The organism is Ructibacterium sp. SJQ-7, assembly GCF_054696575.1.
The window spans coordinates 807,401-922,743 of record NZ_CP195193.1 but is presented as its reverse complement, the minus strand read 5'-3'; the positions used below and the strand labels follow the sequence as shown (position 1 = coordinate 922,743).

General features: G+C 38.5%; 102 protein-coding genes, 8 tRNA genes and 1 other RNA gene (2 of these 111 running past the window's edge). 92 read left to right on the top strand and 19 right to left on the bottom strand.

Going from position 1 to position 115,343, the window contains the following annotated elements; translation table 11 throughout:
* Positions 1-2,491 carry the final stretch of an S-layer homology domain-containing protein gene (locus ACSAMO_RS04090; RefSeq protein ID WP_499209904.1) on the top strand. The gene continues 2,912 nt to the left of window position 1, outside the view, so the window shows 2,491 of its 5,403 coding nt (coding positions 2,913-5,403); its start codon lies beyond the left edge, outside the window; the stop codon is at positions 2,489-2,491.
* A 208-nt stretch (positions 2,492-2,699) separates the two neighbouring features.
* Here the strand turns inward: ACSAMO_RS04090 and ACSAMO_RS04085 are convergent.
* Positions 2,700-2,783 (bottom strand) — tRNA-Leu (locus ACSAMO_RS04085).
* Positions 2,784-2,853: 70 nt separating this feature from the next.
* Complete coding sequence (locus tag ACSAMO_RS04080) at positions 2,854-3,774, bottom strand: diacylglycerol/lipid kinase family protein (protein WP_499209903.1); 921 nt, start codon at positions 3,772-3,774, stop codon at positions 2,854-2,856.
* Between the two features lie 136 nt (positions 3,775-3,910).
* On the opposite strand from ACSAMO_RS04080, the gene ACSAMO_RS04075 reads away from it, so the two are divergent.
* The 11 genes from ACSAMO_RS04075 to ACSAMO_RS04025 all read left to right on the top strand — a co-directional run bounded on the left by ACSAMO_RS04075 (position 3,911) and on the right by ACSAMO_RS04025 (position 14,427).
* Positions 3,911-5,293 carry an MATE family efflux transporter gene (locus ACSAMO_RS04075; RefSeq protein WP_499209902.1) on the top strand — a complete coding sequence of 461 codons (1,383 nt, stop codon included), beginning with the start codon at positions 3,911-3,913 and terminating at the stop codon, positions 5,291-5,293.
* Entirely contained in the window at positions 5,293-5,709 is a 417-nt protein-coding gene (gene ruvX / locus ACSAMO_RS04070) for a Holliday junction resolvase RuvX (protein WP_022230100.1), read from the top strand. Before ACSAMO_RS04075 ends, ruvX begins: the two co-directional genes overlap by 1 nt.
* A gap of 75 nt (positions 5,710-5,784) precedes the next feature.
* Positions 5,785-6,057, top strand: coding sequence for a DUF1292 domain-containing protein (locus ACSAMO_RS04065; RefSeq protein WP_022230101.1), 273 nt, complete (start codon positions 5,785-5,787; stop codon positions 6,055-6,057).
* Positions 6,058-6,184: 127 nt separating this feature from the next.
* A non-coding RNA gene (ssrS, locus tag ACSAMO_RS04060) (6S RNA) lies at positions 6,185-6,377 on the top strand.
* A 90-nt stretch (positions 6,378-6,467) separates the two neighbouring features.
* Positions 6,468-6,770, top strand: a complete 303-nt coding sequence (gene yhbY / locus ACSAMO_RS04055; RefSeq protein ID WP_117968526.1) for a ribosome assembly RNA-binding protein YhbY — start codon at positions 6,468-6,470, stop codon at positions 6,768-6,770.
* Positions 6,767-7,372: a nicotinate-nucleotide adenylyltransferase gene (nadD, locus tag ACSAMO_RS04050; protein ID WP_499209901.1), complete on the top strand. Its 606-nt coding sequence runs from the start codon at positions 6,767-6,769 to the stop codon at positions 7,370-7,372. Before yhbY ends, nadD begins: the two co-directional genes overlap by 4 nt.
* Positions 7,362-7,925 (top strand): bis(5'-nucleosyl)-tetraphosphatase (symmetrical) YqeK, encoded by a 564-nt coding sequence (gene yqeK / locus ACSAMO_RS04045; protein WP_499209900.1) that lies wholly within the window; start codon positions 7,362-7,364, stop codon positions 7,923-7,925. The genes nadD and yqeK overlap by 11 nt, the downstream gene beginning before the upstream one ends.
* Before the next feature lie 15 nt (positions 7,926-7,940).
* A complete protein-coding gene (rsfS, locus tag ACSAMO_RS04040; protein WP_022230105.1) occupies positions 7,941-8,282 on the top strand; it encodes a ribosome silencing factor in 342 nt (113 codons plus the stop codon).
* A gap of 23 nt (positions 8,283-8,305) precedes the next feature.
* Positions 8,306-10,717 carry a leucine--tRNA ligase gene (gene leuS, locus ACSAMO_RS04035; RefSeq protein WP_499209899.1) on the top strand — a complete coding sequence of 804 codons (2,412 nt, stop codon included), beginning with the start codon at positions 8,306-8,308 and terminating at the stop codon, positions 10,715-10,717.
* A 51-nt stretch (positions 10,718-10,768) separates the two neighbouring features.
* Entirely contained in the window at positions 10,769-11,716 is a 948-nt protein-coding gene (locus ACSAMO_RS04030; protein WP_308456705.1) for an AEC family transporter, read from the top strand.
* Positions 11,717-12,069: 353 nt separating this feature from the next.
* Positions 12,070-14,427: a carbohydrate-binding domain-containing protein gene (locus ACSAMO_RS04025; protein ID WP_499209898.1), complete on the top strand. Its 2,358-nt coding sequence runs from the start codon at positions 12,070-12,072 to the stop codon at positions 14,425-14,427.
* Between the two features lie 216 nt (positions 14,428-14,643).
* Here ACSAMO_RS04025 and ade read toward each other — a convergent pair whose 3' ends face one another.
* Entirely contained in the window at positions 14,644-16,287 is a 1,644-nt protein-coding gene (ade, locus tag ACSAMO_RS04020; RefSeq protein WP_443722903.1) for an adenine deaminase, read from the bottom strand.
* Between the two features lie 190 nt (positions 16,288-16,477).
* On the opposite strand from ade, the gene ACSAMO_RS04015 reads away from it, so the two are divergent.
* From ACSAMO_RS04015 to ACSAMO_RS03985, 7 genes are all read left to right on the top strand, one after another.
* Positions 16,478-16,912 carry a MarR family winged helix-turn-helix transcriptional regulator gene (locus ACSAMO_RS04015; RefSeq protein WP_499209897.1) on the top strand — a complete coding sequence of 145 codons (435 nt, stop codon included), beginning with the start codon at positions 16,478-16,480 and terminating at the stop codon, positions 16,910-16,912.
* A 19-nt stretch (positions 16,913-16,931) separates the two neighbouring features.
* Positions 16,932-19,217, top strand: coding sequence for an efflux RND transporter periplasmic adaptor subunit (locus ACSAMO_RS04010; RefSeq protein WP_499209896.1), 2,286 nt, complete (start codon positions 16,932-16,934; stop codon positions 19,215-19,217).
* A 17-nt stretch (positions 19,218-19,234) separates the two neighbouring features.
* A complete protein-coding gene (locus ACSAMO_RS04005) occupies positions 19,235-19,996 on the top strand; it encodes an ABC transporter ATP-binding protein (protein WP_022230113.1) in 762 nt (253 codons plus the stop codon).
* 2 nt (positions 19,997-19,998) lie between these two features.
* Positions 19,999-21,171 (top strand): ABC transporter permease, encoded by a 1,173-nt coding sequence (locus ACSAMO_RS04000; RefSeq protein WP_499209895.1) that lies wholly within the window; start codon positions 19,999-20,001, stop codon positions 21,169-21,171.
* A gap of 90 nt (positions 21,172-21,261) precedes the next feature.
* Positions 21,262-23,718, top strand: coding sequence for an S-layer homology domain-containing protein (locus ACSAMO_RS03995; RefSeq protein ID WP_499209894.1), 2,457 nt, complete (start codon positions 21,262-21,264; stop codon positions 23,716-23,718).
* A gap of 150 nt (positions 23,719-23,868) precedes the next feature.
* Positions 23,869-24,372 (top strand): HD domain-containing protein, encoded by a 504-nt coding sequence (locus ACSAMO_RS03990; protein WP_022230116.1) that lies wholly within the window; start codon positions 23,869-23,871, stop codon positions 24,370-24,372.
* Between the two features lie 16 nt (positions 24,373-24,388).
* A complete protein-coding gene (locus ACSAMO_RS03985; protein ID WP_499209893.1) occupies positions 24,389-24,991 on the top strand; it encodes a putative ABC transporter permease in 603 nt (200 codons plus the stop codon).
* Between the two features lie 482 nt (positions 24,992-25,473).
* On the opposite strand, the gene ACSAMO_RS03980 is transcribed toward ACSAMO_RS03985, so the two are convergent.
* Together ACSAMO_RS03980 and ACSAMO_RS03975 are read right to left on the bottom strand one after the other, a co-directional pair.
* Entirely contained in the window at positions 25,474-27,540 is a 2,067-nt protein-coding gene (locus ACSAMO_RS03980; protein ID WP_499209892.1) for a metallopeptidase domain-containing protein, read from the bottom strand.
* A 154-nt stretch (positions 27,541-27,694) separates the two neighbouring features.
* Positions 27,695-28,360, bottom strand: coding sequence for a LexA family protein (locus ACSAMO_RS03975; protein ID WP_499209891.1), 666 nt, complete (start codon positions 28,358-28,360; stop codon positions 27,695-27,697).
* Positions 28,361-28,788: 428 nt separating this feature from the next.
* On the opposite strand from ACSAMO_RS03975, the gene ACSAMO_RS03970 reads away from it, so the two are divergent.
* From ACSAMO_RS03970 to ACSAMO_RS03910, 13 genes are all read left to right on the top strand, one after another.
* Complete coding sequence (locus tag ACSAMO_RS03970; protein WP_482490184.1) at positions 28,789-28,998, top strand: hypothetical protein; 210 nt, start codon at positions 28,789-28,791, stop codon at positions 28,996-28,998.
* Positions 28,999-29,213: 215 nt separating this feature from the next.
* Positions 29,214-29,915, top strand: coding sequence for a hypothetical protein (locus ACSAMO_RS03965; protein ID WP_499209890.1), 702 nt, complete (start codon positions 29,214-29,216; stop codon positions 29,913-29,915).
* Entirely contained in the window at positions 29,915-30,142 is a 228-nt protein-coding gene (locus tag ACSAMO_RS03960) for a hypothetical protein (protein WP_499209889.1), read from the top strand. Before ACSAMO_RS03965 ends, ACSAMO_RS03960 begins: the two co-directional genes overlap by 1 nt.
* A gap of 103 nt (positions 30,143-30,245) precedes the next feature.
* A complete protein-coding gene (locus ACSAMO_RS03955; RefSeq protein ID WP_412294926.1) occupies positions 30,246-30,491 on the top strand; it encodes a hypothetical protein in 246 nt (81 codons plus the stop codon).
* Between the two features lie 37 nt (positions 30,492-30,528).
* A complete protein-coding gene (locus tag ACSAMO_RS03950; protein ID WP_499209888.1) occupies positions 30,529-30,690 on the top strand; it encodes a hypothetical protein in 162 nt (53 codons plus the stop codon).
* A gap of 148 nt (positions 30,691-30,838) precedes the next feature.
* Positions 30,839-31,006 carry a hypothetical protein gene (locus tag ACSAMO_RS03945; RefSeq protein ID WP_022230123.1) on the top strand — a complete coding sequence of 56 codons (168 nt, stop codon included), beginning with the start codon at positions 30,839-30,841 and terminating at the stop codon, positions 31,004-31,006.
* Entirely contained in the window at positions 31,000-31,131 is a 132-nt protein-coding gene (locus ACSAMO_RS03940; RefSeq protein ID WP_482489514.1) for a hypothetical protein, read from the top strand. The genes ACSAMO_RS03945 and ACSAMO_RS03940 overlap by 7 nt, the downstream gene beginning before the upstream one ends.
* Positions 31,132-31,189: 58 nt before the next feature.
* Positions 31,190-31,930 carry a hypothetical protein gene (locus ACSAMO_RS03935; RefSeq protein WP_482489512.1) on the top strand — a complete coding sequence of 247 codons (741 nt, stop codon included), beginning with the start codon at positions 31,190-31,192 and terminating at the stop codon, positions 31,928-31,930.
* A gap of 225 nt (positions 31,931-32,155) precedes the next feature.
* On the top strand, positions 32,156-33,334 hold the full coding sequence (locus ACSAMO_RS03930; protein ID WP_482489510.1) for a hypothetical protein: 1,179 nt from the start codon (positions 32,156-32,158) through the stop codon (positions 33,332-33,334).
* On the top strand, positions 33,315-33,635 hold the full coding sequence (locus tag ACSAMO_RS03925) for a hypothetical protein (RefSeq protein WP_499209887.1): 321 nt from the start codon (positions 33,315-33,317) through the stop codon (positions 33,633-33,635). The genes ACSAMO_RS03930 and ACSAMO_RS03925 overlap by 20 nt, the downstream gene beginning before the upstream one ends.
* Positions 33,636-33,699: 64 nt before the next feature.
* Positions 33,700-33,894, top strand: a complete 195-nt coding sequence (locus tag ACSAMO_RS03920; RefSeq protein ID WP_499209886.1) for a hypothetical protein — start codon at positions 33,700-33,702, stop codon at positions 33,892-33,894.
* Positions 33,895-34,005: 111 nt separating this feature from the next.
* Complete coding sequence (locus tag ACSAMO_RS03915; RefSeq protein WP_499209885.1) at positions 34,006-34,230, top strand: hypothetical protein; 225 nt, start codon at positions 34,006-34,008, stop codon at positions 34,228-34,230.
* A gap of 73 nt (positions 34,231-34,303) precedes the next feature.
* Entirely contained in the window at positions 34,304-35,329 is a 1,026-nt protein-coding gene (locus ACSAMO_RS03910) for an ADP-ribosyltransferase-containing protein (protein ID WP_499209884.1), read from the top strand.
* A gap of 81 nt (positions 35,330-35,410) precedes the next feature.
* Here the strand turns inward: ACSAMO_RS03910 and ACSAMO_RS03905 are convergent.
* Together ACSAMO_RS03905 and glyA are read right to left on the bottom strand one after the other, a co-directional pair.
* Positions 35,411-35,485: transfer RNA gene (locus tag ACSAMO_RS03905), tRNA-Glu, on the bottom strand.
* Between the two features lie 130 nt (positions 35,486-35,615).
* Complete coding sequence (gene glyA, locus ACSAMO_RS03900; protein WP_308457015.1) at positions 35,616-36,857, bottom strand: serine hydroxymethyltransferase; 1,242 nt, start codon at positions 36,855-36,857, stop codon at positions 35,616-35,618.
* Between the two features lie 145 nt (positions 36,858-37,002).
* Between glyA and nth the strand changes: the two genes are divergently transcribed.
* Entirely contained in the window at positions 37,003-37,644 is a 642-nt protein-coding gene (gene nth, locus ACSAMO_RS03895) for an endonuclease III (protein WP_499209883.1), read from the top strand.
* 53 nt (positions 37,645-37,697) lie between these two features.
* Here nth and ACSAMO_RS03890 read toward each other — a convergent pair whose 3' ends face one another.
* From ACSAMO_RS03890 to ychF, 3 genes are all read right to left on the bottom strand, one after another.
* A complete protein-coding gene (locus tag ACSAMO_RS03890) occupies positions 37,698-39,635 on the bottom strand; it encodes a hypothetical protein (RefSeq protein ID WP_499209882.1) in 1,938 nt (645 codons plus the stop codon).
* 21 nt (positions 39,636-39,656) lie between these two features.
* Complete coding sequence (locus ACSAMO_RS03885) at positions 39,657-40,949, bottom strand: glycosyltransferase family 39 protein (RefSeq protein ID WP_337871064.1); 1,293 nt, start codon at positions 40,947-40,949, stop codon at positions 39,657-39,659.
* An 85-nt stretch (positions 40,950-41,034) separates the two neighbouring features.
* On the bottom strand, positions 41,035-42,129 hold the full coding sequence (gene ychF / locus ACSAMO_RS03880) for a redox-regulated ATPase YchF (protein WP_117964965.1): 1,095 nt from the start codon (positions 42,127-42,129) through the stop codon (positions 41,035-41,037).
* A 174-nt stretch (positions 42,130-42,303) separates the two neighbouring features.
* Here ychF and ACSAMO_RS03875 point away from each other — a divergent pair, with 174 nt between their 5' ends.
* The 5 genes from ACSAMO_RS03875 to ACSAMO_RS03855 all read left to right on the top strand — a co-directional run bounded on the left by ACSAMO_RS03875 (position 42,304) and on the right by ACSAMO_RS03855 (position 46,730).
* Positions 42,304-42,990 carry a response regulator transcription factor gene (locus tag ACSAMO_RS03875; RefSeq protein WP_022230132.1) on the top strand — a complete coding sequence of 229 codons (687 nt, stop codon included), beginning with the start codon at positions 42,304-42,306 and terminating at the stop codon, positions 42,988-42,990.
* Positions 42,990-44,408: a HAMP domain-containing sensor histidine kinase gene (locus ACSAMO_RS03870; protein WP_499209881.1), complete on the top strand. Its 1,419-nt coding sequence runs from the start codon at positions 42,990-42,992 to the stop codon at positions 44,406-44,408. The genes ACSAMO_RS03875 and ACSAMO_RS03870 overlap by 1 nt, the downstream gene beginning before the upstream one ends.
* A 70-nt stretch (positions 44,409-44,478) precedes the next feature.
* Complete coding sequence (gene galT / locus ACSAMO_RS03865; RefSeq protein WP_022230134.1) at positions 44,479-45,456, top strand: galactose-1-phosphate uridylyltransferase; 978 nt, start codon at positions 44,479-44,481, stop codon at positions 45,454-45,456.
* Between the two features lie 69 nt (positions 45,457-45,525).
* Positions 45,526-45,894 (top strand): helix-turn-helix domain-containing protein, encoded by a 369-nt coding sequence (locus ACSAMO_RS03860; protein ID WP_176813169.1) that lies wholly within the window; start codon positions 45,526-45,528, stop codon positions 45,892-45,894.
* Entirely contained in the window at positions 45,828-46,730 is a 903-nt protein-coding gene (locus ACSAMO_RS03855) for an IS3 family transposase (RefSeq protein WP_176813171.1), read from the top strand. The genes ACSAMO_RS03860 and ACSAMO_RS03855 overlap by 67 nt, the downstream gene beginning before the upstream one ends.
* Before the next feature lie 61 nt (positions 46,731-46,791).
* Here ACSAMO_RS03855 and ACSAMO_RS03850 read toward each other — a convergent pair whose 3' ends face one another.
* The gene (locus ACSAMO_RS03850) at positions 46,792-47,853 is read right to left on the bottom strand and encodes a hypothetical protein (protein WP_499209880.1); all 1,062 of its coding nucleotides are present in this window, start codon (positions 47,851-47,853) and stop codon (positions 46,792-46,794) included.
* Between the two features lie 258 nt (positions 47,854-48,111).
* Between ACSAMO_RS03850 and greA the strand changes: the two genes are divergently transcribed.
* The 31 genes from greA to ACSAMO_RS03695 all read left to right on the top strand — a co-directional run bounded on the left by greA (position 48,112) and on the right by ACSAMO_RS03695 (position 77,417).
* Positions 48,112-48,585 carry a transcription elongation factor GreA gene (gene greA, locus ACSAMO_RS03845; protein ID WP_022230136.1) on the top strand — a complete coding sequence of 158 codons (474 nt, stop codon included), beginning with the start codon at positions 48,112-48,114 and terminating at the stop codon, positions 48,583-48,585.
* 86 nt (positions 48,586-48,671) lie between these two features.
* The gene (locus ACSAMO_RS03840) at positions 48,672-49,730 is read left to right on the top strand and encodes a YkvI family membrane protein (protein ID WP_482489494.1); all 1,059 of its coding nucleotides are present in this window, start codon (positions 48,672-48,674) and stop codon (positions 49,728-49,730) included.
* Between the two features lie 105 nt (positions 49,731-49,835).
* A tRNA-Pro gene (locus tag ACSAMO_RS03835) sits at positions 49,836-49,912 on the top strand.
* Between the two features lie 8 nt (positions 49,913-49,920).
* Positions 49,921-49,996, top strand: a tRNA-Val gene (locus ACSAMO_RS03830).
* Between the two features lie 28 nt (positions 49,997-50,024).
* Positions 50,025-50,100 (top strand) — tRNA-Thr (locus tag ACSAMO_RS03825).
* A 36-nt stretch (positions 50,101-50,136) separates the two neighbouring features.
* Positions 50,137-50,221 (top strand) — tRNA-Tyr (locus tag ACSAMO_RS03820).
* Between the two features lie 60 nt (positions 50,222-50,281).
* A tRNA-Thr gene (locus tag ACSAMO_RS03815) sits at positions 50,282-50,357 on the top strand.
* Positions 50,358-50,396: 39 nt separating this feature from the next.
* Positions 50,397-50,481, top strand: a tRNA-Tyr gene (locus tag ACSAMO_RS03810).
* Positions 50,482-50,757: 276 nt separating this feature from the next.
* A complete protein-coding gene (locus tag ACSAMO_RS03805; protein WP_118445875.1) occupies positions 50,758-51,393 on the top strand; it encodes a leucine-rich repeat domain-containing protein in 636 nt (211 codons plus the stop codon).
* Positions 51,394-51,625: 232 nt separating this feature from the next.
* Positions 51,626-52,987, top strand: a complete 1,362-nt coding sequence (locus ACSAMO_RS03800) for an LCP family protein (RefSeq protein WP_482489492.1) — start codon at positions 51,626-51,628, stop codon at positions 52,985-52,987.
* Between the two features lie 151 nt (positions 52,988-53,138).
* The gene (rimP, locus tag ACSAMO_RS03795) at positions 53,139-53,597 is read left to right on the top strand and encodes a ribosome maturation factor RimP (RefSeq protein WP_022230140.1); all 459 of its coding nucleotides are present in this window, start codon (positions 53,139-53,141) and stop codon (positions 53,595-53,597) included.
* A gap of 18 nt (positions 53,598-53,615) precedes the next feature.
* A complete protein-coding gene (gene nusA / locus ACSAMO_RS03790) occupies positions 53,616-54,641 on the top strand; it encodes a transcription termination factor NusA (protein ID WP_022230141.1) in 1,026 nt (341 codons plus the stop codon).
* 5 nt (positions 54,642-54,646) lie between these two features.
* Positions 54,647-54,901, top strand: coding sequence for an RNase P modulator RnpM (gene rnpM / locus ACSAMO_RS03785; RefSeq protein WP_022230142.1), 255 nt, complete (start codon positions 54,647-54,649; stop codon positions 54,899-54,901).
* Positions 54,898-55,200 (top strand): L7Ae/L30e/S12e/Gadd45 family ribosomal protein, encoded by a 303-nt coding sequence (locus ACSAMO_RS03780; protein WP_022230143.1) that lies wholly within the window; start codon positions 54,898-54,900, stop codon positions 55,198-55,200. Before rnpM ends, ACSAMO_RS03780 begins: the two co-directional genes overlap by 4 nt.
* A 34-nt stretch (positions 55,201-55,234) precedes the next feature.
* Positions 55,235-57,718 (top strand): translation initiation factor IF-2, encoded by a 2,484-nt coding sequence (gene infB / locus ACSAMO_RS03775; RefSeq protein ID WP_499209879.1) that lies wholly within the window; start codon positions 55,235-55,237, stop codon positions 57,716-57,718.
* A gap of 41 nt (positions 57,719-57,759) precedes the next feature.
* Complete coding sequence (rbfA, locus tag ACSAMO_RS03770; RefSeq protein ID WP_022230145.1) at positions 57,760-58,098, top strand: 30S ribosome-binding factor RbfA; 339 nt, start codon at positions 57,760-57,762, stop codon at positions 58,096-58,098.
* A 12-nt stretch (positions 58,099-58,110) separates the two neighbouring features.
* Entirely contained in the window at positions 58,111-59,070 is a 960-nt protein-coding gene (locus ACSAMO_RS03765) for a DHH family phosphoesterase (RefSeq protein ID WP_499209878.1), read from the top strand.
* A gap of 11 nt (positions 59,071-59,081) precedes the next feature.
* Positions 59,082-59,951 (top strand): tRNA pseudouridine(55) synthase TruB, encoded by an 870-nt coding sequence (gene truB, locus ACSAMO_RS03760; RefSeq protein ID WP_022230147.1) that lies wholly within the window; start codon positions 59,082-59,084, stop codon positions 59,949-59,951.
* 13 nt (positions 59,952-59,964) lie between these two features.
* The gene (locus ACSAMO_RS03755; protein WP_022230148.1) at positions 59,965-60,867 is read left to right on the top strand and encodes a bifunctional riboflavin kinase/FAD synthetase; all 903 of its coding nucleotides are present in this window, start codon (positions 59,965-59,967) and stop codon (positions 60,865-60,867) included.
* Positions 60,868-60,889: 22 nt separating this feature from the next.
* On the top strand, positions 60,890-62,248 hold the full coding sequence (gene glmU, locus ACSAMO_RS03750) for a bifunctional UDP-N-acetylglucosamine diphosphorylase/glucosamine-1-phosphate N-acetyltransferase GlmU (RefSeq protein ID WP_499209877.1): 1,359 nt from the start codon (positions 60,890-60,892) through the stop codon (positions 62,246-62,248).
* Between the two features lie 70 nt (positions 62,249-62,318).
* Positions 62,319-62,885 (top strand): aminoacyl-tRNA hydrolase, encoded by a 567-nt coding sequence (pth, locus tag ACSAMO_RS03745; protein WP_147513588.1) that lies wholly within the window; start codon positions 62,319-62,321, stop codon positions 62,883-62,885.
* Positions 62,886-62,952: 67 nt separating this feature from the next.
* Positions 62,953-66,462, top strand: a complete 3,510-nt coding sequence (gene mfd, locus ACSAMO_RS03740) for a transcription-repair coupling factor (RefSeq protein WP_499209876.1) — start codon at positions 62,953-62,955, stop codon at positions 66,460-66,462.
* A 20-nt stretch (positions 66,463-66,482) separates the two neighbouring features.
* Positions 66,483-67,433 (top strand): peptidylprolyl isomerase, encoded by a 951-nt coding sequence (locus ACSAMO_RS03735; RefSeq protein ID WP_022230152.1) that lies wholly within the window; start codon positions 66,483-66,485, stop codon positions 67,431-67,433.
* 155 nt (positions 67,434-67,588) lie between these two features.
* On the top strand, positions 67,589-69,247 hold the full coding sequence (gene gltX, locus ACSAMO_RS03730; protein ID WP_022230153.1) for a glutamate--tRNA ligase: 1,659 nt from the start codon (positions 67,589-67,591) through the stop codon (positions 69,245-69,247).
* Between the two features lie 6 nt (positions 69,248-69,253).
* On the top strand, positions 69,254-70,921 hold the full coding sequence (locus ACSAMO_RS03725; RefSeq protein WP_499209875.1) for a glutamine--tRNA ligase/YqeY domain fusion protein: 1,668 nt from the start codon (positions 69,254-69,256) through the stop codon (positions 70,919-70,921).
* A 16-nt stretch (positions 70,922-70,937) separates the two neighbouring features.
* A complete protein-coding gene (locus tag ACSAMO_RS03720) occupies positions 70,938-72,131 on the top strand; it encodes an aminotransferase-like domain-containing protein (RefSeq protein WP_022230155.1) in 1,194 nt (397 codons plus the stop codon).
* Between the two features lie 20 nt (positions 72,132-72,151).
* Positions 72,152-73,153, top strand: a complete 1,002-nt coding sequence (trpS, locus tag ACSAMO_RS03715; protein WP_022230156.1) for a tryptophan--tRNA ligase — start codon at positions 72,152-72,154, stop codon at positions 73,151-73,153.
* 35 nt (positions 73,154-73,188) lie between these two features.
* On the top strand, positions 73,189-74,295 hold the full coding sequence (locus ACSAMO_RS03710; protein ID WP_308457033.1) for a glycosyltransferase family 4 protein: 1,107 nt from the start codon (positions 73,189-73,191) through the stop codon (positions 74,293-74,295).
* A 16-nt stretch (positions 74,296-74,311) separates the two neighbouring features.
* Positions 74,312-75,466, top strand: a complete 1,155-nt coding sequence (gene wecB / locus ACSAMO_RS03705) for a non-hydrolyzing UDP-N-acetylglucosamine 2-epimerase (RefSeq protein ID WP_022230158.1) — start codon at positions 74,312-74,314, stop codon at positions 75,464-75,466.
* A 43-nt stretch (positions 75,467-75,509) separates the two neighbouring features.
* The gene (gene mgtE / locus ACSAMO_RS03700; protein WP_022230159.1) at positions 75,510-76,892 is read left to right on the top strand and encodes a magnesium transporter; all 1,383 of its coding nucleotides are present in this window, start codon (positions 75,510-75,512) and stop codon (positions 76,890-76,892) included.
* Between the two features lie 57 nt (positions 76,893-76,949).
* Positions 76,950-77,417 carry a GNAT family N-acetyltransferase gene (locus tag ACSAMO_RS03695; protein WP_499209874.1) on the top strand — a complete coding sequence of 156 codons (468 nt, stop codon included), beginning with the start codon at positions 76,950-76,952 and terminating at the stop codon, positions 77,415-77,417.
* Positions 77,418-77,811: 394 nt separating this feature from the next.
* Here the strand turns inward: ACSAMO_RS03695 and ACSAMO_RS03690 are convergent, their stop codons facing one another.
* From ACSAMO_RS03690 to galA, 3 genes are all read right to left on the bottom strand, one after another.
* Positions 77,812-78,714, bottom strand: a complete 903-nt coding sequence (locus ACSAMO_RS03690) for an IS3 family transposase (RefSeq protein WP_176813171.1) — start codon at positions 78,712-78,714, stop codon at positions 77,812-77,814.
* Complete coding sequence (locus tag ACSAMO_RS03685) at positions 78,648-79,016, bottom strand: helix-turn-helix domain-containing protein (RefSeq protein WP_176813169.1); 369 nt, start codon at positions 79,014-79,016, stop codon at positions 78,648-78,650. The genes ACSAMO_RS03690 and ACSAMO_RS03685 overlap by 67 nt, the downstream gene beginning before the upstream one ends.
* Before the next feature lie 64 nt (positions 79,017-79,080).
* Positions 79,081-81,810 carry a beta-galactosidase GalA gene (gene galA, locus ACSAMO_RS03680; RefSeq protein ID WP_499209873.1) on the bottom strand — a complete coding sequence of 910 codons (2,730 nt, stop codon included), beginning with the start codon at positions 81,808-81,810 and terminating at the stop codon, positions 79,081-79,083.
* A 529-nt stretch (positions 81,811-82,339) separates the two neighbouring features.
* Here galA and trpE point away from each other — a divergent pair.
* From trpE to ACSAMO_RS03665, 3 genes are all read left to right on the top strand, one after another.
* Positions 82,340-83,812 carry an anthranilate synthase component I gene (gene trpE / locus ACSAMO_RS03675; RefSeq protein ID WP_022230162.1) on the top strand — a complete coding sequence of 491 codons (1,473 nt, stop codon included), beginning with the start codon at positions 82,340-82,342 and terminating at the stop codon, positions 83,810-83,812.
* The gene (locus ACSAMO_RS03670) at positions 83,809-84,372 is read left to right on the top strand and encodes an anthranilate synthase component II (RefSeq protein ID WP_147513598.1); all 564 of its coding nucleotides are present in this window, start codon (positions 83,809-83,811) and stop codon (positions 84,370-84,372) included. Before trpE ends, ACSAMO_RS03670 begins: the two co-directional genes overlap by 4 nt.
* Before the next feature lie 63 nt (positions 84,373-84,435).
* The gene (locus ACSAMO_RS03665; protein ID WP_499209872.1) at positions 84,436-84,678 is read left to right on the top strand and encodes a hypothetical protein; all 243 of its coding nucleotides are present in this window, start codon (positions 84,436-84,438) and stop codon (positions 84,676-84,678) included.
* A 207-nt stretch (positions 84,679-84,885) separates the two neighbouring features.
* On the opposite strand, the gene ACSAMO_RS03660 is transcribed toward ACSAMO_RS03665, so the two are convergent.
* Positions 84,886-85,248: a helix-turn-helix domain-containing protein gene (locus ACSAMO_RS03660; RefSeq protein WP_308456181.1), complete on the bottom strand. Its 363-nt coding sequence runs from the start codon at positions 85,246-85,248 to the stop codon at positions 84,886-84,888.
* Between the two features lie 134 nt (positions 85,249-85,382).
* Here ACSAMO_RS03660 and ACSAMO_RS03655 point away from each other — a divergent pair, with 134 nt between their 5' ends.
* Positions 85,383-85,760, top strand: coding sequence for a hypothetical protein (locus ACSAMO_RS03655; RefSeq protein WP_022230166.1), 378 nt, complete (start codon positions 85,383-85,385; stop codon positions 85,758-85,760).
* Between the two features lie 36 nt (positions 85,761-85,796).
* Here the strand turns inward: ACSAMO_RS03655 and ACSAMO_RS03650 are convergent, their stop codons facing one another.
* Complete coding sequence (locus ACSAMO_RS03650; RefSeq protein WP_022230167.1) at positions 85,797-87,464, bottom strand: ribonuclease J; 1,668 nt, start codon at positions 87,462-87,464, stop codon at positions 85,797-85,799.
* 426 nt (positions 87,465-87,890) lie between these two features.
* Here ACSAMO_RS03650 and ACSAMO_RS03645 point away from each other — a divergent pair, with 426 nt between their 5' ends.
* Genes ACSAMO_RS03645 through ACSAMO_RS03630 form a run of 4 tightly spaced genes read left to right on the top strand, consistent with a single transcriptional unit; the run spans position 87,891 to position 91,799 of the window.
* Positions 87,891-88,637 (top strand): DeoR/GlpR family DNA-binding transcription regulator, encoded by a 747-nt coding sequence (locus ACSAMO_RS03645; protein WP_022230168.1) that lies wholly within the window; start codon positions 87,891-87,893, stop codon positions 88,635-88,637.
* Positions 88,634-89,536, top strand: coding sequence for a 1-phosphofructokinase (pfkB, locus tag ACSAMO_RS03640; protein ID WP_022230169.1), 903 nt, complete (start codon positions 88,634-88,636; stop codon positions 89,534-89,536). Before ACSAMO_RS03645 ends, pfkB begins: the two co-directional genes overlap by 4 nt.
* A gap of 13 nt (positions 89,537-89,549) precedes the next feature.
* A complete protein-coding gene (locus ACSAMO_RS03635) occupies positions 89,550-91,520 on the top strand; it encodes a PTS fructose transporter subunit IIABC (protein WP_499209871.1) in 1,971 nt (656 codons plus the stop codon).
* A gap of 21 nt (positions 91,521-91,541) precedes the next feature.
* Positions 91,542-91,799 (top strand): HPr family phosphocarrier protein, encoded by a 258-nt coding sequence (locus ACSAMO_RS03630; protein ID WP_412274243.1) that lies wholly within the window; start codon positions 91,542-91,544, stop codon positions 91,797-91,799.
* 302 nt (positions 91,800-92,101) lie between these two features.
* On the opposite strand, the gene ACSAMO_RS03625 is transcribed toward ACSAMO_RS03630, so the two are convergent.
* Both ACSAMO_RS03625 and ACSAMO_RS03620 read right to left on the bottom strand, forming a co-directional pair.
* Entirely contained in the window at positions 92,102-92,761 is a 660-nt protein-coding gene (locus ACSAMO_RS03625; RefSeq protein ID WP_117964926.1) for a DUF6320 domain-containing protein, read from the bottom strand.
* A complete protein-coding gene (locus ACSAMO_RS03620; RefSeq protein WP_022230173.1) occupies positions 92,762-94,021 on the bottom strand; it encodes a hypothetical protein in 1,260 nt (419 codons plus the stop codon). It lies immediately after the preceding gene.
* A 155-nt stretch (positions 94,022-94,176) separates the two neighbouring features.
* Here ACSAMO_RS03620 and ACSAMO_RS03615 point away from each other — a divergent pair, with 155 nt between their 5' ends.
* Genes ACSAMO_RS03615 through ACSAMO_RS03605 form a run of 3 tightly spaced genes read left to right on the top strand, consistent with a single transcriptional unit; the run spans position 94,177 to position 95,660 of the window.
* Positions 94,177-94,527, top strand: coding sequence for an STAS domain-containing protein (locus ACSAMO_RS03615; protein ID WP_022230174.1), 351 nt, complete (start codon positions 94,177-94,179; stop codon positions 94,525-94,527).
* On the top strand, positions 94,517-94,936 hold the full coding sequence (gene spoIIAB / locus ACSAMO_RS03610; protein WP_022230175.1) for an anti-sigma F factor: 420 nt from the start codon (positions 94,517-94,519) through the stop codon (positions 94,934-94,936). The genes ACSAMO_RS03615 and spoIIAB overlap by 11 nt, the downstream gene beginning before the upstream one ends.
* Positions 94,937-94,946: 10 nt before the next feature.
* Complete coding sequence (locus ACSAMO_RS03605) at positions 94,947-95,660, top strand: SigB/SigF/SigG family RNA polymerase sigma factor (protein ID WP_022230176.1); 714 nt, start codon at positions 94,947-94,949, stop codon at positions 95,658-95,660.
* A 292-nt stretch (positions 95,661-95,952) separates the two neighbouring features.
* Here ACSAMO_RS03605 and ACSAMO_RS03600 read toward each other — a convergent pair whose 3' ends face one another.
* A complete protein-coding gene (locus tag ACSAMO_RS03600) occupies positions 95,953-97,794 on the bottom strand; it encodes a transglutaminase domain-containing protein (protein WP_499209870.1) in 1,842 nt (613 codons plus the stop codon).
* A gap of 525 nt (positions 97,795-98,319) precedes the next feature.
* Between ACSAMO_RS03600 and glnA the strand changes: the two genes are divergently transcribed.
* The 12 genes from glnA to tig form a co-directional block, all read left to right on the top strand.
* The gene (gene glnA / locus ACSAMO_RS03595) at positions 98,320-99,648 is read left to right on the top strand and encodes a type I glutamate--ammonia ligase (RefSeq protein WP_147513605.1); all 1,329 of its coding nucleotides are present in this window, start codon (positions 98,320-98,322) and stop codon (positions 99,646-99,648) included.
* Between the two features lie 33 nt (positions 99,649-99,681).
* The gene (locus ACSAMO_RS03590; RefSeq protein WP_022230179.1) at positions 99,682-100,206 is read left to right on the top strand and encodes an ANTAR domain-containing response regulator; all 525 of its coding nucleotides are present in this window, start codon (positions 99,682-99,684) and stop codon (positions 100,204-100,206) included.
* 14 nt (positions 100,207-100,220) lie between these two features.
* On the top strand, positions 100,221-101,063 hold the full coding sequence (gene dapF, locus ACSAMO_RS03585) for a diaminopimelate epimerase (RefSeq protein ID WP_412613581.1): 843 nt from the start codon (positions 100,221-100,223) through the stop codon (positions 101,061-101,063).
* Positions 101,064-101,135: 72 nt separating this feature from the next.
* Positions 101,136-102,347: an LL-diaminopimelate aminotransferase gene (locus ACSAMO_RS03580; protein WP_117964912.1), complete on the top strand. Its 1,212-nt coding sequence runs from the start codon at positions 101,136-101,138 to the stop codon at positions 102,345-102,347.
* A gap of 175 nt (positions 102,348-102,522) precedes the next feature.
* A complete protein-coding gene (gene gltB / locus ACSAMO_RS03575) occupies positions 102,523-107,220 on the top strand; it encodes a glutamate synthase large subunit (protein ID WP_499209869.1) in 4,698 nt (1,565 codons plus the stop codon).
* Between the two features lie 67 nt (positions 107,221-107,287).
* A complete protein-coding gene (locus ACSAMO_RS03570; RefSeq protein ID WP_117964906.1) occupies positions 107,288-108,742 on the top strand; it encodes a glutamate synthase subunit beta in 1,455 nt (484 codons plus the stop codon).
* A gap of 344 nt (positions 108,743-109,086) precedes the next feature.
* Positions 109,087-110,655 (top strand): sensor domain-containing diguanylate cyclase, encoded by a 1,569-nt coding sequence (locus ACSAMO_RS03565; protein WP_412274225.1) that lies wholly within the window; start codon positions 109,087-109,089, stop codon positions 110,653-110,655.
* Positions 110,648-111,691, top strand: a complete 1,044-nt coding sequence (locus ACSAMO_RS03560; protein WP_412274223.1) for an N-acetylmuramoyl-L-alanine amidase family protein — start codon at positions 110,648-110,650, stop codon at positions 111,689-111,691. The genes ACSAMO_RS03565 and ACSAMO_RS03560 overlap by 8 nt, the downstream gene beginning before the upstream one ends.
* A 114-nt stretch (positions 111,692-111,805) precedes the next feature.
* Positions 111,806-113,194: a family 4 glycosyl hydrolase gene (locus ACSAMO_RS03555; RefSeq protein ID WP_499209868.1), complete on the top strand. Its 1,389-nt coding sequence runs from the start codon at positions 111,806-111,808 to the stop codon at positions 113,192-113,194.
* Positions 113,195-113,209: 15 nt separating this feature from the next.
* Positions 113,210-113,431 (top strand): YdbC family protein, encoded by a 222-nt coding sequence (locus ACSAMO_RS03550; RefSeq protein ID WP_022230188.1) that lies wholly within the window; start codon positions 113,210-113,212, stop codon positions 113,429-113,431.
* Positions 113,432-113,561: 130 nt separating this feature from the next.
* On the top strand, positions 113,562-114,533 hold the full coding sequence (gene bioB, locus ACSAMO_RS03545; protein WP_117964896.1) for a biotin synthase BioB: 972 nt from the start codon (positions 113,562-113,564) through the stop codon (positions 114,531-114,533).
* 168 nt (positions 114,534-114,701) lie between these two features.
* Positions 114,702-115,343, top strand: the beginning of a protein-coding gene (gene tig, locus ACSAMO_RS03540; protein WP_499209867.1) for a trigger factor. The gene runs 645 nt beyond the window's last position; 642 of the gene's 1,287 nt are visible here — the first part of the coding sequence; it begins with the start codon at positions 114,702-114,704; its stop codon lies beyond the right edge, outside the window.

Sequence of the window (115,343 nt, the reverse complement as noted above, 5' to 3'; positions counted from 1 at the left end):
CGTTGAGCTTAATATCGACTGGATGACTGATGACAGTCAGTTTAATCCTGACGAAGATGTCAGCGCGACAACTATTGCAGATATGGAAAAAACAAACGCTGACGGCAAAAAATATCGTCTGGCTCTTCTGCGACTTAAAGAAGACGGAAAGTATATCGTTGATGCAGGCGGGTTGACTTTTACCGATGAAAAGACATTTTCTGTTGAGCCGTTTGAGAAGTTGGCACTGACACTGAATGACAATCAAATTTCCGGTAAGGTGAAGTATGCCGTGGATAACACGCCTTACGTTATCCGCACTTATTTTTCAAACGAAGAGGGCGGAGCGGACTATATGATTTCAGAACAGGAAATCAGTGATACCTCAAATATTGAACTTTCCGTTCCTGCATCGGGTGCGATAGCACCGACAGGTGAATATTATGTAACAGCCTTTCTTATGACGAAAAAGCAAGCAGATCTTAACGGTGACGGTAAGGAGGAAGACGCACTTATTGCTATTGATAATCAAGCGTTTAACACAAAAGTTGCATATACCAATGTAAACGAACCGTCCGCACCGACAGATGTTACTCTGCAAACGTCAGGAAATGAGGTAATGCGTGCGGAGTGGAATGCGTCAGAAAATGTTGACGGTTATAATGTGAAAATTTATGAGGAAAAAGACGGCGAATGGACAGACACAGGATTTGGATATGATTTGGATAAAGACACGACAGCGGTTGATATGGCACTAACTGTCGGAGGAAACGGCGTTCGTGTAAACGAAAACGGAGATACCGCGGAGTCTGTTCCTGCCGAGAATTTGTTGCCTGATAAGACATATAAAGTCGGTGTTCGTGCATACAAAGAATCGGAAAACGGAAAGTATTACAGTAAGGAAACCGAATCTACAGGCGAATTTCTTCCTAAATATACACCTATGGATATAGCACTTTCGATGAACGGTAACGAATGCACTGCCGATGAAAACGGCGTTTATCACGCGTATATCGGCGGCGGTGACAATACTTTGTCTGTAAGCGGATCGGACGCTGATGCGACATTTAAGCTGACAAGAATGGACACAAATGACCAAATACCAAACGAAAACGGTGAAAACACCTTTGCAATTCCGGAATTTGAGGGAAGTTTGATGTTTAAGATTGACGGTATTTCCGGCAAGGATGTAACAAGTGTATTCCTACTTATTAATATGGATAAAGAACCACCTGTTCTGACGCTTTCATCTGATATATTTTATGCAGACAATGAAAGCGGCGAATATACGATAACAGGAATATCAGATGCGGGCAGCAGAATTATATACGGCGATAATGAAGAAGTTGTTGCAGGCAGTGACGGTAAGTTTGCTGTTTCGGGAAAACTTTATGAAAGTCAAACAAGCAGTGTTATTATGCTTTGTGCACAGGATTTTGCCGAAAATACATCAATACCGCAGACTGCACTTGTTATAAAGAAAATATCAAACACCGTAACGGTAAATGACAGCTATGCGGAAAATTCGGGTAGCGGAGAGTATTCAGAGGGTGAAACGGTAACGATTAAGGCCGGCGAACGCAGCGGATATAAATTCAGCGGTTGGACGACTGACGACGGTGTACAGTTTGCGGACAGTAAGTCGGCAGAAACAACATTTACAATGCCGAGTAAAGCCGTAACCGTAACCGCTAACTGGACGAAATCAAGTGGCGGTAACGGAGGCGGAGGCGGTAATGTGCGTTATACCGTTTCGTTTGAAACAAACGGCGGTAATGATATTGCAAGCAAAACCGTTACAAAAAACAGTGTTATAAAAGAGCCTGAATTACCGATAAAAGACGGATTTGACTTTGAGGGATGGTATACCGATAAAGAACTCAAAACAAAATATGATTTTACTGAAAAGGTAACAAAGAATTTCACGCTATATGCGAAATGGACTGAAAAGGATAACGGTGAATGGAAAAATCCGTTTACCGATGTTAAGGAAAATGACTGGTTTTACGCTTCGGTGAAATACGCGTATGAAAATGACTTGATGAAGGGCATATCAAATACAGAATTTGCACCTGACAGCGAAGTTACCAGAGCGATGTTTGTAACGGTTATCTATCGTATGGAAAATGAGCCACAGACGGGAAAATGTGCTTTTACTGATGTTGAAAGTGACAGCTATTACGAAAATGCAGTTGCTTGGGCAAATGAAAACGGTATTGTTTCGGGCATTTCTGAAGAGTGTTTTGCTCCGAACGAGCCAATTACCCGTGAACAGATGGCGGCGATTATCTATCGCTATGCAGCGTTTAAAGGATATGACATAACTACAAGCAGCAACACATCTTATACGGATAACGACAATATTTCGGATTATGCAAAGGATGCTGTAATATGGGCGGCTGAAAAGTCCGTTATGACAGGTAATACAGACGGTAGCTTTGCACCGAAAGCAAACACAACAAGAGCACAGGTTGCTTCGGTATTTATGCGTATGGTTGAAAACTTAAAATAAAATATTGAAATTTCTCTAATAGATAATGAGAAAAAAGACCGCTCGGAATAGAGGTGAAATGCCTTTATTGACGAGCGGTTTTTTTTGCTTACGGTAAATTCACAAAGTAGTTGGATTACCTGACACCGGAGCATCTTCATACTGAAAAAAACAATAAAAAAACCGAGTGACATACAAAAACTTTAAAGTTTTGTAAGAACACTCGGTATGGTGCAGATGAAGGGACTTGAACCCCCACGTCGGTGACACTAGATCCTAAGTCTAGCGCGTCTGCCAATTCCGCCACATCTGCAAACAACATAATATATTATAGCAGTGAAAAGTTGATTTGTCAATACTTTTTTATAAAAAAATTAATTTTTTTATTCTTTCAACATATTATGCGTTTTATCAATGATAAAAGTCATAGCGGACGGCACAACATTTATGACGGTATGTTTAGGATTGCCGCCGTATTCGCCGTCAAGGGTCCATTTAATATTCTCATCACATTCAAATTCAAAATACGAAGATTTTGCAAACAAATATTCATCGCCGGAATTTTCTCCACGCATAAGATTAATAAGAATATTTTGAAATTCGATAAGATTAGTCGGACGTTTAAAAACGAGCATTTCAAACAATCCGTCATTCAAATCTACATTTTTAAGTTGTTTTGTTTTATGCAATCCCGCAACGGAGGTTGCGTTTAAAATCATGCATAGGAATATATCGCCTTCAAATTCGCCGTTATCGTATTTTATTTTAACGTGATAAGACGGAAGGGAAGAAAGCCGTTTCATACCCTCCAAAACATATGCGGTATGACCGAGAATGTTTTTTGCTTCCTGCGGTGTATCATAAGGAACATCGGTAAATGCACCGAATGCGGCAACATAGTTAAAAGTCGTACTGTTAAACTTACCTATATCGCATTTAAACGGAACGCCGTTTACGGCAATATCGGACGATTTCGCTATACTTTTCGGCAATTCAAGAGTAGAGGCAAAGTCGTTTGTTGTGCCTGTTGGAATATATCCAAGACAAGGTCTTTTGTCGGCGTCAAATTCCATAAGTCCTTTTACTGCTTCATTTAAAGTACCGTCGCCGCCTGATACAACAATTCGGTCAAACTTATCACCGTTATTTTTTATATAATTGTAAGCGTCCAAACGTTCTTGAGTCGGACGGACTGTAATGTCATATTCGGCTTTGGCAAATTTATCGAGAATATCAAGAAGATGATTTTTTATTTGCCCTTTACCTGAATGTGGATTAAAAATAAAAAGCATTTTCTTTGTCATAGAAATCACCTCAAACTTTTAAGTATTTTATAGATAAATTATACCTTTTTAAAAGAAAATAGTCAAGAAAATACTTGCTATTAATGTAGTTTGCGTGTATAATATTACTATTATGCAACAATAGGAGGGGAAATAATTGCATATAGTAAAGGAAAAGAGATTTTACATTAATCTGCTCACAATAACAATACCGATTGCACTGCAAAATCTTATCAGTTTTGCGACAAGTATGATGGATACGATTATGTTGGGACGAGCAGACGATACGGGTGTGTTTTTGTCAGCATCATCGCTTGCAAATCAGCCGTTTTTCATTTTATCGCTTGTCTGTTTCGGCTTGGCGGGTGCATCAACGGTACTTAGTGCGCAATATTGGGGAAAACGTGATACTGCGTCAATACGGTCGATTTATTCGATTATATTAAAAGTTGCGTTTGTCATTTCAACACTTATGGCACTTGCGGTACTTATATTTCCGCAAGCCGTGATGGGGATATATTCAAACAATGATGAAATAATCGCGGCAGGAATATCATATCTGCGTATTATCGGTTTTGCGTATATTTTGTTTGGTCTAAGCAATACGATGATATGCTGTATAAGAAGTATAGAGCTTGTGAAAATATCTGTTGTGGTAAATATTACATCGTTCTGTACAAACGTATTTTTGAATTGGGTGCTTATTTTCGGTAATCTCGGAGCACCGGCGCTGGGTATTCGCGGTGCGGCGATTGCAACTCTCACAGCAAGAATACTTGAATTTTTGATAGTAAGTATATACATTTTCTGCATTGACAAACGTCTTAATTTTAAACCTAAGCATTTGTTCTTGTTTGACAAGATATTTGCGCTTGACTTGTTTCAACACGGATTGCCTGTATTTATAAATGAAGTTATGTGGTCGCTCGGTGTATCAGCACAAGCGGCAATACTCGGACACATTAAATATTCAGCCGGTGACCCCGTTGCAGCCAATTCAATCGCGTCAATGGTGCAACAGCTTTCAACGGTTGTTATATTCGGTATCGCTAATGCAGCAGGAATTATAATAGGTAAATCTATCGGTTCGGGAAAAATCGAAAGGGCAAAGGTTGAAGCAAAAACATTAAAATATTTAAGCTATGTTATCGGCGTTATTGCCTGCGGAGTTATATTGCTTTTGAAGAATTTTGTTATCAATTTCTACACAATTCCGCCCGAAACAAAGGCACTTGCAAATGAATTGATGGTAACGATTGCGTTCATAACTATATTTGTATCGGTTTCATCTGTTACGATTGTCGGAATACTTCGCGGCGGAGGAGATACGAGATTTTGTATGTTTGCGGAAATTATTACGCTTTGGTGTGTTGCAACACCGCTTGCGCTGATAGGTTCACTTTTAAGGTTGCCTGTACCGCTTGTATTGATTTTGATGAAAAGTGATGAGCCGTTAAAAAGTTTGGTGTCGGTCATTCGTATAAATAAAAATAAATGGATAAAATCGCTTGCAAGAGATTTTAACAGGGAGGAAGTATAATGAGAATACTCGGAATAGATTACGGTGACGCAAGAGTGGGCATTGCGGTAAGTGATTTGCTTGGCTTTATGGCACAAGGCGTAAGAACGATAAAAAACAGAGGTACCGAAAAATTACTGACCGAATTAAAGGAAATACTTGACGAATACAAACCCGAAAAAATAGTTATCGGTCTGCCGAAAAATATGGACGGAAGTGAGGGCTTTCGTGTTGACGCAACGCACGAATTTGCCGACGCACTTAAAACAATATATGACGGCGAAATTGTATTTTGGGATGAAAGACTTTCGTCTGTCGGTGCGGCAAGGTTTCTGAATGAAACAAATACACGCGGAAAAAAACGAAAAGATGTATTGGATACCGTTGCGGCGTGCATAATACTTGACGGATATTTAAGTTCGCAAAAAAATAAATAGATTGACATTTCAAGTGGTATATATTACAATATAAATAGTTAAAATAAATAACGGAAAGAGAAAGGAATTTTTATAATGGAAAATAACATAATAATGCTTGAAGATGAACACGGTTGTATGATTGAATTTGAAACAATCGATGTATTTGAATTTGAAGGTGTAACATATTTCGCACTTCTTGAAGTTCTTCCTGAAGGTCAGGAAAATGATGAAGTTCTTATTATGCAGGTTGAGGGTGACGTTGAGTCAGAAGAGGCTGAGCTTGTAATGGTTGAGGATGAGGCAAGACTTGAGGCTGCATTTAATGAATTTTTAAGACGTGATGAGGAAATGGCAAACGAAGAATAATATCGGCAAAACCATAGAGGTAATGTCAAAATAATTCGTTTTGTAAGTTTTTTTGAAAAACTATAAATTTCCTATTGAAATTTTGTTCATTATGTGCTATTATAATAACAGAAAAACAAAATAGCTAATTACCCTGAGATTTCGCGTTTAAAAGTCTTTTTTTTACCAACACTTCTTAAAAGGGATATTATCTCCGTTTATGGCGTATACGCCTCCGTTCCTTCGGGAATGCCAGTGGACATATAAAGTAAACGGGATTTAGCCCACCTGCATGAGCAGGTAGAAACTCGACTTTAACTGACGGTTATTTTGGGGTTTTTTTATTGCCTGTTTTTTTATTGACAATACAATATTGAAATGATATAATTAAATATGTATATTTATGATAAAAATTACTTCGGAGGATATTAATGATAACAGGAAAACAAAGAGCGTATTTAAGAAAAATGGCGCATCAGCTTGAACCTATATTCCAAATAGGCAAAGAAGGTGTTACCGACGCATTTATTGACGGACTTAACAAAGCACTTACAAAACGTGAAATTTTAAAGGTGCATATACTTGAAACTGCAATGCTTGATACTCGCGACACCTGCAATTACGTTGCGGAACGTCTTGGAGCGGAGCCGGTGCAGGCAATCGGAAATAAGTTTATAATTTATCGTAAATCCGATGAAGAAAAATACAGAAAAATCGAGTTGCCGAGGAAATGAAAATAGGAATAATGGGCGGTACGTTCAATCCTATCCATAACGCACATCTCTTAATTGCGGAAATGGCAAGGGAGGAATACGGACTTGACCGTGTGATATTTATAACGGACGGCAATCCGCCTCATAAGAGTGCGAACGTTACGGCAAAACAACGCTTTGAAATGACGCATATTGCCATAGCGGATAACAGTGCTTTTGAGGAGGACGATTTTGAAATTAATCGCAGTGAAAAATCGTATACGGTAAACACGCTTGGATATTTAAAAGAAAAATATCCGAATGACGATTTGTTTTTTATAATCGGTGAAGATTCGCTTAATGATTTTGATAAGTGGTACAAGCCCGATAAAATACTTGAAATGTGTTCGCTGCTTGTATTTCCGAGAAAATCGCTAAAGTCGCTTACGGAAACGATAAAGGCCGTAAAAGAAAAAATGAACGGTCGGATATTTCCTATATCAGCACCCGTTTTTAGAATATCTTCAACGGATATAAGAAACAGAGTGAAAAACGGTCAGACGGTAAGATATATGCTGCCTGAAAATGTTAGAGATTATATAAATAAGTATCATCTTTATAAGGGAAACGAAAATGATAGATAATTACAAGAATAAATTAAAGAGTATGCTAAGCGAAAAACGATATAAGCACAGCCTTGGAGTGTGTGACGAAGCGGTAAAGCTTGCCGAAAAGTACGGTGCAGATACCGAAAAAGCATACACAGCCGGAATTTTGCACGATTGTGCAAAGTGTTATGACACAGACGAACAGATAGAACTTTGTCAAAAGTACGGTGTTGTGCTTGATGATATAACGCTTGCGTGTAAGCCTGTCATTCATGCACCGCTCGGTGCAAAAATCGCAAAGGCTGAGTATGGAGTGAACGACAAAGACGTGCTTGACGCGATAATGTGCCACACGGTCGCAAAGAAGAATATGTCGCTTTTGGATAAGATAATCTATATTGCGGATATGATTGAGCCTATGCGTGATTTTGACGGAGTGGAGGAGCTTAGGAAAGCGGCGTACGAAAATATTGACAGGGCATTTATTCTTGGACTTAAACAAAGCATTGTATTTAACGCACAGAAAAATAAAATAATACACCCCAATACATTATCGGCATGGAATTATATGCTGATGAACGGAAAATAAAAGGAGGGACACTAAATGACTAAGGTTGAAATTATTCAAAAGGCACTTGAAGATAAGAAAGCGACAAATATAGAAGTGCTTGACGTTGCAGAGCAGACATCACTTGCGGATTACTTTGTTGTTGCGTCTTGTCAGTCAACGGTACAGGTAAGAGCGTGTGTTGATGAAATTGAAGAAAAGCTTGAAGAGGCAGGCTTTGAGATAAATCATAAAGAGGGTTACAGAGGCGGCAGCTGGATTTTGGTTGACTGCGGTGACGTAATCGTTCACGTTATGCAGCACGAAATGCGTGAATTTTATGCTATTGAACGTCTTTGGGACGACGTCGGTAACGTAGACGAATCAGAAGAAGAATAAATTTTAAAGGAGCAAATATACAAATGGAGAGTTACAACTTTAAAGCTATTGAAAAAAAATGGCAAGATAAGTGGGAAGAAACAGGTGCATTCCACGCTGAAACAAACAGCAAAAAGCCTAAATTTTATACAATGATAGAGTTCCCGTATCCGTCAGGTGCGGGCTTGCACGTAGGTCATCCGAGAAGTTATACGGCACTTGATATTATCGCAAGAAAGCGTCGTATGGAGGGTTACAACGTACTTTATCCGATAGGCTGGGACGCATTCGGACTTCCGACTGAAAACTTTGCTATTAAAAACAAGGTACACCCGAAAATCGTAACGGCAAAGAATATTGCTAACTTTACACGTCAGCTTAAAATGCTTGGTTTCTCATTCGACTGGTCAAGAGAAATTAACACAACCGATCCGAGCTATTATAAATGGACACAGTGGATATTCTTGCAGCTTTTTAAGCACGGACTTGCATATAAGCAGGAAATGCCGATTAACTGGTGTACCGGTTGTAAAGTAGGACTTTCAAACGAAGAAGTTGTAAACGGTGTTTGCGAAAGATGCGGAAGTGAAGTTGTTCAAAAGAGAAAGAGCCAATGGATGCTTAAAATCACCGAGTACGCACAACGTCTTATCGATGACCTTGACGATGTAAATTATCTTGAAAAGATTAAAACACAGCAGAAAAACTGGATAGGCAGAAGTGAGGGCGCAGAGGTTAAGTTTAAACTTTCAACAGGCGATGAAATGATTGTTTACACAACGCGTGCAGATACACTTTTCGGTGCAACTTATACAGTTATGTCACCTGAACATCCGCTTATCGAAAAGATGAAAGATTCAATTACAAATTATGATGAAGTGCTTGCATATAAGACAGAGGCGGCAAAGAAGTCTGAATTTGAAAGAACAGAGCTTGCAAAGGAAAAGACAGGTGTTAAACTTGAGGGAATTTATGCAGTAAATCCTGCAAACGGTGCAAAACTTCCTGTATTTATTTCTGACTATGTACTTGTAACTTACGGTACAGGTGCAATTATGGCAGTTCCTGCACACGACAGCCGTGACTGGGATTTCGCAAAGAAATTTAATCTTCCGATTATCGAAGTTGTTTCAGGCGGTAAGAACGTACAAGAAGAGGCTTATACAGATGTATACAAGGGTAATATGGTAAATTCCGAGTTCCTAAACGGTCTTCCGGTAAAAGAGGCTATTCCTACAATGATTGAATGGCTTGAAAAGCAAGGTCTTGGGAAGAGAAAAGTAAACTTCAAACTTCGTGACTGGGTATTCTCACGTCAACGTTATTGGGGTGAACCTATTCCGCTTGTACATTGTGATAAATGCGGTTGGGTGCCTATTCCTGAAAGTGAACTTCCTTTGGAACTTCCTGAAATTGAAACATTTGAACCGGGTGAAAACGGTGAATCACCGCTTGCAAAAGCATATGATTGGATTGAAACAACTTGTCCGTGCTGCGGCGGTAAGGCACAAAGAGAAACAGATACAATGCCGCAGTGGGCTGGTTCAAGCTGGTATTTCCTAAGATATATGGATCCGCATAATGATGAGGCACTTGCGTCAAAAGAGGCGTTGGAATATTGGTCACCTGTCGATTGGTATAACGGCGGTATGGAGCATACAACACTTCACCTTTTGTATTCACGTTTCTGGCATAAGTTCCTATATGATATAGGCGTAGTTCCTACAAAAGAACCGTATATGAAACGTACTTCACACGGTATGATTCTTGGTGAGAACAATGAAAAGATGTCTAAGTCAAGAGGTAATGTTGTAAATCCTGATGAAGTTGTAGAAGAATTCGGTGCGGACGCATTCAGAACATATGAAATGTTCATCGGTGCATTCGATCAGTCAACTCCATGGTCACAGCAAGGTTTGAAAGGTTGTTATAAGTTCCTTGAAAGAGTATGGAACTTGCAGTCAATCGTAAATGACGAAGAAGGTTACAGTGCTGACCTTGAAAAGAATATGAATAAGACTATAAAGAAAGTCGGCGAGGACTTCGAGAGAATGAAGTTCAATACGGCTATTGCAACTATGATGAGTCTTGTAAATGATTTTTCAAAGAAAGGCAGTGTAACAAAGGGCGAATATAAGACGCTTATTACACTTCTAAACCCTGTTGCGCCTCATATGACAGAAGAATTGTGGCTGACTTACGGTAACGGCGAACTTCTTTCACTTCAGCCATGGCCGAAATATGACGAGGGCAAGACTGTTGATGATGAAATTGAAATCGTTGTACAGATTAATGGTAAAATTAAGGATAAACTTATGATTCCGGCAGGTCTTGATAAGGACGGCACACAAGAGGCGGCAATGAATACCGAAAAGATAAAAGGACTTATCGAGGGTAAGAATGTTGTCAAGGTGATTGCAGTACCGGGTAAACTTGTTAATATAGTTGTAAAATAACAGAGAACATGGAGAGTGTTGCATCGCAACACTCTCTTTTAAGGAGTAAATATGGATAGTTTAATTTACAGTCTTAATGCGACACTTCCCGTATTCCTTGTTATAGTGGTCGGATACGTTCTGAAACAGATAGGAATTCTAAATGACGGATTTGTTAAGACGGCGAATAAGTTTAACTTTGTTGTGACGTTGCCGGTGCTGTTGTTTGTTGACTTGTCAACTACCGATATAATCGGCGATTTTGATATTACATATGTTTTGTATTGTGCATTGGTTACGACAGTGGCATTTTTCGGATTGTGGATTGCGGCAAAGTTTTTGATTAAAGATAAAAAGATAGTGGGTGAGTTTGTACAAGCCGGTTATCGTAGCAGTGCGGCGATATTGGGTGTTGCGTTTATTCAAAATATATACGGCGACAGCGGAATGGCGCCTGTTATGATTATCGGCTGTGTACCGCTTTTCAATATATTTGCGGTGCTTGTTTTGACTTTTGAGGGGGAAAAGGACGGCGACGGCAAAGGCAATATTATAAATTCACTTATTAATATTGTTAAAAATCCTATTATAATAGGTATTGTTTTGGGTGTTGCGGCGTCACTTTTGAAAATTGATTTTCCCGAAATAATTGATAAAACATTAGCATCGCTTGCAAAAATGGCATCACCGCTTGCACTTATAACAATCGGTGCGGGCTTTGAGGGACGAAAAGCGATAGCGAAAATTAAGCCGACAATAGCGGCAACTATGATTAAACTTGTTGTTCTGCCGGCGGTATTTTTGCCGATAGCAATAAAGCTCGGTTTCCGTGACCAAGCACTTGTTGCACTTATTATAATGCTTGGCTCACCGACAACTCCGTCAAGCTATATTATGGCTAAAAATATGGGGCACGAGGGTGTGCTTACATCAAGCGTGGTCGTTGCAACGACGCTTATGTCGTCATTGTGCCTTACATTTTGGATTTTTGTTGCGAGGTACTTCGGATATATAATATAAAGAGAACGGCAGGCGACAACTTGTCGCCTGCCCCAAAAATCACATCTTACGATGTAATTTTTGAGTATTTTCAGAGAAAAAATCATAAAGTTCCTCCAAAGTCGAAACTTTAGATTTTAAGCCATTTCTGCCGCACAGGTCGCCAGAAATGATTTTCAATGAGGTTAGCACCTCAAACACCATAAAATAAAGTAGACAAAACCATTATGGTTTTGTCTGCAATTTGAGATGGCTACATATTCGTAGTCATTTTTTTTATTAACAAAATATTCATAAATAAAATTCTTCCTTTAAGGTTTATTTAAGAAACTAAATGTATAATGAAATCAACATAAAGGAAAGGGGTAATAAAAATGAATATCGGATTAAAGAAAAAGATAATAAGTATAGCAGCAGTAGTTGCAATTACCGCAACAATCGGCAGCGGATGTGTTTTGGCAAAAAGCAATGATATTACGGTTACATATGACGGTGAAAATATCAGCTTTGACGTTCAGCCTGAAATCGTAGATGACAGAGTAATGGTTCCTATGCGTACCATATTTGAAACATTCGGTGCAAAGGTTAAATGGGACAGCGACACACAGACGATAACCGCAAAGAAAAAGTCAAAGACTATACAAATGACTATCGGCAGCAGTGATATGACTAAGAATGACGAAACATATTCATTTGATGTTTCACCTATAATCGAGGACGGAAGAACACTTGTTCCGATTCGTGCAATAAGCGATATGCTCGGACTTGATGTTGAGTGGAACGAAAAGAACAACACAGTTACAATAACCACTCCGCAAGATGATGAGGACGAGTCTTGGAAAAACAACACAGGAACGGTTGATCTTGACAATGTTGAAGTTACAGGTGACGGTATAAGCGTATCGGATAACATTATAACAATTTCAAAGGGCGGTGACTTTGAAGTCACAGGCACACTTGATGACGGTCAAATTGTTATTGACACCGAAGAAAAAGTTAAACTTCGTTTGTCGGGTATGAGTCTTACAAATAAAAACGGCTCGGCTGTATATGTAAAGAATGCCGACAAGGCTTATATCACTTTGACGGACAATACCGAAAATACTTTGACGGACGGAGAAAATTACACAAGCGGTGATGAAAATGAAAAAGGCTGTATAACATCAAGAGATAATCTTGAAATTAAGGGCAGTGGCTCACTTAGCGTAAACGGAAATTATAATCACGGTATTTTCAGCAGTAACAGCATTGAAATCGGTAACGGAAATATTACCGTAAATGCAAAAAATGACGGTATTCATGCAAATGACACACTTGCGATAAGCGGAGGTACTGTAAATGTTACTGCAGAGGGTGACGGAATTCAAGCAGAAGAAATACTTGATATATCGGACGGTGAAGTGAATGTTACGACAACAGGCGAGGTTAAGGCAAGTACATCTAATGACTTCGGCGGTCGAGGTGAAATGAAAGATTTGTCACAAATGACAGATGATGAAATTCAATCAATGCGTGAACAAATGAATAATAATCAATTTACGCAAACAGAAGAAAGTGACGACAGTGAAGATACTTCAAGCAAAGGTATAAAAGCGGATTGGATGCTTGATATATCGGGCGGTGAAGTTACAGTTAATTCAACAGACCATGCTATTCATTGTACGTCTGATATAAATATTACGGGCGGTACACTTAATTTATCGTCGGAGAGTAAAAAAGGTATATCAGGTCATGGTGATGTAACGATTGATGACGGTGATATAACGATAACAAAATCAACCGAGGGTATTGAAAGTAAGGAGATTTTGACGATAAACGGCGGTAATATTGACATAACTGCAAGTGATGACGGATTTAATTCAGGCGGTACAGGTGCAAATCAAAACGGCGGTTTCGGCGGCGGTACTAATATGCAAGGCGGTCAGCAGGGCGGCAGAGGTCAAATTGGCAGACGAAACAGTAACGGACAGGGCGGTAATCAAATGACACCGCCTGAAATGCCAAGCGACCAAAACGGCGGACAAATGATACCTCCGGAAATGTCAAACGGACAGGACGGTAATCAAATGACACCGCCGGATATGTCAAGCGACCAGAACGGTAGTCAAATGACACCGCCGGATATGTCAAGCGACCAAAACGGCGGACAAATGACACCGCCGAATATGCAACAAGCCGAGGGTAATGAACAGGACAGTGAACATCATATCCAAATCAACGGCGGTAATATTAAAATAGTTGCCGATGCAGACGGTATTGATTCAAACGGTTCATTGTTCATCAATGGCGGTACTGTTACGGTTGACGCACAGGCAACGGGTGCAGAAAGTGCTTTTGATACAGACGGTGCGTTTATAGTAAACGGCGGTACAATTATAGGTGTAAGCGGCAGCGGTATGGATGAGAATCCGAACAGTTACTCTGCTCAAAACGTAATTTTGGCATACACAACTTCACAGATTTCCGCGGGTGATGAAGTTAAGATAACTGATTCAAACGGTAAGACAATCGCTGAGTATACAGCCGTTAAAGGCGGAAGTAAGATTGTGTACTCATCGGATAAACTTAAAACAGGTGAAATGTATACGGTTTACGCAAGCGGTGAAGAAGTCGGAAGTGCCGAAATTGAAAGCAGTATAACGAAGATAGGAACAAAGTCAAATTCGGGTTTCGGCGGTAGTCACAGACAAAAAACAACGGATAACACAACCGACACAAGTGCAACAAATTAATAAATAAGGCAAGCCATATCGGCTTGCCTTAACGTGTTGGAATGTGAAAAAGGACGCCGAATAACAGCCATCACTCCGACACTGCGTGCTACCTCTCCTCAAGGAGAGGTATTAGTAAGGCTCCCATAGAGGGGAGCTGTCGACATAGTCGACTGATGGGGTGGTAGAGGAACAGAAAAAGGGCGACCAATGATCGCCCTTCCGCAAAATAAAACATCATTCCACAAATTTAAAATTAATAACATCGAAAAGTCCCGAATCGGTAATACGAACTTCGGGGATTACAGGTAGCGGCAAAAATGCAAGTGACAAAAACGGATCGATTTTATCTGTTATATTAAGCACTTTTGCGGCACTGTAAAGGTTATCGTGTTCTCTTGTAACTTCATCGGCTGATTTTAAGGACATAAGTCCCGCAATATCAAGAGTCATTGATGCGATAACTTTACCCTCTGAACAAACTGCAATACCGCCGCTTGTACCGAGAGTATTTACGGCAAGTGCCATATCGCTGTCGTTATCGCCGATAACGATTACATTATGGCTGTCGTGACCGATAGAAGTGGCGATAGCACCGTTTGTAATTCCGTAATTGGTTACAAATCCGATACCCTTTGTACCTAAATTATGATGACGTTCGATAACGCATACTTTAGAAAGGCTGTCGGAATACGATACAGTAACCTTTTTTGTGATAATACTTTCGGGTATAAGTTCGATAGCGTCAAATTTGTCTTTAACATCAGTCTTGAAGAAGTCGGCTGATATTTTCGGCAGATGAACAGTATTTGTAACTTTTGAATTGTCAACTGTTTCGCATTCAAACAATGCTTTACCGTTTTCACATACAAGTTTGCCGTTTTTGTAGACTTGTGATATTGAACTTAAATTCAAATCATCGGCAACGACAATATCGGCAACGTATGACGGAGCGATTGCCCCTTTATTCTTCATACCGTAGATTTCACAAGCGTTAAGCGTTGCCATGATGATTGCGTCAATATTGTTAAGACCGAGTGAAACGGCTTTTCTGATACAGTGGTCAATACTGCCGTCACGAATAATTTCGCCGACAAATCTGTCATCGGTACAAAACGCACAACGTCTTAACGTGTAAGGGGTTACACCCTTGATAAGTTTTGCAACGTCAAGCGAAAGCGTACCCTCACGAAGAAGAATATACATACCTTTGCTTATCTTTTCGGTCATTTCTTCAACGACACTGCATTCGTGGTCGGTTTTTATACCGACACTTGCATATGCGTCAAGCTCATGACCCGAAAGCAAAGGTGCGTGACCGTCAATGATGTCAAGACACAGCTTACCGAGTGTTTCATCATCACCTGAAACAATACCGGGATAATTCATCATTTCACCGATACCGAAGAATTTAGGTGCAAGTTTTTGAGTTGTTTTTGCGTCGAGATTAGCACCTGTATGTTCAAAAGGCGTTGCAGGTACACATGACGGCAACATAAGATTTACGTCAAGCGGAATATTTTTCGCAGACTTTAACATAAATTCAAGACCGTCCTCACCGCATACGTTTGTTATTTCGTGAGGATCGGCAATAACGGTTGTAATACCGTGAGGCATAACTGCCTTTGCATATTCGGACGGCTGCGTCATAGATGATTCAATATGAACGTGCGAATCGATAAAACCCGGCATAATATATTTGCCGGAAACGTCTTGTTCGTTTTCACCGCTGTATGAACCGACACCGCAGATAATACCGTCTTTTATAATAACATCGGCTTTAATAACTCTGCCCGAAAAAACATCAACAACGTTTCCGCCTTTAAGTATTAAATCAGGTGCGATACGTTCCATAGCCGTATCAATATATGTTTTTTTCACTTAATATCACCTCGTATAATTATGATACAGTTATTATATACTAAAAGTTAATAATATTCAAATGAAATGTGAATAAAGTGTAAATTCATATTGTATCAAAAGTGTAAATATTGACTTTGAATAATTGTGGTGGTAAAATGGTTAAGTAAATTAACAAAATTTAATATTACGGTGTGTGGGGGGATACACGGTGAAAGAAGAAATGTTTCTTCAATGTTGGGAAATCGTAAGCAGGATAAAGCTGTGGTTTCTTTCAAAGTGTCCTTTTGAGGAAATGTCAAGGGGCGATTATATGATGTTGAATTTACTTACTCAGTCCGCAAATGACGGAAAAATGATGACGGTCACTATGATGAGTGACATTTTAAAAGTCAGTAAGGCGGCTATTTCTCAAAGCATAAAGGCTTTGAAGAAAAAAAACTTGGTTAAAAGTATATCGGATACAACCGATAAGCGTAAGAGTTATATAGTTCTTACTGACGAGGGCAGAAAAGCATATGAAAATCAAAGGAAAGTTATAATCAGAAACTTACAGGAATATTTCAGAGATGTAGATGAAGCAGACCTTAAAATGTTTTGCGATAAATTAACTAAAGTCGCAGAGCAGATAAGTTTAAAAATATAAAGGTGCAGGAGGCAAGAATATGGTAGATTTTACTTCTGAAAAGGAGCAAAAGCTTTTAGAAAGCGACGCAGAAGTATCTAACACAGAAGATATAAATGCAGACGAACTCACTTTTGAAGAAGTATCTGGATTTTCAGATGATGACGGCGACAGTGAGGAAGAAGAAAAGAAACCGAAAAAGAAATTTATTGGATATGACAAGCAAAACAAGAAGTTCTTTATCAGTAAGTTTAAGATAGGAAAGAAATTACTTATAATTATTCTTGTAATAGCAATACTTGCAGGCGTGTGTTCGGGACTTATTATAAAGTCCAAAAACAACAGTGCCGTAAAAGTTATGTATACCGATTCGCCGGTTGAACGTCGTACTATCACAAATACAATCACAGGTTCATCATCTATCGAGCCGAATGATTCGTATAACGTAACGACAATCAAATCTGGCGATATAACAAGTGATACATTCAAAGAGGGTGACGTTGTTAAGAAAGGTGATAAGCTTTATCAATTTGAGGACAGTGACGCTCAAAATTCTTTGAGTACGGCAAAAAATGCACTTGCAAAAGCACAACAGGCATATGTTGACGCAGTAAAGCAAAAGGCACAGACCGTTTCTTCAAACAATATCGGTACAAAGTCTGCACAAAATGCAGTAACAAAGGCATTAAATTCGCTTAATGATACTAAAAACAATCAGTACATACAGTCAAATTCAGCAGGTAAAGTTAAAGAATTATCCGTAAAAGAAGGGGACCATATCAATGCCGGTGCAACGGTTGCAACATTGTATGACGATTCTTATATGAAACTGAGAATACCGTTTAATGAAGTTGATGCCGAAAGTATTCAGACAGGCGCAGCCGCAACAGTATCTGTTATAGGTTCGGGCGATACGATTTACGGAACTGTTAAAGAAAAATCATCGTCAGCCGTTTCAACAGACGCACACGCTAAAGTTGTGTATGTAACGGTTGAAGTCACAAATCCCGGTGCACTTACAACAAATGATTACGGCAGTGCGGAAATAAACGGAGTTGCTTGTGCAAATACGGCACAGTTTGAATATGTAAGCGAGGGAACAATCACATCAACGGCATCAGGCACACTTGAAAATCTTAATATTGCGGTAGGAGATTCTGTTTACAGCGGTCAAAAAGTCGGATATGTTAAGTATGATAATCAAAACTCGACAATGAGCAATGCACAGCTTTCATATAATGATGCGGTTTTGGCACTTGAAAAGCAAGTATTGCAAAATGATACTTTCTCACAGGATTCAAGCATAAAGAACGCACAGCTTGCACTTGACGATGCCGAACTTGGTATAGAAAAAGCACAGGACGCAGTTGACGATTATGTTGTAGAAGCTCCGATTGAGGGTACAGTCGTTAAGAAAAACTCAAAAGCAGGCGATACGATAGATTCTTCAAATGCAACAGATCCGCTTTGTGTAATTTATGATTTGTCAAGCGTTAAATTCTCTATTGACGTTGACGAAACGGAAATAGCACTTGTTAAGACAGGTCAAAAAGCTACTGTAACGGCAGACGCGGTAGAGGGTGAATTTGAAGGTGTGGTTACAAAAGTTCCTGTAGACGGTGTAAACGAAAACGGTGTAACAACATACACTATCGAAATTCAAATAGAAAATTACGGCGATTTGTTGCCGGGTATGAATGTAAACGCTGAAATCGTTGTCGAGGAGGCTGATGATGTAATTGCTGTACCTGTAAACAGTGTAAACAGAGGCAATATTGTATTTGTAAAGGACGACGGAACAACTCACGAAAATGATGTTACGGATATTATAAAGGGTAATAAAGATAAATCGGGTAAACCGGACGGCAAGAAAGCTGATGACGGAAAACAAGCCGAAAATAAAGACAGTAAGCCACAGTCAAGCGGTATGCCTGTTGTAAGCGGCGATACACCGAACGGTGATAAATCGGATGAAAATTCGGCAGCTAAAGAAAGTGTACCTACTAATATAGATGTACCGGACGGTTACCGTGCAATTCAGGTTGAAACAGGAATTAACGATACAGACTATATCGAAATCAAGTCGGGTTTAACAGAAAAAGACCGGGTAAGAACGCTTGACACAGAATCGTCAAGTGCGAATGCGTCATTCGGTGTTCAAAATGCTCAAGAAATGTATGTAGTTCCTAATGGCAATATGGGCGGAATGCCCGGCGGAGGAATGTCAGGCGGAGGAATGTCAGGCGGCGGAATGTCCGGTGGCGGCGGAATGCCAGGCGGCGGAGGTATGTCCGGCGGCGGTGGCGGAATGCCGGGCGGAAGATAAAGCGGAGGTGAAGTAAAATGCCTCCATTGGTAGAAATGAAAGATGTTTATAAGATTTATCATATGGGTGATACGGAAGTTCACGCACTTGACGGAATATCTCTTACCATAAACAAAGGCGAATTTGTTGCGATAGTAGGTCAGTCGGGTAGTGGTAAATCTACTTGTATGAATATTATAGGTTGCCTTGACGTGGCAACAAAGGGTGTTTACAGATTAAACGGACGAGAAATTAATAATTACAGTCAAGATGAATTGGCTGATGTAAGAAATAAAATGCTTGGATTTATATTTCAGCAATATAACTTACTGCCGAAATTAACAGTATTGGAAAACGTTGAACTGCCGCTTTTGTATGCGGGACTTAGCGACGCGGAACAAGAGAAAAGAGCACTTGCTTCACTTGACAGAGTAGGACTTAAATCAAAAGCGAAAAACCACCCGACACAGCTTTCGGGTGGTCAGCAACAGAGAGTGTCAATAGCAAGAGCTTTAGCAGGCGATCCGTCGGTAATACTTGCCGATGAGCCGACAGGTGCACTTGACTCGCGTACAGGTCGTGAAGTAATGCTGTTTTTGCAGAAACTTAATGCGGAGGGTAATACGATTATTCTTATCACTCACGATAACTCGATAGCGGCGAAAGCAAAACGTATCATTCGTATAACAGACGGACGTATCGTTTATGACGGCCCGGCAGAGGGTGACATAACAGTAATGAACCAGCACGGTGCCGGCGAAGATGCTCCCGAAGATGAAAGAGCAAAGGGGGCGACTTGATTATGAGTATTTGGAAATGTTTTCAGATGGCAATGTCAAGTATTGTCGGCAACAAAATGCGTTCGATACTTACAATGCTCGGTATTATAATCGGTATTACGGCGGTTATTGCGCTTGTAAGTCTTATGTCGGGAATGACATCGGAAATAACGGACGCATTTGAAGAAATGGGTATTGAATCAATCAATGTTTCAATTCAAGACCGTTCCGCGACAAAGGAAGTAAAGCCTGAAGAAATGGAACAGCTTGCGGAAGAACATTCCGATATTATTGCAGGTCAGTCACCGACAGTTTCAATGCCTGCATTTATAAAAAACGGCAGTGATACAATTTCAACACAGGCAACAGGTGTAAACGAATACTATCTCGGAATGAAAAAGTATAATATTACATACGGACGTGAGCTTACATATGTTGACGTTGAGAGAAAGCAGAAAGTCTGCGTTATCGGTACTTATATAGCAAAAGAAGTTTTCGGCGGTGACGCACTCGGTAAGTCTATTCAAATAACGGGTACGCCGTATGAAGTTGTCGGAATACTTGAAGAACAGGACGACTCGACAGAAAATTCTTCGGATAACTGTGTGTATATACCGTACACTTTGGCGTCATACACAAACCGTACATCAACCGTAAGCAGCTATGTTGTCTATGCGGTTGACCAGGAAAAGGTTGAGGAAGCGGTTTTGCTTTTAGAAGCACTTTGTGATAAAGATATAGGCGACAGTGATTACTATACTGTAACTTCAATGAAGTCTATGGCAGACAGTGTAACCGATATTCTTGATAAAATGGAACTTATGCTTATCGCAATCGCGGCTATATCGCTTGTTGTTGCCGGTATCGGTATTATGAATATTATGCTTGTGTCGGTTACGGAACGTACAAGGGAAATAGGTATCAGAAAATCGCTTGGTGCAAAGCAGAAAGATATACTTTCTCAATTCGTTATTGAGGCGGGTATGCTTAGTTGTTTGGGCGGTGTAATCGGTATTATTATAGGCTCGCTTTTGGCAATACTGGCAGGTAAACTTTTGGGGATGGATATATTACCGACCCCGACATCTATTATAGTATCGTTTACGGTTTCGGCGATGATAGGTGTGTTCTTCGGCTATATGCCTGCTAAAAAAGCAGCCAAATTAAATCCGATAGATGCTTTACGTTATGATTGATAACTCAGCGATACGAATGATTTTCTCTCGGACTGAGTTTTCTTGATTTTATAGTATGTACGATAATATTGCACGGAAAGGAAGTAAGTTATGAAGAAAATAATTTCTTTTGTTTTGGCGGCGGCTATGTCATTATCGACTTTGCCTGCATTGGCAGACTGGAACAATGACGAAGATATTATGTCGCTTTTGTCGGAACTTAATATAATGGTCGGCGATGATGACGGAAATTTAAGACTTGATGACAATGTATCAAGAGCGGAATTTGCGAAAATTGCAGTAGCGTCATCAAGCTACAAAGATACAGTAGCAACAGGTTTAAAAGTATCACCTTTTAAAGACGTTACATATACTCACTGGTCAGCACCTTACATAAAGGCCGCTGTATCAGCCGGAATTGCAGAGGGATATGTTGATTCAACATTCAGACCTGACAATACGGTATCATATGAAGAGGCACTTACAATGGTATTAAAGGTGCTTGGATACACAACACAGGATTTCGGCGATTCATGGCCTTACGGTCAAATGGGGCTTGCAAACAGTCTTGAAATTACAAAGAACGTAAATGCCGAGCAAGGCGAGGCACTTACAAGACGTCAAGTTGCAAGACTTATTTACAATACACTTGACACAAAAATCAAAGATAATCAAAGCAAACTTATAACTTCAGTGTTTGACAGTAAAGTTATTGAGGGTGTTACGATTATTGCGTCACACAACGAGGACAGCTCACTTGGTACTGATAAAATCTATACAACAGCCGGAACATTTGAATTTGACGGTAATTTTAACAGTGATTATGTCGGCAGAAAAGGCGATATTGTCGTAAAGAACGATGAAGATTTTGTGTCATTTACACCGCGTGACCAGCAAGTTGAAGAATACACCGTTTCAAATGTAATCGGTTCAGATATAATTCTTGACGGCGATATGTATAACATCAATTCAAACACAACTACATATTACAAGTCACAGGCACTTACATACGAAAATGCCGCAATGCAAGCCGAAAAAGGCGATACATTCAAGCTGTTTAAAAATTCAAACGGTTCTGTTGACTATGCAATGCTTGTTGCAAAAGACAGCGAAACAGGTACGGACAGCTTTGATAAATATGTAATCTATTCACTTCTTTCAGATGCAGTTATATGTTATAAAAACGGCAGTTTTGAACAGATTGATATAACAGACGGCACAACTTGTTACAAAGATAAGAATAAGAGTACATACGGTGCTATAAAGAATGAAATGGCAATGGGCGACATTCTTTATGTCAAGATGGACGGAAGTAATGTTGATTACGTAAGCTATGAAAAGGGTAATATGGAAGGACCGGTCAAGGTTACAAATTCAAATTGGATCGCGAATTTCGATACAAACGGTTCGACAACGGTAATGAGAAGCGGTAATAAGGTTGACGCATCGGAAATTCAGCTTAACGATATTATTTACTATTGTAAAGATTTGAATATGGTGCTTGCTTATACGGATAAGGTTACAGGCGTGTACGAAAAGGCGTCACCGACAAAGGATTCGCCGACAAGCGTTACAATTTCGGGTAAAGAGTATTCTGTTGAAAGCGTAGATGCATTTAATGCACTTTCATCAAGCGGAACATTTAAGTACGGTGATACCGTAACACTTCTTCTTGGCAGAAACGGCGAGGTAGCCGGAGTTGTCGGCGGAAGTGAAAGCACATCTTCACACACAACAGTAGGATTTGTTACGGAAACAGGCAAAAAAGATTTCACAAACCCTGATAATACGGTATATTCAAGTTACTATGCAAAGGTTGTTACACCTGACGGAACAGTAAATGAATATGCGACTTCATCAGATTGCAGTTCGCTTAAATGTGCTGTAGTAAATGTATCATTTACAAACGGTAAAGCAAGTCTTTCAAGAGCAAAGGGGTATGACAACGTAAGCGGTAAGTTTAATTCCGAAAAGAATAAATTTGGCGATTATACCCTTGCAGACGATGTGAAGATTCTTGACACTGCCGGAACTGCAAGCGACGACTTAGCAATGTACACAAGAATTTATCCGCAGCGTCTTGACGGTGTTACGATAAAATCTTCAAGCGTATTGTATTATTCAAAGAATAAAGCCGGTGAGATTGAAGAGCTTATATTGAAAGATATAACGGGTGACGCTTATAAGTACGGTGTGATCACTGCTGCTGATTCGACAACTCATACATATACTATTGATATAGACGGTACGCAAAACACATATGCGACTGCATTCTCAACAAATGTAAGAGGTCCGCACAGATTCAGTATGAATCAGACAGGTATTGAAAGTATGCGTCAGCTTTCATCGTATCCAAGCAATATAACTTCGCTTACACGTACAGAGGCGAAAATCAATAATCAAACATATTTGCTTAGTGATAAGGTGATTGTATATCATAAGACAGATGTTAATAAATATCTGAAGATAACGCTTGATGATGCTATAAACGGAAATTATAAGCTTACTGCTTATTACGATAAGGCACAGACATTGGGTGGCAGAATTCGTATAATAATAGCTCAATAAGATGAAAAACAAGCGATGAAAATCGCTTGTTTTTTTGCGTAATATTAAAATTTTATAAATTTGACGGCAGATATATTGACATATTAAATGTCAGTGATTATAATAATAGGTAAAGAAGGCTATGTGTAAATTAAAAAGGCGGTAGAATAAATGAATTCAGTTTTGTATTGTTTGCATAATTTGTCACAAAAATCGCATTTAAGACGTATGGAAAAGTTTACTCAGCACGGTGACACTTCGTGCCTTTTGCATACGATTGCGGTTGCGTATTACAGTATTAAAATTGCCGAGTTTTTCGGTATAAAATACAAAAAGCGTGACCTTATAAGAGGCGCATTGTTGCACGATTATTTCTTATATGATTGGCATGACGGCGAAAAGGAGAGAAGAATACACGGTTTTACTCATCCTATGACGGCTCTTAGAAATGCTGACAGAGATTTTGATTTAACCGATACAGAACGCGATATTATAAAAAAGCATATGTTCCCGCTTACTGTAATTCCGCCGACTTGCCGAGAAGGGTGGATAGTATGTTTGGCGGATAAATATTGTTCTCTTTATGAAACATTTAAAAAAGAAGCGTACAGAAAGATAAATACAAAGATTACGGGGGACTATGCTGAATTGTATAAGGAAATACAAATGATTTAAATAAGGGGGGTAAATGATGAGTTTTTGCCAATATTTCTTGTGCTTTGCGGTATTTAGCTTTATTGGCTGGGCTTATGAAACGGTATATTACAGCATACAACAAAGAAAATTTGTAAACAGCGGCTTTTTAAGCACTTGCTTTTGCCCTATATACGGTATGGGAGCAATGCTTGATTTGATATTGCTTGGATGGATTGAAAATCCTTTGATACTGTTTTTTGCGGGAATGGTGGTTACCTGCTCGCTTGAATATTTTGTATCGTGGCTTTTGGAAACGCTGTTTCATAAGAGATGGTGGGATTATACAGGTTGGCCCGGTAATATAAACGGACGTGTTTGCCTTATAGGCGGAATTGCGTTCGGTACATTTACCGTTGCACTTATTAAGCTTATTGCACCGGTGACGATTGATATGATTGGCAGCGTGAGTTTACCGGCGTTACATATTATGACGTGCGTAATTGCATTTGTGATGATTGCGGATACGGTTAAGACGGTTAAGTGTATGGATTCGTCAAAACTTTGGTATGTGGAAAAACAAGCCGAATTTATGGACGAGCTGCGTAACGGCAGATGTGTGGGATTGATTAAAAAAATAAAAGATACATTTAGAAGATAAACGGAGCATTTTTGCTCCGTTTTTGTGTGTAAAAAAGAACCTTTGGCACGGGCAGACGGTGATATTTCACTGTCAAAGTCCGTATATGCCTCCGGTTCTGTATATAACAGTATCATATCAAAATAGGAATGTCAAGAATATTAAGCAGACAAAATAAAAACAGATAAGATACCGACAGGGAAAAAGTTTCCCGAAAGTGAGTCAAAATTCGATAGTATCTTTATCTGTTAATAACATTATATGTGAAAGTAGGCCGATTGTCAAGCGGTTGTTTGGCAGTGACACAAATAAGATACGGCTAAAGTAACTGCTCAAATTAATGATGCATCAAAAAGAAGATGTAGATTATTGAGAAGCGACTGCTACAAACAGTGTAACCACGCCTGACACGTCCAAAACGTCCCAACCACTACATCTTCTATCGGCAGTATATCAAATATTGTATTGATTGTCAACGGTGGATGTAGGGGCGATATATTGGACTATTTCGTTACCGGTTTTGAGTTGGTGATTGGAACAAGATTGTTTAGAGAATTCCACCACATAACTTTTACGGTATGAGTTGCAGAAAGTAGGGAAGCACTTATATTTTCTTGTGGTGAATGGGTAGTACAACGTAATAATCTGCCGTCCAAATTAAATTCAGAAATTAAGATAATTCCGCCTGAAGTGCTGTTTGTGAGCTTAACAGATATATTGTTGCCTTCAATGTTGCAGTTAATATCATGTGTAGGACTTGCGGTAGGACTCATTGTAGCAGTTGGACTTGTTGCAGGAGTTATTGTCGGATTTGTAGTCGCGGTCGGACGTGGTGTAGGTTTTTGGGTAGAAGTCGGAATTAGTGTCGGACTCGCTGTCGGAGTTGCAGTAGGATTTAATGTAGGTTTTGGAGTTGCAGTAGGCGTTGCTGTCGGAGTTATTGTCGGGGTCGGATGTGGAGTAGCTGTCGGACCCGTGGTCGGAGTTATTGTCGGGGTCGGATGTGGAGTAGCTGTCGGACTCGTGGTCGGAGTTATTGTCGGAGTAGCTGTCGGACTCGTTGTATGAGTAGGACGTGGAGTCGCAGTAGGAGTATGACTCGGAATAGGACTCGGACTCACGGTTGGAGTGGGATTTATAGTAGGAGTCGGAGTAGGAGTCGGAGTGGGACTCGGAGTAGGACTCGGAGTCAAAGTCGGAGTAGGGGTTGTTTCTGCAATTCCGCTAATTTCAAACTCTAATTTATCTGCTGACATATTTGTTACATAAACAAATATGTCGTTACCAATATAAAGTTCTTCGCAGTCACCGACTGCACAATCTGACATAGTTGAGTATTGACCGTTAGAAACGACCTGCATATTCCAGTTAACTCCTGTAGTGTTTATATTTGAGGGAAAACGTACACCTGTGTTAGCAAGATAGCAAATCAGTCCACTCTTAAGAGTTACACCTTTTATCAAGTCACCGGTATTGCACGAATAGAGTTTCTTGTTTTTTGTATCATATTTGTTACCATTGTCATCGAATTGACGATATTCCAAATAAAGAGTTTTTCCGTTCGGCAAATCTCGTTTATATGCAACAACTTCATTTTGAGCTGAGGCAGGGTAGAGTGTGTATGTACCGTTTTTATCAATGGTTTTAATTTGATTATTGTCAAGCCAACCGAGCGATTCGCGTTCTTTAACGGAAATATACTGTCCGATAGGGGTTAGATGTTTTGCCATCAGTGACATATAATACACCGCGCTTGTTTGGTTGGAGCGGTACAAGTCTTTCAAGCCAAGTGCGTGCATGGTCTCATGACATATTTTACCTGTCGGTAAAATAGGCAGATTATCCTCACCGCGATAAAGCACAAGTCCGTTTACGTTTTCGTAGTTGCACGTTAGCTGTAAATATTCTCCACTCTGATAAGTATTAACTCCTTCTTGCACTGAAATCATATTTGAATATGAGTGATAGTCCCAAAGAGGTGAATTCCAACCAACCGAAATATTTTGCGTTGTATTTTTGTAAATCACAGTAATTAAATCAATTTTTCCGTCACGGTTTCGGTCAAGATCGGCAAAATTATATTGATTTTCTTCTATATCTTTTGGTTTGTTTCCGTTCGTGATTGCGTTTGAAATTGTATTCGCCCAATCAGTCTGTAGTTCATACATTCTGGAATTTTCTTCTCCACTCTCGTAGCCGTAAGGGTTTTGGTCATCTTTTTCGGCATAATAACCGCGTGGCTTTGAAAGTGTGAGCGAATTGTTGTTGTCAAAAAGATAAAGCGTTTGCATATTCATTTTCCCGCCACTTACTGTTTTGAAATAGTCAGCGACATTATATACACTTTTATTATATGTATTGTCTAAAATGTTGCGGACAGTTGTGTCGGCATAAGTGTTGTTGATAAATTCGTCCTCGTCAGAAAATTTCATAAATACAACAAGATTTGTGAAATTTGGTGCGTTTGATTCGTTCGATAAAACCGCACCACAGGGAATAGTGCCGAAAATTAATATTAACGTGGTTATAATACATATTGCTGTTTTAAATAGTTTTGTTTTATTTTGCATTGTTTTCTCCTAATAGTCAGAGGAATAATCTCAGCTGACAAAGTAATTTAGATATTGTTCAACGTCAATCGGTTATAGCATCAACAACGTCATTAAAGTTTTTCTTTAATAGCTATATTTTTGCAGTTAGTAGGGCATACCTTTCAAATTAAAGTTACATTTCTCTAATCAACAATTTAGGAACACCCATTATTCGGCAGTGTTTTAATTCTTCACCCGCAATTAATATTGGCGGAACATTCGGATTGATAGGAACTAATCTTAGCCAATCTTCACCTTCTACAAACTCGACTTTTTTTAATGTTGATATTTCGTCATTGTATATCACTGCTCCGACATCACCACTATAATTAACGGTGCTTTGACGTAAGATTAATACTTTATCGCCGTCTTGATATTGAGGATACATACTGTCACCCTTAATGCACAGTACAAAGAAATCTTTCGGAGTATGTCCTTTTAAATATGAATTAGGAATATCGACTTTATCTCCGTCCCATGATTCAATAGCGATATGATTATATCCTTTCGCTATGTCACCTATAACGGGGAATGTTGTGTAGTCCTCTGTTATATTCGGATTTGGAAATTTATCATCTGTATATATTTCCGTTTCGTGTTCGTCCAGTCCCATTAAGTAGCTTGGAGTTGTTTGAAGTGCATTGGCAAAAGCTATGATTTTTGATTGAGTTATATCATTTTTGCCCATTTCAATTTTATTTATAGTTGAACGGGATTTATACCCTAATTTAGTTGCAAGTTCTTCTTGTGACATTCCGAGTTCTTCTCTGCGTGCTTTTATTCTCTTATATAATTCCATAAAATATCACTTCCTGTCTAAACATTTATTGTCATTATTAATATATCATAATGTAGACTATTTGTCAACTTTGCTTTAGAACTATAAAAAAAAGTTGATGAATAATCTACAAAATAAGGGCATTCCTGTTAAGTAACAAAAACGAGGTGAAATTCACGGCAAGATAGAGAAAGATTGCGAAAGTGACGAAATGGGAACAATCGCAAGGAAAAATTGTTGTGAAACTTATTGACAAAGGATATATAAACAAAGCTATATAGCATATTTGTATAAATATTGTAAGAAGAAACTTGACAGAGAAATTGAGAAAGGATATAATATTTATGTAAGTCTATATGCTAAAAAAACATACCAAGAGCAAAAATACTATGAGGTTTATACAGAGTGTAGAGTATATGAAATATTAACTAACGAGTGAGGTGTAATGTATGTTAAGATTACCTACAGAAGAAGAAAAAAAACTTCGTGATATTTTCAAACCATATATTAATGGCTGTAATGAAAAGCAACCTTTAACTTCTGATGCACCGCCTGAAGCTGTTGAGGCTTTTGAAAAATGGAAAGAACTTAGTCTGCGGTTAGACAAAGAAGCAGAAGAATTGATTATGGGTTGGGAAATAGTAAAAGAAAGTAAATAAAGCAAGCACGTCAAAAGGCGTGCTTTTTTGATACCAAAAAGGAGAGTGGAACAAGTGAATATACGAGGTTTACCGCCTTAGCACCTATGAAACGGTGCTTTTTTGACCGTGATATATGAAAAGTGGCTTGACGTGGTACAATAACGGCATATTTTGCGGACGATGACCTTGACAATAGCGATGTAGATGATATACTAGAAGTAGATAAAGATAATATGGATCTTATGAAGTCTCCGTTTACGGATAAAAAGAGAAAAGCGGTTTTGAGTCATGCATCAAAAGTTATCTATGGTAATCTAAAAATACCTGTTAAAAAAGTGTCAAACAGTCATTGTGATCTCTATGTGGAAGATAGCATAAAAGCTAATGATAAAGTAATAAGACTTTATGAGGAATTTATAAGTGCAACTTATCCATACCTTAAAAAATATGTTGAATTGTCGCAAATTATATTGGTTGATTTCGGTAAGTATGGTACAGGAACTGGAGAAAATACAGAAGCTATTGGTGGTTATAATGATGAACTACGAAAAATTATGCTTAATTCAAAATTTAATACGGCTGAAAAGATACTTGATTTCGTTGAAAGTGGAAATTTTGCAAATAATGAAGTGATATCTGTAGTATTACACGAAGCAGGGCATAAGTATTATTATGATAGTATTAGAAAGCTTGTAGAGAAAAGTGGTATAAGTAAAACGGAAGCCAAAAATAAAATTGATCAAGCTATTGAAAAAATAATAAAAACTCAAATTATACAAGATAGCCGCGATGTTCAATTAGCGATAAGTCCATATGCAGGAAAGGGTTATACAAAACGTGATTTTTCAGAAGTAACTGCCGAATGTATGGTATCAATAAAATTTAACGATATATCAAGATCAATTATAGATAAGATTGAAAGGATGACAAAGTGATGATGGTTTTAGATACACCCGAACAGCAAGCCATAATGGATAGAATGAAAGGGTTGGAATATAATTCTGAAGCACATATAGCATTATTAAAGGAATATTGGGAACTAACGAAAAAAATTTACAAAGGAACATTTTATGAAGGTATGATTGATCCGCCTAATGAGGAGGCATATGAACTTATGCGTGAAACATATGCAAATGAAAAGCAACATTATATAATTAAATAGGAATTATAAAAAGTTTGATATGGAGATGTATGCTAAAGAAAGTAAAGAACACAGAAATAAAATGCCGATTGGTTTTTGCTAAAATAATAAGTGGTGAAAAATAATGGATTACCAAAATAAAATAAAGGAAATAATATATAATAATTCTGAATATTTTCCGTTTGAGTGGATACGTTCGTTCAAAATGAGAAACAAGAGCTTGCCGCTTGCTGATGAAGAAGAAAAAGAGTACAAATTCTTATTAGAAACATCAAAAAAATGTTGTGAGGAACTGATAAGAGAATATCCTGAAAATAATAATGTTCATTTATGGAAAGAAGCTTTGGAGGAAATGAAAAATATTGTATAGATAAGCGGTTATTGGAATTGGTAAAGAGGTGTGTAAAATGATGAGGATTATAACAGATTATGACATAAAAATAGGCAAAGAAATGGCTAAGTGGATGGTGTATCCCAAAGATGGAGATAACTACTTACGAGAAGATGCACCTGAAGAAGTAAAAAAGTATTACGAGAAGTTACAAAGAGAATTTAGTATGTTTGATTAAAGCAAAAAAATACTAATGAGCGTGTTTTTTATTACAACAAAGGGGTATAGACAATGGATAATTTTAAAGTTATTTATAAAATACTTAAAGTCCTTGAAAAATTTATTAATTAATGTTATAAAAAGTTTGATGTAGAGAGGTGTTTATCATGATGTTTAAACCATCCAAGAAAGTATTAGAATTGTGGGAAAAATATAATGAAGCTTACGACGCTGGGGATTTAGAAGAATATGAAAGGTTGCATGCCGAATATATGAAGTTATATACAAAAGAATCGGATGAGTTCAGAAGTAAAATGCCGAGCAGTTTTTGCTAAATAATATCGTTAAAGCACGTCTTTGGGCGTGCTTTTTTGACCGTGACAAGGTAAAGAATGCGATATATGAAAAGTGGCTTGACGGAAGATTAGTTATAATGGACGTAGGTTGTTTCGGCGACTAAAAAAATGTTGCAATATTTTCCTTTTGTGATATAATAGAACAAAAGGGAGGTAATGGATATGAAGAAATATATAGCAGGTATTGCAACAGGTGTGATTTTATCATTTACGGTAGCTTTGGCGGTAAATTACACCGCAACGGAAAATACGTTTCCTATTCAGTTAAACGGTGAAAACGTTAATGTAGAGGGGTATAATATTGACGGCAGTACATATTTTAAGCTCCGTGATATAGCCGATACGGTTGGCGGATTTAATGTTGATTTTAACGATAATACAATTCAGCTTTCCAAAGACGGATATGTATACGAAACAAAACCGAATACAAAGGCTTTTGTTTTAGACGATAATGCAAAATCGTTTCTTGCGGAGCAAGGTTATGTAATACCGTATTTTACACAGAACGATTTACAAAGTGAAGATTTTGTAAGAAGTTTTATCTTCTATTATTACACAGAAGGTTACGGTGCGGATACGTCTGCTCAATATAAAAACGGATATTTTGAATGGTCCGAAAATTCTGTAAGAGATACTTATAAATTGCTTTTCGGTGCAGATATGCCCGAATATCACCCAACCGATAACGGCAGTGTTTTGTATGAAAACGGTAATTATAAAATCAGTGTTTCAAATCGCGGAGACGGCAGATATGAATTTATAAGTGCCGAAAATGTCGGTGACGGAATGGACGTAGTATTTAAAAATACCGATTCAACAGGAACTGATTTCGGAAATGTCACATTCCGCCTTGTTCCGACAGATAACGCAAACGGATATATAATAACTCAAAAGACAAATTAAAAATTTCAAATAAGGCTTAAAAAGTACATCGAAATTCGATGTACTTTTTTGTATGTCGAAAAGGAGTTTTATATGGGGTAATTGATAATGCAGTTCAATGGGCGACAGATATTGCAAATGATGACAGTCACGGTTACAGTTAATCGGTGAGATGGAGACTGCATTATGATTGTTCTTCTTTTGTTATAACGGCATATCAAAATTCGGGAGTGCCTGTTAAAGATAATGGCACGACATATACAAGAAAAATTAAAATCGCTTATTCACGAAGTACAACACGCAATACAAGTGAAAGAGGGATTTGCAGTCGGTGAAAGTCCTGCTAACGAAAACAGAAACCAAAGCACAGGAGAAATTGAGGCTGACGATGTTAAGGCAAGACAAAGTATGAACAAAGAAGAACGGCTTAATACATTCCCTGAAAGTATGAAACCTAATCAAAATGCGGACGTTGTATTTTGGGAGAATGTGAAATGTACAAACAAAACAAAGTTTTCGTTAAAGGATAATTCAGACAATGAAAACTCTAATATAGACGAAAAAGATGTTGCGGCGATACAATCAATAGGGCAACTAAATTTAAAAGAAAGAGGAATTATTAATCAGTATACATATAATAAATTAGCTCAAAAAGCTGATATGCCGGTTACAAAATTGGCGGAAGATTTGCCAATAAATTCAGATGGCAAGATTAATAGAGCGGATATACTTGCAAAGACAATGAACAATGTAAGGGATAAAAATAATTCACATAATACAGAGAATACATCTTTTATTTATGTAAAAGATATAGACAAAAATATCTTTGTGGGGAAATACGCTTTAAGATATGGACTTATGAGAAATTCAAAAGATACGGCTAAAGTAACCACTAAAATTGGGGATGTATTAGAAAATGCTATAAAGGTGAATGGACTGAAACCGAGAAATAATACGCTTGGTGGGTATGTGTTAATGGGGATAGGAATAGATGATAAAGGTAACTACTATCCTACAAGAATAATCGTAAATAATTACGAAGTTCAAAAAATAGAACCTTTAGATGTTGTTTATGCGGTGAGAACAAAAAAGAAGAACCAGTCTCCTAACGGAGCAGGGTTCGCCTCAAAAGAAACTCCCCTATCTAAAGGTTCTTCCGAAACAAGCGTATCAGATTTTCTCGATATTGTCAAGGATAATTTCGCAGATACATTGCCTCAAGATATATTGGAAAAATATAATACAAAAAGACCTAAAAGTGCATTATCTGAAAGTGTCAAATATTCGATAAAAGAAAGCGATTATGACAAAATCGAAAATCGTCTTAGTGGCGACGATTTGCTAAATGCTTATGACACAATAGAAGAAATTCGGAATGTCGGTGGCAAGGTAGACGAAAACGGTTATGCTGTATGTGTATCATAACACTTCCAAAGACAATGCCGAAAACATTCGTAAAACAGGGGTAATGTCAGCAAAAGAGGACGGTATATTTGTATCGACAAAGCCAGACGGACAGTCTGAGTTTGACATATCAAGTGACATAAGATATAATGAAATTAAAGGTAAATCATTTTTGCTTATAGATGATAACTCTACAACAGGAAGAACATTTAAAGGGCTTGAAGGATTTATAGAAGATAACGGCGATAAAGTTGTTGGATATTATGCAATGACAACAGGGCAGGATATGTCCGAAAAAATGATTACTACAGACGAAACTTAGAAAAAAGTTGAACGAATAGGGATTGGAAAAATTAGGGGTTTTGCAGAAAGCGAGGGGATAAGACGTGAAATATCAAGAAACGGACTTACAGAAAGAGAAACACGAGAACTTATCAGACAGTACAGAAAGAAAGTTGACAAAAGAAGAACTAACAGCTTTCTGTCGAAGAAGGGAGGAACAAAGGCGGAAATTCAGAGAGTATATGAGAATGGTAGAAGGGACTCAGAAAAAGACAGAACACGAGGAAAATTCTTATTAAAGAGTTCAAATAGCAGTAACCTTGATACCGGTGAAAACAATACTGATAATGTGCAGATTGAAATTGACGGCAACGAAGATTTTATTGATAATCTAAGGGAGAAATTATATAATGAAGAAACAAAAAAAATTGACACAAGCACAGAAGGATTTACTGCGTGGGTTGAAGATATTCAGAGTGGACGAGGAGTGTATAATAGTAATAATGTTGATGACACAGAAAGCATTTCAAACAGAAATGATGATAGACTATATGATAAGTCACGAAAAAGCAACACAAGAAGAACTGCTATCCAAAGCAATGGAAATCAGCAAATTGAAGGGGAAATCTTATTAAAGGGCTTGAAGGATTTATAGAAGATAACGGCGGTAAAGTTGTTGGATATTATGCAATGACAACAGGGCAGGATATGTCCGAGAAAATGATTACTACAGATGAAACTTGGGAAAAACTTAAACAATTCGGAATTGAAAAGATTAGAAATTTTGCAGAAAGCGAGGGGATAAGACGTGAAATATCAAGAAACGGACTTACAGAAAGAGAAACACGAGAACTCATCAGGCAGTACAGAAAGAAAGTTGACAAAAGAGGAATTGACAGCTTTATGTCGAAGAATGAAGGAACACAGGCGGAGATTCAGAGAGTATATGAGAATGGTAGAAGGGACTCAGAAAAAGACAGAACACGAGGAAAATTCTCATTAAAGAACTTAAACAACGGTAGTTTTGACAAGGTCGAAAATAATACTACTAATGTGCAGATTAAATCCGACAATTTTAAAAATTGGTTTGGAGATTGGGAAAATGACCCGAGCAAAGCAAGCAAAGTTGTAAATGAGGACGGCACCCCTAAAGTAGTGTATGGAACACAAAACAATCTTACAATAGATAGTAACGCTGTGGTTTCTATATTCGGAAAAGATAATGCTATAACAAAACAACTAAAAAATGCTTTAATTGATGAAGCAAACAATAAAACAAGTATGTTTTATTGGAATAAAAAAGAAGCCTTATCTTTACTACAGAGACCAGGGCTCCGATTGCCCAACCCCCTGCCTCAAGATGGCTTCATACATAATATAACAGAAAAAAACTCGTCTGTCAAGCCTAAAATTAAAAATGCAACATATTCTCAACAATTTAAACGTTGGTTCGGCGATTGGGAAAACAATCCTAAAAAAGCAAGTAAGGTTGTTAATGAGGACGGCACCCCTAAAGCGGTGTATCACGGAACGGATAAGGGTGGCTTTTATGTGTTTGACCCTAAAATGTCTGACGATAAAATTTCATTGTTTTTTTTTGATAGCAAGGTGACATCAAATAGCTATGCTCAATCCGATAATCAGCAATTATACGAGGTTTATCTTGCAAAAAAAAAACCATATGTTATAGACGCAAAAGGACATATGTGGAATGAGTTAGACGACAAATATTGATTGTATTTATAAAAGCACTAAAAAAACCGCATAAACACTTGATATTCAAGCATTTATACGATTTTTTGTGATTTTAAAATTTGGTGACTCGTGAGGGAATCGAACCCTCGTTGCCGGCGTGAGAGGCCGGAGTCTTAACCGCTTGACCAACGAGCCATTAACAGATACTATAATACCACATTAATTTATATTTGTCAATAGAAAAATAGCGGATTTTGAAAAAATATCAAAATCCGCATAATAATCTTTTGGAGCTGTCGATATTTTTGTGACAGGCTCGATAGGTTTATCTGTAAAGTGGGTATTTATCGCAAAGAGCCTTAACTCTTGTCTTAACTTCTTCTTTATTATTTTCAAAGTCTTTGATTGTCATAGCGATAAGTTTACCGACTTCGACCATATCTTCTTCTTTAAAACCTCTTGAAGTTGAGGCAGGAGTACCGATTCTGATACCACTTGTAACGAACGGACTCTTTGTATCAAACGGAATTGCGTTTTTATTTACTGTAATACCGACTTCGTCAAGCATTTTTTCAGCTTCTTTACCTGTAACGCCTGTATCTGTAAGGTTTACAAGCATAAGGTGGTTATCAGTACCGCCGCTTACAAGTTTAAAGCCTTCTGCCATAAGTGTATCTGCAAGAACTGACGCATTTTTAACAACCTGTTCTGCGTATGTCTTAAAGCTTGGGTCAAGTGCTTCTTTAAAGCATACTGCCTTAGCTGCGATTGTGTGCATTAGAGGACCGCCTTGAATACCCGGGAAGATAGCCTTATTAATCTTAACAGCGATTTCTTCGTTATTTGTAAGAATAAGACCGCCGCGAGGACCTCTTAGAGTCTTGTGAGTTGTTGTAGTAACAACGTCTGCATACGGCATTGGTGACGGATGGCAACCTGCTGCAACAAGTCCTGCGATATGTGCCATATCAACCATAAAGTATGCACCGACTTCGCTTGCAATATCGGCAAATTTCTTGAAATCAATAATTCTTGGATAAGCTGACGCACCTGCAAGGATAAGTTTTGGCTTACATTCAAGTGCTATACGTCTTACTTCGTCATAATCTATTGTGTTAGTATCTTCTGTAACACCGTAAGGTACAATGTTAAAATACTTACCGGACATATTAACAGGACTTCCGTGACTAAGGTGACCGCCGTGAGCAAGGCTCATTGAAAGAACTGTGTCACCCGGTGTAAGAAGTGCAAAGAATACAGCCATATTAGCCTGAGCACCTGAGTGTGCCTGAACATTTGCATAGTCTGCACCGAATAATTCTTTTGCTCTTTCGATAGCAAGTGTTTCTACAACGTCAACGTGTTCGCAACCGCCGTAGTAACGTTTTCCCGGATAACCCTCTGCATATTTGTTTGTAAGCGGTGAGCCGTTAGCCTCCATAATTCTTTCCGATACAAAGTTTTCAGACGCAATAAGTTCAATTTTATTGTTCTGACGATTTGTTTCATCTTGAATTGCCGCATAAATTTCCGGATCAAAAGATTTCATCTTTTCGTATTTTTCCATTTTCCCATTTCCTTTCTTATAAAAAGTGTTGAGTTGAAAACAACTTTATGTAATATTATATATGTTATTTAATAAAAGTGCAAGTCTTTGTTGCAATTTTTTACGAAAAATTATATAATGTACTTATCAGAAAAATTGAATTGAGGTGATTTCTTTGACGAAGAAAGAACGTGTTTTGAAATTGCGAGAACTTTTGGACAAGGCATATCCCGATGTCAAATGTTCGCTTAATTACACAACACCGCTTGAAATGCTTATTGCCACTCAAATGTCGGCACAATGTACCGACGCAAGAGTTAATATAATTACCGAAACACTTTTTAAAAAGTATAGAAATGCAGAAGATTTTGCTAATGCGGATTATGACGAGCTTTGTGAAGATATAAAATCTGCGGGATTTTACCGTAATAAGGCAAAAAATATAATCTTGTGCTGTCAAAGGCTTATTGACGTTTACGGCGGGGAAGTGCCCGATACAATGGAGGACTTGACAAGTCTTGCCGGAACGGGCAGAAAAACAGCAAACCTTGTACTTGGCGATATATTCGGTAAGCCTGCTGTTGTGGTTGATACGCACTGTAAGCGGATTGCAAAGCGTATAGGTCTTACAACGAACGACGATCCTACAAAAGTCGAAATGGACTTGAAAAAGGTTGTACCGCCCGATTATCAGCTTAGAATGTGCCATCAGTTTGTGGCACACGGTCGTGCGGTATGTACGGCAAGAAACCCTAAATGTGCGGTATGTCCTATTAAGGAAGTTTGCAAAAGTGCGGGAAAATGCTGAATTGTTAAAAATAAAGCAGACAAAATCATAAACAATTTTGTCTGCTTTTGCATTTATTTTACTTTATATATCTGTATTGAATTTTCATCATATATTTTTTCAAACTGTGAAAGTGAATTGTAATTTATATTGAAATCCTGTTTTTCGTTGTTTCCTATATAAATATATGAAATGTTGTTTTCATCTGCAAATGACTTTAACTGTTGAGAAGAACCCTCATATGCTGTTTTTAATTCTTCACTTCTCTTAGTATATTCTTCTCCGAACCCGTGGAAATGCACATACAACGAAGAACCTACATATATTGTTCTTCCGGCAAGTGAAACTACAGGGTTAATGTGATTTGTACTTGTCATAAACACACCGTTTGCGTCGGTGTTGTCTTTAATATATTCAGAAACTTCAATATCAGCGGCACTATATGTCTGATACATTGCACCTGAGTGATATTCGCGGATAATTGTCATAACTCCTGACAGCGTAGCGGAAATAATAACCAATGCCGCAAGGAAACCACGTAAGTTGATACCTTTAAGTTTATTATAAATAAGTATAAGATATTCCGAAACAATGATTACCGCAATCATATATGCTATGTAGAACAGTTTGTTGTTATCATAATCGTTAGGCTGGAACAATATCAGTTCGGCGATTAAGAACAACAATCCGCAGCTAAGCACTAATTTTTTATTATCCTTTGATGTATTGAAAAACGCAGGGATAATGAACAAGAAAGGAATTCCCCAATTCTTGATATAGAACCATAAATACGGATCAGCCTCATTTACCCAGTTAAATGAATATCTTAGGAATGAACTGTTTCCCGAAGTTTGTGAGAATGTCCAGAAGAAAAGCTGTGGCATAGCAAGTACAAGGGTGATGCCTCCGAAGTATATCCAACGCATAATATAGCTTTTCTTGTCTTTTTCATCGTAAAGATAAAGGAAGAACATTCCGACACTTATAATTCCGAGTGCAAGCAATGAATGTGTGTGTATCATCGGCATACAGCCGGCGACAACTCCGAGAATAATGAAATAAGATGTCTTTTTATTCTTTACCGCATTTACAAGCATTTCAAGTTCAAACAGGATTACGCACCAACCAGCCATTGTTGTTCTTTGTGGTATAATCATATCGCAAATGACATTTGACCAACGTATATTGTGTTCATTATAGTTTGTCGGTGTCTGGTAGTATTCCGTAAAGAACTTTGTAAAGTTTGACGGGTCTTCTTTTGCACTCTCAAAGAAATACGCAAAACCAAATCCGCCGTTTAAGAAGAAGAACAATGTTGCAATGACAGATACGGTTGTACTCTTGGTAAGGGAGAATGAAAGAATGTAAAATCCCATTACTATACAAAGTGCAAATATAAAGCTTGGAATAAGTACGGCAATTCTAAGCGGACAACCGAACATATACAGGCTTGAAGAAAGCGAATCAATAAGGAACGGATAGTTTAATCTTGTTCCCGAAAGGAAACAGTATTCCGGCGGAAATGATTTTTGTTCGGCTATTGATGTAACAAATCCAAGGTGCATTTGTAAGTCACCGTATGTAGACTGTCCCGAACTTACAGCACCGTTGGCATAAGGTGCAAGGATATGGTTTACCATAAGCAAGCATATTAACAGTGTGACAGGTATAATCAAAAACAGAAAAATCTTATTTGATATAACCACGTTTTCTTTGCATAAAAGATGCTTTTTTAAATATACTGTTTTCTCAGAAAAAATACTTTGCACAACGTCTTTGTGCTTAATTCCCAACACAACTATCGGTATAATCGCCGCAATAAGTAAAAGTATGTGGCTTATGTATGTGAATTTAAAAATCAAGGCAAACGGAATAATTCCTGCCATAAGTATTATATTTCCGAAAACAAGTCCGGACCATAGTTTGTAATAAATATCTTTTTCTTTGAAGAACATCGAACTGTAAATAAATCCGATGATAAGAAAAAGCAAATAATAAATAACTCCTAACAATTAAATCACCTCTGTGTTTGTTTACATAATTTGATGAACTGTTATGTATCCGACAAGATATATGCCGAAACATACAGTCATAAGTACAATAATCGGAATTTCCGTTTCTTTATGACGTTCGGTAAATTCTGCTAAAATCCAATAAGCTGGGAATGAACACATAATATAACGACATATACTAAGCGGCCATGTTGCACCGGAATTGTACATAATGTAGAACAGCAAAAATGCTATATACATTAAGCGAGTGCGTCTTATTCCGTATGCAGCAGCTATTATAGCAATAAATACCGAAACTAAACCGGGTATAAAAATAGATACGGCTAAGCTTAGATCATCGCCAAAAGCATATCCTGACATAAGTTTAATTGTTTTACCGAAAAATTGAAGCCCTTGTGACCAATGCTCTTTTTGATATGTGAGAAATGCAAATGGATCACCTGTGACATTGTAATTAACCAAAAGGTAAATCAGTGTTCCTATTGGAATAAGTAATATAGGAATTACTTTCAATATATTTTTTGATAGTTCTTTAGTTTGTTTTTCTTTAATAAGCGATAAAGGTTTAACATCTTGTATCCACTCAATAGCGGCGGGTATAATCATAAGTACACCTACCGATCGGGTAAGTGAAGCAAAAATACCTAAAATACCGGCTATTAGATAATTGTGCTTTCGTATCGCAAGAAATGTAGCGATTATTATTAAGAAAAATGTACTTTCTGTAACTATACCGCCAAAGAAAAATGCAAATGGCGAAACAGAAAGAAAAATAATACTTTTCTTTGCTATTGATTTATTATAGTCTATTGCAACAAGGTTGTACATCAGCACACACCCGAATGAATATGCTAAAAATGATACGAGCAGTGCAGATATAATATAGTTTTGTATAATAAGTGTAAAAAATTTTATCAGTATAGGATAGAGCGGAAAGAATACAAGCATTAAGTATTGTCCGTCCTCAATATGATTGGCATATCCTTGTTGAGCAATTTCTATATAGTGAGGGGCATCCCATAAATTCCAAGAGTTACAGTAATCCATAAAACTCAACTGCGATTCGGAAAAAATACCTTTGGCAAGATATGCAACAATGAAAATTGCTACTCTAAATAGAAATGCAAAAATAAAAATTTTTAAATATTCTTTATTTGATATTTCTGATTTTTGAGTTACAGGCGATTTGTCAGTACAAATATATGAAAAAATTTTGTTGTTAGGTAAAGTTATTCCTAATTGCGATATGAATTTTATTAGAAATAATGCAGTTGTCAAAAAAAACAATATTGAAAAAATGACGCTTAATACCAAGTGATTAACCTCCTTTAGTTACATTTGTTTTACGAAATATGCCGAGCAAATAAAAGCTCGGCATATAAAAGTAAAATCGTATTCATCATACATTAAACCTAAACAAAACAATATCTCCGTCTTTCATAACGTAGTCTTTACCCTCACTTCTTACAAGACCTTTTTCCTTAGCGGCTGTCATACTTCCGCATTCCATAAGGTCGTCATAGTGAACAACTTCCGCACGAATAAATCCACGTTCAAAGTCTGTATGAATTTTACCTGCTGCCTGAGGTGCTTTTGTTCCTTTTGTAATAGTCCATGCACGAACTTCAGGTTCACCGGCTGTAAGGTAACTGATAAGACCAAGCAATGTGTAGCTTGCTTTGATAAGTCTGTCAAGACCTGATTCGCTCATATTAAGTTCTTCAAGGAACATTGCCTTTTCGTCGCCGTCAAGTTGAGAAATTTCTTCTTCTATTCTTGCACTTACAGGCATAACCTGTGAGCCTTCTTTTGCGGCAAGTTCTTTAACTCTGTTTACAAATTCGTTGTTTTCGATACCTTTTGAGAAATCGTCCTCCGCAACGTTTGCGGCATAGATAACAGGCTTCATTGAAATAAGCGAAATTTCTTTCATTATAGTCATTTCATCGTCTGTGTATTCAATACTTCTTGCAGGAAGTCCTTCTTCCAAAGTCGCTTTAACTCTTTCCAAAAGTGCAAGCTCTGTTGCAAGTGACTTGTCGCCCTTCATAGCTTTCTTTGTACGGTCAATTCTTCTCTCAATCATTTCAATATCAGAGAAAATAAGTTCAAGACTGATAGTTTCAATATCACGAATAGGGTCGATTGAACCGTCAACGTGAGTGATGTTTGCGTCCTCAAAACAACGTACAACGTGAACAATAGCGTCAACCTCGCGAATGTGAGATAAGAACTTGTTTCCAAGCCCCTCACCCTTTGAAGCACCTTTTACAAGACCGGCTATATCGACAAATTCGATATATGCGTGAGTAACCTTTTTCGGGTGATACATTTCTGCAAGTTTGTCAAGACGTTCGTCCGGAACGTCAACTATACCGACATTCGGCTCAATCGTACAGAACGGATAGTTTGCCGATTCTGCACCTGCCTGAGTTATTGCATTAAATAATGTTGATTTACCTACGTTAGGTAAGCCTACGATTCCAAGTTTCATTATGTTTTTCGTCCTTTCGTAGTGCCTGAAAATATATTCGACACCAATTTGTGAAAATTTTATGAATTTATTATATAACATTTAAAACATTTTCGCAATACTCTTTATTATTTTTTCGGTTTATGGTATAATAAATGTATCATAATTAAGATGAAAAAACAGGAGGACAAAATAATGGCTAACAATAAGGTACTTATAGTAGATGACGATGAACATATAGTAGAACTTATAAAACTTTATATGGACAAAGAGGGTTTTGATACCGTTACCGCAAACAACGGTAAAAAAGCCGTTGAACTTTTTAAGTCAGAGGCACCGGCTATTGTAATTCTTGATGTTATGATGCCTGAAATGGACGGATGGCAGGTGTGCCGTGAAATCAGACGCGTAAGTAATATTCCTATTATAATGCTTACCGCAAAAGGCGAAACATTTGATAAGGTGCTTGGTTTGGAACTCGGTGCGGACGATTATATGGTTAAGCCTTTTGAGCCGAAAGAACTTCTTGCAAGAGTTAAGGCTGTATTGAGAAGAAGTGATACAAAGGAATCAAATGCGGAAAAAGAAATTGTTTTCCCTAACCTTACAATAAACCTTTCAAACTACGAACTTAAAATAAACGGAAATATAGTTGAAGTGCCGCCGAAAGAACTTGAACTTTTGTATTTCCTTGCGTCAAACCCGAACAGAGTGTTCACGCGTGAACAGCTTTTGGAAGAGGTATGGGGATTTGATTATTTCGGTGATTCGCGTACAGTTGACGTTCATATAAAAAGACTTAGAGAAAAACTTGAGGGCGTTGAGGCAAATTGGCAGCTGAAAACCGTATGGGGCGTAGGTTATAAATTCGAGGTAAGATAATGTTTAAGAGTATTTTGGGACGTTTGTTTTGGACGTATGCTATAATACTTATGCTTGTTTTTACGTCGGTTGCGGTTACGGTCGGTATATTTGTAAATCATTTTGCAATAAGCACTCATATGAATAACGTTATAAGCGTATCGCAGAATTTGGAGTATTGGACAGGATCACTGCAAATAGAAGATACCGATTATCGTGCAAGAGCGGCATATAAACAGCTTTTAAGGTCGTGGGGCAGCTTTTTGAACTCGGATATTATAGTAACTAATTCAAACGGTGAAGTTTTGGAAAGTACAACAAGTTCCGCGACCATTCCGGACGAACTTGTACATATTGTAACAAACGGAAATATCGTAAAGAAATACAGCACATTAAACGGTTCGTATAAAAATAAAATGATGGTTATAGGTGTACCGATTAAATATCAGGGAGGTATTATCGGAGCGTCGTTTTATGTGACAGGCATTTTTGATATAAGAAAAACTACGCTTGAGTTGTTTATGATGGTTATTATTACATCACTGTTTTCTGTATTGGCAGCATTTGTACTTGTGTATATGCAGTCGAAGAAAATCTCAAAACCGATAGAGGAGATTAATAAGGCTGCAAGGGGAATTGCGTCAGGTAAGTTTGACAAACGTGTTGAGGTGACAAGTGCCGATGAAATAGGACAGCTTGCGTCAAGTTTTAACTTTATGGCGGATTCCATAGAGGCATTGGAGGATACAAGAAGTGAGTTTATAAGCGACGTATCGCATGAACTCAGAACTCCTATGACGAGTATTTCTGGATTTATCGAGGGCATTTTGGACGGTACAATTCCGCCCGAAAAAGAAAAGGAATACCTTAAAATCGTGCTTGACGAATCAAAACGTCTTACGAAAATGGTTAATGATATGCTTGAAATGTCAAAAATGTCGTCAAGCGAATATAAACTTGATGTGTCTGAATTTGATTTGAACGAGCTTACAAGAATTTGTATAATCGGTTTGTGTAACAGAATTGACGAGAAAAATCTTGAACTTAATGTTGATTTTGAAGATGACATTTTGAAAGTTATAGCAGATAAAGACGCGATAAAACGAGTTGTCATAAACTTGCTTGACAATGCGATAAAATTCAGTTATCCGAATACGACAATCGGTATAAGAACATGGATTGAGGACGGCAGAGCGAGATTTTGCGTAGGTAATTTCGGTGACGGAATAAGCGGTGCGGATTTGAGCAATATTTTCAATCGTTTCTATAAAACCGATAAGTCACGCGTAAATGAAAAGAGCGGTGCTGGACTGGGGTTGTCGTTTGTAAAAAATATTATGACATTGCATAAGCAAAACGTTTGGGTTGAAAGTGTTGATACAAAGGAAGGCTCAACGGTTAAATATACAAAATTCACGTTCACACTTGAACTTGCGTGATTTTGGTATTGACTGACAATGAAAATAGGTGTAAAATAGTATTATATGAATTTCAAGGAGGAAAAATTTAATGGCTGAATTACGTTGGAACCCACTAATAAAGGATTGGGTAATGATTGCATCACACCGTCAGAACAGACCTCAGATGCCAAAGGATTGGTGTCCGTTCTGTCCGGGTTCGGGAAAGGTTCCTGACCACTTTACAGTGTATGAATATGATAATGATTTCCCTGCACTTTCACAAAATCCGCCTGTACCGGATGATGTTGAAACAAGAATTTACAAGACAAAGCCGGCATACGGCAAGTGCGAAGTTATTTTGTACTCACCGGAGCATACTGTAACATTGCCGGAACTTCCTGTTGACCATATCAGAGAACTTGTTGATTTGTGGACAGAAAGATTTGTTGAAATAAGCAAGGACGAAAAGATTAAGTATGTATTTATTTTTGAAAATAGAGGTGACGTTGTAGGTGTTACAATGCCTCACCCTCACGGTCAGATTTACGGTTATTCTGTAATTCCGAAGAAATTACAGCTTGAAATGGAATCATGTAAGGAGCATTTTGACGAAACACATAACTGTCTAATCTGCGATATGCTTGAAGATGAAATGAACTGCGGTGACAGAATTATTATGGAAAACGAAGATTTCGTTACATTCCTGCCATTCTTCAGCGAATATCCTTACGGTATGTACATAGCTGCAAAGCGTCACGTACAGAATTTGTCACAGCTTACAGACAGTGAAAAGACAAATCTTGCAAAGATATTAAAGGAAACAACAGGTACATTCGACAGTTTGTTTGATTATAAGTTCCCTTATATGATGTGTATGTATCAAAACCCTGTAAACGGTGAAGATGTATCTGATTATTACCACTTCCATATCGCATTCTATCCGCCGATGAGAAGTGCAGATAAGATTAAATATAACGCATCTTCTGAAACAGGTGCTTGGGCTCACTGTAACACAACTGCTCCTGAAGCAATGGCTGTTGAACTTAGAGCGGCACATGAAAAGTTTCTTAAGAAAATGAACGGCTAAACCGAAAGAGTCTGTCGACAATTTGATATGCACCCCAAAAGTTAGACACTTTTGGAGGTGCATATTTTTATGGCAAAGAAAGGGCAAAAATATAGAAAACACTCGCCAGAATTCAAACTATCTGTTATAATGGATATGCGAGAAAACCATTTGGGTATAATGGAAACAGAGAGAAAATACGATGTTAAACATGATGTAATATCGAAATGGGAACGCATATTCTTGGAAGAAGGAGCCGAAGGTCTGATGAAAGAAAGACGAGGTAGAGCCAGTAAAGTAGATGGAATAGCAAAAGGTCGTCCACCCAAACTTGATAAGAAAATTGAAGAAGATTTAATTGCCGAAAATCAGCGATTAAGAATGGAGAATGAATACTTAAAAAAACTCAGTGCCTTAGTTCGGAAAAGAATGTTAAAAGAAGAGAAAAAGCAGCAATAGTCAATGAATTAAGGCAAAAATATCCGTTAAAAGACTTGCTGCAATTATCAGGTTTAGCCCGTAGTACCTTTTATTACTATATACAACATCCAATCAAAGATAAATACAAGAAAGAGAAACAAGAAATACTATATATATTTTTAGCTAATAAAGGCAGATACGGCTACCGCAGAATCTTAATTGTATTAAGACAAAAAGGATATACAATTAACCATAAAACTGTGTTGAAACTGATGAAAGAACTTAATCTCAAAGGAAAACAACGCAAAAACAGTAAATATCGTTCATACAAAGGAGAAATCGGCAAAATAGCCGACAACTTACTTAAAAGAGAATTTACAGCTACAAAACCTTTTGAAAAACTAGCAACTGATGTAACTGAATTTAAAGTGTGTAATGATAAAGTATATTTGTCACCTGTAATGGATTTGTATAATCGAGAAATTGTGTCATACTCAATTTCATTAAGTCCAAATTTGCAGCAAATTAGAGAAATGCTTGATGGTTTATTCAAAAAGCTGCCCGCTAATGCGAAACCATTATTCCATTCTGACCAAGGTTGGCAATACCAACATTCGGAATATCAACGTTTACTGTCAGAACACAATATTGTACAAAGTATGTCTAGAAAAGGAAATTGTATGGACAACGGTGCGATGGAAAACTTCTTCGGAAGATTGAAAGTTGAAATGTTTTATGGTGAAAAATTTGAAAGTGTCAAAGCTTTCATAGATGAATTAAAAAGATATATTGATTATTACAACAATGAAAGAATTTCTTTAAAGCTAAAAGGAATGAGTCCGGTACAATACCGAACTCATTCACAAGCAAGTTAATATTTAATTTTGTCTAAATTTTGGGGTTCACTTCAATTTATCGACAGACTCATTTTTTTGTTTAAAAAGTGTCACATACACAAAAAGTCGGTTTATAACCGATAGTGTTTTCAAAATCGCTTTTAATCATATTTATTGCATAATCGACCTTATCTTCTTCAACGATTGCCCAAATACCTTTATCCTGACATCTTGCGGCGGCTATGCCGTCTGTGTTGCGTGCAGTATTTGCAAGGAATTTATGTTCTGTGCCAATATCCCAAAAACGTTCCATGGATTGTTCCGAATTGTTTATTTCGCGGAAAAGTGTTTTTATATCACATCGTTTTAATGCGGCGGAAACGGTATTAATGCGTGTATTTTCGGTGGATAGGTGATACATATATTTAGCCGCTTTGCTGTTTTTAAACGATGATTTTGCGGTGCTCAGTATTTCGGGCGTCAAGTCTGATATTGAATTGATGTGAGGGTATAATCTTCGTATTTCGGACATAGCATATTTAATGTGCTTTGAATGGTTGCTTAACGGTTCTGTGCAGTGTGCGGTAAGAATTTTGTAGCCGGAAAGCGGCAACGGCAGGTTTTTCGGCTCACCACTGTTCATAAGTGTACAGTAGCCTTTTTTAGAAAAAAGTACGGCGAGATAAGGCGTTAAATCGTCGTTTAATGCACATATTGCGGCGGTTTCAAGAGGGGTGAGTTCTATATCACTTACTTGCATAAGTGATTTTATCAGTGTAGCCGAAAAAGCGTGTTTTGAGGATATAAAATTCGGTATTGTGTTATTGTACAGTATTTCCGCACCTTTTAAACCGCTGTTTTCAAGTGCGTGTATTAACTCGGCAAAGAATTTTGTTTTGCCTTTAAAAAGGTCTGTGGACGTGCCGAAAGGGTATTGCAGACATTTGTCTGTGGTGGTGCTTTCAATTTTTACATAGTTGCCGCCGCTTTTTCGTGCGAACATTTCAACTCGCATTGATAATGTACAGCATAACGACGGTGCAGTGGGTATATCTGTGTGTCCGAGAAGCGTGCATAATGCACCGTATGAGGTGTAGTGAAGAAATTTGCCTGATGTTTCGTACCGCTTGTAAAAGTCCTCTTTTAAAGTGAGAAAATTCAAAAAAATCACTCCTTTTTATTAGCTTGCCCATAATTTTGAATTAAATTCATTGTTGATTGAAGTGAGAGTGCGTAGGGGGCGACAGATGGTCGCCGGTACGAAGCATATGTGATTGGTGTAACTCTAACGTCAATATTCATATATTTCCGTTTGTATGCGGTACAATTAGTGTTAAAATCCCAATACAGCTTGACAATTCACTCAAAAAAAGTTATAATAGTTAAATCGTAAGTGAAAATAAGAGAGGAATGACATAAAATGGCTGATGAAAAGGAATTTGTTTTAACACGAGAAGGTAAATTGGAACTTGAAAACGAACTTGATACTTTAAAGAATGTCACAAGAAAAGAAGTATCCGAAAAAATTAAAGAGGCTCGTTCATTTGGTGACCTTTCGGAAAATGCCGAATATGATGAAGCAAAAAATGAACAGGCAGAAGTAGAGGCAAGAATTAACGAAATCGAATATATGCTTAAATATGCAAGAGTTATTGACGATGAAGAAATCAAGTCAGACGTTGTAACTCCGGGTTCAAAGGTTGTTCTTGCAATATTCGGCGGTGAAGAAAAGTACACAATCGTCGGTTCAACAGAGGCTGATCCTTACAAGAACAAGCTGTCATACGAATCACCTATCGGTGCGGCTTGTCTTAACAGAGCGGCAGGCGAAACTGTAAAGGCAAACACTCCGGGCGGTGAGATTGAATTTAAAATTCTTTCTATTGAAAAATAATCAAAAAATAATTTAATAAGAAATTTAAGTGCGGTATTTGAATACCGCACTGTTTTTTTGCATAAATTTTCTTAGGGGGTGAGGCTATGAGGAATATACGGAATATTTTAAGCGTCGTATGCGGTTATGTGGCGGCGGTTATCGGTGCGGGTTTTGCGTCGGGACAGGAGATTATAAGCTTTTTTGTGAAATACGGAAAATACAGCATTATAGGTGTATTGCTTTCGTGTATTATTTTTTCGGTGTTTGCGTATGCGGTTTTATCGGTGTGTGTAGAAAAAAATATAGAAACTTATTCGGATTATCTGAACAATTTTTTTAGATATAATATAAGAAAAATTGTCGAAATTATAACTTTACTTTTTGCAATATCCACAGTATGCGTTATGACGGCGTGTGCAGGGGAAATGTTTTTTATATTGTTCGGAATTAAAAAAATATTCGGCGCAATTATTTTTAATGCAGTATGCGGAATGATATTTTTTATGAACAATAAAAAAATTATGGGGATAAATTCGATTTTGGGTGCAATAATAATTTTCGGTATCATTTTTTGTTGTTTCTATATATTGAGATTTCGAGAACATCAAGTTTTTTCAAATGAAGTTAAAATGACTGTTTCAAGTATTTCATATGCCGGATACAATCTTATAACAACAGGTGCAATTCTTGCGGGTATGAGCCGTTTTTTGCAGGACAGGAAAGATGCGGCACTGGCAAGCGTTATGTCCGGAGTGGTGCTGTTTGTTATGATGTTACTTATATGGACTGTGCTTGAAATATATTACGGCAAAATAAATCTCGGAGAAATACCTATGCTCACAATGGCTCTCAGACAAAACAAAGTGTTTGGGGCGATTTACGGAACAATGCTTTTCTTTGCGGTCATTACCACAGATGTATCAAACAGATTTAACGTACTTGACATAGCAAGCAGAAAAATAGGGAAGAATGTTGTTGTATTCTTTATGACTGTAATTGCGGTTGCTATGAGCGGTGCGGGTTTTTCTAAAATTATAAATACAGCTTACAGACTTTGCGGTTACGGCGGATTGGTGCTTGTTTTCTATGTTATTTATAATTTTATAAAAAATATGAATAAAGTAGAAAATGAACGTAAAAATGAGAATACAAAAGTAAAATAAGCAAAAAAGGAATATAATCGACTGTAATCGAGGTTTACAAAACTAAATATCTTTGCTATTATATACAAGTCGTTTGGCGAGAGCGAAACGGCAGAGAACATACGTCGGGATGTAGCGCAGTTTGGTAGCGCATCTGGTTTGGGACCAGAGGGCCGCAGGTTCGAATCCTGTCATCCCGACCAAAAAGTATGGGAGTTTAGCTCAGCTGGGAGAGCGTCTGCCTTACAAGCAGGATGTCACAGGTTCGAGCCCTGTAACTCCCACCACTTTTTAAATAATGTTCTTAAATATGATGCTGGTGTAGCTCAATTGGTAGAGCAGCTGATTTGTAATCAGCAGGTCGCGGGTTCGAGTCCCATCACCAGCTCCACAAACAGGGATAAGCTTTTGTTTATCCCTAACACATGGGAGAGTTCCCGAGCGGCCAAAGGGGGCAGACTGTAAATCTGTTGTCTTCGACTTCGATGGTTCGAATCCATCCTCTCCCACCAAAAACCACTTCATATAAAGTGGTTTTTTTACCCCTAAGGGGTAGGGATAAAATTTAATATGCTGGTGTAGCTCAATTGGTAGAGCAGCTGATTTGTAATCAGCAGGTCGCGGGTTCGAGTCCCATCACCAGCTCCATAAAAAGGGATAAACTTTCGGGTTTATCCCTCATAGTTTGGGAGAGTTCCCGAGCGGCCAAAGGGGGCAGACTGTAAATCTGTTGTCTTCGACTTCGATGGTTCGAATCCATCCTCTCCCACCACATCAGAGCAAGCTGTATACAGCTTGCTCTGATTTTTTGTATAATATTGTTTTGAACGTTTTTGAACGGAATATTTGATATTTTTCTTTGATTTGGTTTCGCAAATTTGGTGTATTTTTGAATGCAAAATAAAACAAAATTTTTTGTAACAATTTGTAACAACTTCTTAAATCATTTAAACAATTTTGTAAGTCTGTTGTTGTTGTAATAAATATTCATACGGCGTATAATAGACTTATAAAGAGAACAGGAAATGAATGAAAGGGAGTGTCAAATATGAAGAAGAAAATGTTAGTTGCGGCGCTTATGCTTATAGTTATGATGACTCAAATCAGTGCATTCGCTTCATCATATGCGACATATGCCGTTCATAATGAGAAAGCTGTTCTGAAAGCTGCGGATAATCTCGGCGAATATGCTGTAATACCAAAGGAACTTGAAGGTGTGACGGTAGAGGGAATTGGAGCGGATGCCTTTAAAAACAACAAAGAGTTGAAAGGTATAGAAATTCCCGAAACAGTGTCATATATCGAATGGGGAGCATTTGAAGGTTGCGATAATCTTACTGATATAAATATACCTCAAAATGTGATGAAGATTGAAGATATGACATTTGCTGACTGCACAAGCCTTGAAAACATCAAGTTACCCGAAAAATTACAGGAAATCGGAGTGAAAGCATTTTCAAATACAGATTTAAAGGAAATCGTAATTCCTGACGGCACGAAAGCCATAGATATAAAAGCATTTGAAAATTGCAAAAATCTTAAAACCGTAGTTTTGCCAAAGAGCGTTGAATACATTGCTGTCGGAGCGTTTGACGGCTGTGAAAAAGTCAACGTGAAATGTGTAAAAGGCACATATGCCGAAGAATATCTGAAAGCTAACAAAATTTCATATATTGCACATTAGTATAAAAATTTAATATGGGTTAATAATTAAAGGGTGGTATGGAAATATCACCCTTTTTGCGTGCTGATGAATTATCTGAAATGCAATTTGACTTTTGGATATGTATGTAAAGTTTACAAATAGTTTAAAAACATAAAGTGTTTTTTCTATTGACGAGAGTAAGTTTGAATGGTATAATTAAAATATATTGTATTTTTTTGAAACATAGATGAATATTTTTGGAGGTTACAGAGTGAAAGTTAAATTTAATGTAAAAAGATATTTTCAAGTGCTTGGAATATCACTCGCAGTGATTATTGCCGTGGCAGCTGTCTGTATGGGAATTGACTTTTCGGGCTCAAACAATGAGGAAGCAGTGGACAACACTTCGACTGTTGAGGCGGCAGACGGAAAGATAAACGTTTTACTTATGGGTGTTGACGTTGACGGCTTGAGAACAGACGCAATAATGCTTGCAAGTTTTGATACCGAAACAAAAGAGGTGAATATGCTCTCAATTCCTCGTGATACAAAAATGTATATAGGAAACCGTTATCAAAAAATTAACGCCGCACACGCATTTGTGGATGAAAGCGGAGAAATCGGCGGTGCGACAGCAACTTGTGAGGCGGTAACGAGAATAACGGGTATTCCGATAAATTACTATGTTGATTTCAGCTTTGACGCTGTTGCTCACGTTATAGACGAACTTGGTCCTATTGAATTTACAATTCCGGATCTTTACGGCGACGGTGTAGGTATGGTATATGATGACCCTGTACAGAGTCTGCATATAAATCTTCCGCCGGGAGATTATCAGATGAACGGTCAGCAGGCTGTATGGCTTATGCGTTACAGACACGGTAATGTCAATCCGTCAACCGGTGTATTTAAAGGTTATGTAAACGGTGACAGTGACAGAGTTGAAATGCAGCAGAAATTCCTGAAAGCTGTTGTAGACCAAAAGGTTAATGCATCTTTGATTTTGAAAATTCCTTCAATATTCAAGGATATAAGCTCTGAAATTAAGACAAACTTTACAGTAAGTGAAGTTATTAAGTATTCAAAATATTTGGCTGATTTCTCAAGCGTGAATATTCATTCGTATTCATTGCCTGGTGAATATAGTTCAGATTCAGCGAACGGCGACGTTTGGATACCTAATATGGACGAAATCAGAACGATGGTACAAGATGTGTTCGGTTATCCTGCAGATAATATCACAACGGACAATCCTAAAAATGCTACAAGAGAGAGCGGTAGTTCTTCATCAAGCGGTATATCTTCAAGCTCGTCAAACACTTCGAATTCATCAAATTCATCAAATTCATCGAACTCAAAAAGCAGAAGTTCAAATTCATCATACAGTTCATCGGGAACTTCGGGTTCATCAAGCTCAGGTACCTCAAACAGTTCATCAAGCTCATCATCCGGTTCATCAAACTCATCATCCGGTTCGTCATCAAATCATGAAACGACCGAAGAAAGTACGGGAACATCAAGTTCTTCTCACGAGAGTACAGGCGAAAGATATGAATCAAGCGAAGAATCAAGTGGTGAATCTTCGAGTTCTGAATACAGTAGCAGTGAAAGCAATGACGGCAGCGATGAATAATAAAGATAAAATCACAAAAAAGTCTTGAAATTGTTGGATTTATGTGATATAATATCTTTTAAAGAGGAATATACTATATTCAGAAAGAGTGGGTTTACCCACTCTTTCATATTTATATGAAAAGATTTTTTGAAAAGTTACGGAGGTACAAATGGCTAACGGAACAGAAATCCGAGCACTTGAACTCGGAGAACAAATTGCACAGAAACAAAATGTATATATTGTTGATGTGACATACAAAAAAGCCGACGACACTTATTCGCTATGCTATTATATTGACAAAGAGGGCGGAATTGGTATAGACGAATGTGAATTGTTTTCAAAGGCAGTAGAGGAACTTCTTGACGCGGAAGATTTTATTGAAGAAAATTATACGCTTGAAGTTTCGTCACCGGGGGCAGACAGAAAACTTACAAAGGAACGTGAATTTCTTTATTATATCGGCAGAGAGGTTGACGTAAAGCTTTACAAAGCAGAAAAAGGCGTAAAGGAATTTACAGGCGTTTTAAAGGATTACAAGGATAAAACAGCATTTGTTGAACTTGATGGGGAAGTGAAAGAAATACCTGTTAAGCAAGCAGTTTATATAAGATTATCATTTAAGTTTTAGAGAGGAAGATTTATAAAAATGGAAAAGGGATTATTTGAGGTTCTTACGGAAATCTGTAACGAAAAGGGCATAAGTCAAGAAGTGCTTATAGACGCTCTTGAAGCGGCTCTTGTTGCGGCATATAAGAAAAACTTTTATTCAGCACAAAACGTTGAGGTTTCAATAGACAGAGAAAGCGGAACTGTAAAGGTATTTGCAAAGAAAGAAGTTGTTGACCTTGTATATGACGAATTTGAAGAAATTTCACTTGAGGACGCAAGAGCAATCAACGGTAATTATCAAATCGGTGATATGGTAAATATAGAAGTAACACCGAAAGATTTCGGCAGAATCAGTGCAATGACTGCAAAACAAGTTGTTACGCAGAGAATAAGAGAGGCTGAAAGAGGAATAATTTACAGTGAATACACCGAAAAGACAAATGACATAGTTTCGGGAACAATCGAGAGAATAGAAAAAGGAAACGTATTTATTGACATCGGCAAAATCGAAGCAATGCTGCCTGAAAAAGAACAGCCAATCGGCGAAACATATGAAGTAGGTCAAGTGCTTAAATGCTATGTGAGCGAAGTGAAAAGCGGAACAAAAGGTACACAGATTATAGTTTCAAGAACTCATCCGGGACTTGTTAAAAAGTTGTTTGAGGCAGAAGTACCTGAAATTGCCGAGGGTATTGTTGAGATAAAGAACATTGCGCGTGAGGGCGGTTCAAGAACAAAGATTGCCGTTTATTCAAACGATCCTAACGTTGACGCACAAGGTGCTTGTATCGGACCGAAGGGTATAAGAGTTCAGAATATCGGCGAAGAATTGAAGAATGAAAAGATTGATATAGTTAAGTGGAGCGAAGACCCTGCCGAATTTATTGCGGCAAGTCTAAGTCCAGCCAAGGTTATTTCAGCTGAAATCAACGAAGAGGAAAAGAGTGCACACGTTGTTGTACCTGAATATCAGCTTTCGCTTGCAATAGGCAGAGCAGGTCAGAATGTACGTCTTGCGGCAAGACTTACAGGCTGGAAAATAGACATCAGTGCGGAGGACTAATATATATGAAGCACATACCACAAAGGATGTGCGTTGCGTGCAGAAAAATGTATCCGCAAAATGAACTTATAAGATTGGTTCGTGACAACAAAACAGGTGAGATTAAATTCGACTGTGATAAAAAATTGTTCGGACGTGGTGCTTATATTTGCAAGAATATAGACTGTATTCGAAATGCGGAGAAAAAAAGAGGGATTGAGCGTCATTTTAAATGTGCCGTCCCAAAGGAACTATATAAAGCGGCGGAGGAATTGATTTGAACAACAAATTTTTAGGTATGCTCGGCTTGGCAAAAAGAGCCGGTAAGGTGCAGACAGGTGAAGATATATGTTCAAAAGCCGTTAAAAGCGGTGTTTCAAAGCTTATTATAGTAGCGTGTGACGCATCTGATAATACAAAAAAATCAATAACCGATTCATGCAAATTTTATAAAACGAAATTTGTTGAGGCGGGAAGTAAGGCGGAGCTTGGCAAGTTTACAGGAGCAGACAGCCGTGCGGTAGTTTCCGTGAATGACGACAATTTTGCGAAAGCAATTTTAGATAGATTAAACGACTAATCCCTCTGGGACATGGAGAAAGGGTGATGCAAATATGGCAGATAAGATAAAATTAGGTGAGATTTCAAAAAATCTAAAGATTACAAATAAGGATATAATAGCTAAACTTGCGGAATTCGGAGTAGAACTAAAGAGTTCGGCAAGCGTGGTTGACGAAGAAACTATCGGTTTGATTTTCGATATTTATACGGAGATGAACCAAGTTTCAGAGGAAGAAATTCGCGAAATGCGTGAGGCGGCTTTGAAGAAAGCAAACGAAGACGGCAATGACGAAGAAAAGCCGGCGAAAAAGCCTGCCAAGAAAACAAAAGAAAAGGCTGAAAAACCTGCTAAGAAAGAAGAAAAGAAAGCAGAAGAAAAAACTGTTAAAGAAGTTAAAAAGACTGAAGAAAAATCAGAGGTAAAAGCCGAAGTTAAGACTGAAACAAAGGCTGAAAAGAAAGAAGAAAAGCAAAAGCAAGAAAAGCATAAGAAAGTTGCAAAGAAACAGTCGGGTCAAAGAATTGACTTGAGCAATATCGACCATACCAATACGGAAGAAGAGTATGTTGTAAAGACAGAGGAAAAGAAACGTTATGTTGATACCCGTCAATCAACTGTTGAACTTGATACAATAGAATCCCGTGAACGTATTGAAGATATGGTTCCTGATAATATCAAGATGGATAAAAAGGGCGGTAAAGCTAAGAATAAAAAGGGCGGCAAAAACCGTCGTGAAAAGGAAAAGAACCAACAGCCTAAAAAGGAAATAAAGGCTAAGGTTATAACAGAGGTTGAAATCCCTGAAACAATTACGGTTGGTGAATTTGCGTCTAAGATGGGTAAGACATCGGCAGAAGTTGTTAAAAAACTTATGATGCTTGGAGTTATGGCATCACAAAACCAAGCTATCGACTTTGAAACAGCACAGCTTATCGGTGACGATTTCGGTATTGAAGTTAAACAGGAAGTTGTTCTTACAAAAGAAGATATGCTTATGATTGAAACCGAGGAAGAAGATAAGCCGGAAGATCTTGTTCCGCGTCCTCCTGTAGTTGTTGTAATGGGTCACGTTGACCACGGTAAGACATCACTTCTTGACGCAATCCGTGACACAAGCGTAACAGATACAGAGGCTGGCGGTATTACACAGCATATCGGTGCTTACAGCGTTAAACTAAACGACAGACTTATAACATTTCTTGATACACCGGGTCACGAAGCATTTACAACAATGCGTGCGAGAGGTGCACAGGTAACTGACGTTGCAATACTTGTTGTTGCGGCTGATGACGGTATTATGCCACAGACAATCGAGGCTATTAACCATGCAAAAGCGGCAGGTGTTACAATCGTTGTTGCAATTAATAAGATTGATAAAGACGGTGCTAACCCTGAAAGAGTTAAGCAAATGCTTGTTGAGTACGATCTTGTACCTGAAGAATGGGGCGGAGATACTGTCTGCGTTGAAATTTCGGCTAAAAAGAGAATTAACATTGACGGACTTTTGGAAATGGTACTTCTTGTTGCAGATATGCAGGAGCTAAAGGCTAACCCTAACAGAGATGCACAAGGTACTGTAATCGAGGCTGAAATCGATAAGGGCAGAGGTCCAGTTGCGACTGTTCTTGTACAGAACGGTACACTTAAAGTCGGTGATTTTGTAATTGCCGGAACAGCTGTCGGCAGAGTTCGTGCGATGGTAAACGATAAGGGCAGACGTGTTAAGACTGCACCACCGTCAACACCGGTTGAAATTCTTGGTTTGTCGGAGGCACCGTCGGGCGGCGACACATTTATGGTCGTTGAAAACGAAAAACTTGCACGTGACGTTGCTGAACAGAGAAAACAGGAACTTCAAGAAAATAAATTTAATCAAGTTGTTAAAGTATCGCTTGATAACTTGTTCAGCCAGATTGACGAGGGTAACATGAAAGAGCTTGACGTTATCATCAAGGCTGACGTACAAGGTAGCGTTGAGGCTGTTAAACAGTCACTTGAAAAATTGTCTAACGATGAAGTCAGAGTAAGAGCAATTCACGGCGGTGTAGGTGCGATTAACGAATCTGACGTAATGCTTGCAAATGCGTCAAATGCTATCATTGTCGGCTTTAACGTAAGACCTGACGCAGGTGCGCTTGCGTCTGCTGAACAGAATGAAGTTGATATAAGACTTTACAGAGTTATTTATCAGGCAATCGAAGAAATTGAGGCTGCTATGAAGGGTATGCTTGACCCTGAATTTAAGGAAGTCGTTATCGGTTATGCGGAAGTACGTCAGACATTTAAGGTGTCAAACGTGGGTACTATCGCAGGTTGTTATGTAACACAAGGCAAAATTCAGCGTAATGCTGAAATTCGTATCGTTCGTAACGGTATCATTGTTCACGAGGGTACTATAAATTCTCTAAAGAGATTTAAAGATGACGCAAAAGAAGTTGCGGAAAACTTTGAATGTGGTATCGGTGTTGAAAACTTCAACGATATTAAAGAGGGCGATACTATCGAATGTTTTGTTATGGAAGAAATAGAAAGATAGTTATTGGCTGAAATTCAGCCATTCATCGGAGAGGAATAAATATGGCAAGAATTGATAAAATCAATGAAGAAGTTAAGCGTGAACTTGCAAATATAATTCGTGAATTAAAAGATACGCGTATTCCACTTATGACGAGCGTTGTTACTGTAAATGTGACAAACGACTTGAGATATGCAAAGGCATATATTTCCGTTATGGGTGATGAAGAAACAAAGAAAAAAGCTATGCAGGGCTTAAAGAGTGCCGCCGGCTTTATAAGACGTGAATTGGGTAAACGAATTGATTTAAGATATACGCCGGAATTTGTGTTTGAACTTGATGATTCAATCGAGCATGGTGCAAATATCGAAAGACTTCTTAATAATATAAACAAGAAATAAAGGGGATTAGTTATGCAGGCTGTTATTGATAAGATAATGGAGGCAAAATCCGTAGCAGTGCTTACTCATTTGAATGAGGATCCGGATACAATCGGCTCATGCTTTGCATTTGCAAAGGTTATGAGAAAGTTGGGTAAAGAGGCGACCGTATATGTAAACGGAAGAATTGAGTCAAGATTGGCATTTATAGGTGATGATTATGTTTTGTATCAAGAGGGTATGAAACATAATCACGACCTTTGCGCGTGCATTGACTGCGGTGATTTGGGACGTATAGCAGAGAGAAAGTCCCTCTTTGAAGAAATAAATAATTCAATAAATATTGACCATCACTTAACAAACACTAATTTTGCCGATGCAAATTATGTTGACGGTAAAGCGGCTGCGGCAGGTGAAATTTTGTATGCTTTATTTGAAAAAATGGGCATTGAATTGGATAATGATATTGCCAAGGATTTGTATACGGCAATATGCTCCGATACGGGTTGCTTTAAGTACAGTAACGTTACGTCTAAAACAATGCGTACGGCGGCAAACCTTTTGGAATATGATTTTGACCATGCGGAAGTGGCAAGACTGCTTTTTGACAGTGAGTCGCTTGCGGCGGCGAAATTAAAAGCAGAAATTACCGAAAATATCAAGGAATATGCAGACGGTAAAATTAAAGCGGTAATTACCGATGAAAAAATCGGTGCAAAGTACGGAATGGGTAAGGAAGATATTCCGAATTTGGTTGATATTCCGAGAAGAATTGAGGGTACTGAAATTGCGGTTTGCATAAAACGTACAAACAACGGTTTCAGACTTAATTTGCGTTCAAACGGTAAAGCCGACGTTGCGGAAGTTGCAATGAAGTTCGGCGGCGGCGGTCATATTAAAGCGGCAGGTGCGACTTTGGATTTCGATTCAACCGAAAAAGCCGAAAAGGCTGTTATCGACGCTTGCAAAAGAGCTTTGGATAAAATAATTTAACGGAGATTATAATGAACGGTATAATTATAATAGATAAGCCTTTGGGACGTACTTCGCATGATATGGTTTATGTTATGCGTAAGATGACGGGTATAAAAAAGGTTGGACATACGGGAACGCTTGACCCTGAGGCAACGGGCGTACTGCCTGTTTGTATCGGCTCTGCAACAAAGGTTGCGGATATGCTTACTTTGTCGGACAAGTGTTACAGAGCTGAGCTTGTGCTTGGTATGACGACCGATACGCAGGACGCTGACGGTGAAGTGCTTACGGAGTGTGAAGTGACTTGCAGTGAAGATGAAATCAGACAAGCTATAATGAGCTTTGTCGGTGAAATCGAGCAGATACCGCCTATGTATTCTGCGATAAAGCAAAACGGCAAGAAACTTTACGAACTTGCAAGAAAAGGTATCGAAGTTGAGAGGAAAAGCCGTAAGGTGACGATAAATTCTATTGATATACTTGAAATTAACGGCGAACGTGTGACTATTGACGTTTCGTGTTCAAAAGGTACATATATCAGAACACTTTGCGAGGATATAGGTATGAAACTGCACGTCGGTGCGTATATGAACACATTAAGACGTACAAAAACAGGACCGTTTACGATAGAAGAAAGCCACACGCTAAAGGAAATCGAAATATTGAAAAACAACGGCGAGCTTGAAAAAATCATAATTCCCGTTGACAGAATGTTTGAGGAATATCCTAAAATTAAACTTAACCCAAAGCAAGTTAAAAGCGTTACGAACGGTGTACAGATGACGTACAGCGGTAAAGAGGGACAATCTTACCGCGTGTATGACGAAAAAAATAATTTTTTGTGTATATCAAAGATTACAGACGGCAAATTAAAACTTGAAAAATCTTTCTGGAATTAAGGGGGCGATATAAATGAAGATATTCCGTGATAAAACAGATTACGATGGTACGGTTGTTGCACTCGGAAATTTTGACGGACTTCATATCGCTCATATGACGATTATCAGAAACGGTATTAAATATGCAAAAGAAAACGGCTTAAAAAGCGGTGTGCTGTTGTTTGAAGAAAACACAAATGACGTTGTGGGGCATAAGATTGAGCTTATAACGCCGAATGAGGCAAAGTTGGAGCTTTTGGAACGTGAAAAGCCTGATTTTGTGTATATGGAGAAATTTGATAAGGAGTTTATGAAAAAAACTCCCGAAGAATTTGTACAGTATCTTGTTGAAAATCTTCATATAAAGGCTGTTTGTGTCGGATATGATTACAGTTTCGGCTACAAAGCACAAGGTGACGTCAAACTTTTAAAATGGTTTGGCGAGAAATACGGATTTAAAGTGTTTGTTACGGACGTTATAAAGCTTGACGGAAAAATCGTTTCGAGTACATACATAAGGAGCATTATAAAAGCCGGTGATATGGAAAAAGCGGAACGTTTTTTGGGCAGACGTTATTGCATTGAAGGCAATGTTGTGAAAGGTTTGCAGAACGGCAGAAAAATGGGTATTCCGACTGCGAATGTTGATTATGACGTGAATATGGCACTTCCCGAAGAGGGTGTTTACGCAGGTATAACGTATGTGCGTGGTAAGCGTTTGAAATGCGTTGTCAATGTCGGAAAAAATCTGACATTCGGTGCAAAAAAATTGACAGTGGAAAGTCATATCCTTGATTTTGACGAGGATATTTACGGAGAATATATACGCGTGAGTTTTGCGAAAAAACTTAGGGGTGTTATAAAATTTGACGGTGTAGATAAACTTATTGAACAGATACATCACGATATGGAAGTTACATCAAAAATGGATTTATAAGTGTTTTTGAGAGGAGTTATTTATGTTTACAAGTGTAATTTTAGCGGCAGGAATGGGAACAAGAATGAAGTCGAAAATGCCGAAGGTACTTCATAAAGTATGCGGTAAACCGCTTTCAAAGTGGGTTATTGACGCGTCTGAGGCAGCAGGTGCGGACAAGGTTTGCGCGGTTGTCGGTCATAAGGCTGAAACGGTTAAAGAGGTACTCGGCGATGTGTGCAAATTTGCGTTGCAGGCTGAACAAAAAGGTACAGGTCACGCAGTTATGCAAGCTATCGACGTTATAAAAAATTCAAAGGGCGAGGTTGTTATTCTAAACGGTGACACTCCTCTTATAACTGCCGAAACAATAAACAAGGCTATTGAATATCACAAAAATAACGGCAATCAAGCAACTGTTATAACCGCAATTCTTGACGATGCGACAGGTTACGGAAGAATTGTAAGAGATAATGACGGTTCTGTTTTGAAAATCGTTGAGCAAAAGGACGCAAGTAAAGAAGAAAAGAAAATCAACGAAGTAAATTCGGGAATGTACGTTTTTGACGCACAGTCGCTTGTATATGCACTTGATAAGATTACTCCGAACAACGCACAAGGCGAATATTACCTTACAGATACTCTTGAAATACTTCTAAGTGCCGGTAAGAAAATCGGCGGTTACGCAATTTCGGACAATGACGAAATCAGAGGTATAAACGACAGAGTACAGCTTAATGAAGCCGAGAAGATTATGCAAAAGCGTATTAATGAATACCATATGAGAAACGGTGTTACAATGCGTAATCCTGAAAGCGTTTATATCGAAGACGGCGTTGAAATCGGCAATGATACTGAAATTTGTCAGAACGTCACAATAAAGAGCGGTACAAAAATCGGCTCTGACTGCGTTATCGGTTCGGGAAGTATGCTTGACAGAGCGGTTATACATGACGGCGTTGACGTGTTAAGCTCAGTTATACTTGAATCGGAAGTTGACGAGGGTACACACGTAGGACCTTTTGCGTATATCAGACCTAATTGTCATGTGGGTAAGGAAGTTAAAGTCGGCGATTTTGTCGAACTTAAAAATTCAAATATTGACGACGGTACAAAGATTTCTCACCTTACATACATCGGCGACAGCGATGTCGGTAAAAGGGTAAACTTCGGCTGTGGTACTGTAACGTGTAACTATGACGGTAAGAAGAAATACAGAACAACAATCGGTGACGATTGCTTTGTAGGCTGTAATACAAACTTCGTTTCGCCGATTAATGTCGGTGACGGCGTTTATATTGCCGCAGGTTCGACAATAACAGAAGATATTCCTGAAAATAGCTTGTCTATCGCGCGTGCAAGACAGGTTAATAAAGAGGGTTGGAAGGATAAACGTAAGTAATATGAGTTTTAAAGATATTTGGGCAGATAAATTATCTGCCCTTTTTGGACGTAAAGAGGAGATTATACCAATGTATTTAATAGTGGGACTTGGAAATCCGGGTAAGCAGTACGATATGACACGTCATAATATCGGATTTCACACAATAGACTATATTGCGGATAAGTACGGTGCAAAACTTACCAAATTAAAGTTTAAAGCGGTGTACGGTGAGGCGACAATAAGCGGTGAAAAGGTGTACCTTGTAAAACCGCAGACATATATGAATTTAAGCGGTGATTCAGTCGGTGAAATGGCACAGTTTTATAAAATACCGCCTGAAAATATTATTGTAATCAATGACGATATATCTCTTGATGTAGGCAGAATAAGAGTAAGACCGAAAGGAAGTGCCGGCGGTCACAACGGACTTAAATCTATAATATACCGTCTAAACAGCGATACATTCCCAAGAGTAAAAATGGGTGTCGGTGCACCGAAACACGAAGATTATGATTTGGCAGACTTTGTACTCGGCAGATTTACAAAGGAAGAAATTCCTGTAATGGAGGACGCAATAGTTAAAGCGGAAAAAGCCGTTGCGGAGATTATCAAAAACGGTGTACAGTCTGCGATGAATAAGTATAACGGCAAATAAAAAAGTGCATTTTGTCCGTCCACGACAAGGTGTGTAAAGAACGGTTGTGGGCAGAAAGGCTGTAAATATGAATTTTTCTGATATTTTAAACGATTATGCACCGTATAAAGGCATAGTAGAAAATCTTAATAATACGCCTGTTTCTGTTGCGGGAATAGTTGAATCGGCTCAGGGACAGCTTATTTATTCGCTGAAAAATGAAAATAAATCCTCTGCGCTTGTTGTGTGTTACAGTGATATGGAGGCGAGAAAACTTTATTCGGATATGGAATTGTATTCGGATAATGTCTTGTATTTTCCGACAAAGGAATATATTTTCTATAATATCGAAACCTCCGGTCATCAGAACGAGCACGCAAGAATTTCCGTTATACAGAAACTTGTAAGCGGCGGCGATTATATAGTTGTGACAAGCCTTGACGCAATTCTGCAGTATACTTGCGATAAAGAAGAATTTGAGAGCCTTTGTATAGATTTTGAGCTTGGAAAAACGTTTAATCTTGAAAAACTGACGGAGGACCTTGTTGTAATGGGTTACTCAAGAGAGGACAGCGTTGAGGGTGCGGGACAGTTCGCAATCCGCGGCGGAATACTTGATATATTTCCTGTCGGCAACGAAAATCCGTACAGAATCGAATTTTTTGATGATGAAACCGACTCTATAAGAGAGTTTGACACATATACTCAGCGTTCGCTTGATAAGATTGACTTCGCACGTGTGACAACGGCGAATGAGGCGGTTATCACTGACGAAAAACGTGACAGAATTATAGCAGAGCTTGAAAAACGCATAAGAAGTGCAAAACGTAAAAAGAGTGACGAAAGCTATTTTATCGAAACAACCGAATCGGATATAGAAAGCTTTAAGGAAGTAAGATATTTCCCGTCAATAGACAAATATGTATCGCTTGTATATGACAAAATACCGTCAATTACCGATTATTTTTCGGATAATGACCTTGTGTTTATAATTGACCCGAAACGTATAAGCGAGCGTGGCAAGACGTTTGAATGGGAGAAAAACGAAGTAGTAGCCGAACTTAAAGAAAAGGGAATAATCGGTGCTGCAAAGGATAGTTTTTATTGCTCATATCACGATAAAGTGCATGAAATGTCGGCGAAAAAACTTATATCGCTTGATGTTCTTTCTCATTCGTCAACCGACTTTAAATACAAGCACCTTGAAACATTCACAACTAAAACAACTGTTTCGTTCCACGGTAAAATCGAGTATTTGTATGAAGATTTGAGGAATTGGCAAAGTAAAAATTATACTGTCGCAATTCTTTGTACGTCAAGAGGTCGCGGCGAAAACCTTGCAGGTGTGCTTGTTGACAAGGGGATAAGAGCGAGATTTATCGGTGATGACGCAAATAAGGCGAATTTCAATAAAGGCGAAACCGTTATAATAAAGGGTGAACTTAATAAGGGTTTTGAGTATCCCGAAATTAATTTTGTGCTTGTTTCCGACAGAGAAATTTTTGAAACAAAGAAAAGCCGTTCAAGACGTAAAGTTGAAAATGCAAACAGAATTAAGAATTACACAGATATAAGCGTAGGCGACTATGTTGTACACCAAACGCACGGTATCGGTCAATATATGGGTACAAAGAAAATGGTTGTCGGCGGTATAACAAAGGATTACCTTAAAATTCAGTATCAAGGCACAGATTCTTTGTATATTCCGATTGACCAGCTTAATCTGCTTTATAAATATGTCGGCAATACCGATAAAAAGCTGAAACTTAATAAGCTCGGCAGTAACGAATGGAACAAGACAAAGCAGAGAGTAAAACAGTCAACGGAAGAATTGGCGAAAAAACTTGTTGCACTTTATGCGGAACGTGAGAAGGCAAAAGGTTTTGCGTACAGTGAAGACACACCTTGGCAACGTGATTTTGAAGATACGTTCCCATATCAGGAAACGGACGACCAGTTAAGGTCGATTGAAGAAGTTAAAGGCGATATGGAAAGCCAAAAGCCGATGGACAGACTTCTTTGCGGTGACGTTGGTTTCGGTAAAACGGAAATTGCACTTCGTGCGGCATTTAAGGCGGTCGGCGACTCAAAACAAGTCGCATATCTTTGCCCTACGACAATTCTTGCAATGCAGCATTATGAAACGTTTTTAAAACGTATGGAAAGTTTTCCGATAAAGGTTGAAATGCTGTCGCGTTTCCGTACCGCATCCGAGCAAAAACGTATTTTGAAAAAACTTAAAACGGGCGAAATTGATATAATTATCGGAACGCACAGAATACTTTCAAAGGACTTGGAATTTAAAGATTTGGGCTTGCTTATAATAGACGAGGAACAGAGATTCGGTGTTGCACACAAGGAGCGGTTAAAGGAATTAAAGCAAAATATAGACGTTCTGACAATGACGGCAACGCCTATACCGCGTACCTTGCATATGGCAATGACGGGTGTAAGAGATATGAGTGTGCTTTCGGAACCGCCCGAAAACAGATACCCTGTACAGACGTATGTTTTGGAGGACAATCCCGCAGTTATAGCGGACGCTGTCAGAAATGAACTGTCACGCGGAGGACAGGTGTTTTATCTGTATAACCGTGTACAGGGAATATACAGAAAAGCGGAATGGATACGTTCAATGTTCCCGGATATAACCGTTGCAGTCGGTCACGGTAAGATGAAAGAGGACGAACTTGAAGATATTATGTACGATATGGTAAACGGCAAAACAGACGTACTTGTCTGTACGACTATTATCGAAACAGGTCTTGACATTCCGAATGCAAATACGATTATAATTGAAAATGCCGATAAAATGGGACTTTCACAGCTTTATCAGTTAAGAGGACGTGTCGGACGTTCAAATCGTGCGGCATATGCGTATTTGACGTATCACAGAGATAAGATATTATCGGATATTGCGTCAAAAAGACTTCGTGCGGTAAAGGAATTTACCGAATTCGGTTCGGGATTTAAAATCGCAATGCGTGACCTTGAAATCAGAGGTGCGGGAAATATTTTAGGACCTGAACAACACGGACATATGGACGCGGTCGGCTACGATATGTACTGTAAATTGCTGAAAGAAAGCGTTGATGAGGCACAGGGCATTAAGATTGACGATGTACAGGACGTTGCGATTGATATAAATATTGACGCATATTTACCTGAAAGCTATATCAGAAACCACAATCAACGTATTGATATATACAAGAAAATCGCGGCAATCGAAACGGAGGACGATAAGTTTGAAATCGAGGACGAACTTATCGACAGATTCGGTGATATACCGAGAGCCGTACAAAATATTATCGAAGTTGCGTCGCTTAAAACGTATGCCAAAGAATGTGGTATATATGAAATAGCACAGAGCGGTGACAATCTTTTGATGAAATTCGGCGAGAATTACGTTGACGCAAATCTTATTATGGGACTTGATAAAATGTTCCCTAAACGCATAAAGCTGTTGTCGGGCGACAAACCTGTCATAAGCTATGCGATTAAGGGTGAATATAAGAAAATCTTGAATATTGTAAATAATTTGTTAAGTACAATAAAGGAATTGCAAAGTGCCGAAAAAGATAGTATAATAAAATCATAAGATTTTAAGGAGAAAGACATATGAAATATACAAAACTTGCGGCAGTGGCATTGGCAAGCGTGATGATGTTGAGTGCCTGCGGTCAAAGTGCAAATAACGACAATCCGATTGTTATGACTGTCGGCGATACACAGATTACCGAGAGTGAATTTAACTATTATATGAACACATATAAGGAAAATTACAATATGGGTCAGGCGAAAAAATCATCGCTTGAATACTGCCAAAGAAATCAGCTTATCGTTGAAGTTGCAAAGGCAATGGATATAAAGCTTGACAGTGACACACAGTCTAAATTAAAGGATTATCAAAAGTCGATAAAAGATTCTTATGACCGTGAGGGCGGATATAAGAAGTTTTTAAAGGACAATAACCTGACTGATGATTATATTGATACGCTTGCGTCGGTAAGCTACTATACGGACGCGTTGAAGAAACAAACGGAAACACCTACATTTACGGAAGATGAATTGCGTGAATATTTTAAAGAACATTACAGACGTGTCAAGTATGTGTTGATTTCGACTATCGACTCACAAACCGGTGACGAAGTATCGGACGATAAAAAGGAAGAGGCAAAGAAAACCGCGGAAGAAGTTTTGGAAAAAGCACAAAACGGTGAAGATTTTGATACGCTTATAAGTGATTATTCGCCGAATACCGCAAACGATTCCGATGAAAACGGATATATTTTTACCGATAACGAAACAGGCATAGAATTTGAAGAAGGCGTTGATTCAATAAAAGCCGACGAATTTACACTTGTTCAGTCCGATTCGGGATATTATGTAATAAAACGATTGCCGCTTGACGAATCACAGGAATGTTTTGAAGAAGAATATGAAAATGAGGCGGAAACTATCAATACTACAATGCAGAACAACGCATTTTACGAACAAGTTCAAAAATGGGCTGACGAATACGGTATAAAAGTTACCGTAAATGACGAAGTTTTGGACAAAATAAATTAATGAAATTATTAAATCGGAGTATAACATTCTGTTATACTCCGATTTTTTTGCTTTATGCGAAAAAAATTCCCCAAAACCATTGATATTAGAGTTCATTTTAGGTATAATAATATAGAATAGGTATATTAGCTATAATGAAAGGAATTAATAAAAAAATGGACAGTAATAAACAAATGGCAGATCTTTTGTTCAAGAATATAACAAAAACTCCCGACGATTACGAACAAATGTATCCCAAAAGAAATCTTGAAGAGGGTGCGGTTGTAACTCGTTTTGCACCGAGTCCGACAGGATTTTTGCATTTCGGCGGATTGTTTGCCGCATTTATCGGAAAGACAGCGACAAAGTCAACAAACGGTGTATTCTATCTGAGAATCGAAGATACCGATAAAAAACGTGAGGTTGAAAACGGTGTAAGCCTTATAGTAAAGGGACTTAACGATTTCGGTATAGAAATCGATGAGGGTATGCTGTCAGAAACTGACGAAAAGGGTGCATACGGTCCATATACTCAAAGTAAGAGAAAAGATATATATCAGGCATATGTTAAGTCGCTTGTTGAGCAGGGACTTGCATATCCGTGCTTTATGACAGAAGAAGAACTTGCAACAATCAGAGAAAAGCAGGAAAGTGAAAAATTACTTCCGGGTGTGTACGGTGAATTTGCAAAGTATCGCGACATCACTGTTGAAGAAGCACAAAAGAGAATTGAAAACGGCGATGAATACGTTGTAAGATTGAAGTCACCGGGTAAGGAAGACAAGAGAATTAAGTTTAAGGATGTTATCAAGGGCGAAATTGAAATGCCTGAAAATATTCTTGACGTTGTACTTTTGAAAAAGGACGGAACTCCTACATACCACTTTGCTCACGTTGTTGACGACCATTTAATGCGTACAACTCACGTTATTCGTGGTGACGAATGGATTTCATCAGTGCCGATACATTTGCAGTTGTTCTGGCTATGCGGTTTAAAACCGCCTAAGTATGCGCACATTTCGCCTATTATGAAAGAGGAAAACGGCGGTAAGCGTAAACTTTCAAAGAGAAAAGACCCTGAGGCGGCAGTAAGCTATTACAGTGAGGTCGGTTATCCGAAAGGTGCAATTTGGGAATACTTAATGACACTTGCCAATTCAAATTATGAAGACTGGCGTCTTGCAAATCCTAATGAGGATATAGATAACTTTAAGTTTTCGTTCTCGAAAATGAGTAAAGCAGGCGCACTTTTCGATATGGTTAAGCTTGCGGACGTAAGCAAAAACTATATTTGCCGTTTGAGTGCGGAAGAAGTTTATGAAATGGTTACTGATTGGGCAAAGGAAAACAATAAGAAACTATACAAACTTCTTGTTGATGACGAAGAATATGCAAAGGCAATATTTGCGATAGAACGTGGAAACGCAAAACCGCGTAAAGATATTTCGGCTTGGACAGACGTTGAAAATTACGTTTCGTATTTCTATTCGGAGCTTTGGGACAGAAAATTTGATTTTCCGGATAATCTTTCAAATGATGATATGATAGAAATACTTGAACTTTACAAGCAGATTTACGACGAAAACGTCAGCAGCGACGATTGGTTCCCACAGGTAAGAGATATGGCGGAAACAATAGGTTATGCTAAAGCACCTAAGGTTTATAAAAAAGACCCTGATTCATATAAGGGACATGTCGGTGATGTCGCAGGAGTTATTCGTGTTGCGGCAACAGGCAGAAGAAATACTCCGGACCTTTACGAAATACTTCAAGTACTTGGTAAGGACGAAGTGATGAAGAGATTTGACGAAGCAATAGAAAGTTTAAGGGGATAAAGATATATGGAAGAAATATTCAGCAGAAATTTTATTGAAGAAGCAATAGACAAAGACCTTGAGGAAAAAGTGTACGACCATGTACAAACGCGTTTTCCTCCCGAACCTAACGGTTATCTTCATATCGGACACGCAAAGGCTATAAGCATAGATTTCGGTATGGCTGAAAAGTATAACGGAAAATGTAATTTGCGTCTTGACGATACTAATCCTACAAAGGAAGATACAGAATACGTTGACGCAATAATGGAGGATATAAAGTGGCTTGGCTTTAAGTGGGACAAGGTGCTTTATGCGTCTGATTATTTTGACGATATTTATGCGGCGGCTGTAAAACTTATCAAAAAGGGTAAGGCATATGTTGACGATTTGTCACCGGAAGAAATAAGAGAGTACAGAGGTACTCTTAAAACTCCCGGTAAGAACAGTCCGTACAGAGAAAGAACGATTGAAGAAAACCTTGATTTGTTCGAGAGAATGACAAATGGTGAATTTGCTGACGGTGCAAAGGTATTAAGAGCAAAAATTGATATGGCGTCACCAAACTTAAATATGCGTGACCCGATTATTTACAGAATACTTCGTGCACATCATCACAGAACAGGTGATAAGTGGGTAGTTTATCCTATGTATGACTTTGCACATCCTATTTCAGATACTGTTGAGGGTGTTACTCATTCGCTTTGCTCACTTGAATTTGAGGATCACAGACCGCTTTATGATTGGGTATTAAAAGAAGTCGGCTTTGAAAGTCCGTCAAGACAGATTGAGTTCGCAAGAATGAATCTTAACTATACGCTTACAAGTAAAAGACGTTGTCTGAAACTTGTTCGAGAAAATATTGTGTCGGGTTGGGACGATCCGAGAATGTCAACACTTTGCGGTATGCGCAGACGCGGTTACACACCTGAGGCTATTCGTGATTTCTGCGAAAGAATCGGTGTTTCAAAAGCAAACAGCGTTGTTGACTTTGCTTTACTTGAGGCTTGTATCAGAGAAGATTTGAATAAGAAAGCACCGAGAGCAATGGCGGTTTTAAGACCGATAAAACTTATAATCGACAATTATCCTGAAGATAAGGTTGAACAGATTGAAGTGGAAGTTAATCCGGAAAATCCTGAAATGGGTAAGAGAACGGTAGAATTTTCGCGTGAACTTTATATAGAAGAGGACGACTTTATGGAGGACGCTCCGAAGAAGTATTTCAGACTTTCACCCGGCAGAGAAGTAAGACTAAAAAGTGCGTATTACGTTACTTGCACAAGCTGTGAAAAGGACGAGAACGGCAATATTATTGCTGTACACTGCACATACGATCCCGAAACCCGCGGCGGTGACTCACCTGACGGACGTAAGGTAAAGGGTACAATTCACTTTGTAAGTGCCGCACACGCAATAGACGCGGAAGTACGTCTTTACGACAGATTGTTTACGGTTGAAAATCCGTCTGACGAAACAGGCGTAAATGACTTTACAGACAATCTTAACAAAGATTCTATGATAGTTCTTAAAAATGCAAAACTTGAAAGCAATTTGACAAATCTAAGTGTAGGAGATAAGTTCCAATTCCTTAGATTGGGATATTTTTGCGTTGATAAAGATTCAACATCTGAAAAGCCTGTTTTCAACAGAACTGTTGCATTAAAAGATTCATGGAAGAAAATTAATAAATAGAAAGAAGTTTTGAAAAATGGAATATACAAAATTTATGGCTGACAGAGTTAAGACGATGAAAGGCAGTGCCATTCGTGAAATGTTCAAGCGTATGGCTGATCCTGAGATTATCTCACTTGCAGGAGGAAACCCTGCGTCTGAATTGTTCCCGGGTGACGAACTTTCAAAAATTGCGGGTAAAATTCTTATGACAAACCCTACTCTTGCTTTGCAGTACGGTACAACAGACGGCTATCCGAAAATGAAAGACTGTGCAAGAAAGCGTGCGGAAAAAGTTAATTCAGTCGGTGAAAATGATGAAATTCTTATTATGACAGGTGCAAATCAAGGTATTGACCTTACTGCAAAGGCTGTTTTAAATAAGGGTGACAAGGTTATCGTTGAAAGTCCAAGCTTTATAGGAAGTCTTAATGCGTTCAGAACATATGAGGCTGAACTTGTCGGCGTTACTGTTGAGGCTGACGGTATGAATATGGACGAGCTTGAAGAAACTCTGAAGAATACGGACGGTGTAAAGATGATTTACACAATTCCTACATTCCAAAATCCGACAGGCTGTACAATGTCGCTTGAAAAGAGAAAGCGTATGCTTGAAATCGCATCAAAGTATGACGTGCTAATCCTTGAGGACAATCCTTACGGTGACTTGCGTTTTGCAGGTGAGGACGTGCCGACAATCAAGTCGCTTGATACAGAGGACAGAGTTGTTTATGCAGGCTCATTCTCAAAAATTCTTTCACCGGGTATGCGTCTTGGCTACATTGTAGCACCTGCACCGCTTGCGGAAAAGATTGAAATGCTAAAGCAGGTAAATGACGTACATACACCGATGATTACACAGCTTATGTGTGTGGAATTTATGAAGAAGTACGATATAGATAAGTACATTGCAAAGAACAGAGAGCTTTACGGAAAGAAATGTGCCGCAATGGTCAGTGCAATGGAAAAATATTTCCCACAGGGTAAAGTTAAGTGGGTAGTGCCTGAGGGCGGTATATTCCTATGGTGCGAATGCCCTACTATCGAAGATATTACACCGATTGTCGATAAGTGCCTTGAAAAGAAAGTCGCTATCGTACCCGGTTCAAATTTTGCAACGGATATATATGCTCCGTCAAATATGTTCAGACTTAACTATTCATCGGCTACTATTGAAAATATAGAAGAAGGTGTAAGACGTTTGGGAGAAGTCTTGACAGAAATGCTTTAATCTGTGAAAGGAAGATAATAATGGAAGATAAGAAAATCATATTTTCAGGCGTACAACCGTCGGGAAATCTTACACTCGGAAACTATTTGGGAGCGATAAAAAACTGGGTTGACATACAGAAAGATTATAACTGTATATACTCAATGATGGACTTGCATACAATTACAGTTCGTCAAACTCCTGCTGATATAAGAAGAAGAACTCTTGAAGTGCTTGCTTTGTACATCGCTTGCGGAATTAATCCGGAAGAAACAATTTTGTTTATTCAGTCGCATAACCCTGCACACGCAGAGCTTGGCTGGGTACTTAACTGTTACACATATATGGGTGAATTGCAGAGAATGACGCAGTTTAAGGATAAGTCTGCACGTCATGCTGAAAACATCAATGCGGGATTGTTTACATATCCTGTACTTATGGCGGCAGATATTTTGCTTTACCAAACAGACTATGTGCCTGTAGGTAAGGACCAAATGCAGCATATTGAAATTTGCCGTGACATTGCACAGAGATTTAACTCGCTTTATGGTGATGTATTCAAAATTCCCGAAGGTATGCTTTCAAAGTCGGGTGCAAAGATAATGAGCTTGCAAGAGCCTGAAAAGAAGATGTCAAAGTCCGATCCTAACCCTAAGGGATATATTTCAATGATGGACGATATGAATGTTATCGCCAAGAAGATAAAGAGTGCGGTAACGGACAGTGAGGGTGTTATTGAATATCGTGAAAACGATCCGACAAAAGCCGGAATTAACAACCTTTTGAGCATTATGTCAGCCGTAACAGGCAGGAATATCGAGTCAATCGTAAAGGATTACAGCGGTAAGGGTTACGGTGACTTTAAGAATGACGTTGCGGAGGCGGTTGTTGAATGTATCCGCCCGATCAGAAATGAATATGATAAACTTATTGCCGATAAGCAGTACCTTATGGATATATGTCAAAGAGGTGCTGACAGTGCAAAGAGAATTTCACAGAGAACATTGAAAAAGGTGTATAAGAAAGTCGGCTTTGTGCTGTAATGGAGGGTAATATGTTAACTCGACAAGTTTTATTTATGATATTTGCATTCATCGTATCGTTCGCATTTACGTTTGCAACGACTCCTTTGGTAAGACGATTTGCTTTTAAAATCGGTGCGATAGACATACCGAAAGACAACAGAAGAATGCACAAAAAACCTACACCGCGAATAGGCGGTTTGGCAATTATTTTCGGATTTACGGTGGCGACATTGTGCTTTGCACAGCCGTCACGGCAGCTTTACGGAACGCTCGCAGGTGCGGCGATTATTGCCGTCATGGGCGTTATAGACGACTGCAAAAACCTGCCCGCTAAGCTGAAATTTGTAATTCAGATTATTGCCGCACTTGTGGTTGTGTTTGCAGGCGATATAAAAATCGATGTGTTCACAAACCCAAATTTCCTAAGCGACAATCCGTATTGGGTACTTCCCGAATGGCTTTCGGTAACGCTTACTGTTATATGGATTGTATTCATAACAAATGCGGTAAACTTTATTGACGGTCTTGACGGATTGGCGGCAGGCGTGTCGGCGATAATGTCAATATCGCTTGTGTTTATATCGATAAGAGTGGGTGAATATTCGATTGCAATTTTGGGTATTGCACTTATGGGTTCGTGTTTCGGATTTTTGCCGTTTAACTTTAATCCGGCAAAAATATTTATGGGTGATACAGGCTCGACGTTCTTGGGATTTATGCTTGCAACATTGTCTATACAAGGTGTGTTCAAGAGTTATGCGGTAATATCGTTTGCAGTACCGCTTTTGATTTTGGGATTGCCGTTGTTTGACGCATTGTTTGCGATGATTAGACGTATATTGCGCGGACAAAGTCCGATGACTGCGGACAGAGGACACTTGCACCACAGACTTGTGGATATGGGATTTTCCCAGAAACAAACCGTATTTATATTGTACGCAATAAGCGGTGTGCTTGGAATAACGGCTGTACTTTTGGCTGAAAGCGGCGTACTCAGAGCATTGTTGCTTGTAATATGCGTGCTTATACTTCTTTTGATTGGAAGTATGCTTGGAAAGAACAGTTATGTACATCAACATCAGGATAACAGAAATTTGACTGATGATAATGAAATTGACGTTGAAGAAGTTTCCGATAAAAAAGGTAATGAGGATAAGTAGGAAAGGATAGAGAAAAGTGAAAAAGTTAAAGGTTATGACAGTTTTCGGTACAAGACCTGAGGCAATCAAAATGGCTCCGCTTGCACTTGAACTGAAAAAATATGACAATATTGAATCAATCGTATGTGTAACGGCACAGCACAGACAAATGCTTGACCAAGTTCTTGAAATATTCGGCATAACACCTGACTATGACCTTGATATTATGAAGACAAGACAGAGTCTTATCGGAATAACAACAAGAGTTTTGGAAGGTCTTGACGAAGTTATTAAAAAGGAACAGCCTGATATTGTGCTTGTACACGGCGACACATCAACAAGTTTCGTTGCGGCACTTGCGGCTTTTTATAATCAAGTCAAGGTCGGACACGTTGAGGCAGGTCTGAGAACATACGATAAATATTCTCCGTTCCCTGAAGAAATGAACAGACAGCTTACAGGCAGAATTGCCGATCTTAATTTCTCACCGACAGAGCAAAACAGAAAGAATTTACTTAAAGAAAATGTTTCGGACGATATTATTTATATAACCGGTAATACGGTTATTGACGCGCTTAAAACAACTGTCCGTGATGATTATAAGTTCAAGGATGAGTGCCTTAACAACCTTGATTTTGATAATAAGAGAGTAATTATTGTAACTGCTCACAGACGTGAAAATCTTGGTAAACCGCTTGAAAATATCTGTAATGCGTTAAAGCAGATTGTTACGGAATATGAAGATGTTGAACTTGTATATCCTGTTCACTTAAATCCGGCTGTTCGTGAAACTGCATTCGGTATTCTCGGCGATATGGACAGAGTACATCTTATTGATCCTCTTGACGTTGAAGAACTTCATAATGCTATGTCACGTTCGTTTATGGTTATGACAGACAGCGGCGGAATACAGGAAGAAGCACCGGCACTTGCAAAGCCTGTTTTGGTACTTAGAAAAGAAACAGAACGTCCTGAGGCTGTTGCGGCAGGCACGGTTAAAATAGCAGGTGTTGAAAAGGACGATATTGTACGTCTTGCAAAGGAATTGCTTGACAGTGAAGATGCGTATAATAAAATGGCACACGCTGCTAACCCTTACGGTGACGGTGAAGCGTCAAGAAGAACTGTTGAAGCTATTCTTTACGCATTTGGTTACAGTGACAAACGTCCTGAGAACTTTTCAGTAAAATAAATATGAGAATGGGAAAATTTCATATAAGATAGGGGGTACCCCAATGCAAGATTTGCTGAATAAAATAGACCGTCTTTTGAAAGAGAAAAAATTTTTTGAAGTAAAAAATATTGTGAAAGATGAGAATGCCGCAGACCTTGCGGTGTTGTTTGACGAACTGTTCGGTGAAGTGTTCGGTGAAAAGACTGAATTTATGATTTTGTTCAGACTTTTGCCAAAGGATTTGGCGGCTGAAACATTTGCACATATGAACAGCGATATGCAGAGCCATCTTATACAGATGTTTTCCGATAAAGAAATCAGAGATATTCTTGATGAATCTTTTATTGATGATACTGTTGATATAATCGAAGAAATGCCGGCGAACGTTGTTTCGAGAATTTTGAAAAACTCAACAACGGGCGAGCGTAAGGCGATTAATGAAATTCTGCGTTATCCGAAGGACAGTGCCGGAAGTATAATGACAATAGAATATGTCAGTCTGCATAAGGATATGACGGTATCGGAAGCTTTTGAAAAAATTCGTAAAGTCGGTGTGAATAAGGAAACTATTTATACTTGTTATGTGACCGAAAACAGAAAACTTATCGGTGTAATCACTGTAAAGGATTTGTTTATGGCTGATGAGGACGATAAGATTGCCGATATTATGGAAACGCATATTATAAGCGTTGATACACTTGAAGATAAGGAAATTGTCGGACATATGTTCAGAAAGTACGATTTTCTTGCATTACCGGTTGTTGATAAGGATAATCGACTTGTCGGTATCGTTACATTTGACGACGCTATGGACGTCATTCAAGATGAAAATACAGAGGACTTCTCAAAAATGGCGGCTATTGCGCCGAATGAGGAATCGTATTTCAGAACAGGTATTTTTAAACACGCAAAAAGCCGTATAGTATGGCTTTTGATACTTATGATAAGTGCAACGATTACACAGATTATAACGAATAGGTACGAGGCCGCATTTGCGGCAGTACCGCTTTTGGTTTCGTTTATGCCTATGATAATGGATACCGGCGGTAACTGCGGCGCACAAAGTTCTACTCTTATAATCAGAGGTATTGCACTTGATGAAATTCATTTTTCGGACTTTTTTAAAGTGGTGTTCAAGGAATTTAGAATTTCTATTATAGTCAGTTCGGTATTGGCGGTGGTAAACGGTGTGCGAATTTATATAATGTATCAGCATAAATGCGATTATCCGTTTATGCTTGCACTGACGATTGCATTGTCAATTATCGCAACAGTTATTTTGTCAAAGGTTATAGGTTCAATGTTGCCTATGCTTGCAAAAAAATGCCGACTTGACCCGGCGATTATGGCAACACCGCTTATAACAACAATAGTGGACTGTTGTTCGCTGTTCTTGTATTTTAATATTGCAACGATAGTGTTTTCACATATTGGAATTTTGTAATTATAAAGAGTGCCTATGCACTCTTTATTTAATAGAAAAAAAGTAGAAGGAAAAATTATGTTGGTACGCAGAGCAAAAATAAAAGATATTGAGAAAATAAACGAATTGTTATTGCAGGTAGCTATGGTACATCACTATGGCAGACCTGATTTGTTCAAGGCAAATTGCCGTAAGTATAAAAATGATGAGCTTGTTGAAATCGTAAAAGACGATAACCGTCCGATATTCGTTGCAGAAGATGACGGAGTAGTTATAGGTTACGCATTTTGCGTGATAACCGACCGTAAAGATGATAATGTTTTGACAGATATGAAGAATTTGTATATAGATGATTTGTGCGTTGATGAAAATATGAGAGATAAACACGTTGGTACTGTCATTTATGATTATGTCAAGAAGTATGCAAAGGAAATCGGCTGTTATAACTTGACGTTAAATGTTTGGAGCTGTAATGAATCTGCTCAAAAATTCTATGAAAAACAAGGTCTGAAACCTCAAAAAACAACTATGGAAATGATTTTGTAATAAGGGGACACAGCACGGATTCAGAAGTAACAATATGAATGCTGATGTTAATGGTGCGAACACGTTATTGGATATTTACAGTTACTATGTCGAACAGACCTCCATAGTATATGACTATTAATTGCCGACGGTTGAGAAATTCACCATCTTGTTGCGGAACTAAACGGCAAAACAGTAGGTTATGAGCAAATGGGTTATAGATTAGTCTGAAAAATTGAGCAGTGCGGGTTTGAGTTTAACCGTTGGTTTAATACGATTATTATAGATAAAATAATAAATGAACCGATCAAGGAGATAAAAAATATTAAGAAGTTCGTTGAAGTACAAAGAAAATTCGGATTTAAAAAAGCAAGGCACTCTGAAGTGAACCCCAAAATTTAGACAAAATTAAATATTAACTTGCTTGTGAATGAGTTCGGTATTGTACCGGACTCATTCCTTTTAGCTTTAAAGAAATTCTTTCATTGTTGTAATAATCAATATATCTTTTTAATTCATCTATGAAAGCTTTGACACTTTCAAATTTTTCACCATAAAACATTTCAACTTTCAATCTTCCGAAGAAGTTTTCCATCGCACCGTTGTCCATACAATTTCCTTTTCTAGACATACTTTGTACAATATTGTGTTCTGACAGTAAACGTTGATATTCCGAATGTTGGTATTGCCAACCTTGGTCAGAATGGAATAATGGTTTCGCATTAGCGGGCAGCTTTTTGAATAAACCATCAAGCATTTCTCTAATTTGCTGCAAATTTGGACTTAATGAAATTGAGTATGACACAATTTCTCGATTATACAAATCCATTACAGGTGACAAATATACTTTATCATTACACACTTTAAATTCAGTTACATCAGTTGCTAGTTTTTCAAAAGGTTTTGTAGCTGTAAATTCTCTTTTAAGTAAGTTGTCGGCTATTTTGCCGATTTCTCCTTTGTATGAACGATATTTACTGTTTTTGCGTTGTTTTCCTTTGAGATTAAGTTCTTTCATCAGTTTCAACACAGTTTTATGGTTAATTGTATATCCTTTTTGTCTTAATACAATTAAGATTCTGCGGTAGCCGTATCTGCCTTTATTAGCTAAAAATATATATAGTATTTCTTGTTTCTCTTTCTTGTATTTATCTTTGATTGGATGTTGTATATAGTAATAAAAGGTACTACGGGCTAAACCTGATAATTGCAGCAAGTCTTTTAACGGATATTTTTGCCTTAATTCATTGACTATTGCTGCTTTTTCTCTTCTTTTAACATTCTTTTCCGAACTAAGGCACTGAGTTTTTTTAAGTATTCATTCTCCATTCTTAATCGCTGATTTTCGGCAATTAAATCTTCTTCAATTTTCTTATCAAGTTTGGGTGGACGACCTTTTGCTATTCCATCTACTTTACTGGCTCTACCTCGTCTTTCTTTCATCAGACCTTCGGCTCCTTCTTCCAAGAATATGCGTTCCCATTTCGATATTACATCATGTTTAACATCGTATTTTCTCTCTGTTTCCATTATACCCAAATGGTTTTCTCGCATATCCATTATAACAGATAGTTTGAATTCTGGCGAGTGTTTTCTATATTTTTGCCCTTTCTTTGCCATAAAAATATGCACCTCCAAAAGTGTCTAACTTTTGGGGTGCATATCACTCTGCCTTGCTTTTTGTTTAATCTGTAATAACAACAGGTTTTGAAATACCGCCGTTACCGTCTGCTTTGGTGCTGTTTACGATAACCGCAATATCGGCATCACCGTTTACGTCAGAAACATTTATTTCAACTTTACGTCCCCATTGGCAATCGCCTTTGAATTTCTGCTCGCCGTTTACGAAAACTTCAACTTCATTGCCTGTAAGTTCTCTGAACACAATGAAATTATCGTTTTCATTAATATTAACGGTAGTTTTGTAAAGTCCGTATCCGGTTATGTTTTTAAATTTATCGTCGTATCCGCTGCCAACCGACACGATACCCCAAGTATTCATATCGTGGTCCTCAATTTTAACATTCGGGTCAGGACGTGTTTCTGATAAATCAACCGCTTGACGCCATTTTGCAATATATTTTTCATTCACTGACGGAATAAATATTTTTTTATTTTCGTTTGCAACTGATTTTACGGTAGCCGTTGCACTTTCAAGTCCGTCCGACGCTGCAGTAACTGTAACATTTTCCGCACCGTCCGATTGCTTAACTATTACTTGACACAAACCGTTAAACAGGTGTCTTTCTTCGGCTTTGTCGGCTTCGTGAGAATTAGGATCGCCGTTTCCGACACCGATTATTTCGCCGCCGTCGGCAGTGAATTTTATAAGATTATCGGCGGTCGGTACACTTACACCGTTTTCGTCAACAACTGAAATATTAAATATTACTGCGTCATCGCAACTGTCATATACAAATTCATTTTGCGGAGTGATAATGATTTTTTTTGCCGCATTTGCGGTTGAAACTTCGTCACTGCAAACCTCTTTGCCGTCAATATATCCGACCATTTTAAGAGTACCTTTTTCAAACGGAACAAACCAATCCGCCATATCGTACTTATCAACATTCTTTTTGCCGAGCGATTTGCCGTTTAAGAAAAGTTCAGCCTCACTGCAATTAGTGTGCGTCATAACACGCACTTCTTCACCGTTCTCAAAATTCCAGTGGGGAAGAATGTGAATCATCGGCTCATCTGTAAAGAATGCTTTGTTAAGATAAAAAGCGTCTTTTTTGAAACCGCAAGTATCCATGATGCCGAATTGAGTGCCGATTGACGGCCATTCAAACGGAGTCGGCTCACCGCGATAGTCAAAGCCTGTCCATATGAAAAGTCCCATAATGTGCGGACGAATATCGACTTGCTTAAAACCGTCACGATATGTATTGCCCCAAGGAGCGGCTTCACTGTCGTAACAGTCGATAATATTCTTGCTGTGGTCGGTCTTGTAAACACCGCGAGTTTGAAAAGCACTGTCGTTTTCGCTGCCCAACATCGGCATATCGGGGTACTTTTCTCTGAAGTCGTCATAAGTATGGGTGATATAGTTAAAGCCGGTCATATCAAGAATATCGCAAGCACCGCCGTCGGTTGTGACGCCTGTATTCATAGCACCCACAAGAAAACGGGTGGCGTCAAGTTTTTTTATTTCGCATTGAAGTCTTTCGGCAAGCTTTCTGCCTGTCGGAGTGCCTTGAAGCGGTTCTTCGTTAAACAGCGAGTACATAACGACAGATGGGTGATTTCGGTCACGCATAACCATATCCTGCACTTGCTTGATACCGTCGGCACTTGAATTAAAGTTACGGTTTTCGTCCATGACAAGAATACCGTATTTGTCACAATAATCGAGTATTTCTGGATTAGGGTTGCCGTGAGCACAACGGTACGCATTTGAACCCATTTCTTTTAAAAGCTTAATTCTGTATTCGTTCACGCTGTCAGGAACGGCAACACCGACACCTGCGTGGTCTTGATGGTTGCAAGTACCGTACAGCGGAACGTGTCTGCCGTTAAGGAAGAAGCCGTTGTCTTTGTTAATAGCGATTGTACGGAAACCAAATGTATTTTTTTGACTGTCGACAAGACTGTCGTTTTCATAAAGTTCACTGACCATTGTGTATAGGTTAGGCGCATCAATGTCCCATAAAAGCGGGCTGTATGTCAAAATACTTTGATTGACTTCGATTTTATTGCCGCCGGCAACCGAGAATTCTTTTTCATCTTTGCCGACAATATTATCTTCTTTGTCGAGTATATATGTTTTTAATCTGAAATTTTTGTTTTCATAAGACGAATTTTCAATCGTTGTATCTGTAGCCGCGTCCCATACGTCAACTGTTTTTCTTATAGGGTGAACAAACACACCCCAATGTGCGATATGTAACTTGTTTTTCTTGTACAGATTGACGTGACGGTATATGCCTGCTCCCTCATACCACCAACCTTCAATTTGTGTCGCGTCAACAAACACGACAAGGTCGTTTACTTGGTCGCCGTAAAGTGCCATATCTGTCGCATCAACGACAAATGAATTGTAACCGCAGAAATTTCTGCCGATAACGGAGCCGTTTAGATAAACTGTTGCATAGGAAGAAATACCCTCAAATTCGATTAAAATTTGCTTATCTCTGTCACTTTCATCAAGACGAAATCTCTTTGAATACCACGCTTTACCGCGTTTTTTGTATCCTTGCGACGGTCCCCATTTTTCTTCAAATTCATTGTATACCGCCCAGTCGTGCGGTAGGTTTACGGTTTCCCAATCGCTTTTGTCAAAATCTGGTGACGCCGCACCAATTGCACCGCCGGCTTTGGCTGCCATATAACATTCTGTATGTGTTTTTGTTTCCGGAAGTTCACAATCACCGTTGTAGAACTTCCAATCTCTGTCTAAACTGAATTTCTCCATAATATGCTCCTTTTTGTATTTTAATACCGCAAATGCCACCTCTCAGTCAACAGTGTTGACAGCTCCCCTTAAGGGGAGCCGATAAGGCGGAAAAAGCTGCCACTCCGCCATTGCGTGATTATATTTTACTTATTGAGTAGCTTACTAAATACCACCCTTCAGTCAACAGCGTTGACAACTCCCCTCAAGGGGAGCCGATAAGGCGGGAAAAGCTACCGCTCCGCCACTGCGTGACACATCTTCTCAAGGAGAGGGATATAAGGCTCCCATCGAGGGGAGCTGTCGGCAAAGCCGACTGAGGGGTGGTTTAACTAAAACTGATATTACTTTAATTATACCTTCAAAAATAAATATTATCAAGACATATTGACAAAAAAATAAATGTGTAATATAATAACTACAGATGAGATTAGATTAGACGAGAATAAATTTATATTGATATTTCTATGTCTTTTTCTAATACAAGAAAAAGGCTTTTTTGTTTTCACAGAAAAGCCGCCTTAATAAAAATAAGAAAGGCGGGGATTTGATGTTTAATTTAACCGTAGATGAAGTAAAAGAATTGTCAAAAAAGTACAATATGATACCGTTGACGATTGAATGTTATGCCGATATGGATACGCCGATAAGCGTGTTCAAGCGTATGCAGACAGAGAAGGATTGTTTCTTGCTTGAAAGTATCGGTCAAAACCACGTTACAGCGAGATTTTCATTTATAGGAAGAAATCCGTTTATCAGTTTTAAAAGTCTTAACGATGAAATAACAATTTCCGATTACACAGGAAAAACAAATACATATAAAGGCAAACCGATGGAGGAGCTTGAAAAGCTTATTGAAAAGTACAAAGCACCGAAACTTGAAAATATACCGTCATTTAACGGCGGTGCGGTAGGGTTTTTTGCGTATGACATTATACGTCAGTATGAACATTTGCCGAATATAAATCAAGACGATTTGCATTTACCTGATATGCACTTTATGTTGATGGACGAGATAATCGCGTTCGACCATATGCGTCAAAAGATTGTTATAATAGTAAATATTCACGCAGAGGGCGATATTGAAAATCAGTACAAAAAGGCAACAGGCAGATTACTTGACATTCAGCAGGAAATGACGGATCTTTCCGGACTTATGAAAAAAGAGAAACGCGAATATCGTTCTTCTTCAAAGATGGTTTCAAATATGACGAAAGAAGAATTTTGTGCGAACGTTGAAAAGGCGAAAGAGTACATAAAAAACGGCGATATATTCCAAGTTGTGCTTTCACAGAGATTTACGGTTGAAACGAATGTAAGTCCGTTCAACACATACAGAGCGTTAAGACTTATCAATCCGTCACCTTATATGTACTATTTGAATTTCGGCGATTATCAGATTGCAGGTGCGTCACCTGAAATGCTTGTGAGAGTTGAAAACGGAGTCGTTCAGACAGGACCTATCGCCGGCACACGCCCGAGAGGTAAGACTGTCGAGGAAGATATGGCACTTGAAAAGGAGCTTTTGGCTGACAAAAAGGAAATTGCGGAACATACAATGCTTGTTGATTTGGGCAGAAACGATATAGGCAGAGTCAGCGAATTTGGCTCGGTAAAGGTTACGCGATTTAAGTATGTGGAGCGTTTTTCACACGTTATGCACATTATAACAGACGTTGAAGGTAAATTAAGAAGTGACAAAACTTGTTTTGACGCACTTGGTTCAACACTTCCTGCAGGAACACTTTCGGGTGCACCGAAAATCCGTGCAATGGAAATCATTGACGAACTTGAAAAAACGAAACGTTCAACATACGGCGGTGCAATCGGTTACATCAGCTTTAACGGCAACTTTGACAGCTGTATAACAATTCGTACAGGAGTATTCAAGGACGGCAAGGCATATATCCAAGCCGGCGGAGGAATTGTTTACGATTCTATTCCTGAAAATGAGTATCAGGAGTCGATAAACAAAGCGTCGGCGGTGCTTAGAGCGATTGAGGAGGCAGGTGATATAGTATGATTATAATGATTGATAACTACGATTCATTTACATATAACTTGTACCAATATATCGGTACGATAAATCCCGATATAGAGGTGTATCGAAACGATAAAATAACGGTTGAAGAAGTGCTTGAAAAAAAGCCGAGTCATATTATTTTGTCACCGGGTCCGGGATTTCCGATTGATGCGGGAATATGCGTGGATTTGATTAAGAAAGCGGGAGATATTCCGATTTTGGGAGTGTGTCTTGGACATCAGGCGATAGGCGAGGCATTCGGCGGTAAGATTGTTCACGCACCGAGAATAATGCATGGCAAGAGTGACGTTGTAACGGTCAATATGGATTGCCCTATATTTGACGGAATAGGTGTAAAAACAGAGGTTGGAAGATACCATTCACTTGTGATTGACGAGGAAAGTTTGCCGAATTGTCTTAACATAACGGCAAGAAGTGATGATGATTGTATAATGGGTGTACAACATAATGAACGTCCGGTTTATGGAATACAGTTTCACCCCGAATCGGTACTTACACCCAACGGAATGAAAATGATTGAAAACTTTTTGAATATATAGTTCACAAGAGTGCAGATTGAAAATCTGCACTCTTTTTGCTATAATATAATTGAGGCGATTCGAGTGGACAATACGAAGAAATTTATGAATAAAGCGGACAAATACGTTTTATCACGTCCGTCATATCCGACAAAGCTGATGGATTATTTATACAACGAAGTCGGTTTTTCGGATAAATCGAAGATTGCGGATATAGGTGCGGGAACGGGAATTTTTACAAGACAGTTGCTTGAAAGAGATTCGGACGTTCGTTGTCTGCATCATATTCTCTTACGGCGAATGATGAAAAGTTTGATGAATATGTAAAAGAATTGAATGAATTATTTGACAAATACGAAAAAAAAGGTATTGCGACAGTGCCGAACTACACAGAAGTGTATATTGGTGAAGTATAGTGAATAATACCAAAACAGTATAGTTTCTTACTTTTTTTATAATAAGCTATTTACATAAAAAAATAAATGTGTTATAATATGTATGGATATAGTAAAAACACTAAAAAAAGAGGTTATTTTAACCTCTTTTGGTGTTATTCTTATCGACATCGTAATCTTTTAAAAGTTCGATGAAATCTATCAACATTTTACGTTGCTCAACGGAAAGTGAAGAAACAAGCGGTAAGAGTTGGTTGGAAAAGAAGTAGTCGTTTCCGGATGCACGATCAGATGAGTTGTCAATAAGCATATCAACAGTGACACCCAACGCTTGAGCGACACTGTAGTATTTATCTAAACTTCCTGCTGATCTGCCGTTTTCAAGAGCGGACAAATGATTGGCACTGATGTCTGCAAGTTCGGCTAATTCTTCTTGTGTTTTGTTGATTGAAAGTCTGTAATGTTTTATTCTGCCGCCAACAGTTTTATAGTCGAAAGTCAAACAAAACACCACCTTTAAAATATTATATATATTTTATCATATTTTTTTACCTATTTTAACAAAGGATACTTGTGATTTTTACAAGTATAGTGTGAGAAATATACAAGAGATTATACATATAGGAGGAATTTATTATGGGGTATTGGACTATATTAATATTTTGCAGTGTAGTATTGGCAGTGCTGATAACTGTAACTTGGTATTCGGTTAAGAAACAAAACGACAGAAGTGAGCTTGGTTGTGAGATGGGTGTAATAGTTGCAATTTCTTTTACGGTGTTTGCGTTGGTGCTTGACATACCGAGCGCGATTATGGGCGGTAAGAAAATTTATGTTGATGAATTTCCTCCGACTGTTACTCTGCAATATTTTCAATTTGTTAAAACAGAAAGTGAATATCTTATTTCTTTTAAAAATTTTAACTCTGATAAGTATGAAAAAAATGCGAAATATTGCATTTCATACACAGCACTTACGAAGAATGTGCTTAATATAGAAAAGGTGGACAAATAAAAAGCGTAGCATTTTTCAGCTACGCTTAATTTTTTGTTAGATTTCTTCAATAATAGGCAATATCATAGGACTGCGTTTTGTCTGTTCGTAAATATATTTTGCGACAGACGCTTTCATTGAACTCTTTAGAGTTGACCAATCCATATTACGTTTGCCAAGACAATCCGAAATACTTTCGCCGGCAACGTGTTTAACGCCCTCGATAAGCGATTCGGCCTCGCGTACATACACGAAACCTCTTGAAATAACATCAGGTTTTGAAACGATTTCTTTACTGTCGTGTGATATTGTAACAACGACAATAATAAGTCCGTCCTGTGAAAGATGTTTTCTGTCACGAAGTACGATATTTCCGACATCGCCGACTCCAAGACCGTCGACAAGTATTTTACCTGCCGGAACAGTGCCTGCGATTTTTGCGGTTTTTGAGTCAAGTTCAAGCACCTGACCGTTTGAAAGTACAAAACTGTTCTTTTCCGGTATACCTACTTTTTGCGCAAGTTCCTTGTGAAGAACAAGATGACGGTGTTCACCGTGTACAGGAATAAAGAATTTCGGCTTTGTAAGTGCAAGAATAAGTTTTAATTCCTCTTGACAAGCGTGTCCCGAAACGTGTACTTCCGCAAGTGATTTATAAATCACTTCCGCACCTATTTTAAACAATTCGTTTACGACATTTGAAACCGACTTTTCATTACCCGGAATAGGTGTTGCACTGATTATAATAAGGTCGTCCTTTGTGACCTCGACTTTTCTGTGGTCAGAAAAAGCCATTCTTGTCAGGGCACTCATCGGCTCGCCCTGTGAGCCTGTTGTAATAATAACTACTTGGTTCGGTCTGTATTTTTTTATGTTGTCAATATTGATAAGTACGCCTTCTGGTACTTTCATATATCCGAGAAGAATTGATATTTCAACGATATTTTCCATACTTCTTCCCGAAACTGCTACTTTACGTCCGTTTTTGGCGGCAGCGTCGATAATTTGCTGCACTCTGTGCACGTTTGACGCGAAAGTAGCGACTATAATACGTTTATTACAGCCTTTGAAAATCTGTTCAAATTTTTCACCGACACTTCTTTCACTCATTGCATATCCCGGTCGTTCAACATTTGTACTGTCAGAAAGAACGGCAAGAACTCCTTCTTTTCCGAGTTCACCGAGTCTTGCAAGGTCAATCATATCTCCGACGATTGGAGTAGTATCAATTTTAAAGTCACCCATATGAATAACCGTTCCGACAGGTGTTTTGATTGCAAGAGCAGCAGAGTCTGCTATAGAATGGTTGGTGCGGACAAACTCAACAGAGAAGTTTTGTCCCGCATTAATTACGTTTCCGTACTTTGCACGAACAAGCTTTACGCTTGATAAAAGATTGTGTTCCTTTAATTTATGTTCGACAAGACCGATTGTAAGTCTTGTACCGTAAACAGGAACGTTGATAGCCTTTAGGAAATAAGGCAATCCGCCGATATGGTCCTCGTGACCGTGAGTAAGAAAAATTCCCTTGATTTTTGACCAGTTCTTTTCAAGATAGGTAATATCGTTTATTACCATATCTACACCTGGCATATCATCATCAGGGAAAGCCATACCGCAATCTACCATTATAATTTCGTTTCCGTACTCAAGGGCGGTTAAATTTTTTCCGATTTCATCAAGTCCGCCTAATGGTATGATTTTCAGTTTTTTAGCTTTTGCCACAATTTTACCTCCGTTATTTAATTTTTTCCGACCATTATTACAACAATATTATTATACCACATTTGTCTGACGATAGTCAACATAAATATGGCTACTTGATAAATTAAAGTGTTATAATATAATATGAGAGTATAAATACTGAGTATGTCGACAAAATGTCGACAGCTTAAAAAATTACATCTGTGATGTAATTTATGATTTTTAATGTGGTTAGTACCTCAAACTTTCAAGAACAAAACAGATAAAAACATTCATAAACAATCATTAGAATGTACAATATAACTAAAAGTCAGCGAAATATGTGCAACATATACAATTATTTTGTATATAATTTGTGAATGAATTTGATTGACAATGAGCGAATTTGATTGTATAATACAAATAGAAACAGTCAAAAACGTTCAAACGATAAAAGGAGGCGAGAGAATGTTACTTGAAGAAAGACTTGATGAGATAGTAAAGATAGTAAACGAAAGAGGAAGTATATCTAATCAAGAATTGGTCAAGATGTTTGGTGCATCTGAATCGACAATCAGACGAGATATAACAACTCTTGCCAATGATAACAGAGTTATACGAGTACATGGCGGTGCAATGTCGGTTGTATCGGGCGGAGGAATGGAAGATTCGGAAGTCAGTGCAAGACGTATTCAAAACAGTGATGAAAAAATTAAAATCGCAAAATATGCGGCGTCACTGATAAATGAAGGCGACCTTGTATATATTGACGCAGGAACTACCACTGAATATATGATTGAGTATATAACCGCCAAGGACGCAACTTTTGTTACAAACGCTTTATCTCACGCAGTCGGTCTTGCGAGAAAAGGCTTTAAAGTATATATAATCGGCGGACTTATCAAATCGGTGACAGAGGCGATTATAGATTCCGAGGCGATTATATCACTCTCAAAATACAATTTCACAAAAGGCTTTTTCGGAACTAACGGACTGAGCAGTGACAGAGGGTTCACAACTCCCGATGTCAGAGAGGCGGATATTAAAAATTTTGCGATGAGAAGATGTGCAAAGAAATTTGTACTTTGCGATTCGTCAAAATTCAATAAAATATCAAAAGCAACTTTTGCGGCTGGCAGTGACATAACCGTAATAACGGATAAGATAACGGAAAATATTAAAGGATATAATATAAAGGAGGCTGCTCAATTATGATTTATACCATAACATTCAATCCCGCATTGGATTATATAATGGTTGTTCCGTCTTGCAGAAGCGGTGAAGTAAACCGGACGGAATCCGAAAAGATTATGGCAGGCGGAAAAGGTATTAATGTTTCAATTGTGCTGAACAATATGGGTGTCGAAAATACGGCACTTGGCTTTATATCCGGTTTTACGGGCGGTGCGATTGAAAATATACTTGCCGATATGAATTGTAAAACCGATTTTATAAAGCTTGACAACGGTTTTTCGAGGATTAACGTGAAAATAAAATCAGACGCCGAAACAGAAATAAACGGTCAGGGTCCTGATATTTCAGACGGTGCGGTAAAGAAACTTTACGAAAAACTTGACAGTTTGAATGACGGCGATACGTTGGTACTTGCCGGAAGTATTCCGTCATCGCTTTCCGATTCGATTTACTGCGAAATTATGGACTACCTTAAAGATAAAAAATTAAATATAGTCGTTGACGCAACAAAGGACTTGCTTGTGAATGTTCTTAAGTATAAACCGTTTTTGGTAAAACCTAATAATCACGAAATAGGTGAAATATTCGGTGTTGAACTTAAGACGAGAAGTGAAGTTGTTCCGTATGCAAAGAAAATGCAGGAAATGGGTGCGAAGAATGTACTTGTTTCAATGGCAGGCGAGGGTGCGGTGTTCGTTGGTGAAAACGGAGAAGTGTACGAAAGTGAGGCACCTAAAGGCAAATTAGTGAACTCAACGGGAGCAGGCGATTCAATGGTTGCCGGTTTCCTTGCGGGATATATGGAAAAGCAGGATTTTATGTATGCACTTAAGATGGGATTATCGGCAGGCAGTGCAAGTGCATTTTCGGAAAATCTTGCGACCAAAGAAGAAATTTTAAATGTATTTAAAACAATATGAGGAGGTAAAAATTATGCGTATCACAGACTTACTTTCAAAAGAGAGTATCAGACTTGACGGAGTTTCAAGCACAAAAAAAGAAACCATTCGTGCAATGGCAGACCTTATGGAAAAGAGCGGAAAAATATCAGATAAGAATGCTTATGTAGAAGGTTTGATAAAAAGAGAGGAAGAAAGTACGACGGCAGTCGGCGAGGGTATCGCAATTCCTCATTATAAAGGCAGTGCGGTGACAAAACCCGGACTTGCGGCAATGGTAATCAAAAACGGTACTGATTTTGATTCGATAGACGGTGAGCCGGTAAAGCTTATATTTGCAATCGCCGCACCTGATACAAAAGAAAATGTACACCTTGACGTATTGAGTAAACTTTCCGTTTTGCTTATGGACGAAGATTTTTCACAAAAACTTATTAATGCAAAATCGGTAGAGGAATTTATTTCAATTATAGATGACGCGGAAACTGCAAAAGATAATGCTGAATCAGAACAGGTTACTACATCTGATAAGAAAATACTTGCAGTAACTGGATGTCCGACAGGTATAGCTCATACTTATATGGCTGCTGAGGGACTTCAAAAAGCGGCAGAAAAAGCAGGTTGTGCGATTAAAGTTGAAACAAGGGGTTCGGGCGGTGCAAAGAATGTTCTTACCGAATCTGAAATCGCAGAGGCTGATTGCATAATCGTTGCGGCAGATACAAAAGTTCCTATGGAACGTTTTAACGGTAAAAAGGTAATCGTTACACAGGTAAGTGACGGTATTTCAAAGGCTGATGAACTTATCGCAAAGGCACTTGGCGGAAATGTTCCGATATTTACATCAAAGGAAAGTGATGAGGGTGTTTCGGCTAAGTCGGATAATAAAGAGGGAATCGGTCACAGAATTTATAAGCACCTTATGAGCGGTGTTTCGCATATGTTGCCGTTCGTTATAGGCGGCGGTATTCTAATTGCTATCGCATTCTTGCTTGACGACTTTACTATTGATCCGTCAAACTTCGGTATGAATACACCGATTGCGGCATTTTTTAAAACAGTCGGCGGTGTCGCATTCGGTTTGATGTTGCCTGTTCTTGCAGGATTTATCGCATACTCTATTGCGGACAGACCGGGTCTTGCGATCGGTTTTGTGGGCGGTATGCTTGCCTCAACGGGTAACAGTATATTAGAATTTACAAATAGCTACTCAGGCGGAATTAACGGCTATCTTGCAAACACAGTATTCAATTCATCAGGTACAACTGTTTCGGGATTTTTGGGAGCACTTGTTGCCGGTTTTGTTGCAGGATATATTGTACTATTGCTAAGAAAGATATTCTCAAAACTTCCTGAAAGTCTTGAGGGAATTAAACCGACATTGTTGTATCCTGTACTTGGCGTATTCATTATGGGTGCATTGATGTTGTTCGTATTCAATCCGATTATCGGTGTTATAAACGACGCACTTGCAAACCTACTAAACAGTATGGGTTCAACATCAAAGGTTATTCTTGGTATTGTTCTCGGAGGTATGATGGCTATTGATATGGGCGGTCCTATAAATAAGGCGGCATATGTATTCGGTACAATGTCAATCGCAAACGGCAACTATGATATAATGGCGGCTGTTATGGTTGGCGGTATGGTACCACCTATCGGTATTGCACTTGCAACAACATTCTTTAAAAATCGTTTTTCAAAATCGGAACGTCAGTCGGGTATTACAAACTATGTTATGGGCTTGGCATTCATCACAGAGGGTGCAATTCCGTTTGCGGCAGCCGATCCGCTGCACGTAATACCGGCAACAGCAGTCGGTGCGGCAGTAGCAGGTGCATTGTCAATGGTATTCGGATGTACATTGATGGCTCCTCACGGCGGTATATTCGTATTCCCTGTTGTAGGTAACTGGCCTATGTACTTGGTAGCATTAGCGGCAGGTTCGGTTATTACAATGTTTATGCTTGCACTTTTAAAGAAACCTGTATACAAAGAAAATTAATATATAAAGGAGATAAGTATTATGAAAGAATTTAACTACACAATCACAGATCCACAAGGTATTCACGCTCGTCCTGCGGGTGTGCTTGTAAAAGAGGCGGCAAAATATCAGTCAACAATCACTCTTGAAAAAGACGGTAAGACAGGTGACGCAAAGAGAATATTTGCTGTAATGGGTTTGGCGGCAAAGTGCGGTAATACACTTAACGTAAAAGTTGAAGGCTCGGACGAGGACGAAGCTGCAAAGGCTTTGGAAGAATTTTTTAAGGCAAATCTATAATATTAAAAATGGTGTTGCGAAGGCAACACCATTTCAGCGTGTAGACAAAAGTGTCTACACGCTGGCAGAGGTCGAGAAATTAGTGCGGATTTTGCGAAAATGAACTCGTCGGCGTACGTTTGTACGTTAGAGTTTATTTTCACAAAAAGTGCACAGGCAAGCCGTATATCGAAGATAGGCTTGCCTGTTGCTTTTTATAGCTATAAATTAAACTTTAAAATATAAAAATAATATATTGCACGTTCCGGACAATTTGTCGACAGTCTGAAAAATGGTGTTGCGAAAGCAACACCATTTTTTGTCTATATGTGAAATTTTTTTGATAATGTCAAAACAAGTTCTTTGCCGTCATATAACACAAGAGTTATAAAAGAAATTATGCTCAGTGCAATACATATAACCGACGGAATAAGAATTTTTGTGACACCTGTTATGCACAATATAAACGGTGCAAGTCCGAAAAATATACATATCACAAATGAGAACACATAATCGGGCATTTTAATTTTTAAAATCTTTGTTGCCACGAACAATCCGAGCATTGCCCATGAAAATATTATCGGTATAACGTAATCGACCGACCAGCCGTGCCAACCTGTAAACTTATCCCATATTACGCACAATATTGATATTATAACAGCCTCTGCGGCGATATTCTGCGATATGATTTGGCGTTTCTTGATACATATATTTGTCGTAAGCCAGAAGCATATTACACCGAAAAGTACAAACAACGACCAATGACCGCTTTGGGGAAGAAGTATGTTTACGGCAATGCTTATTATCGAAAGTGACGAAGTGACAAGAATTGCAAATTTAAAAATCTTTTCATATTTTTCGTAAAATGATTGTACTTTCGGAAATTCGTAAGGTGTACTTTCGCCTGTCAGCTTGTTTTGGCACAACGGACAACGCTCAAATTCACCACGCACATCAATTTTACATTTATCACAATGTTTCATTTAATCATTCCTTTCATCGTCGTGTATGTTGGAAGTCAGTTCAACGTCAATACCCCTTGAAGTCAATTCACGGAAAAACCTCATTTCGATATCCGAGCTGATGAATTGAGAAGTAAATCCCAAAGTCAGCTTACCGTCAAACGAGCAAGAACATAATTGAAGTTTGTCGGTGCTGATATACACGTCAAAGCATTTTATAAACTTATTCATATTTTCGGGCATTTTAACTATTCCTATATTTGAAAAAGTTGCCGTGACGGCTCTGCCCGACATTCTGTATGCTATTCTCAAAAAGAAATCTTTCACGACAAGCGGTACAATTCTTGTTATGACATTGTGTTCAACAGCTGAATATGTGTCGATAGTGCCGAGAAGTTTTTCGGCTTTCAGCTTGCTTTTTAGTTGAGTGTTTATAACGTCAACCATTGTTTCAAAATCCTCACCGTGCTTTTTTATGTCATACTGAATATACGTCAGACAGAAAAAGTTTCTTGCCGAAACGGATGGGAAGAAGTTGCGAAGATTTACCGGTATCAGTATTGTAATCGGTTTCTTGCCTTTTGAACGTACAGGCATTTCGTCTATGATTGATTTTATAAGTACCGCAGACAAAAACGCAGTTAAAGTTGCATTGTATTTGTGAGATTCTTCAAGTACTTTCTTTACGTCAACCATACCGTTTATGACTTTTAATTTGTCGTCGGGATATTTTCGTCCTACAATTTTGTATGCAACAGGGTTATTTTCTTGCTTTGAAGAAATTTTGCCGGAATAGTATTTTGAAAAACTGTCATCACTTTTTTGTGTGCTTGATGCGTCATAATCAACTCCGCTGTCTTCAACATTTTCCGCAAGTGTAAGGTAGTTTGATACAAGTGTTTTAAGAAAATTCATCGCACCTGTGCCGTCTGTCAAAACGTGAAAAACTTCGAGATTTATTCTGTTTCTGTAGTAAGTCACTTCAAATAAAAGCTTGTGATTGTTCCTCTGGTATATAAGCGAACATGGGATTTTATATTCTTCGCGTACAATCGGTTTTATATCCGATTCTTCAAGGTAATACCAAAAAAGTCCACGCCGTAATATACTTTTGAAAATATCAAATTCCTCCAATGTATCTTCAGTGGCTTTTTGCAAAAGGTCTTTGTTTACTGTTTTGTATAATTCGCAGGAAAATCTGAATACCTGCGTATCTTTTTTGGACTGCGCCGCCGGAAATATCTTGGCGGCATTGTCAAGTTTATTCCATTCACTTTTCATAAATGTAACCTCATTTCTTATGTCTGTTTTATTATATCACAGTTCAAAAATAATAAAAAGTGTTTTCGACAAAGGTTATCAAAATTTAACAAAGGAAATTTATTACAAATAATAGAAATATAAAAAGATAACATTTATATACAGGAGGAAGAAATATGGAGTTAATGTTAATGGGCAGGTACAGATTGCTGATTATAAAAATTTTCGGCGAACTTGACCAGCATAAAGCGTCGTCGGTAAGAGAAAATGCGGACAGGGAACTTGGCAGAACGGGGGCAGTTAATGTCGCGTTTAATTTTGAAAATGTGACTTTTATGGACTCGTCGGGTATCGGCGTTATTATGGGACGATACAAGACGGTTACGGCACTCGGCGGAAAGGTTATCATATACGGTGCGTCTGATGCGGTGAACAGACTGATTGAAATGTCGGGTATAAAGAGTATCGTAACGGTAGCCGACAACCTTGAAAACGGTGTAAAGGAGGCGGGCATTGATGTACAGTAACATTATGGAAATAAAATTTCCGAACAAAAGCGATAACGAAAGATTTGCAAGGACGGTTGCGGCGGCTTTTGTGCTTGAACTCGACCCGACAGTAGATCAAATTTCAGAAATAAAAACGGCTGTTTCGGAGGCAGTTACAAATGCGATAATTCACGGCTATGATGAAAAAGACGGAATTGTAACGATGTCAGGAAGTATAGAGGACGATACGGTGACTTTTTCCGTATCGGATGACGGAGTGGGTATACCAGATATTTCAAGAGCGAGAGAACCGCTTTTCACAGGTAAACCCGAAATGGAACGCAGCGGAATGGGTTTTACGATAATGGAAACGTTTATGGACAGTATCGAAGTCCAAAGTGAAGTAGGAAAAGGCACACGCATTACTATGACAAAAAAGTTAAAGTAGGTGATGTGTTATGCGAGATAATACTGCTTTGATTGAACGCGTGCGAGAGGGGGACAAGCAGGCAGAAAACAGAATGGTGGAAGAAAATATGGGCCTTGTATACAGTATTGCAAGGCGATTTTTAAATCGCGGATATGATGCGGAAGATTTGACGCAAATCGGCGCGATAGGACTTATAAAGGCTGTAAAGAAATTCAATCCCGAATTTAACGTACAATTTTCTACATATGCAGTACCGATGATAACAGGTGAAATAAAACGTTTTTTGCGTGATGACGGTGCCGTTAAAATAAGCAGAACGTTAAAGGAAAATGCAATGAAAGGCTGGCGGTGTGAAGAACTGTTAAGACGAAAACTGAACAGACAGCCGACAATAAACGAAATTTCAAAAGAAAGCGGAATTGATGCCGAAAGTCTTATCGAGGCGTTCGAGGCGGCAACACCGCCCGAAAGTATTTATGAAAGTGTTTACGATAACGGCGATAAAGAAATTCGCTTGCTTGATACAATTACCGGTGAAGAAATTGAGGACGGAGTTATAAATAAAGTTATGATTGACGATATTTTGAGCCGTCTTACAGAACGTGAAAAAGAAATAATTCTGCTTAGATATTTCAGAGGCAAAACACAATCTGAGATTGCCAAGATAATCGGAGTGTCGCAGGTGCAGATTTCAAGAATTGAGAAAAAAGCAATAGAACGTATAAGAGGAGAAATGCCATAGAAAAACGCACTCTGTAAAGAGTGCGTCAGCGTGTAGACAAAAGTGTCTACACGCTGGCAGAGGTCGAAAAATTAGCTCGGATTTTGCGAAAATGAACTCGTCGGCGTACGTTTGTACGTTAGAGTTTATTTTCACAAAAAGTGCACAGGCAAGCCGTATATCAAAGATAGGCTTGCCTGTTGCTTTTTATAGCTATAAATTAAACTTTAAAATATAAAAATAATATATTGCACGTTCCGGACAATTTGTCGACAGTCTGACGCACTCTGTAAAGAGTGCGTTTTTTTATATTTTATCGTCTGTCTTCCGGTGTTGTTGCAGTCGGTGTGTCTGTTGAAACAGGTGCGACAGTTGCAATGGGTGTATCGGTTGCGGTCGGTGTATCAGTTGAGGTTGGTGTACCTGTAACTGTAGGAACATCTGTCGGTGCCGGTGACGCAACCGGTTTTGTCAAAACGATTTGAGATACAAGTGAAATCGGTTGACTTCCTATGTTCCATACGAATGCTTTCAGCATTTGTGAATCATCGTGTGCGCTTACAGAAACAGGCTCTGTGTACGGAACAGCTTTTAAGCCTATAAGAATGTTATTTTCGTCAAATTCGGCTACGTACAAAATAGGTGTATCTGTTGTTTCGATTTTTTTGTCAACAGATATAATATAAGTTCCGTCATCTTTAGGTGTGATTTTCGATTCGTATGCTATAACAGGTTTCGGTACTTCCGTAACGGTCGGTGTTTCTGTAGGAACAGGTGATTCTGTAACAATCGGTGTTTCAGTTGGTTTAGGTGCAGTTATAATTGTTATAAATGATTCAACTCCGTTCATTAAATTTGTAGTATACTCGGCACACAAATTACCGTCTTTGACTGTGAGACCGAACAAATACGTTTTTGAAATGTCGGGAATTTCCGTATATTCATATATTTCTTTTGCTGTATTTGTTTTTGCGTCAAATTCAAAAACTTTATTCGGTGAGTTAAAATACAATTTTCCGCTATAAGCAACAGTAACATTAAAATGTGATGAATATGCAGATTTATTATCACCGTATACGCACCAATAATATTTTGAAGTATCCTTATAAACTGGTGTAAAAGTATTTGTCGATAAATCTAAAGCGGAAAGTTCATTTTTATCATTGAAACAATAGATTTTTCCATCTAAAAAACTTACAGATCCTGATACGTTATGAATAATTGAATCTTTATAAGTGTCATCTTCTGCTGTTATAACCGGTTCACCATACCAAGTGTTTACGTTCCAAGTGCGGTGAATATCTTGTGCTTCAACATATGATCCGCCGTTTGAATTTGATACCGAAGAGGCTGAAACAGCTTTCAATTCTTCATCGCTCAAAAGAAAATATGTGTGATTTGCAAGTGATGATAAATTCGGTGTAGGGTCATCTGAAGTTAAATCTAAGTTGTACCATTTACCGTCTACTTTTACTTTGTTCCATATATGATTGCACGCATCGCTCGGAACTGTTGTACATTCTATTTCAAAATATTTATTCATGATGTACATAAATAAATATGAATATCCTTGGCAAACGCATTTCTTATCTCTTACTGCCGTGTAAAGATTGCGGTTTTGATAAGACATATCATATTCATAATGAGATGTGATATAATCATGAACAAAAAGCACTTTTTCAAGCTCTGTTGCGTCTTTCGGAACAGATGATACAATTTCATTGCATTCATCATCAATCAATTTTTGAGCTTCCTTTATTTCGTCTTTTTCCATAGTGAAAGGGTCATTGATTATTATTTCCGAAATTGTCTGACCGTCTGCTGTTTTATAAGAAAATTGACGTAAATTGACATAAAACAATTCGGGATGCTCATATTGTATTGCTTTAGGTAAAGAATCAATAAGTTCTTGAATGTTACCCAAAGGAATGTTGTATTTTTGAATATCGGATTCCGTTTTTAGGTTATTTAAGTCTGAAATAATATCTTCAACCGCCGATTTTTCATTTTCGGAAATTTTAACCGAAGTATCGGCGAACATTGTAATTTCTTCATTATTAAAATATCCGCTGTAAGTGTCCTCCGCTATTGCGATTGACGGCGTTATAAGTACTGTCACTATAAGCAAGCATATAAATTTTTTTATATTTTTCATGATACCATCTCCTAAAAATGACTTTTTATATAATATATTATATAACTAATTATATAAAAAGTCAATAAAAATACAAAGCAGGTACAAGTATTATGTAGAAATTGCACAAATAAATGAATAAAATTTAGCATTTTGCATATTGCTCTGTGCGTAGAATTAAATTAAAATTAGTCTTGACAAACTTTTTTAGGTGTGTTACAATATTTACAACGAGCAAAGGTGTTTCGTCCTCATAGGATAGAAGCACCTTTTTTGCATATAAGAAAATTGAGCCTGGCGACAAAATGTCGCCAGCTCCAAAAATCACATCTTACGATGTAATTTTTGAGTATTTTCAGAGAAAAAATCATAAAGTTCCGCCAAAGTCGAAACTTTAGATTTTAAGTCATTTCTGCCGCGCAGGTCGCCAGAAATGATTGAAACTTGAGGTTAGCACCTCAAACTCCCAAGAATAAAGTAGACAAAACCATAAAGGTTTTGTCTTGAGTATATTATATAGCTTTAATTTAGAAAGGAAAGTTCGTTATGTTGACAAAACAAGATATTTTCGATTTGGTTGAAGAAGAGGACGTAAGATTTATTCGTCTGCAATTTACGGATATGCTTGGAACAATGCGTAATCTTGCGATTACAACTTCAAGACTTGAGGACGCACTTGATAATCTTTGTATGTTTGACGGTTCGTCAATTATGGGATTTGTCGGTGTTGAGGAAAGTGATTTATATTTACATCCCGACTTTGACACATTTGAAATTTTCCCTTGGCGACCGCATCAAGGAAAGGTCGCAAGACTTATATGCGATGTTTATAAGCCTGACGGTACACGTCTTGAAAGTGACCCGAGATATATTCTGCAAACGGTTATTAAAGAAGCGGAAGAAATGGGTTACAAATTTAATGTGGGACCTGAATGTGAATTCTTCCTATTTAATACGGACGAACGCGGTAATCCAACGACAGAGCCGCATGACAATGCGGGTTATTTTGACTTGGCACCGCTTGATAACGGCGAAAACTGCCGCCGTGAAATATGTCTTACGCTTGAAGATATGGGATATAAAATCGAGGCGTCACATCACGAAATGGCACCGGGTCAGCACGAGATTACATTCAGATATGACGACGCATTAAAAACCGCGGACAGAATTGTTACATTCAGAACTGTTGTAAAAACTATTGCAAAACGTAACGGACTTCACGCAACATTTATGCCGAAACCTATTGCGGGAGTAAGCGGTAGCGGAATGCACCTTACAATGTCGCTTGAAAAGGACGGTAAAAATGTTTTCTATAATGAAAATGATCCGTCAAAGCTTTCCGATACGGCACATAAATTTACGGCAGGATTATTAAAATATACACCGGATATGGCGTGCTTTACAAATCCAACGGTAAATTCATATAAGAGATTTATACCGGGATATGAGGCACCTTGCTATATTTCTTGGTCGGAAAGCAACAGAAGTTTGCTTGTAAGAGTACCGTCATCGAAAAAGCCCGGTGACGCAAGAATTGAACTTCGTTCACCCGATCCTACAGCTAATCCGTATCTTGCACTTGCGGCTTGCCTTAAAGCCGGTTTGAAAGGCATAAAAGATAATGAAACACTTCCGCCGAGTATTGACGTTAATATCTACAATCTTTCGGATAAAGAACGTGAGGCACTCGGAGTCAAGAGTTTGCCGATAAGTCTTAACGAGGCGATTAAAATTGCAAGAAAGTCCGAATTTATCAGTGAATTGCTTGGTGATAAATTCGCGTCAAGCTATTTTGAAGCTAAGGAAGAAGAATACGGAGAATATCGTCGTACCATAAATCAGTGGGAAATTGAAAAATATTTAATTGCTTATTAATTAAAAACAATTTCCTAAAAAGGAGGGACGGCGGTGGACAGAGTAGTATTGGCTTTTTCAAAAGACGAAACAGCCAACAAAATAAAAATGATGCTTGACGGCAGTGGCTATGATGTTTACACTGTCTGTCACTCAAAAGCAGAACTTTTAAGAACTGTAGCCGATATGGACGAAGTGCTTATAATTATGGGATATAAACTTCCTGACGGAACTGTCGATGATGTTTATGACGACCTTATGGAAGGTCAGAAACTTATGAGCATAGTCAAAGCCGAAAGGCAGAGCAGTATATATAATCAAGATATTTTTGTTGTAACACTTCCTTTGAACAGACAGCTTTTAATAAATTCCGTAGAAACTTTTGTCGGAATTATCGAAAGAAGAAAGCACAGAGCAAAACGTACACCGGAAGAAGAAAAGATAATTCGTGATGCAAAAGCATATCTTATGGAAATACACAGAATGTCGGAGGAACAGGCACATCGATTTATACAAAAAAGAAGTATGGATACAGGTGCGAAGTTTATCGATACGGCAAGAATGATTTTAAATATTTAATGGAGATGAAGTAAATGCAGACATTTAAGTTTTCAAAAATGCATGGTGCAGGAAACGATTACATATATGTAAATTGTTTTGAGGAAAAAGTCGAGAATATAAACGAAACGGCTAAAGCCGTAAGTGACAGACATTTCGGTATCGGTTCGGACGGACTTGTTTTGATATGCCCGTCTGATGTGGCTGATTTCAGAATGGATATGTACAACAGTGACGGCTCACAAGCTGAAATGTGCGGAAACGCAACGCGTTGTGTCGGTAAGTATGTGTACGACAGAGGTCTTACAGACAAGACACAGATTACTCTTGAAACGTTGGCAGGTATAAAAATTCTTGACCTAAATGTTAAAGACGGAGAAGTGCAGACTGTTTGTGTAAATATGGGCAGTCCGGAACTTGTTCCGAAAAATATTCCGATTGACTCAAATCTTGACAGATTTATAAGTGAAGATGTTGAAGTTGACGGAAAGGTTTATAAGGTTACAGGCGTGTCAATGGGTAATCCTCATGCGGTTACATTTATTGATGATACGGACAGTCTTGAAATAGAAAAAATCGGTCCTAAGTTTGAAACGCATAAATTGTTCCCAAAGAAAATCAATACAGAATTTGCACAGATAGTTGACAGAAACACTATAAAAATGCGTGTTTGGGAACGCGGTGCAGGTGAAACACTTGCCTGCGGTACAGGTGCTTGTGCAACAATGGTTGCGGCAAATTTAAACGGTCTTGTTGATGATGAGGCTGATCTTGTACTTTTGGGCGGTACACTTCATATTAAGTGGGATAAAAATGAAAATAAAGTATATATGACAGGTCCGGCAAAGTTTGTATTTGACGGAACAATAACTATATAAGAGCTTGTCGACAAAATGTCGACAGCTCCAAACTGATAAATTTGAACATAGAACAGAAAGGAACAAATAAAAATGGCAAAGGTAAATGACAATTATTTAAAACTACCGGGAAGTTACTTATTCTCAACAGTCGCAAAAAAGGCGGCTGCATATACAGAGGCAAATCCAGACAAAGAAGTTATCAAGATGAGCATAGGCGACGTTACAAAGCCGTTGGCTCCTGCGGTAATTGAGGCAATGCACAAGGCAGTTGACGAAATGGGTACGGCAGAGGGATTTCACGGCTACGGTCCTGAGCAAGGTTATGATTTCTTGAGAAACAAGATTGTTGAAAAGGATTATGCGGCAAGAGGTATTGACGTAAAGGCTGATGAAATATTCGTTTCAGACGGTGCAAAATCAGACTGCGGAAATATTGGTGATATTTTCTCTGTTGACAATAAAGTTGCAGTGTGTGACCCTGTTTATCCGGTATACGTTGATACGAATGCTATGGCAGGCAGAGCGGGTGACTTTACAGACGGTAAATGGAATAATCTTGTATATATGCCTTGCAAGGAAGAAAACGGATTTATGCCACAACTTCCGGAAGAAAAGGTTGATATAATTTATCTTTGTTTCCCAAATAACCCAATCGGTGTTGCGGCAACAAGAGAACAGCTTAAACCGTGGGTTGAATATGCAAAGAAGAATGATGCGGTTATTCTTTACGACAGTGCGTATGAGGCATTTATTACAGACCCTGACGTACCGCACAGCATTTATGAAATTGAGGGTGCAAAAGAAGTTGCGATTGAATTCAGAAGCTTTTCAAAGACAGCTGGATTTACGGGTACAAGATGTGCATACACTGTTGTACCGCACGAATTAAAGGTTGACGGAGTTGAACTTAACGGATTGTGGAACAGACGTCAATGCACAAAGTTTAACGGTGTACCATATGTAATTCAACGTGCGGCAGAGGCTGTTTATACAGACGAGGGATATAAACAGACAAGAGAGGCTGTTGCATATTATCTTGAAAATGCGAAAATTATCCGCGAATCGCTTACAGAGGCAGGCTTTACGGTTTACGGCGGTGTGAATGCTCCGTACATCTGGGCAAAGACACCGAACGGTATGAAATCATGGGATTTCTTTGATAAATTACTTGAAGAAACAGGCGTTGTAACAACACCGGGTTCGGGTTTTGGACCGAGCGGTGAGGGATATGTAAGATTTACAGCATTCTCAACTAAGGAAAATACCATAAAAGCAATGGAAAAAATCAAAGCAATTTTGTAAAATATTTAGTAGACAAAATAAAAATAATGTGCTATAATAAGTTTACACAGGATAACAAAATAATTTTTTGACGAAACAAAGGCGTTTCGATCGGTACATATCAATTTATGGATTGGTATGTTCTGATTGAAACGTCTTTTTTGTTCGGCGGAATACAGCGAAAGGATTGAAAAAAATGGAGTATAATGGATTACCCGAAAAACAGGGCCTTTATGACCCGCAATTTGAGCATGATGCCTGCGGAATCGGTTTTATTGCAAATATCAAAGGAAAAACTTCTCACGGCATTATTAATCAGGCAATTCAGATATTGAAAAACCTTGCACACAGAGGCGGTGTCGGCAGTGAGCCTGATACAGGTGACGGTGCCGGTATTTTAATTCAAATGCCTCATGCCTTCATGAAAAAGGTTTGTAAAAATGAAGGGATTAAGCTACCTAAAAAGGGTGATTACGGCGTTGGTATGCTGTTTTTATCGCCGGATAAGGATACAAGAGAAGAAAGTCTTGAAAGACTTACAAAGATTATTGACGGTGAAAAGCAGAAACTTCTCGGTATAAGAGAAGTGCCTGTTTATGACGTATGTATCGGTAACAGTGCCAGAGAGGCAATGCCGCATATCGTGCAGGTGTTTATCGGCAAAGGTGACGAAAGCCTTGATGCAGATTCGTTTGAAAGAAAGCTTTATATTATCGGCAAGCTTGCGGAAAAGGAAATCAGAAAGAGCGGTCTTGACAACTATTTCTATTTCGCATCACTATCTGCAAGAACGGTTGTATATAAAGGTATGCTTACACCTGATCAAGTTAATGAATTTTACCTTGACCTTAAAGATGTGGATATGGAAACGGCAATCGCACTTGTGCACTCACGTTTCTCAACCAATACATTCCCGTCATGGGAAAGAGCACATCCGAACAGATACATTATCCATAACGGCGAAATCAACACTATCCGCGGTAATGTAAACTGGGTTAAGGCAAGAGAAAGAATGTTCGCAACACCTGAATTTGAGGGTGATATGGATAAGATTTTACCTGTTATCAATGAGGACGGTTCTGACTCCGCAATGCTTGATAACTATTTGCAGTTCCTACATCTTTCTGGATTCTCACTTCCGAGAGCCGTAATGATGACAATTCCTGAACCTTGGGAAAATAATGCGGATATGGACCCTGCAATGAAAGCATTTTATGAGTATCACTCATGTATCACAGAGCCTTGGGACGGCCCGGCGGCTGTTGCATTTACAGACGGACGTTATGTCGGTGCAACGCTTGACAGAAACGGCTTAAGACCTGCTCGTTACTATTTGACCTCTGACGATATGATTATTCTTTCATCTGAAGTCGGTGTAACAGATGTTGACGAGTCTACTATTATAAAGAAAGAACGTCTGCATCCGGGTAAAATGCTCCTTATCGATACAGAAAAGGGCAAGATTATTTCAGACGAAGAAATCAAAAAGGAAGAGGCACTTCACAAGCCGTATGCAGAGTGGGTAAAGAAAACCCTTGTTGAGCTTGACAAGCTTCCTCTTAATACAGATAAAAAGGGAGACACATGGCACGATTTGGTGCATAAATTAAAGGACAACGCAAAAGGCAATGTCAACGAACATTTGCTTTTGAAGAACTTTATCGTTCTTGAAAATATGTTTGTAAATCGTGAAAACAGTGACGATAAACTTTCATTGCTTACACGTCAAAAGGCATTCGGCTATACTTGGGAGGATGTCAACACAACGATTAAATCAATCGTTGAAAAAGCTGACGATCCAATCGGTGCAATGGGTGCGGATATTCCGCTTGCGGTATTGTCGGAAAAACCGCAACTTTTGTATAACTACTTCAAACAACTGTTTGCACAGGTAACAAACCCTCCTATTGACGCAATTCGTGAGCAGATTGTTACTTCAACATACACACTTTTCGGTTGTGAACAAAACCTTTTGACATCATCTGAATTGAACTGTCGTAAGGTCAGAGCATTAAGCCCTATTTTAACAAACGAAGAACTTGCAAAATTAAGAAACATTGACCTTGAAGGATTTAAGTCAATAACAATTCCGTCATTGTTTAACGTAAAACAGGAAAACGATATGGAAACCGCCATGGATACAATATTCGAGGCGGCTGATATAGCAATCGAAAACGGATACAACATAATCATACTTTCGGATAAGGGAGTAGATAAGGATAAAGCACCTATTCCTGCACTTCTTGTTGCATCCGGACTTCATCATCACCTTATCAGAAAAGGTACAAGAATGAAAGTATCTATCGTTCTTGAATCGGGTGAGCCGAGAGAAGTACACCATTTCGCATGTCTTGTAGGTTACGGCGTGAACGGTATCAATCCGTATATGGCATATGAGGCTATTAAGGAGCTTTCGGACGAAAAACTTCTTGAATATTCATATGAGGACGGCGTAAAGAGATTTAACAAGGCTTGTACAAAGGGTATTGTTAAGATTATGTCTAAAATGGGTATCTCAACAATTCAGTCATATCAAGGCGCACAGATATTTGAAGCACTTGGTATATCGGAAAGCGTTGTAAACAAATACTTTACAGGTACAACAACAAGAATAGGCGGTATGGGTATTGAGCATATCCAAAAGGAAGTGCTTTTAAGACACGCAGAGGCTTTTGATAAAGTAAACGGTAAAAAGGCACTTAAAACAGGCGGTGACTATAAGTGGAGAGCAAAGGGCGAATACCATATGTTCAACCCTGAGTCAATCTACAAATTACAAATGGCTTGTCGTACAGGTAACTACAAGCTTTATAAAGAATATGCAAAGGAAATGGACGAACATCAGCAACATCAATGCACAATTCGCGGTATGCTTGATATTAAGACGATTGATAAGCCAATCGCAATAGATCAGGTTGAAAGCGTGGAAAGCATTGTTAAGCGTTTCAAGACCGGTGCTATGTCATACGGTTCAATTTCACAGGAAGCACACGAATGTCTTGCAATCGCAATGAACAGACTTGGCGGTAAGTCAAACAGCGGTGAGGGCGGTGAAAACCCTGAAAGATATATTCCTGATGAAAACGGTGACAGCCGCAGCAGTGCTATTAAGCAAGTTGCATCGGGACGTTTCGGTGTTCATATTCATTACTTGCAGAATGCAAAAGAAATTCAGATTAAAATGGCACAAGGTGCTAAACCGGGTGAGGGCGGACATCTTCCGGGCGGTAAAGTATATCCTTGGATTGCAAAGGCAAGACATTCAACTCCGGGTGTCGGTTTGATTTCGCCACCTCCGCATCACGATATATATTCAATCGAAGATTTGGCACAGCTAATTCATGACCTTAAAAATGCAAACCGTGACGCAAGAGTAACAGTTAAACTTGTTTCTGAAGCAGGTGTCGGTACTATTGCAGTCGGTGTTGCAAAGGGCAGAGCAGATGTTATTTTGGTATCGGGCTATGACGGCGGTACAGGTGCCGCACCAAAGACAAGTGTGCGTCATGCAGGTTTGCCTTGGGAACTTGGCGTTGCCGAAACACATCAGGCACTTTTGATGAACAATCTAAGAAACAGAGTTGTAATCGAAACAGACGGTAAACTTTTGACAGGTCGTGACGTTGCGGTAGCGGCACTTTTGGGAGCAGAGGAATTTGGTTTTGCGACAGGTCCGCTAATCTCAATCGGTTGTGTAATGATGAGAGTATGTAACCTTGATACTTGTCCTGTCGGTGTTGCCACACAAAATCCTAAATTGAGAAAGCGTTTCTGCGGTAAGCCTGAATTTGTTGAGAACTTTATGCGTTTTATCGCACAGGATTTGAGAGAGTGGATGGCTAAAATCGGTGTTAAGACTGTTGACGAAATGATTGGTCACGTTGAAAGACTCAGCCAAAAGACTGTTTCGGGTAACTGGAAAGCAAAAGAAGTAGATTTGTCATCACTATTGTATCAACCGAAAATCTGTTCAAACGATTATGAGAGATACCATAATGAAATGCAGGATCACGAGCTTTACAAAACTCTTGATATGAACACATTATTGAAACTTTGCGAACCGGCGATTAAAGACGGTAAGAAGATTGAGGCAAAACTTGAAATCACAAATATCAATCGTGTAACAGGTACAATTCTTTCATCTGAAATCGCAAGAGCACACGGAGAGGAAGGACTTCCTGAAGACAGCATTAAATTGAACTTTGTCGGAAGTGCAGGTCAGAGTTTCGGTGCATTCTTGGCACCGGGCGTTACAATGAAACTTGAGGGTGACAGTAACGACTATATCGGTAAAGGTCTTTCCGGCGGTAAGATAATTGTTGTACCGCGTAAAGAGGCTAAATTTGTTCCGAGTGAAAACGTTATTATCGGTAATGTTGCATTCTACGGTGCTATTAAAGGTGAGGCATATATCAGAGGTACGGCAGGCGAACGTTTCTGCGTAAGAAATTCGGGTATGACTGCGGTTGTCGAGGGTATCGGCGACCATGGCTGTGAATATATGACAGGCGGTTGTGTTGCCGTAATCGGTAAGACAGGCAGAAACTTTGCGGCAGGTATGTCCGGCGGTATTGCATATGTATATAACAAGGACGGTTCACTTGACAAAAACTGTAACAAGGAACTTGTGGGACTTGAAACATTGTCAGAGAAGGATATTGCAAAGCTAAAGGAAATGCTTGAAAATCACGTTAAATATACGGGCAGTGACGTTGCGGAAAATATGCTTAATAACTGGTCGGAAGAAGTAAAGAATTTTGTTAAGGTAATTCCGAACGACTATAAGAAAGTTATAACTGTTCTTGATGAAGAACTTGAAAAGGGAACAGACAGAGATGAGGCAATGCTTATTGCATTTGAAAATGTAACGGGCAAAAAAGTAGAAATAGCGTAATAAGTTTGATATATCGTTCGGACTTATACAGTCCGAACGGTAACTCTTACAGAAAGGATTTAAAATCATGGGAAAACCAACAGGATTTTTAGAATATCAAAGACAACTTCCTAAGGACAGACCTCCAAAGGAAAGAATGAAAGATTGGGACGAATTCCATACACATTTTGACCTTGCTCAGCTGCAGCTTCAAGGTGCAAGATGTATGGACTGCGGTGTACCGTTTTGTCACACAGGTAAGCAAATCGGAAGAACGTCAATCGGCTGTCCTTTAAATAACCTTATACCGGAATGGAACGACCTTGTATACAGAGGTGATATGGACGAGGCATACAGACGTCTTTCGCTTACAAACAACTTCCCTGAATTTACAGGCAGAGTATGTCCGGCACTTTGCGAGGGTTCTTGTACACTCGGTATGCACGACCCTGCCGTTACGATTAGAAATATTGAGTGCCATATTATAGATACAATGTTTGCGGAGAATAAAGTAAAGCCGAGATTACCTGAAAAGTCAACTGAAAAACGTGTCGCGGTAGTCGGCAGCGGTCCGTCGGGATTGGCTTGCGCAGACCAGCTTAATCAAATGGGTCACAGAGTTACTGTATTTGAAAGAGCCGACAGAGCGGGCGGACTTTTGATGTACGGTATTCCGAATATGAAACTTGACAAGAAAGTCGTAAACCGCAGAGTTGAACTTATGGAAAAAGAGGGCGTTGTATTTAAACTTGACACCGAAATCGGTAAAAATTATCCGGCTGTTAAACTTGTAAATGAATTTGACGCGGTTGTACTTTGCACAGGTTCGACAAAACCGAGAATGCTTACTTGCGAAGGTGCGGACTTAAAGGGTGTGCATTATGCGGTTGATTTCCTTAAGGCTAATACAAAGAGTTTGCTTGACTCAAATCTTGAGGACAGAATGTTCATAAGTGCCGAAGGCAAAAACGTAATTGTTGTCGGCGGCGGTGATACGGGTACAGACTGCGTGGGTACATCAATCAGACATGGCTGCAAAAGCGTTACACAGCTTGAAATTATGCCTGAACTTTCAGAGGAAAGAATGCCGAATAATCCGTGGCCGGAGTGGCCGAGAATCAAAAAGACTGATTACGGTCAAGAGGAGGCTATCGAGCTTTACGGCAAAGACCCAAGAGAGTATCTTACAACGGTTACAAAAATCGAGGGTGACGATATGGGCAATGTAAAGGCTGTTCATACCGTTGAGGTTGATTGGTCAACAGGTGCTCCTGTTCCTGTTAAGGGTACTGAACAGGTAAGACCTTGCGAACTTGTTCTTATTGCAATGGGATTTTTAGGACCTGAACAGGAACTTTTAAAACAGCTTACTCTTGATGTTGACGGAAGAAGCAACATTCTTGCCAAGGAAGAGGACCACAAGACAAGTCTTAGAGGCGTGTTTGCGGCAGGTGACTGTCGCAGAGGTCAGAGTCTTGTTGTATGGGCAATCAGAGAGGGCAGACAGGCGGCTGACGCAGTGGATAAATTCCTGATGAAATAAGTAATACGCGAAAACAGACAAAATTCTTGCGATTTTGTCTGTTTTTTTAATGCGTTTTTTAAAATACACAGTTTTTCTCTTGAAATTCCATATAGAAAATGGTAAAATAAAATTAATACATATATAGAGAGACTGTCGACATAATGCCAACAGCTCCAAAAATCGTATCTTACGATGTAATTTTTGAGTGTTTAAAGTAGACAAAACCAAAACGGTTTTATCTAATATGATAGAATGGAATGAAAACTATGAATAAGCTAAGAAAACTCAACAGTAAATATATGTTTCTGATTCTTGTGTTTATTATTTGTTTTATAGGTTTGTTTGTGTATCTAAAAGGAGATATGTACAAATGCAAAATACTTTCGGAAGATGAATTTGCAACTTTGAAGACGTGGACCGTTGAAAAAGATAATTCAAAAGTGATTTTACCTTGTGGGTTTAAATATACGGGAGAACCGATTGTATTGACGAAGAAGATTGACAAAGTGAATGTGTTTGATGATTCGCAGTATTTAATGGTTATGTCGAGGTATTTTGATTATACCGTTTATGTGGATGACACAAAGCTTTTTGATTTGACCACTCCTCAAAACGGTTTTTCAAAAACTATGGGTACACAGCTTAGGCTTGTCAGAATCGGAAAAGATTTAAACGGAAAAACGATAAAATTAGAAATACGACCTCTTTTGGGAGATCATATACAGTATTCCGTTGCACCTATGATGATAGGCACCAGGTCGGATATAGTATGGCATATATTAAAATCCGAGCAGTCGGAAGTTATTACAGCTGTATTAATTATAATATTCGGTTTTGTACTCTTGCTGTTGGCAATAATAATACGGTGCAGTGAGTATGAGGATGACGAGAGCGGTAAAATGTTTTACCTTGGTATGATTTCCGTGATATGCGGCATATATCTTGCCTGTCAGTTTAAAGTGTCGCATATTATTGCACCTAACGGGTATCTGCCGTATTATTTTGAATTTACGTCATTAATGCTTATCAGTGTAGCTGTATCGTTATTTATACGAACTAACGTGGATGGCGTTATTAAAAAATTGTATACCTCAATGTCATGCATATTTGTTTTGAATGTGCTCGTACAGACGTTTTTGAATTTTGTATTAAAAATCGATTATAAGATGATGTTGTTTGTAACGCATATTCTTATCGGCTTATTCGGGATATTGATTTTATCAACAATGATTATTTTTTACAAAAAGAAGAGTATACAATATATGTTGATATCAATTATGTTCCCGATTGTAGGAAGTATTATTGATATAGTGAGATTGTATCGGATCAGCGATGACAAAACGATATATTTCTTCTCAATGGGGCTGTATATATTTGTATTAATGCAGGTAATACGGACGATACGACAGTATATGGCAAAAAGCAGAAGTCACCTTAAAGCGGAGGTTTACGAACATCTTGCATTTACGGACGGACTTACCGAGCTTAACAACAGACTGTCTTTTGAAAACGATATAAACGAATGTATCGGCAACAACAGACCGGCTTGTATATCTATTGATTTAAACAATCTTAAACGTGCTAACGATACAATGGGACACAGTGCCGGAGATGTTCTTATAAGAGGTATTGCGACAGTACTTCGTGAGGCAGTCGGAAATGAAGGTAAGATATACAGAATCGGCGGCGATGAATTTGTAGTGTTGATTCACGACATTACCGATGACGGCATAGAAAAAGTGCTTAAACGCATTGAGAAGTGCAGAGTAAAATACAATGAAGAAAATAATGTGAATTTGGATTTTGCAAGGGGTGTATCGTTGTATACGGAGGGTGATACGACTTTTGAAAATCTTGTCGCAAGAGCCGACGCGGAAATGTACAGAGATAAACGTCTTACAAAGAAAGGACGCAGGGATGATTATGAGTGATAAAAGACTTAAAGTCTGTTTAAGAGGGGCGGCAGTGTTTTTGGCGGTGTCGATAGTTTTTTGTATAGCTGTAATATGCGGAGTGAATATACAAAAAAGTAATATGGAAAAGCAACGCCTTGATACCGAAACCAAACTTGCGGAAATGCAAATGCCTACGTTTGCACCGCAGTCGACAGAAGAAGTTAAAAATGACGGTGACGGTGCAACAGGTGAAAGTAATGCAGTAAAGACGGCGGCTGATACGTTGGGGATAGATGATGTTACAGCGGGTAAAAGTCAATCCGGAGCAGGTAAAAAGGTAATCGTACTTGACGCCGGACACGGTAAGTCATCATCTGAAATGACATCTGACGAAAAAACAGCCGAAGGTTATGAATATAACGAGTCAAAAGGTAATTGGGGCGAATGGCGACACTATAAAAACGGCACATTCGGCGAAAATTGTCATGGCAGTGGTTGTACAGGCTTGTCGCCTGAAAACGCGTCGTGTTGGTATTCAATGGGTAATGCCGACAGAGATACAGAACCGCAAATCAATCTTGACAATGCCTTGGCGACACAAAAGTATCTTGAACAAATGGGTTATGAAGTTCGTATGACGAGAACGTCAAACGAACAAAATCCGTCAATGGACAAGCGTGTATCGTATTGTTTCCCTAATAATGATACAACGTCAAATCCCGATGCTGCGGCATATGTTTGTATCCACTCAAATGCAGGAGGCGGTCGTGGAACTTCATACATAGCTTTGGGTACGGATTACGAACAGAAATTTATAGGCAGTGACTTTGTCGAAAAGTCCAATGAAATGGGTAATATCATAAATCAAAAAGTTGCGGCGGCAACGGGACTTTCGCAAAATTCGCCTATAAATACACCTTATTTGATATTGTTCAATAAATGCCCTGTTCCGATTGCTTATATGGAAATAGGTTTTTACGACAGCTCAGACTTGTCGATATTGCAGTCGTCAAGTGATGAAATCGGTAAGGCTATCGCTGAGGGTGTAGACGAATATTTGAAAAATAATTAAGCAAAAAATGTACTGTTTAGGCAGTACATTTTTGATTTGGAGCAATATTGTTGTTGTTTAAGTTGAAAATCAGTGGTATAATTAAGTCATAAAATTAAAGCGGAGGACAGAAAAATGAAATACGGTAACAATAAATACGAGGATATAAAAATCGCTTATATCGGCGGCGGTTCACGCGGTTGGGCGTGGGGATTTATGAGCGACCTTGCGGTGTGTGAGGATATGTGCGGTACTGTTTATCTTTACGATATAGATTTAAAGGCGGCAAAGAAAAACGAAAAGATAGGCAACGGCATAAAGGATATAGAAGGCTGTAAGTCACAGTGGAAGTACAAAGCCGTTGAAACTGAAAAAGAGGCTCTTGAGGGTGCGGATTTTGTTGTTATATCCATTTTACCGGGTACATTCGATGAAATGGAAAGCGATGTACATACACCGGAAAAATACAATATATATCAATCAGTCGGCGATACGGCAGGTCCGGGCGGAATTTTGAGAGCGTTAAGAACAATTCCGATGTTTGAAGAAATCGCAGAGAATATAAAAAAATATTGCCCTGACGCATGGGTAATCAACTACACAAACCCTATGACAATGTGCGTAAAGACTTTGTATAAGGTGTTCCCTGAAATTAAGGCGTTCGGCTGTTGTCACGAAGTGTTCGGTACACAAAAACTGCTTGTAAATGCACTTGAAGATATTAAAGGTATAAAAGACGTAAAACGTGAGGATATTAAAGTTAATGTTGTCGGAGTAAATCACTTTACTTGGCTTACAAAGGCACAGTACAAGGATATAGATATTTTCCCTGTATACCGTGAATTTGCGGAGAAATACAAAGATAACGGCTTTGTGAAGAAGTCAGATGAAAACTGGATGAATAAGTATTTCTCATGCAGTGAGAAAGTTAAGATTGACTTGTTTTTAAGATACGGAAGTATCGCCGCGGCAGGGGACAGACATTTGGCTGAATTTTGTCCGGGTGATTGGTATTTGAAAGACAAAGAAACCGTTGAAAAGTGGGGATTTGCATTAACTCCTGTTTCGTGGAGAAAAGACGACCTTGAGAAACGTCTTGAAAGAAGTGAAAGACTTTACAGCGGTGAAGAAAAGTTTGAATTAAAGGAAACAGGCGAAGAGGGTGTACAGCAGATAAGAGCATTGCTTGGACTTGGCGACCTTGTTACGAATGTTAATATACCGAATTACGGTCAAATTCCTAACTTGCCTATCGGTGCGGTTGTAGAAACGAACGCTTGTTTCAGAGCAAATTTGTTAAATCCTGTATTTGCCGGAAATATTCCGCAGACAATTTATCCGCTTATAAGCCGTGTGTGCGGTGAACAGGAACAAGTTGTCGATTGTGCTTTAAATCGTGACCTTGACGGTGTATTTAACGCATTTGCAGCTGACCCTAATATGTGTATTTCGGTTAGTGATGCAAGAAAATTGTTTGACGAAATGGTCGACAATACAAAAGAATATTTGAAAATGTATTTCTAAATCGGAGGAGAAATAATGGCTGAATTGAAGTTTGAAATAAAAGAACATATCGGAACGGTATCCGAGAGCAGTAAAGGTTGGACAAAGGAGCTTAATATAGTTTCGTGGAACGGTGCAAACCCTAAATTTGATTTGCGTGATTGGGCACCGGAACATGAAAAAATGGGTAAAGGTCTTACTTTTACAAATGAAGAATTGAAAAATTTAAGAGATATTTTAATTGATATGAATTTATAAATAAATGCACCGCTTTTTAGCGGTGTATTTATTTGTATTGATTGTAAACTAAAGTATATTTATATAGTTGACAATATAAATAAGAAGTGATATAATTCCTACATAAACAATAGGAAAGGTTTTGAGAAAAATGATTGAAGAATTAAAGAACAAAATATTTTCGGGAGAAATGATAACAAAAGATGAGGCAATGAGCCTTATAGACGCACCGATTGATGAGCTTTGTAAAGCGGCTGATGAAATTCGTGAAAAGTTTTGTGACAATGTATTTGACATATGTACAATAATAAATGCAAAAAGCGGAAGATGCAGTGAGGACTGCAAGTATTGTGCACAATCGGCGTTTCACTGCACCAATGTTGAGGAATATCCGTTGCTTGACAAGGAAACGGTAGTAAATGCGGCTAAAAAGAGTGCGGACAAGGGTATTAAGCGTTTTTCACTTGTCGCATCGGGAAAAAGACTGTCTGACAGTGAAGTTGACAAAGTCTGTGAAATTATCAAAGAAATAAGAAAAATAAGCGATATATCAGTCTGTGCATCACTCGGACTTTTGAACGAAGAACAGTTTAAGCGACTAAAAGACGCAGGCTTAACGCGTGTACACAACAATCTTGAAAGTTCAAGAAATTATTTTCCAAACGTCTGTACAACGCATACATATGACGATAAAATAAATGCAATCAAAGCCGCTAAAAAAGCCGGACTTTCTGTGTGCAGCGGCGGTATTGCCGGACTTGGCGAAAGTATGGAGGACAGAATTGATATGGCATTTGAGGTTAGAAATCTCGGTGTAAGTTCAATGCCCGTAAATATGTTAAATCCGATAAAAGGAACACCATACGAAAATAATAAAAAACTTACAAAGGACGATATGCGTCGCATATGTGCGATATTCAGATTTATAAATCCGTCAGCCGCAATCAGACTTGCAGGAGGAAGAATACTTCTTGACGACGGCGGAAAATCTTGTTTTGAATCCGGTGCAAATGCCGCTATATCGGGCGATATGCTTACAACAACAGGCGAAACGGTAATGTCGGATATGCAGCTTATAAAATCGCTTGGTTTTACTGCCGGATTGTTAGACGAAGTTAAGTAATTTATACGAAAATGGGTAAAAATATACTAAAACGATATTTAAAAGTTATGTAATTATGAAAAAGTTGTAAAGAATTAAAAAAAAGATTGAAATATAAGAAAATAAGTGATATAATATACGCTATGTTAATATGTCTGTAATAGGACACAGAAGGAGGATATTATCACTATGGCAGTGAAAAATGAACAAATCGAAAAAAACCTTGTAAAACTTACATTTGAAGTAAGTGCAGAGGATTTTGACAAGGCAATTAATCAGGTGTACAAAAAGAATGTAAAGAAGTTTAACGTACCTGGTTACAGAAAAGGCAAAGCTCCAAGAAAGATTATCGAAAAGTATTATACAGAGGCTGTATTCTATGATGAAGCTATTAACAGCGTACTTCCGCAGGCTTATGACGAAGCTCTAAAGGAATCAGGTGTTGAATCAGTTGCAAGACCTGAAATTGACGTTGAAGAAATCAAAAAGGGTGAGCCTGTAGTATTTACAGCACTTGTTACAACTAAGCCGGAAGTTAAGCTTGGCGATTACAAAGGTATAGAAGTGGAAAAAATTGACCATACTGTAACAGATGAAGATGTAGATAAGGATATCGAGGCTACACAAAAGAAGAATGCAAGACTTATCACAGTTGACGACAGAGCAATCGAAAACGGCGATATCGCAGTTATCGACTTTGAAGGCTTTGTAGACGATGTTGCATTTGAAGGCGGCAAGGGCGAAGACTACGAACTTGAAATCGGTTCGGGTACATTCATTCCTGGATTTGAAGATCAGCTTGTAGGTGCTGAAACTGACGCTGATGTTGAC

Excerpts from the sequence above, each read along its gene's own strand:
- ACSAMO_RS04030 (WP_308456705.1), top strand. The coding sequence starts at position 10,769 with ATGGATAGTTTAATTTACAGTCTTAATGCGACACTTCCCGTATTCCTT.
- ACSAMO_RS04010 (WP_499209896.1), top strand. The coding sequence starts at position 16,932 with ATGGTAGATTTTACTTCTGAAAAGGAGCAAAAGCTTTTAGAAAGCGAC.
- ACSAMO_RS03735 (WP_022230152.1), top strand. The coding sequence starts at position 66,483 with ATGAAATATACAAAACTTGCGGCAGTGGCATTGGCAAGCGTGATGATG.
- ACSAMO_RS03840 (WP_482489494.1), top strand. The coding sequence starts at position 48,672 with ATGAGGAATATACGGAATATTTTAAGCGTCGTATGCGGTTATGTGGCG.
- ACSAMO_RS03955 (WP_412294926.1), top strand. The coding sequence starts at position 30,246 with ATGGATTACCAAAATAAAATAAAGGAAATAATATATAATAATTCTGAA.
- ACSAMO_RS03560 (WP_412274223.1), top strand. The coding sequence starts at position 110,648 with ATGAGTGATAAAAGACTTAAAGTCTGTTTAAGAGGGGCGGCAGTGTTT.
- leuS (WP_499209899.1), top strand. The coding sequence starts at position 8,306 with ATGGAGAGTTACAACTTTAAAGCTATTGAAAAAAAATGGCAAGATAAG.
- ACSAMO_RS03875 (WP_022230132.1), top strand. The coding sequence starts at position 42,304 with ATGGCTAACAATAAGGTACTTATAGTAGATGACGATGAACATATAGTA.
- ACSAMO_RS04000 (WP_499209895.1), top strand. The coding sequence starts at position 19,999 with ATGAGTATTTGGAAATGTTTTCAGATGGCAATGTCAAGTATTGTCGGC.
- mgtE (WP_022230159.1), top strand. The coding sequence starts at position 75,510 with ATGCAAGATTTGCTGAATAAAATAGACCGTCTTTTGAAAGAGAAAAAA.
- ACSAMO_RS03935 (WP_482489512.1), top strand. The coding sequence starts at position 31,190 with ATGAAGAAATATATAGCAGGTATTGCAACAGGTGTGATTTTATCATTT.
- ACSAMO_RS03580 (WP_117964912.1), top strand. The coding sequence starts at position 101,136 with ATGGCAAAGGTAAATGACAATTATTTAAAACTACCGGGAAGTTACTTA.
- ACSAMO_RS03695 (WP_499209874.1), top strand. The coding sequence starts at position 76,950 with ATGTTGGTACGCAGAGCAAAAATAAAAGATATTGAGAAAATAAACGAA.
- ACSAMO_RS03630 (WP_412274243.1), top strand. The coding sequence starts at position 91,542 with ATGAAAGAATTTAACTACACAATCACAGATCCACAAGGTATTCACGCT.
- truB (WP_022230147.1), top strand. The coding sequence starts at position 59,082 with ATGAACGGTATAATTATAATAGATAAGCCTTTGGGACGTACTTCGCAT.
- ACSAMO_RS03570 (WP_117964906.1), top strand. The coding sequence starts at position 107,288 with ATGGGAAAACCAACAGGATTTTTAGAATATCAAAGACAACTTCCTAAG.
- ACSAMO_RS03655 (WP_022230166.1), top strand. The coding sequence starts at position 85,383 with ATGGGGTATTGGACTATATTAATATTTTGCAGTGTAGTATTGGCAGTG.
- ACSAMO_RS03960 (WP_499209889.1), top strand. The coding sequence starts at position 29,915 with ATGATGGTTTTAGATACACCCGAACAGCAAGCCATAATGGATAGAATG.
- ACSAMO_RS04025 (WP_499209898.1), top strand. The coding sequence starts at position 12,070 with ATGAATATCGGATTAAAGAAAAAGATAATAAGTATAGCAGCAGTAGTT.
- ACSAMO_RS04080 (WP_499209903.1), bottom strand. The coding sequence starts at position 3,774 with ATGACAAAGAAAATGCTTTTTATTTTTAATCCACATTCAGGTAAAGGG.
- ACSAMO_RS03805 (WP_118445875.1), top strand. The coding sequence starts at position 50,758 with ATGAAGAAGAAAATGTTAGTTGCGGCGCTTATGCTTATAGTTATGATG.
- trpS (WP_022230156.1), top strand. The coding sequence starts at position 72,152 with ATGGAAGATAAGAAAATCATATTTTCAGGCGTACAACCGTCGGGAAAT.
- ACSAMO_RS03910 (WP_499209884.1), top strand. The coding sequence starts at position 34,304 with ATGTCCGAGAAAATGATTACTACAGATGAAACTTGGGAAAAACTTAAA.
- ACSAMO_RS03720 (WP_022230155.1), top strand. The coding sequence starts at position 70,938 with ATGGAATATACAAAATTTATGGCTGACAGAGTTAAGACGATGAAAGGC.
- ACSAMO_RS03990 (WP_022230116.1), top strand. The coding sequence starts at position 23,869 with ATGAATTCAGTTTTGTATTGTTTGCATAATTTGTCACAAAAATCGCAT.
- infB (WP_499209879.1), top strand. The coding sequence starts at position 55,235 with ATGGCAGATAAGATAAAATTAGGTGAGATTTCAAAAAATCTAAAGATT.
- ACSAMO_RS03565 (WP_412274225.1), top strand. The coding sequence starts at position 109,087 with ATGTACAAATGCAAAATACTTTCGGAAGATGAATTTGCAACTTTGAAG.
- rsfS (WP_022230105.1), top strand. The coding sequence starts at position 7,941 with ATGACTAAGGTTGAAATTATTCAAAAGGCACTTGAAGATAAGAAAGCG.
- gltX (WP_022230153.1), top strand. The coding sequence starts at position 67,589 with ATGGACAGTAATAAACAAATGGCAGATCTTTTGTTCAAGAATATAACA.
- ACSAMO_RS03945 (WP_022230123.1), top strand. The coding sequence starts at position 30,839 with ATGATGTTTAAACCATCCAAGAAAGTATTAGAATTGTGGGAAAAATAT.
- ACSAMO_RS03725 (WP_499209875.1), top strand. The coding sequence starts at position 69,254 with ATGGAAGAAATATTCAGCAGAAATTTTATTGAAGAAGCAATAGACAAA.
- rbfA (WP_022230145.1), top strand. The coding sequence starts at position 57,760 with ATGGCAAGAATTGATAAAATCAATGAAGAAGTTAAGCGTGAACTTGCA.
- galA (WP_499209873.1), bottom strand. The coding sequence starts at position 81,810 with ATGGAGAAATTCAGTTTAGACAGAGATTGGAAGTTCTACAACGGTGAT.
- pfkB (WP_022230169.1), top strand. The coding sequence starts at position 88,634 with ATGATTTATACCATAACATTCAATCCCGCATTGGATTATATAATGGTT.
- yhbY (WP_117968526.1), top strand. The coding sequence starts at position 6,468 with ATGATAACAGGAAAACAAAGAGCGTATTTAAGAAAAATGGCGCATCAG.
- ACSAMO_RS03980 (WP_499209892.1), bottom strand. The coding sequence starts at position 27,540 with ATGCAAAATAAAACAAAACTATTTAAAACAGCAATATGTATTATAACC.
- ACSAMO_RS03755 (WP_022230148.1), top strand. The coding sequence starts at position 59,965 with ATGAAGATATTCCGTGATAAAACAGATTACGATGGTACGGTTGTTGCA.
- ychF (WP_117964965.1), bottom strand. The coding sequence starts at position 42,129 with ATGAAACTTGGAATCGTAGGCTTACCTAACGTAGGTAAATCAACATTA.
- nusA (WP_022230141.1), top strand. The coding sequence starts at position 53,616 with ATGGAAAAGGGATTATTTGAGGTTCTTACGGAAATCTGTAACGAAAAG.
- ACSAMO_RS03600 (WP_499209870.1), bottom strand. The coding sequence starts at position 97,794 with ATGAAAAATATAAAAAAATTTATATGCTTGCTTATAGTGACAGTACTT.
- galT (WP_022230134.1), top strand. The coding sequence starts at position 44,479 with ATGGCTGAATTACGTTGGAACCCACTAATAAAGGATTGGGTAATGATT.
- ACSAMO_RS03710 (WP_308457033.1), top strand. The coding sequence starts at position 73,189 with ATGATATTTGCATTCATCGTATCGTTCGCATTTACGTTTGCAACGACT.
- ACSAMO_RS03970 (WP_482490184.1), top strand. The coding sequence starts at position 28,789 with ATGTTAAGATTACCTACAGAAGAAGAAAAAAAACTTCGTGATATTTTC.
- ACSAMO_RS03965 (WP_499209890.1), top strand. The coding sequence starts at position 29,214 with ATGGATCTTATGAAGTCTCCGTTTACGGATAAAAAGAGAAAAGCGGTT.
- ACSAMO_RS03685 (WP_176813169.1), bottom strand. The coding sequence starts at position 79,016 with ATGGCAAAGAAAGGGCAAAAATATAGAAAACACTCGCCAGAATTCAAA.
- ACSAMO_RS04065 (WP_022230101.1), top strand. The coding sequence starts at position 5,785 with ATGGAAAATAACATAATAATGCTTGAAGATGAACACGGTTGTATGATT.
- glmU (WP_499209877.1), top strand. The coding sequence starts at position 60,890 with ATGTTTACAAGTGTAATTTTAGCGGCAGGAATGGGAACAAGAATGAAG.
- nadD (WP_499209901.1), top strand. The coding sequence starts at position 6,767 with ATGAAAATAGGAATAATGGGCGGTACGTTCAATCCTATCCATAACGCA.
- ACSAMO_RS03555 (WP_499209868.1), top strand. The coding sequence starts at position 111,806 with ATGAAATACGGTAACAATAAATACGAGGATATAAAAATCGCTTATATC.
- spoIIAB (WP_022230175.1), top strand. The coding sequence starts at position 94,517 with ATGTACAGTAACATTATGGAAATAAAATTTCCGAACAAAAGCGATAAC.
- pth (WP_147513588.1), top strand. The coding sequence starts at position 62,319 with ATGTATTTAATAGTGGGACTTGGAAATCCGGGTAAGCAGTACGATATG.
- ACSAMO_RS03605 (WP_022230176.1), top strand. The coding sequence starts at position 94,947 with ATGCGAGATAATACTGCTTTGATTGAACGCGTGCGAGAGGGGGACAAG.
- rnpM (WP_022230142.1), top strand. The coding sequence starts at position 54,647 with ATGAAGCACATACCACAAAGGATGTGCGTTGCGTGCAGAAAAATGTAT.
- ACSAMO_RS03645 (WP_022230168.1), top strand. The coding sequence starts at position 87,891 with ATGTTACTTGAAGAAAGACTTGATGAGATAGTAAAGATAGTAAACGAA.
- ACSAMO_RS03975 (WP_499209891.1), bottom strand. The coding sequence starts at position 28,360 with ATGGAATTATATAAGAGAATAAAAGCACGCAGAGAAGAACTCGGAATG.
- yqeK (WP_499209900.1), top strand. The coding sequence starts at position 7,362 with ATGATAGATAATTACAAGAATAAATTAAAGAGTATGCTAAGCGAAAAA.
- trpE (WP_022230162.1), top strand. The coding sequence starts at position 82,340 with ATGTTTAATTTAACCGTAGATGAAGTAAAAGAATTGTCAAAAAAGTAC.
- ACSAMO_RS03550 (WP_022230188.1), top strand. The coding sequence starts at position 113,210 with ATGGCTGAATTGAAGTTTGAAATAAAAGAACATATCGGAACGGTATCC.
- dapF (WP_412613581.1), top strand. The coding sequence starts at position 100,221 with ATGCAGACATTTAAGTTTTCAAAAATGCATGGTGCAGGAAACGATTAC.
- ACSAMO_RS03950 (WP_499209888.1), top strand. The coding sequence starts at position 30,529 with ATGATGAGGATTATAACAGATTATGACATAAAAATAGGCAAAGAAATG.
- ACSAMO_RS03915 (WP_499209885.1), top strand. The coding sequence starts at position 34,006 with ATGAAGAAACAAAAAAAATTGACACAAGCACAGAAGGATTTACTGCGT.
- ACSAMO_RS03995 (WP_499209894.1), top strand. The coding sequence starts at position 21,262 with ATGAAGAAAATAATTTCTTTTGTTTTGGCGGCGGCTATGTCATTATCG.
- ACSAMO_RS03765 (WP_499209878.1), top strand. The coding sequence starts at position 58,111 with ATGCAGGCTGTTATTGATAAGATAATGGAGGCAAAATCCGTAGCAGTG.
- ACSAMO_RS03670 (WP_147513598.1), top strand. The coding sequence starts at position 83,809 with ATGATTATAATGATTGATAACTACGATTCATTTACATATAACTTGTAC.
- glnA (WP_147513605.1), top strand. The coding sequence starts at position 98,320 with ATGTTGACAAAACAAGATATTTTCGATTTGGTTGAAGAAGAGGACGTA.
- ACSAMO_RS03860 (WP_176813169.1), top strand. The coding sequence starts at position 45,526 with ATGGCAAAGAAAGGGCAAAAATATAGAAAACACTCGCCAGAATTCAAA.
- greA (WP_022230136.1), top strand. The coding sequence starts at position 48,112 with ATGGCTGATGAAAAGGAATTTGTTTTAACACGAGAAGGTAAATTGGAA.
- glyA (WP_308457015.1), bottom strand. The coding sequence starts at position 36,857 with ATGGAAAAATACGAAAAGATGAAATCTTTTGATCCGGAAATTTATGCG.
- ACSAMO_RS03985 (WP_499209893.1), top strand. The coding sequence starts at position 24,389 with ATGAGTTTTTGCCAATATTTCTTGTGCTTTGCGGTATTTAGCTTTATT.
- mfd (WP_499209876.1), top strand. The coding sequence starts at position 62,953 with ATGAATTTTTCTGATATTTTAAACGATTATGCACCGTATAAAGGCATA.
- ACSAMO_RS03930 (WP_482489510.1), top strand. The coding sequence starts at position 32,156 with ATGGCACGACATATACAAGAAAAATTAAAATCGCTTATTCACGAAGTA.
- ACSAMO_RS03615 (WP_022230174.1), top strand. The coding sequence starts at position 94,177 with ATGGAGTTAATGTTAATGGGCAGGTACAGATTGCTGATTATAAAAATT.
- rimP (WP_022230140.1), top strand. The coding sequence starts at position 53,139 with ATGGCTAACGGAACAGAAATCCGAGCACTTGAACTCGGAGAACAAATT.
- ACSAMO_RS03625 (WP_117964926.1), bottom strand. The coding sequence starts at position 92,761 with ATGAAACATTGTGATAAATGTAAAATTGATGTGCGTGGTGAATTTGAG.
- ACSAMO_RS03870 (WP_499209881.1), top strand. The coding sequence starts at position 42,990 with ATGTTTAAGAGTATTTTGGGACGTTTGTTTTGGACGTATGCTATAATA.
- ruvX (WP_022230100.1), top strand. The coding sequence starts at position 5,293 with ATGAGAATACTCGGAATAGATTACGGTGACGCAAGAGTGGGCATTGCG.
- gltB (WP_499209869.1), top strand. The coding sequence starts at position 102,523 with ATGGAGTATAATGGATTACCCGAAAAACAGGGCCTTTATGACCCGCAA.
- ACSAMO_RS03620 (WP_022230173.1), bottom strand. The coding sequence starts at position 94,021 with ATGAAAAGTGAATGGAATAAACTTGACAATGCCGCCAAGATATTTCCG.
- bioB (WP_117964896.1), top strand. The coding sequence starts at position 113,562 with ATGATTGAAGAATTAAAGAACAAAATATTTTCGGGAGAAATGATAACA.
- ACSAMO_RS03635 (WP_499209871.1), top strand. The coding sequence starts at position 89,550 with ATGCGTATCACAGACTTACTTTCAAAAGAGAGTATCAGACTTGACGGA.
- ACSAMO_RS03925 (WP_499209887.1), top strand. The coding sequence starts at position 33,315 with ATGCTGTATGTGTATCATAACACTTCCAAAGACAATGCCGAAAACATT.
- ACSAMO_RS04005 (WP_022230113.1), top strand. The coding sequence starts at position 19,235 with ATGCCTCCATTGGTAGAAATGAAAGATGTTTATAAGATTTATCATATG.